The organism is Psychroflexus montanilacus, from assembly GCF_020164535.1.
Classification (GTDB): Bacteria; Bacteroidota; Bacteroidia; order Flavobacteriales; family Flavobacteriaceae; genus Psychroflexus; species Psychroflexus montanilacus.
In genome coordinates this window covers 57,672-173,014 of the sequence record NZ_JAIQZC010000003.1, presented here as the reverse complement: position 1 = coordinate 173,014, position 115,343 = coordinate 57,672, and the positions used below count along the sequence as shown (strand labels likewise).

114 protein-coding genes and 1 tRNA gene (2 of these 115 cut by a window edge) are annotated in these 115,343 nt (G+C 37.1%); 37 read left to right on the top strand and 78 right to left on the bottom strand.

What is annotated here, in order from left to right:
* The 3 genes from LB454_RS09735 to LB454_RS09725 all read right to left on the bottom strand — a co-directional run.
* On the bottom strand, positions 1–120 hold the 5' end (the start) of the coding sequence (locus tag LB454_RS09735; RefSeq protein ID WP_224464478.1) for an N-acetylmuramoyl-L-alanine amidase family protein. The gene continues 480 nt to the left of window position 1, outside the view; the window shows 120 of its 600 coding nt (coding positions 1–120); the start codon lies at positions 118–120; the stop codon falls past the left edge of the window.
* Positions 121–276: 156 nt separating this feature from the next.
* A complete protein-coding gene (locus LB454_RS09730) occupies positions 277–1,011 on the bottom strand; it encodes a hypothetical protein (RefSeq protein ID WP_224464477.1) in 735 nt (244 codons plus the stop codon).
* Between the two features lie 443 nt (positions 1,012–1,454).
* Positions 1,455–1,536, bottom strand: a tRNA-Leu gene (locus LB454_RS09725).
* A gap of 145 nt (positions 1,537–1,681) precedes the next feature.
* On the opposite strand from LB454_RS09725, the gene LB454_RS09720 reads away from it, so the two are divergent.
* Positions 1,682–3,076 (top strand): dipeptidase, encoded by a 1,395-nt coding sequence (locus LB454_RS09720; protein ID WP_224464476.1) that lies wholly within the window; start codon positions 1,682–1,684, stop codon positions 3,074–3,076.
* Between the two features lie 461 nt (positions 3,077–3,537).
* Here the strand turns inward: LB454_RS09720 and LB454_RS09715 are convergent, their stop codons facing one another.
* The 9 genes from LB454_RS09715 to LB454_RS09675 all read right to left on the bottom strand — a co-directional run bounded on the left by LB454_RS09715 (position 3,538) and on the right by LB454_RS09675 (position 15,769).
* On the bottom strand, positions 3,538–6,888 hold the full coding sequence (locus LB454_RS09715; protein WP_224464475.1) for a GEVED domain-containing protein: 3,351 nt from the start codon (positions 6,886–6,888) through the stop codon (positions 3,538–3,540).
* Positions 6,889–7,464: 576 nt separating this feature from the next.
* The gene (gene hemE / locus LB454_RS09710) at positions 7,465–8,490 is read right to left on the bottom strand and encodes a uroporphyrinogen decarboxylase (RefSeq protein WP_224464474.1); all 1,026 of its coding nucleotides are present in this window, start codon (positions 8,488–8,490) and stop codon (positions 7,465–7,467) included.
* A 51-nt stretch (positions 8,491–8,541) separates the two neighbouring features.
* Complete coding sequence (hemB, locus tag LB454_RS09705; RefSeq protein WP_224464473.1) at positions 8,542–9,528, bottom strand: porphobilinogen synthase; 987 nt, start codon at positions 9,526–9,528, stop codon at positions 8,542–8,544.
* A gap of 1 nt (position 9,529) precedes the next feature.
* Positions 9,530–10,306 carry an enoyl-CoA hydratase/isomerase family protein gene (locus LB454_RS09700; RefSeq protein ID WP_224464472.1) on the bottom strand — a complete coding sequence of 259 codons (777 nt, stop codon included), beginning with the start codon at positions 10,304–10,306 and terminating at the stop codon, positions 9,530–9,532.
* On the bottom strand, positions 10,296–11,762 hold the full coding sequence (locus LB454_RS09695) for a sensor histidine kinase (protein ID WP_224464471.1): 1,467 nt from the start codon (positions 11,760–11,762) through the stop codon (positions 10,296–10,298). Before LB454_RS09695 ends, LB454_RS09700 begins: the two co-directional genes overlap by 11 nt.
* Positions 11,762–12,307 carry a CopD family protein gene (locus LB454_RS09690; RefSeq protein ID WP_224464470.1) on the bottom strand — a complete coding sequence of 182 codons (546 nt, stop codon included), beginning with the start codon at positions 12,305–12,307 and terminating at the stop codon, positions 11,762–11,764. The genes LB454_RS09695 and LB454_RS09690 overlap by 1 nt, the downstream gene beginning before the upstream one ends.
* A 439-nt stretch (positions 12,308–12,746) precedes the next feature.
* On the bottom strand, positions 12,747–14,117 hold the full coding sequence (locus LB454_RS09685) for an MATE family efflux transporter (protein ID WP_224464469.1): 1,371 nt from the start codon (positions 14,115–14,117) through the stop codon (positions 12,747–12,749).
* A complete protein-coding gene (gene hemH / locus LB454_RS09680; RefSeq protein ID WP_224464468.1) occupies positions 14,118–15,155 on the bottom strand; it encodes a ferrochelatase in 1,038 nt (345 codons plus the stop codon).
* Between the two features lie 134 nt (positions 15,156–15,289).
* The gene (locus LB454_RS09675; protein WP_224464467.1) at positions 15,290–15,769 is read right to left on the bottom strand and encodes a TlpA family protein disulfide reductase; all 480 of its coding nucleotides are present in this window, start codon (positions 15,767–15,769) and stop codon (positions 15,290–15,292) included.
* A 169-nt stretch (positions 15,770–15,938) separates the two neighbouring features.
* Here LB454_RS09675 and LB454_RS09670 point away from each other — a divergent pair, with 169 nt between their 5' ends.
* Positions 15,939–18,395: a ligase-associated DNA damage response DEXH box helicase gene (locus LB454_RS09670; protein ID WP_407692590.1), complete on the top strand. Its 2,457-nt coding sequence runs from the start codon at positions 15,939–15,941 to the stop codon at positions 18,393–18,395.
* A 320-nt stretch (positions 18,396–18,715) separates the two neighbouring features.
* Here the strand turns inward: LB454_RS09670 and pncA are convergent, their stop codons facing one another.
* The 22 genes from pncA to purN all read right to left on the bottom strand — a co-directional run bounded on the left by pncA (position 18,716) and on the right by purN (position 44,483).
* Positions 18,716–19,306 (bottom strand): bifunctional nicotinamidase/pyrazinamidase, encoded by a 591-nt coding sequence (gene pncA / locus LB454_RS09665; protein WP_224464465.1) that lies wholly within the window; start codon positions 19,304–19,306, stop codon positions 18,716–18,718.
* Positions 19,303–20,715: a nicotinate phosphoribosyltransferase gene (locus LB454_RS09660; RefSeq protein ID WP_224464464.1), complete on the bottom strand. Its 1,413-nt coding sequence runs from the start codon at positions 20,713–20,715 to the stop codon at positions 19,303–19,305. The genes pncA and LB454_RS09660 overlap by 4 nt, the downstream gene beginning before the upstream one ends.
* 229 nt (positions 20,716–20,944) lie before the next feature.
* Positions 20,945–23,329 (bottom strand): tetratricopeptide repeat protein, encoded by a 2,385-nt coding sequence (locus LB454_RS09655; protein ID WP_224464463.1) that lies wholly within the window; start codon positions 23,327–23,329, stop codon positions 20,945–20,947.
* 61 nt (positions 23,330–23,390) lie between these two features.
* Positions 23,391–24,143 (bottom strand): glycosyltransferase family 2 protein, encoded by a 753-nt coding sequence (locus LB454_RS09650; protein WP_224464462.1) that lies wholly within the window; start codon positions 24,141–24,143, stop codon positions 23,391–23,393.
* Positions 24,143–25,492, bottom strand: coding sequence for an undecaprenyl-phosphate glucose phosphotransferase (locus tag LB454_RS09645; protein WP_224464461.1), 1,350 nt, complete (start codon positions 25,490–25,492; stop codon positions 24,143–24,145). The genes LB454_RS09650 and LB454_RS09645 overlap by 1 nt, the downstream gene beginning before the upstream one ends.
* Positions 25,493–25,495: 3 nt before the next feature.
* The gene (locus LB454_RS09640; protein ID WP_224464460.1) at positions 25,496–26,482 is read right to left on the bottom strand and encodes a UDP-glucuronic acid decarboxylase family protein; all 987 of its coding nucleotides are present in this window, start codon (positions 26,480–26,482) and stop codon (positions 25,496–25,498) included.
* A 3-nt stretch (positions 26,483–26,485) separates the two neighbouring features.
* Positions 26,486–27,793 (bottom strand): UDP-glucose dehydrogenase family protein, encoded by a 1,308-nt coding sequence (locus LB454_RS09635; RefSeq protein WP_224464459.1) that lies wholly within the window; start codon positions 27,791–27,793, stop codon positions 26,486–26,488.
* 64 nt (positions 27,794–27,857) lie between these two features.
* Positions 27,858–29,063 carry an O-antigen ligase family protein gene (locus LB454_RS09630; RefSeq protein WP_224464458.1) on the bottom strand — a complete coding sequence of 402 codons (1,206 nt, stop codon included), beginning with the start codon at positions 29,061–29,063 and terminating at the stop codon, positions 27,858–27,860.
* Positions 29,053–30,150 carry a DUF1972 domain-containing protein gene (locus LB454_RS09625; RefSeq protein WP_224464457.1) on the bottom strand — a complete coding sequence of 366 codons (1,098 nt, stop codon included), beginning with the start codon at positions 30,148–30,150 and terminating at the stop codon, positions 29,053–29,055. The genes LB454_RS09630 and LB454_RS09625 overlap by 11 nt, the downstream gene beginning before the upstream one ends.
* Positions 30,125–31,402, bottom strand: a complete 1,278-nt coding sequence (locus tag LB454_RS09620) for an O-antigen ligase family protein (RefSeq protein ID WP_224464456.1) — start codon at positions 31,400–31,402, stop codon at positions 30,125–30,127. The genes LB454_RS09625 and LB454_RS09620 overlap by 26 nt, the downstream gene beginning before the upstream one ends.
* A complete protein-coding gene (locus tag LB454_RS09615) occupies positions 31,395–32,492 on the bottom strand; it encodes a glycosyltransferase family 4 protein (protein ID WP_224464455.1) in 1,098 nt (365 codons plus the stop codon). The genes LB454_RS09620 and LB454_RS09615 overlap by 8 nt, the downstream gene beginning before the upstream one ends.
* 23 nt (positions 32,493–32,515) lie before the next feature.
* Positions 32,516–33,361, bottom strand: a complete 846-nt coding sequence (locus tag LB454_RS09610) for a sulfotransferase family protein (protein WP_224464454.1) — start codon at positions 33,359–33,361, stop codon at positions 32,516–32,518.
* 9 nt (positions 33,362–33,370) lie between these two features.
* Complete coding sequence (locus tag LB454_RS09605; RefSeq protein ID WP_224464453.1) at positions 33,371–34,417, bottom strand: polysaccharide deacetylase family protein; 1,047 nt, start codon at positions 34,415–34,417, stop codon at positions 33,371–33,373.
* Positions 34,410–35,423 carry a glycosyltransferase family 2 protein gene (locus LB454_RS09600; protein WP_224464452.1) on the bottom strand — a complete coding sequence of 338 codons (1,014 nt, stop codon included), beginning with the start codon at positions 35,421–35,423 and terminating at the stop codon, positions 34,410–34,412. The genes LB454_RS09605 and LB454_RS09600 overlap by 8 nt, the downstream gene beginning before the upstream one ends.
* Positions 35,411–36,334 carry a sulfotransferase family protein gene (locus tag LB454_RS09595; protein WP_224464451.1) on the bottom strand — a complete coding sequence of 308 codons (924 nt, stop codon included), beginning with the start codon at positions 36,332–36,334 and terminating at the stop codon, positions 35,411–35,413. The genes LB454_RS09600 and LB454_RS09595 overlap by 13 nt, the downstream gene beginning before the upstream one ends.
* A gap of 169 nt (positions 36,335–36,503) precedes the next feature.
* Complete coding sequence (locus tag LB454_RS09590; protein WP_224464450.1) at positions 36,504–37,712, bottom strand: polysaccharide pyruvyl transferase family protein; 1,209 nt, start codon at positions 37,710–37,712, stop codon at positions 36,504–36,506.
* A complete protein-coding gene (locus tag LB454_RS09585; RefSeq protein WP_224464449.1) occupies positions 37,691–38,986 on the bottom strand; it encodes an oligosaccharide flippase family protein in 1,296 nt (431 codons plus the stop codon). Before LB454_RS09585 ends, LB454_RS09590 begins: the two co-directional genes overlap by 22 nt.
* An 84-nt stretch (positions 38,987–39,070) precedes the next feature.
* Positions 39,071–40,042: a GumC domain-containing protein gene (locus tag LB454_RS09580; RefSeq protein ID WP_224464448.1), complete on the bottom strand. Its 972-nt coding sequence runs from the start codon at positions 40,040–40,042 to the stop codon at positions 39,071–39,073.
* Positions 40,043–40,142: 100 nt separating this feature from the next.
* Complete coding sequence (locus LB454_RS09575) at positions 40,143–42,044, bottom strand: amidophosphoribosyltransferase (protein ID WP_224464447.1); 1,902 nt, start codon at positions 42,042–42,044, stop codon at positions 40,143–40,145.
* Positions 42,045–42,090: 46 nt separating this feature from the next.
* Positions 42,091–43,014: a PfkB family carbohydrate kinase gene (locus LB454_RS09570; RefSeq protein ID WP_224464446.1), complete on the bottom strand. Its 924-nt coding sequence runs from the start codon at positions 43,012–43,014 to the stop codon at positions 42,091–42,093.
* Between the two features lie 257 nt (positions 43,015–43,271).
* Entirely contained in the window at positions 43,272–43,892 is a 621-nt protein-coding gene (locus LB454_RS09565) for a ribonuclease H1 domain-containing protein (protein WP_224464445.1), read from the bottom strand.
* Positions 43,893–43,895: 3 nt separating this feature from the next.
* Positions 43,896–44,483 carry a phosphoribosylglycinamide formyltransferase gene (gene purN, locus LB454_RS09560; protein WP_224464444.1) on the bottom strand — a complete coding sequence of 196 codons (588 nt, stop codon included), beginning with the start codon at positions 44,481–44,483 and terminating at the stop codon, positions 43,896–43,898.
* A 154-nt stretch (positions 44,484–44,637) separates the two neighbouring features.
* On the opposite strand from purN, the gene LB454_RS09555 reads away from it, so the two are divergent.
* The 5 genes from LB454_RS09555 to pyk all read left to right on the top strand — a co-directional run bounded on the left by LB454_RS09555 (position 44,638) and on the right by pyk (position 48,946).
* Complete coding sequence (locus LB454_RS09555) at positions 44,638–44,874, top strand: acyl carrier protein (protein ID WP_019037482.1); 237 nt, start codon at positions 44,638–44,640, stop codon at positions 44,872–44,874.
* Between the two features lie 13 nt (positions 44,875–44,887).
* A complete protein-coding gene (gene fabF, locus LB454_RS09550) occupies positions 44,888–46,144 on the top strand; it encodes a beta-ketoacyl-ACP synthase II (protein ID WP_224464443.1) in 1,257 nt (418 codons plus the stop codon).
* A gap of 14 nt (positions 46,145–46,158) precedes the next feature.
* Positions 46,159–46,896: a ribonuclease III gene (gene rnc, locus LB454_RS09545; RefSeq protein ID WP_224464442.1), complete on the top strand. Its 738-nt coding sequence runs from the start codon at positions 46,159–46,161 to the stop codon at positions 46,894–46,896.
* Positions 46,897–47,033: 137 nt separating this feature from the next.
* Entirely contained in the window at positions 47,034–47,516 is a 483-nt protein-coding gene (locus LB454_RS09540; RefSeq protein WP_224464441.1) for an IPExxxVDY family protein, read from the top strand.
* Positions 47,516–48,946, top strand: a complete 1,431-nt coding sequence (gene pyk / locus LB454_RS09535) for a pyruvate kinase (RefSeq protein WP_224464440.1) — start codon at positions 47,516–47,518, stop codon at positions 48,944–48,946. Before LB454_RS09540 ends, pyk begins: the two co-directional genes overlap by 1 nt.
* A 162-nt stretch (positions 48,947–49,108) precedes the next feature.
* Here the strand turns inward: pyk and rsmI are convergent, their stop codons facing one another.
* Together rsmI and LB454_RS09525 are read right to left on the bottom strand one after the other, a co-directional pair.
* Positions 49,109–49,789: a 16S rRNA (cytidine(1402)-2'-O)-methyltransferase gene (gene rsmI, locus LB454_RS09530; RefSeq protein ID WP_224464439.1), complete on the bottom strand. Its 681-nt coding sequence runs from the start codon at positions 49,787–49,789 to the stop codon at positions 49,109–49,111.
* A gap of 2 nt (positions 49,790–49,791) precedes the next feature.
* Positions 49,792–50,727, bottom strand: a complete 936-nt coding sequence (locus tag LB454_RS09525; RefSeq protein ID WP_224464438.1) for a hypothetical protein — start codon at positions 50,725–50,727, stop codon at positions 49,792–49,794.
* A 101-nt stretch (positions 50,728–50,828) separates the two neighbouring features.
* Between LB454_RS09525 and LB454_RS09520 the strand changes: the two genes are divergently transcribed.
* The 8 genes from LB454_RS09520 (at position 50,829) to LB454_RS09485 (ending at position 60,913) form a co-directional block, all read left to right on the top strand.
* Positions 50,829–51,470: a thymidine kinase gene (locus LB454_RS09520; RefSeq protein ID WP_224464437.1), complete on the top strand. Its 642-nt coding sequence runs from the start codon at positions 50,829–50,831 to the stop codon at positions 51,468–51,470.
* Positions 51,470–52,573, top strand: a complete 1,104-nt coding sequence (gene alr, locus LB454_RS09515) for an alanine racemase (protein WP_224464436.1) — start codon at positions 51,470–51,472, stop codon at positions 52,571–52,573. Before LB454_RS09520 ends, alr begins: the two co-directional genes overlap by 1 nt.
* A gap of 170 nt (positions 52,574–52,743) precedes the next feature.
* Positions 52,744–54,546, top strand: a complete 1,803-nt coding sequence (uvrC, locus tag LB454_RS09510; protein WP_224464435.1) for an excinuclease ABC subunit UvrC — start codon at positions 52,744–52,746, stop codon at positions 54,544–54,546.
* Entirely contained in the window at positions 54,536–56,779 is a 2,244-nt protein-coding gene (locus LB454_RS09505) for a patatin-like phospholipase family protein (protein WP_407692589.1), read from the top strand. Before uvrC ends, LB454_RS09505 begins: the two co-directional genes overlap by 11 nt.
* A gap of 102 nt (positions 56,780–56,881) precedes the next feature.
* Positions 56,882–58,048, top strand: coding sequence for a homogentisate 1,2-dioxygenase (locus LB454_RS09500; RefSeq protein ID WP_224464433.1), 1,167 nt, complete (start codon positions 56,882–56,884; stop codon positions 58,046–58,048).
* A gap of 229 nt (positions 58,049–58,277) precedes the next feature.
* Entirely contained in the window at positions 58,278–59,417 is a 1,140-nt protein-coding gene (gene hppD, locus LB454_RS09495) for a 4-hydroxyphenylpyruvate dioxygenase (RefSeq protein WP_224464432.1), read from the top strand.
* Between the two features lie 203 nt (positions 59,418–59,620).
* Positions 59,621–60,388: a DUF3108 domain-containing protein gene (locus LB454_RS09490; RefSeq protein ID WP_224464431.1), complete on the top strand. Its 768-nt coding sequence runs from the start codon at positions 59,621–59,623 to the stop codon at positions 60,386–60,388.
* Between the two features lie 36 nt (positions 60,389–60,424).
* Positions 60,425–60,913, top strand: a complete 489-nt coding sequence (locus LB454_RS09485) for a UpxY family transcription antiterminator (protein ID WP_224464430.1) — start codon at positions 60,425–60,427, stop codon at positions 60,911–60,913.
* On the opposite strand, the gene LB454_RS09480 is transcribed toward LB454_RS09485, so the two are convergent.
* The 4 genes from LB454_RS09480 to LB454_RS09465 form a co-directional block, all read right to left on the bottom strand.
* Entirely contained in the window at positions 60,910–62,271 is a 1,362-nt protein-coding gene (locus tag LB454_RS09480) for a DUF5723 family protein (RefSeq protein WP_224464429.1), read from the bottom strand. The two genes, LB454_RS09485 and LB454_RS09480, sit on opposite strands and share 4 nt — an antisense overlap.
* Positions 62,268–62,798: a hypothetical protein gene (locus tag LB454_RS09475; RefSeq protein ID WP_224464428.1), complete on the bottom strand. Its 531-nt coding sequence runs from the start codon at positions 62,796–62,798 to the stop codon at positions 62,268–62,270. The genes LB454_RS09480 and LB454_RS09475 overlap by 4 nt, the downstream gene beginning before the upstream one ends.
* A gap of 117 nt (positions 62,799–62,915) precedes the next feature.
* Positions 62,916–63,062: a hypothetical protein gene (locus LB454_RS09470; protein WP_224464427.1), complete on the bottom strand. Its 147-nt coding sequence runs from the start codon at positions 63,060–63,062 to the stop codon at positions 62,916–62,918.
* A gap of 87 nt (positions 63,063–63,149) precedes the next feature.
* Positions 63,150–63,314, bottom strand: a complete 165-nt coding sequence (locus tag LB454_RS09465) for a toxin-antitoxin system YwqK family antitoxin (RefSeq protein ID WP_224464426.1) — start codon at positions 63,312–63,314, stop codon at positions 63,150–63,152.
* 303 nt (positions 63,315–63,617) lie between these two features.
* Between LB454_RS09465 and LB454_RS09460 the strand changes: the two genes are divergently transcribed.
* Positions 63,618–64,097, top strand: coding sequence for a hypothetical protein (locus LB454_RS09460; RefSeq protein WP_224464425.1), 480 nt, complete (start codon positions 63,618–63,620; stop codon positions 64,095–64,097).
* A gap of 164 nt (positions 64,098–64,261) precedes the next feature.
* On the opposite strand, the gene LB454_RS09455 is transcribed toward LB454_RS09460, so the two are convergent.
* The 7 genes from LB454_RS09455 to katG form a co-directional block, all read right to left on the bottom strand.
* A complete protein-coding gene (locus LB454_RS09455) occupies positions 64,262–65,074 on the bottom strand; it encodes a M23 family metallopeptidase (protein WP_224464424.1) in 813 nt (270 codons plus the stop codon).
* 276 nt (positions 65,075–65,350) lie between these two features.
* Positions 65,351–65,983: a porin family protein gene (locus tag LB454_RS09450; RefSeq protein WP_224464423.1), complete on the bottom strand. Its 633-nt coding sequence runs from the start codon at positions 65,981–65,983 to the stop codon at positions 65,351–65,353.
* Positions 65,984–66,369: 386 nt separating this feature from the next.
* Positions 66,370–66,777, bottom strand: a complete 408-nt coding sequence (locus LB454_RS09445; protein WP_224464422.1) for a hypothetical protein — start codon at positions 66,775–66,777, stop codon at positions 66,370–66,372.
* A gap of 191 nt (positions 66,778–66,968) precedes the next feature.
* A complete protein-coding gene (locus LB454_RS09440; RefSeq protein ID WP_224464421.1) occupies positions 66,969–67,448 on the bottom strand; it encodes a hypothetical protein in 480 nt (159 codons plus the stop codon).
* Between the two features lie 164 nt (positions 67,449–67,612).
* Positions 67,613–67,909 carry a type II toxin-antitoxin system RelE/ParE family toxin gene (locus LB454_RS09435; RefSeq protein WP_224464420.1) on the bottom strand — a complete coding sequence of 99 codons (297 nt, stop codon included), beginning with the start codon at positions 67,907–67,909 and terminating at the stop codon, positions 67,613–67,615.
* A complete protein-coding gene (locus tag LB454_RS09430) occupies positions 67,897–68,079 on the bottom strand; it encodes a hypothetical protein (RefSeq protein ID WP_224464419.1) in 183 nt (60 codons plus the stop codon). The genes LB454_RS09435 and LB454_RS09430 overlap by 13 nt, the downstream gene beginning before the upstream one ends.
* 422 nt (positions 68,080–68,501) lie before the next feature.
* The gene (gene katG, locus LB454_RS09425) at positions 68,502–70,754 is read right to left on the bottom strand and encodes a catalase/peroxidase HPI (protein ID WP_224464418.1); all 2,253 of its coding nucleotides are present in this window, start codon (positions 70,752–70,754) and stop codon (positions 68,502–68,504) included.
* A gap of 353 nt (positions 70,755–71,107) precedes the next feature.
* On the opposite strand from katG, the gene LB454_RS09420 reads away from it, so the two are divergent.
* The 6 genes from LB454_RS09420 (at position 71,108) to LB454_RS09395 (ending at position 75,753) form a co-directional block, all read left to right on the top strand.
* Complete coding sequence (locus LB454_RS09420) at positions 71,108–72,265, top strand: serine hydrolase domain-containing protein (RefSeq protein WP_224464417.1); 1,158 nt, start codon at positions 71,108–71,110, stop codon at positions 72,263–72,265.
* Between the two features lie 441 nt (positions 72,266–72,706).
* A complete protein-coding gene (locus LB454_RS09415; RefSeq protein ID WP_224464416.1) occupies positions 72,707–72,856 on the top strand; it encodes a hypothetical protein in 150 nt (49 codons plus the stop codon).
* On the top strand, positions 72,856–74,139 hold the full coding sequence (locus LB454_RS09410) for a hypothetical protein (protein ID WP_224464415.1): 1,284 nt from the start codon (positions 72,856–72,858) through the stop codon (positions 74,137–74,139). The genes LB454_RS09415 and LB454_RS09410 overlap by 1 nt, the downstream gene beginning before the upstream one ends.
* A 45-nt stretch (positions 74,140–74,184) precedes the next feature.
* Positions 74,185–74,772: a hypothetical protein gene (locus LB454_RS09405; protein ID WP_224464414.1), complete on the top strand. Its 588-nt coding sequence runs from the start codon at positions 74,185–74,187 to the stop codon at positions 74,770–74,772.
* Complete coding sequence (locus tag LB454_RS09400; protein ID WP_224464413.1) at positions 74,769–75,347, top strand: hypothetical protein; 579 nt, start codon at positions 74,769–74,771, stop codon at positions 75,345–75,347. Before LB454_RS09405 ends, LB454_RS09400 begins: the two co-directional genes overlap by 4 nt.
* A 19-nt stretch (positions 75,348–75,366) precedes the next feature.
* Positions 75,367–75,753: a hypothetical protein gene (locus LB454_RS09395; protein WP_224464412.1), complete on the top strand. Its 387-nt coding sequence runs from the start codon at positions 75,367–75,369 to the stop codon at positions 75,751–75,753.
* A 103-nt stretch (positions 75,754–75,856) separates the two neighbouring features.
* On the opposite strand, the gene LB454_RS09390 is transcribed toward LB454_RS09395, so the two are convergent.
* From LB454_RS09390 to LB454_RS09365, 6 genes are all read right to left on the bottom strand, one after another.
* Entirely contained in the window at positions 75,857–77,449 is a 1,593-nt protein-coding gene (locus LB454_RS09390) for a 4Fe-4S binding protein (protein ID WP_224464411.1), read from the bottom strand.
* A 60-nt stretch (positions 77,450–77,509) separates the two neighbouring features.
* Positions 77,510–78,799 (bottom strand): NAD(P)/FAD-dependent oxidoreductase, encoded by a 1,290-nt coding sequence (locus LB454_RS09385; RefSeq protein WP_224464410.1) that lies wholly within the window; start codon positions 78,797–78,799, stop codon positions 77,510–77,512.
* Between the two features lie 84 nt (positions 78,800–78,883).
* Entirely contained in the window at positions 78,884–79,585 is a 702-nt protein-coding gene (locus LB454_RS09380; RefSeq protein WP_224464409.1) for a TIGR04283 family arsenosugar biosynthesis glycosyltransferase, read from the bottom strand.
* Positions 79,586–79,590: 5 nt separating this feature from the next.
* Complete coding sequence (locus LB454_RS09375) at positions 79,591–80,319, bottom strand: DUF547 domain-containing protein (RefSeq protein ID WP_224464408.1); 729 nt, start codon at positions 80,317–80,319, stop codon at positions 79,591–79,593.
* Between the two features lie 125 nt (positions 80,320–80,444).
* Positions 80,445–80,750, bottom strand: a complete 306-nt coding sequence (locus LB454_RS09370; protein WP_224464407.1) for a helix-turn-helix domain-containing protein — start codon at positions 80,748–80,750, stop codon at positions 80,445–80,447.
* On the bottom strand, positions 80,734–81,081 hold the full coding sequence (locus LB454_RS09365) for a type II toxin-antitoxin system RelE/ParE family toxin (RefSeq protein WP_224464406.1): 348 nt from the start codon (positions 81,079–81,081) through the stop codon (positions 80,734–80,736). The genes LB454_RS09370 and LB454_RS09365 overlap by 17 nt, the downstream gene beginning before the upstream one ends.
* A gap of 285 nt (positions 81,082–81,366) precedes the next feature.
* Between LB454_RS09365 and cysQ the strand changes: the two genes are divergently transcribed.
* From cysQ to rodA, 10 genes are all read left to right on the top strand, one after another.
* On the top strand, positions 81,367–82,167 hold the full coding sequence (cysQ, locus tag LB454_RS09360; protein ID WP_224464405.1) for a 3'(2'),5'-bisphosphate nucleotidase CysQ: 801 nt from the start codon (positions 81,367–81,369) through the stop codon (positions 82,165–82,167).
* On the top strand, positions 82,164–82,757 hold the full coding sequence (gene cysC / locus LB454_RS09355; protein ID WP_224464404.1) for an adenylyl-sulfate kinase: 594 nt from the start codon (positions 82,164–82,166) through the stop codon (positions 82,755–82,757). Before cysQ ends, cysC begins: the two co-directional genes overlap by 4 nt.
* Before the next feature lie 4 nt (positions 82,758–82,761).
* Positions 82,762–83,667 (top strand): sulfate adenylyltransferase subunit CysD, encoded by a 906-nt coding sequence (gene cysD, locus LB454_RS09350; RefSeq protein WP_224464403.1) that lies wholly within the window; start codon positions 82,762–82,764, stop codon positions 83,665–83,667.
* A 54-nt stretch (positions 83,668–83,721) separates the two neighbouring features.
* On the top strand, positions 83,722–84,978 hold the full coding sequence (locus tag LB454_RS09345) for a sulfate adenylyltransferase subunit 1 (RefSeq protein ID WP_224464402.1): 1,257 nt from the start codon (positions 83,722–83,724) through the stop codon (positions 84,976–84,978).
* A gap of 575 nt (positions 84,979–85,553) precedes the next feature.
* Complete coding sequence (gene purH, locus LB454_RS09340; RefSeq protein ID WP_224464401.1) at positions 85,554–87,086, top strand: bifunctional phosphoribosylaminoimidazolecarboxamide formyltransferase/IMP cyclohydrolase; 1,533 nt, start codon at positions 85,554–85,556, stop codon at positions 87,084–87,086.
* Positions 87,087–87,120: 34 nt separating this feature from the next.
* A complete protein-coding gene (locus LB454_RS09335) occupies positions 87,121–88,149 on the top strand; it encodes a rod shape-determining protein (RefSeq protein ID WP_224464400.1) in 1,029 nt (342 codons plus the stop codon).
* A gap of 9 nt (positions 88,150–88,158) precedes the next feature.
* Complete coding sequence (mreC, locus tag LB454_RS09330; RefSeq protein ID WP_224464399.1) at positions 88,159–88,983, top strand: rod shape-determining protein MreC; 825 nt, start codon at positions 88,159–88,161, stop codon at positions 88,981–88,983.
* Positions 88,984–89,487 carry a rod shape-determining protein MreD gene (locus LB454_RS09325; protein WP_224464398.1) on the top strand — a complete coding sequence of 168 codons (504 nt, stop codon included), beginning with the start codon at positions 88,984–88,986 and terminating at the stop codon, positions 89,485–89,487.
* Positions 89,484–91,352 (top strand): penicillin-binding protein 2, encoded by a 1,869-nt coding sequence (mrdA, locus tag LB454_RS09320; RefSeq protein ID WP_224464397.1) that lies wholly within the window; start codon positions 89,484–89,486, stop codon positions 91,350–91,352. The genes LB454_RS09325 and mrdA overlap by 4 nt, the downstream gene beginning before the upstream one ends.
* A 2-nt stretch (positions 91,353–91,354) precedes the next feature.
* The gene (gene rodA, locus LB454_RS09315; RefSeq protein ID WP_224464396.1) at positions 91,355–92,605 is read left to right on the top strand and encodes a rod shape-determining protein RodA; all 1,251 of its coding nucleotides are present in this window, start codon (positions 91,355–91,357) and stop codon (positions 92,603–92,605) included.
* Between the two features lie 3 nt (positions 92,606–92,608).
* On the opposite strand, the gene rimM is transcribed toward rodA, so the two are convergent.
* The 22 genes from rimM to LB454_RS09205 form a co-directional block, all read right to left on the bottom strand.
* Entirely contained in the window at positions 92,609–93,139 is a 531-nt protein-coding gene (gene rimM / locus LB454_RS09310; protein WP_224464395.1) for a ribosome maturation factor RimM, read from the bottom strand.
* Between the two features lie 12 nt (positions 93,140–93,151).
* Positions 93,152–93,721 carry a 30S ribosomal protein S16 gene (locus LB454_RS09305; protein ID WP_224464394.1) on the bottom strand — a complete coding sequence of 190 codons (570 nt, stop codon included), beginning with the start codon at positions 93,719–93,721 and terminating at the stop codon, positions 93,152–93,154.
* A gap of 129 nt (positions 93,722–93,850) precedes the next feature.
* Complete coding sequence (locus LB454_RS09300; RefSeq protein ID WP_224464393.1) at positions 93,851–94,393, bottom strand: hypothetical protein; 543 nt, start codon at positions 94,391–94,393, stop codon at positions 93,851–93,853.
* A 267-nt stretch (positions 94,394–94,660) separates the two neighbouring features.
* A complete protein-coding gene (locus LB454_RS09295; protein ID WP_224464392.1) occupies positions 94,661–95,215 on the bottom strand; it encodes a hypothetical protein in 555 nt (184 codons plus the stop codon).
* Positions 95,172–95,576, bottom strand: coding sequence for a hypothetical protein (locus LB454_RS09290; RefSeq protein ID WP_224464391.1), 405 nt, complete (start codon positions 95,574–95,576; stop codon positions 95,172–95,174). The genes LB454_RS09295 and LB454_RS09290 overlap by 44 nt, the downstream gene beginning before the upstream one ends.
* Positions 95,573–95,791, bottom strand: a complete 219-nt coding sequence (locus LB454_RS09285; protein ID WP_224464390.1) for a hypothetical protein — start codon at positions 95,789–95,791, stop codon at positions 95,573–95,575. The genes LB454_RS09290 and LB454_RS09285 overlap by 4 nt, the downstream gene beginning before the upstream one ends.
* 66 nt (positions 95,792–95,857) lie before the next feature.
* Positions 95,858–96,451, bottom strand: coding sequence for a hypothetical protein (locus tag LB454_RS09280; protein ID WP_224464389.1), 594 nt, complete (start codon positions 96,449–96,451; stop codon positions 95,858–95,860).
* A 67-nt stretch (positions 96,452–96,518) separates the two neighbouring features.
* Positions 96,519–97,205, bottom strand: coding sequence for a hypothetical protein (locus LB454_RS09275; RefSeq protein ID WP_224464388.1), 687 nt, complete (start codon positions 97,203–97,205; stop codon positions 96,519–96,521).
* Entirely contained in the window at positions 97,168–97,752 is a 585-nt protein-coding gene (locus tag LB454_RS09270; RefSeq protein ID WP_224464387.1) for a DUF6705 family protein, read from the bottom strand. The genes LB454_RS09275 and LB454_RS09270 overlap by 38 nt, the downstream gene beginning before the upstream one ends.
* Positions 97,753–97,766: 14 nt before the next feature.
* Positions 97,767–98,519, bottom strand: a complete 753-nt coding sequence (locus LB454_RS09265; protein ID WP_224464386.1) for a hypothetical protein — start codon at positions 98,517–98,519, stop codon at positions 97,767–97,769.
* Positions 98,520–98,693: 174 nt separating this feature from the next.
* Positions 98,694–99,119, bottom strand: coding sequence for a hypothetical protein (locus tag LB454_RS09260; RefSeq protein ID WP_224464385.1), 426 nt, complete (start codon positions 99,117–99,119; stop codon positions 98,694–98,696).
* Between the two features lie 17 nt (positions 99,120–99,136).
* Positions 99,137–100,114: a hypothetical protein gene (locus tag LB454_RS09255; RefSeq protein ID WP_224464384.1), complete on the bottom strand. Its 978-nt coding sequence runs from the start codon at positions 100,112–100,114 to the stop codon at positions 99,137–99,139.
* A gap of 116 nt (positions 100,115–100,230) precedes the next feature.
* The gene (locus LB454_RS09250; protein ID WP_224464383.1) at positions 100,231–100,431 is read right to left on the bottom strand and encodes a hypothetical protein; all 201 of its coding nucleotides are present in this window, start codon (positions 100,429–100,431) and stop codon (positions 100,231–100,233) included.
* Positions 100,432–100,595: 164 nt separating this feature from the next.
* Positions 100,596–100,814 (bottom strand): DUF6705 family protein, encoded by a 219-nt coding sequence (locus tag LB454_RS09245; protein ID WP_322962864.1) that lies wholly within the window; start codon positions 100,812–100,814, stop codon positions 100,596–100,598.
* A 67-nt stretch (positions 100,815–100,881) separates the two neighbouring features.
* On the bottom strand, positions 100,882–101,451 hold the full coding sequence (locus LB454_RS09240; RefSeq protein ID WP_224464381.1) for a hypothetical protein: 570 nt from the start codon (positions 101,449–101,451) through the stop codon (positions 100,882–100,884).
* Between the two features lie 35 nt (positions 101,452–101,486).
* Positions 101,487–102,821, bottom strand: coding sequence for a M23 family metallopeptidase (locus tag LB454_RS09235; protein WP_224464380.1), 1,335 nt, complete (start codon positions 102,819–102,821; stop codon positions 101,487–101,489).
* 399 nt (positions 102,822–103,220) lie between these two features.
* Positions 103,221–103,742, bottom strand: coding sequence for a DUF6705 family protein (locus LB454_RS09230; RefSeq protein WP_224464379.1), 522 nt, complete (start codon positions 103,740–103,742; stop codon positions 103,221–103,223).
* Between the two features lie 95 nt (positions 103,743–103,837).
* Positions 103,838–104,374 (bottom strand): hypothetical protein, encoded by a 537-nt coding sequence (locus LB454_RS09225; RefSeq protein ID WP_224464378.1) that lies wholly within the window; start codon positions 104,372–104,374, stop codon positions 103,838–103,840.
* A gap of 12 nt (positions 104,375–104,386) precedes the next feature.
* Entirely contained in the window at positions 104,387–104,920 is a 534-nt protein-coding gene (locus tag LB454_RS09220; protein WP_224464377.1) for a hypothetical protein, read from the bottom strand.
* Positions 104,921–105,015: 95 nt separating this feature from the next.
* Entirely contained in the window at positions 105,016–105,561 is a 546-nt protein-coding gene (locus tag LB454_RS09215; protein WP_224464376.1) for a hypothetical protein, read from the bottom strand.
* Positions 105,562–105,571: 10 nt separating this feature from the next.
* Positions 105,572–106,729, bottom strand: a complete 1,158-nt coding sequence (locus LB454_RS14070; RefSeq protein WP_224464375.1) for a M23 family metallopeptidase — start codon at positions 106,727–106,729, stop codon at positions 105,572–105,574.
* Between the two features lie 22 nt (positions 106,730–106,751).
* Positions 106,752–106,967, bottom strand: coding sequence for a hypothetical protein (locus LB454_RS09205; protein ID WP_224464374.1), 216 nt, complete (start codon positions 106,965–106,967; stop codon positions 106,752–106,754).
* Between the two features lie 165 nt (positions 106,968–107,132).
* Between LB454_RS09205 and LB454_RS09200 the strand changes: the two genes are divergently transcribed.
* From LB454_RS09200 to dinB, 5 genes are all read left to right on the top strand, one after another.
* Positions 107,133–107,846, top strand: coding sequence for a 3'-5' exonuclease (locus tag LB454_RS09200; RefSeq protein ID WP_224464373.1), 714 nt, complete (start codon positions 107,133–107,135; stop codon positions 107,844–107,846).
* Positions 107,846–109,504, top strand: a complete 1,659-nt coding sequence (locus LB454_RS09195) for an ABC transporter ATP-binding protein (RefSeq protein ID WP_224464372.1) — start codon at positions 107,846–107,848, stop codon at positions 109,502–109,504. The genes LB454_RS09200 and LB454_RS09195 overlap by 1 nt, the downstream gene beginning before the upstream one ends.
* 85 nt (positions 109,505–109,589) lie before the next feature.
* Positions 109,590–110,000 (top strand): hypothetical protein, encoded by a 411-nt coding sequence (locus LB454_RS09190; protein WP_224464371.1) that lies wholly within the window; start codon positions 109,590–109,592, stop codon positions 109,998–110,000.
* A 141-nt stretch (positions 110,001–110,141) separates the two neighbouring features.
* Positions 110,142–110,741, top strand: a complete 600-nt coding sequence (locus LB454_RS09185; protein ID WP_224464370.1) for a Uma2 family endonuclease — start codon at positions 110,142–110,144, stop codon at positions 110,739–110,741.
* A 190-nt stretch (positions 110,742–110,931) separates the two neighbouring features.
* The gene (dinB, locus tag LB454_RS09180; protein ID WP_224464369.1) at positions 110,932–112,035 is read left to right on the top strand and encodes a DNA polymerase IV; all 1,104 of its coding nucleotides are present in this window, start codon (positions 110,932–110,934) and stop codon (positions 112,033–112,035) included.
* Between the two features lie 111 nt (positions 112,036–112,146).
* On the opposite strand, the gene LB454_RS09175 is transcribed toward dinB, so the two are convergent.
* The 3 genes in view from LB454_RS09175 to LB454_RS09165 are tightly spaced (at most 17 nt apart) and all read right to left on the bottom strand, a layout consistent with a single transcriptional unit that may run on beyond the window.
* Positions 112,147–112,860, bottom strand: a complete 714-nt coding sequence (locus tag LB454_RS09175) for a heavy-metal-associated domain-containing protein (protein WP_224464368.1) — start codon at positions 112,858–112,860, stop codon at positions 112,147–112,149.
* A gap of 17 nt (positions 112,861–112,877) precedes the next feature.
* Positions 112,878–114,578, bottom strand: a complete 1,701-nt coding sequence (locus tag LB454_RS09170; RefSeq protein WP_224464367.1) for an efflux RND transporter periplasmic adaptor subunit — start codon at positions 114,576–114,578, stop codon at positions 112,878–112,880.
* On the bottom strand, positions 114,578–115,343 hold the 3' portion of the coding sequence (locus LB454_RS09165; protein WP_224464366.1) for a TolC family protein. 497 nt of this gene lie beyond the right edge of the window; the window shows 766 of its 1,263 coding nt (coding positions 498–1,263); its start codon lies off the right edge, out of view; it ends in the stop codon at positions 114,578–114,580. Before LB454_RS09165 ends, LB454_RS09170 begins: the two co-directional genes overlap by 1 nt.

Genomic DNA, 115,343 nt, shown 5'->3' with positions numbered 1-115,343 from the left:
TGTGTCTATACCTCCATGACCCGCATCGATAACGACTTTAATTTTGTTGGGGTGCGTTGGATCTGCTGAAGCAAAATTAACCCCAACACATAAAACGAATAGAAAGCAAAATAATCTCATAACACAAACTAATTTGGATGTTCAATGTAAAATAATTTTCTTGAAAAATTAAGGTTTCCTTATGAAAAAAATATTATTTAACATGGCGGCTAAGTTTTAAGGTCTTAAACAAAATGACACAAGCCTTTGATTTTCAAATTAGTTGAGTTTCAAAAATTAATCAACTCCTGGCTCAATTGAACTTAGACGTTTTTTATACTCCTTACTATAATGGTAAAGTTTATCAATCAAATCAAGTTTATTTGAGTTCTTTAAATAGGAATACTCCAGTTCCTGTGAGGCCAGAAATTCATAAAACAACTCATGATTTTCTGAAGGAATACCTAATTCCTGACTTAGAAATTCTTCATCAAAGAAGTCGTCTCTAAGAAATAGGACTTCAAAATCTTCAAAACCTATAACTTCAGGATCAGTTGGCTCTGTTGCTTTATCCTTTTTGAACAGGTCTATAACCGACTGAATAATATTGCCGATGTTTCCTTTGGAAGTTCTGTAATAATTTGGGTGTTTCTTTATGTCTTTTTGGATCTGACCCGCCAATTCGCTATCTAAATCATTTATGTCTGTGTTTCTCGCCCGATAACCCGTGATTCTTACTTCATCCAGGGTTGAAAACTTCAGTTCTACCACCATTTTCTTCTCGAGATCTTGTTTTTTGACAATAAACTCATATAGATCGTAAGCAACTGAAGAAAAGTGAACCGTATCGCCCACAGCGGCTTCCACTCTAAAGTACCCGTTAGGATTTGACACCTCAATAAAATCCTGACTTATGTTATGGATTCTCACTCCAGAAACTCTACCTTCAGCATCATATACATAGCCTTCAATCTCTTGAGCATAAGAACATATAGAGCTAAGAACAAGAAGTAGGAGCAGTTTTTTAATCAAAATTTTAATACCGAATTAGGTGGAGCAAGATAAAATATCCTTTTGAATTTGAATGCCTGCATTTTAGATCTTAAAACTTATATTAAGATTAAACATTAAATTTATTTAAGCATTATAACCCATTAAGCGTCTGGACAAAATGGCGATATAGATATTTGATGTTTTGAAGCAGCTTTAAAAGTACGGGCGGATCCTGAAGCTTTTAGCTGAATTCCCAATATTTTTCCATAAAAAAGCTTCTCAAAAGAGAAGCTTTTAAAGTACGGATACTTCGACAAAAGCTCAGTATAAACTACGAGACTCTTCTTAAATAAAAAACCCTGCAATCTAATGATTGCAGGGTTTTTGAAGTACGGGCGGAGTTCCGATAGCAATCGGAATGAACCCTCAATACCTTAATATTTTTTCATAAAAAAAGCTTCTCAAAAGAGAAGCTTTTAAAGTACGGGCGGAGAGACTCGAACTCTCACACCTTGCGGCACTAGATCCTAAGTCTAGCGTGTCTACCAATTCCACCACGCCCGCATTATGTAATCTAACGTGCTACTCCCGAAGCTTCGGGACCACCACGCCCGCATTAATTTTGCGATTGCAAATATAGAGAATAAATGGAACTTTCAAATTAAGTTTCAAGAAAATATTTTATATTGTAAAAACTCAAAAAAACACTATGAATACCAGACCTTATATCGATAAACATAAACAACGCTTTATTGACGAACTTATAGAATTACTCAAAATTCCATCGGTTAGCGCAGATCCGCATTTCAAAAAGGAAGTTTTGATGACCGCTGGTGCGGTAAAAATTAACTTGGAAGCGGCTGGTTGCGATAAGGTAGAGATTTGCGAAACCTCGGGATTTCCCATTGTATATGCCGAGAAAATTATAGACAAAGCCTTACCTACTGTTTTGGTCTACGGCCACTACGATGTACAACCGCCGGATCCTATTGACCTTTGGAATAGTCCGCCATTTGAGCCTGTAATTCAAGATACCGAGATTCACCCCGATGGTGCCATTTTCGCCCGTGGTGCCTGCGATGATAAAGGGCAGATGTACATGCACGTAAAGGCGATGGAAGTCATGATGCAAACCGATGGACTGCCTTGCAATATTAAATTCATGATTGAAGGAGAGGAAGAAGTAGGCAGTGTAAGCCTGGAAGCTTTTCTCGACCAAAATCAGGAGAAACTTTCTAACGACGTGATCCTGATTTCGGATACGGGTATGATCAGCAAAGACGTGCCTTCCATCACCACTGGACTTCGAGGACTAAGCTACGTAGAGGTAGAAGTGGAAAGCCCTAACCGTGATCTGCACTCTGGTCTATACGGTGGCGCTGTCGCCAATCCCATCAACATTTTATCCAAAATGATCGCTTCTCTTCACGATGAGAATAACCACATCACCATTCCCGGGTTTTACGATAAGGTCGAAGACTTGAGTGATGAAGAACGAGCAAAAATGGCCGAAGCACCGTTTGACCTGGAAGACTACAAAAAACACATTGGCATCAACGATGTGCACGGTGAGAAAGGCTATACCACCAATGAGCGTAATTCCATACGACCAACTTTGGATGTGAACGGCATCTGGGGTGGCTACATTGGCGAAGGCGCCAAAACCGTCATTCCCAGCAAAGCTTTTGCCAAAATTTCCATGCGCTTAGTCCCTAACCAGGACTGGAGAGAAATCACAGAATTGTTCAAAACGCACTTTGAAAACATCGCTCCCGGTAGCGTGAAGGTAAAAGTCAAACCTCATCACGGCGGCCAGGGCTATGTGACTCCAATCGATGGCATCGAGTACCAAGCGGCAGACCTTGCCTTTAAGGAAGCCTTTGGTAAGTCAGCTGTCCCACAGCGCAGTGGTGGCAGCATTCCTATTGTCTCCATGTTTGAGAAATATCTGGGCAGCAAAACAGTGCTCATGGGCTTTGGGCTCAACTCGGATGCCATCCACTCCCCCAACGAGCATTTTGGGATCTGGAATTACCTCAAAGGCATAGAGACCATTCCTTATTTTTACAAGCATTTTACAGAATTGTACAAGAAAAACAAATAATAAACTATGGGCGTTACCTCTCCCCAGTGCCTTGGGGAGAGGTCGGGCTATACGTTTCAAGTCATTTCAGTACAACCCAAAAAAACTATCAGCCTGGCAAGAGCTTCCGTTGGTTGCTTCGCCAGGCTTTAGTTTTAAAATGGGTTTTTACTTCATGAGCTTTCCACTGCTATCCCTAACGCAAGCCATCCCGAAACAAATCAACCTTTAAGGTTTTGAAAATCTGACAGGCTTGGCATCACCAAAGTAATATAATTGCACATTTTAATCTCAAGCCGACTTCAGTAAGAACTTTAAAACCCACACGCCACATGATTTCAAAATAAAGTGCAAAGCTTAATGTCTCAAAACATCAAAATTTGCAGTGGTAAAATCAAAATAAACCTTCATCAGCCTAATTCAAAAAACATAAAAAAACCACTCCAATGGAGTGGTTTCACAATAAAATGAGAATCTAGGAATTAGTCTTTAACCAATTTTCTGGTAAAGGTCTTTTGGCCATCATCCAGTTTGATGAGGTAAACCCCACTGGATAAATTATCTAAAGGTATACTTTGGTTAAGCACTTTCCCCTGGCTCAATTGTCTGCCGGAAATATCGTAAAGCGTATAGCTCAATGATGTTTTGGAAGACACTTTTAAGTTAACAACTTCGCCTTTCACAGGGTTAGGATACAATTCCATATTGAAAAGGTCTTCTTCAGCTTGACCAAGCGTTTCTGCATCGTTCAAAGTGGTGTAATTGCTGGTGGCCTGACCTACATTTACGGTATAATCTTCTACCTCGCCGTAAGCAAAGGTTTCACAGGCTGTCTGTGCCGCATTGTACTTCATAGACACACGCATACGGGTTGGGCCGGGTGTTGCTGTAGTGGGAACGTTGAAGCTGGCACTCAATATCGCAGCACTTGCAGAAGAACCGCTCACGACCAGTTCGTTACTTTCAAACACACCATTCTGGTTGTAATCGATCCAAATCCTCCAAAACTCAGTGTACGACTGTCCAGAAAATCCAGCACTGATCTGTAGTGTATTGCTTCCATAAGGCAAGTTGGCCACCAGATTGGTGTTGTCTTTATAGCCAGAATCATCACCACTTGTATTGGACAAGTTATTTAAACCTACAAAATCAATCCATTCAAATGAGGAGTTATTGCCTTTGGAATCACAATATGCGATATTGGAGGTTGTCGTCACACTCAAAGAAACACTGTCTGAAGTGTTCCCTGCCTCATCTTTGGCTCTCACGGCAAAGTTATAGGTCGTTCCAGCAGATAAGCCGTTGATTTGAACACTCGTATTGGCTGTTGTGCCAATAAGAGATCCTCCTTGTAAAACTTCATAAACATCAACTCCAACATTATCGGTTGAGGCATTCCAGGACAAACTTACTGATGTCTCCGTGACATCTGACGCTGTAAAGGCGGTTGGCTGGCTTGGGGGTTGTGTATCTGCTGCAGTAGCACCAAGGTTAATCGTATAGTCCTCTACTTCGCCGTAGGCAAAGGTTTCGCAGGAGCCAGGTATGGCGTTGTACTTCATAGACACTCGCAAACGCGTGGTTCCTTCAACACCTGCAGGGACAGTAAAGCTTCCTGTTGTAGAACTGGTATTGGTGGCTGCTCTGCTAAAGACCAGCTCTCCCGCATCACTGAAATCTCCATCCTTGTTGTAATCAATCCAGATGGCATAACCTTCGTTATATACCGTTCCTGTCCAGGTAGGTGTTATTGTGAAATTATAGGTCTCACCGCTAGACAAATCGGTAGAAACATTTGTAAAATCTGAATAGCCATTCCCTCCACCGGAAGTATTATCGATGGTGTTTAATTGAAATCTTCCGATAAATTCATCTGCGACACTGTTTCCTTTGGAATCACAATAAGCTAACTGTTGTTCTGTCGTTGTAAAATTCACAGACGATGAATAAGTTGAATTATCTGTTCCGCATTTGCTTCTTACCTGTGCTTCATACGTAGTTTCTGTTGCTAAATTCTCAAGTGATGCTGTGGTAGTTTCAGAAGAAACTGCTGTCCAGTTTGTAGTTCCAGAAACTCTGTATCTTACATCATAAGAGGCAGATTCTACTGCATCCCAGTTTAAAATCGCAGAGGTTGCCCCCACACCAGAAGCTGCAAGTCCCGTTGGTGTTTCCGCATTACAGGCTACTGGCTCTGAGGTGAGTCCTGTGACAACCAAACTGTAATTCTGGCTTCCACCGCTTAAAGATCCTTTGTGACTTACCGTCACTGTATAAGTTCCAGAAGCGTTTTGAACATCTACGCGTTCAAAAGGATCTCGTGTATTATCGCCTTTACCATTAGTGTTAACTCCTGTAAGTCTCCATGGGGTAAATGTGGTTGCATTTTTAGAGACACGAATGTCCAGATCATTGATTAATCTGGCTTGATTAGAATTGGTCTGGGTTGTAGTAGTCCCGGCAGGATCTGTCCAGGAAATTGAAGCCAAAAGATCATTGACACCGTCACTTTCTACTTCTACAGAATAGGTATCCCCGGGCATTAAGGTTAATTCGCTGATAAGAGCGCCCTGTCCGTTGTTAGAAATCGCTTCTGCTGCACGTTTCGTGTTCATCAACCCCCATCCAAAAATCGCATCTGGTCCTGTTTGACCGGCATCATCTGCGGTATGAAGGGCAATTCCTTTTAAAGTTGAAGCTCTTAAATAACTACCATTCATGTCGTTGGCGTGTTGCTGAAGTAAAAGTAAAGATCCTGCAACATTTGGCGAGGCCATGGAAGTTCCGGATATGCTGTTGTATGCCGTATTGCTATTGTCGTAGGTAGAGTAAACCCCCTGACCATTACCCGTAATATCAGGCTTAATTCTAAAATCATCGGTTGGTCCCTGACTACTAAAAGAACTGATATTAACAGAAACTAAATTCCCATTGTTATCCACATTAGCATCCTGAGCACTAGCCACCACCATAGTGTTTTTAGCTACAGAATGTCCAGTAAGTTTATCATATTGTGGATTGGCTGGGCTTAGCGGTGAAGCATTTACGTTGGCTGTACCATCATTTCCTGCGGCAACCACCATCAAGTAGTAAGGGGCGTTGTATTGTAGATTGTCCCAGTCTCTGGAATCATTGATATAAGCTCCAAAATAATAATCTGGAACAAACTGAGAATTGAAACCGTAAGAATGGTTCGAAACCAGCATCCCATTAGCTGCAGCTGAAGTTGCTTCGGTAAGGTCATCGTTCCACTTGTAAGTTCTTGCTCTGGCTTGTGGCGCCATCCCTTTGGCGTTGGGTACCACACCAGAAGCTACGATTGTACCTGTGACGTGAGCCGCATGAAAGTTGAGCTGAACACCGCCTTCTGCGGCAGCATCCTGTATAGTAACCCGGTTGTTTGTATATTCCTGATGGGTCACTCTTGGGTGACCGCCATCCCACACGTAGGAAATCATATTTTGTCCGTCTAAGCTTAGTCCTAAGGACCCTCCAGAGTTCACGTGATTGGTTCTGGTAGATCTCGCCGCAGCAACGTTGTAAGTGGTGTAATAAATAAGACTTCCATCTTCTTCTATGCGCTGTAGTTCGGCATAACTTCCATCCTTCATTTTCAATTCTTTCTCAAGAGAATTGGATTTTGCATACTGATTGATTCTTAATTTCTGTTCTTCTGATTTAGCTTTGAATTCGCTTTCCAGGTTAGATAAGACATTCATATCATATCTGGATGTGATTTCTTCTTGCTGTTGCTCAGTTTGAGCTAATCCTAAAAAAGAAAAACCAACTAAAGTAGCGAGAGTCGAAACTCGAGTAAATAATTTTTGATTCATTTGTTTGTGATTAAATTAATGGTAATGTCCTCATTTGAGAGGTTCAGATTGGTCGGAAAGAATGTTACCGTCAGCGGAAACCATGTGAAAATATGTTCCTGGAATGAAGATCATGATATTGGAAGAGTAAGTGTATTAAACTATTCAAAATTGCGCTTATTTTACATTAATTGTAAAAGACGCATTTTTTCTTAAACTTTTGTTACGGTTCGACCGTACAATTGCTACGGGAAAACCGTAAATTTTAAGTTTTTATTAATAAATTGATGACTAAAAATGAAAAATATTACGCTTAACACCAGAATTTAAAGGACATTAAAGCAAAATCAAAGAGAATCAGATAAAAGAAATGAAGATGATATTTCTTAATTTTTTAAGAGTATAGAAGAAACTCTAACGCCGACTTCAGTAAGTTCGTGAAGCCCAGGACGTCACTTTAATATAGCTTGAGGATCAAGCTGAATGTCGAAACAGCCAAAAGCCAGCAGTTGCAAAATCAGAAAAAAGGGAAAGTATTAAGAAAATAGGCCTGTGAGGTTTTGTAAACCTCACAGGCCTTAAAGTGTATAGAAGTTGTTACGCCTTATATTCTTTCACCGCCTCTACAAAAGCTTTGGCATTTTCTACTGGAATATTAGGCAAGATGCCGTGGCCCAGATTTACTATATAGCGATCTTTGCCAAATTCATCGATCATCTGATGCACCATCCTTTTGATGTCTTTAGGCGGTGAGAATAAGCGTGACGGATCAAAGTTGCCTTGTAAGGTAATGTTTCCGCCCGTAAGGTATCTTGCGTTTCTGGGAGAGCAAGTCCAGTCTACCCCAAGTGCTGTAGCACCAGACTTAGCCATCACGTCGAGTGCAAACCAGCAGCCTTTGCCAAAGGCAATGACTGGGATATCTTCCTTCAACGCATCGATGATCTGCTGAATGTAAGGCCAGGAAAATTCCTGATAATCCACTGGAGACAACATACCTCCCCATGAGTCAAACACCTGAACTGCATCCACACCCGCTTCTACTTTTCCTTTGAGATAAGCGATGGTTGTGTCGGTGATTTTCTGCAGTAATTCATGCGCCATTTCAGGCTCGGTAAAGCAAAATTCTTTAGCCTTGTCGAAGTTTTTGGAACCTTGACCTTGTACGCAGTAACAGAAAATTGTCCATGGAGAACCCGCAAAACCAATCAGTGGCACTTCATCGTTGAGTTCCTGCTTGGTCATTTTGATCGCCTCATACACATAGCCAAGTTCTTCGTAAACGTCTGGAACAATTACCTGGTCCAGGGTTTTTCGGTCTCGGATAGGCTTGGGCAACCAAGGGCCAACGCCTGGCCGCATCTCCACTTCTATGTTCATAGCTTGCGGAACCACCAGAATATCACTAAACAGAATCGCTGCATCCGTGCCTACCTGATGAATGGGCATCACAGTGATTTCAGTGGCCAATTCTGGCGTACGGCAACGGGTAAAGAAATCGTATTTTTCTTTAAGCTTCATAAAGTCGGGAAGGTAACGTCCTGCTTGTCGCATCATCCACACTGGAGGACGTTCAACGGTTTCTCCTTTTAAAGCTTTTAAAAATAAATCGTTTTTTATCATTGAATTTGAATTGAAATCCTATTTGAATTTAAAGCGGCAAAAATAAAGCACTTAGAGCAATTTCACCGCATCCTTAGCAAAGTAACTAGCGATCATACTAGCTCCTGCTCTTTTGATGGCTGTTAACTGTTCCAGCATCACGGCATCGTGGTCTAGCCATCCTTTTTCTGAGGCGGCTTTGATCATCGCATACTCTCCACTCACCTGATAAACTGCCACAGGTACTTCCACTTCGTTGGCAATATCTCTTACGATATCAAGGTAACACAAACCTGGCTTCACCATCACGATGTCCGCACCTTCGTCGATATCACTAAAAGTTTCTTTCAGCGCCTCACTTCTATTGGCTGGATCCATCTGATAGGTTTTTTTGTCTTTTGGAATGTCTTTGACGTCGACTGGCGCCGAGTCCAGTGCATCTCTAAAGGGTCCGTAAAACGCTGAGGCAAATTTGGCTGAATAACTCATGATTCCCACATCGGTAAAATGGGCATCTTCTAAAACGCTACGTATTTCCAAAATTCTGCCATCCATCATATCGCTGGGCGCTACAAAATCTGCTCCAGCCTGAGCGTGGCTCAAGGCCATCTGAGCAAGGAAAGAGTTGGTCCTGTCATTAACGATTTTACCTTGATCTACAATCCCGTCATGACCATAGATAGAGTAAGGATCCAGGGCCACATCGGTCATCACCAGCATTTCTGGCGCAGCGTCTTTTACGGTTTTGATGGCTCTTTGCATCAACCCGTTGGGATTAACGGCTTCTTCACCCCGATTGTCTTTTAGTTTTCCATCGACTTTCACAAAGAGCAAAACTGACTTTAAACCCATCTGCCAAAGCTCCTTGACTTCTTTGGAAAGCAGATCTAAACTGAACCTAAAATAATTAGGCATGGAAGCGATCTCGTCTTTTACCCCTTTACCTTCCACCACAAAAAGCGGCACTATAAAATCAGTTGGACTTAAGTGAGTTTCTCTGATTAAAGAGCGAATCGACTCGTTTTGCCTTAAACGGCGGTGTCTTTGCAGTGGAAACATATTATTTAAAATTTGCTTTTTGTTTGTTTAGAAAGGCTTGTGTGCCTTCTTTAAAATCATCGGTTCCAAAAGATTTTCCGAAATTTTCAATTTCGGTTTCAAATCCGTTGACGCCGTCTTTATAATTATCATTGACCGCTTCAATCGCCACCGAGATGGCCTGCATGGAATTGTTTAAAATTTTCCCTGCAAGTTTTTCAGCAAGAGGAATTAACTCCTCAATGTTAGTCACATGATTCACAAGACCATAATTTTTGGCCGTTTCTGCATCAATCATCCCCGCCGTCATGATCATCTCCATAGCTCTGCCTTTCCCAACCAGTTGTGGCAAACGTTGCGTACCTCCATACCCTGGAATCACTCCCAAAGAGGTCTCTGGCAGACCTAATTTAGCGTTATCACTCGCAATTCTGAAATGCGCCGACATGGCAAGTTCTAAACCTCCACCAAGAGCGAAGCCATTGACAGCAGCAATGACAGGTTTTGGAAAGTTGGCGATATAATCAAAGACAAGTTCCTGACCTTTCGCTGCCAAATCTTTACCTTGTTCAACGGAATAATCAGCAAATTCTGAAATATCTGCTCCCGCCACAAAGGCTTTTTCTCCAGTCCCTGTTAGAATGATAACTGCTGCTTCATTATCATCGCGAAGCGCTTTGAAAGCCTCATGAAGTTCTTCAATAGTGGCTCTATTGAGCGCATTCAACTTTTTGGGTCTATCGATATAAACAGTCGCTATGCGATCTTGGATATTTACTTGTAAATTTTCAAATGTCATGAGTATCAGTTTTTGGAAATTTTAGGGTAAAGATAGTGCCTTGATCAGGTTTTGAGGTCAGTTTTATATCTCCTTTATAAGTTTCAACAATATTTTTTACCATTCCTAAGCCAAGTCCCATACCACTGGATTTGGTGGTAAACCTTGGTTCAAAAATACGCTCCTGCATGTCTTCAGCAATACCAACACCGTTATCTTCTACTGTGATAATGGCATTGTGATCATCAGTGTGGATATTGACTGCAATAATTGGGTTTTCTAAGTGTTCAGTGGCCTGAATGGCATTTTTAACCAAATTGGTAATGATCCGAATCAATTGACTTCTATCAAATTTAATCTTGATCTTTTCTTTTTCTGAAGAAAATTGAATTTTATTATCGTTAAAAATATCAAGTGCTAGTCTTATGATTTCGACAGCATTTAAACTTTCGTTTTGTTGCGCAGGCATTTTTGCAAAATCTGAAAAAGCTCCTGCGATTGCACTTAAATTATCGATTTGTTGGATGATGGTTTTCGAAAACTCTTTTACCCTTTTTTCGATGTCAGGATGATTTGGGTCAAAATTACGTTCAAAACTCTGCATACTCAAACGCATTGGAGTAAGTGGGTTTTTGATTTCGTGCGCGACTTGTCGTGCCATTTGCCGCCAGGCTTCTTCCCGTTCAGTTTTAGCGAGTTTTAAAGCGCTTTCTTCCAGTTCATCAATCATTCCATTGTAGGCCTTTACTAAAGGTTTGATTTCGTAGCTGATCTCTTCGTACGAAATTTTAGGATTGCTCTGATCTAATCGGGTTGTAATGATTTTCTTGCTGATAGACTGGAGTGAACTTGTAATGTATTTGGATAAGAAATAAGCCAGTACTATTGCAGAAATAAGCATAAATAAATACACTTGAGATAACAGAATCAGGAAATCTTTCAGTTCTCTTTGCAAGAATCCGTCGTCTTCAATATAAGGCAGATTCAAAATCCCGATAGGCTTAAAGTAATTGTCTAAAATATAGGTGTAAGACGATTGATAGTTTTGGTCATTGATTTTAAAATTCTCCACATATTTCTTAGTAGCCGAGTTTTGAAGCGCTTCCACTTTTTGAGGGTTCATTTGGGTTTCGACAGAATCCATGTAAAAAGTCGCCTTCGAGGATTTGAGCAGGCGTCCTTTAAGATCGTAAATATTAATTTCTGTATTGTGAATATCCTGTATTTCGTATATTTTTTCTTTAAAAATAAGAGATAAGCTTTCTGTGTCTACCGGATAAGTTGTGGTCCTCAACACGTAATTGATATTGGCCCGAATGGCGTTTTCTTTTCGATTGAGTTTTTCTCTGTGCAGCTCTTTTGCTTCTTCTTTGAATTGGTAAATGGTCACTCCTGCAATCAATATAGAGGCCCCCACCACCAAAGCTATCATGGAGATAAAAATACGGGTCCGTAAAGAGCGCCTGTAATCAAACATTATGAAGAAGTTTTGCGGTTTCTAAGGCGTTTGTACAACTTGATGCCTAGCATTAATACTACACCAAGCCCAATAAGGCCTACTAGCCCCCAAATCCAGTTGATAGCACTTTTTAAAATTACCAAAAAAACAATAGCAAATAAAATGAGCGTGGCACCTTCGTTCCAAAGACGCATCCCGTTGGAAGTCCAACGGATGTCATCGGTTTGGAATTGCTTAAAGATAAAATGGTTTTTAATGTGGTAGGCGAAAAGCAAAGCGACAAAAGCTAGTTTGACATGCATCCAGCTTTGCTCTAACCAACCCGGAACCAAAATCAGAAGCCAAATCGCAAAAATCGTAGCCAGAATGGCTGACGGCCAAGTGATGATGTACCACAAGCGTTTGGCCATGATTTTTAGCTGTTCGCTTAAAATGTCCGCTTCAGGTTGAGATTTTTGACGAGCTTCGATATGGTAAATAAAAAGCCTTGGAATATAAAATAGTCCTGCAAACCAGGTAATCACAAAAATAAGATGAAGCGATTTGATGTAATTATAGTCCACAGTTGAAAACGATTCTAATTGTTAACTCAAAGATAAGCATTACAGAGAGATTTATGGATAGTTCACTGGCTCACTCGCTCTGGAAAATCAATTGAGACTTTCAGGAAAAAGAACAAAGAGAAAAGAAAATGGAACATAGATTCTTCATTTCCTCAAAAACTCACCAACTCAAGGACTCCAATACTAAATATTCAACACCGAAGACAGAATTTCAAAATTCAAATTTTTATTTAGGGAAGCTCATTTCTACTAACACCTAAAACCTACTCCCTAAATTCTTTTTTTACTCAAAAACTCACCAACTCAAGGACTCCAATACTGAATATTCAACACCGAAGACAAAATTTCAAAATTCAAATCTTTTATTTCAAATCTATTATTTAGGGAAACTCATTTTCCTATTACCTACCTCTTACAGCATAACCCCGAGAAAACCTCATCAGGTTGCTTCTACTTGCGCTTCATCTTTTACAATAAGGGTCGATTTTACCTCTCGCCTAAGAAAATAGCCTGTGATAATGGTAGATAATAAATCAGCTAACGGAAAGGAGATCCAGACCCCGAGTTCGCCGTAATAATTGGGCAAAATCAAAATCAGAGGAATAAAAACAAATCCCTGTCTGGAAAGGGTTAGTAATAAAGCAGGAACCGCTTTGCCTATGGCCTGAAAATAAGCTGAGCCGATGAGTTGCAAAGCAATAATAGGAACCGCAGCAAATACCCATCGCATAGCACCAGGCGTATCTTCCATCACTTGTTTATCGTCTGTAAACACTGAGACAATAGTTTCAGGGAAAATCATAATGAGCGAAAATACGATTAAGGCTACTCCTGAGGCATAGCCTATGGCTTTGTTGATACTCTCTCTGACTCTACCGTATTGCTCGGCACCGTAATTATAGCCAGCAATGGGCAAGAATCCTTGAGTTACCCCCAACACAGGAAATAAAGCAAACATCAACATCCGGGAAATAATGGCATAGGTCGCCACCGATGATTCTCCACCAAGGTCAAATAAAATATTATTGAGAAGTAAATAGGTTACACTTACCACAGCTTGTCTGGACAGGGTTACAAAACCAAGCGCACTGATTTCTTTTAAAATCTTGAAATCAATTCCGAAATCCGACCAGCGTATTTTTAATTCTGAATGTTTTGAGAGGAAAAACCATAGGATGTAGCCCATACACAAGATGTAGGAACCCGTTGTAGCCCAGGCTGCTCCGAGCATACCATAATCCATCACATTGATGAAAACGTAGTCCATAATCAAATTCCCAACCGAAGGAATAATCATAGCCACCATAGCAAATTTAGGCTTGCCTTCTGCTCGAATCACTGTATTTCCCATCATGGCCAATGCCAAAACAGGAACACCGTAAAGGACAACACGGTAGTAAATTTTGGCTGGATCAAATATTTCACCTTTTCCCCCAAAAGCTGGAATAAGCTCGTTGATAAAGGTGAGACCAATCACGACCATACTGATAGTAACAATTAACGTGATGGTGATTTGATTTCCAAAGGTCTTAAGGGCTTTATGATCATTATTTGCCCCTAAAGCCCTTGAAATAATTGAAGACCCGCCTATGCCAATAGCCATTCCTAAAGCTGCAATAAAGAAAGAAACTGGCAACACCACATTAATCGCAGCAATCCCAATAGATCCTATCCAGTTACCTACAAAAATAGTGTCCACCAAAATATTGATGGACATGACTAAAATTCCTATAGAAGCAGGCACAGCCTGCTTAATCAGTAGCTTACCAATGGGTTTATTTCCTAGTTCCTCTGAATTGACTTTGGACATTTACGATACCTTAGCTTTTCCATTTTGATGCGCCCACTCATCTATCCAGCGACTCATGGTTTTAATCCAGTCTTCTCTATCGTTTAAACACGGAATAAACATAAAATCATCTCCACCAGATTCCTCAAAAATTTCCCTGGCTTCCATATTAATTTCCTCTAAAGTCTCAAGGCAATCTGAAACAAAAGCAGGCGAAACCACTGCCAATTTCTTGGTGCCTTCCAGACCTAATTTCTCAACTGTCCTGTCTGTGTAGGGCTTCAACCAGGGGTCAAATCCTAAACGCGATTGAAACGATGTACTATAAGTTCCTTCCTTAAGACCTAAAGTTTTGGCAACACCTCGCGTTGTTTCAAAACACTGGTGCCTGTAACAAAACTGATGCGCCTTGGAAGGGGTTTGACAACACGAGCCATCAATTTTACAATGTGAGTTTGTAATATCACTTTTTCTAATGTGACGTTCGGGAACGCCATGGTAGCTAAACAACAAGTGATCGTAATCGAATTCATCTAATTTTTCTCCGATGCTTCTCGATAGAACCGTCACATAATCAGGGTGATTGTAAAACGGTGGTAAGGTGGTAAAGGACATTTCTGGAAAATGTTCACGTCTCAATTCCTCTGCCAAGACTAAAATAGTTTCAGTTGTTGCCATAGCAAATTGAGGGTAAAGTGGTACCAGCAAAACTTCATCTACTCCCTGGTCATGCAGTTCCTGCAAACCAGACTTTATAGTGGGTTGACCGTAACGCATCGCCAAAGAAATAGGCACGCTGGTTTGTTCATCAATTCCGGCCTGAAGGCGCTCCGACAATACTATAAGTGGCGAACCCTCCTTCCACCATATTTTGGAATAGGCTTCGGCAGATTTTTTGGGCCTGGTGTTCAACACAATGCCTTTCACTAGAATGGTCCTGAAAAATTTTGGTAAATCTATGACACGTTCATCCATCAAAAATTCCCCCAGATACGTTTTCACGTCCTTGGGGTCTGTAGATTTTGGCGAACCTAAGTTAACTAATAATACTCCTTTCATAACAATTTGTAATAAGCTTCAAAATTAAAGCACTCTATTTTAACAAAAGCCAATTTTGATAGAATGTTATGATAGGTCTAGTGAAAAGGATTATTAAAAACCCATTCTCCTGGAAGATGTTCGGTTGATTTACTCTACTCCAACTCCTTTAAGAATAAAAGAACTTCTGAAGCTCCTTCAAAAACTTTTACCAAATTATTGTCCTGGTCATATAAATATGAGGTAGGGAAGGACGCTACATCAAAGGTTTCAGCAAATTTGAAATCGATATCTCTCAGAATATGAATATTATCAAAATTCTGAATTTTTGACGCATAAGTATTAAAAAACTTGGTGGTTTCGCCTTCAGTATTGGAAGACACCGGATAGATTTGTACATCTGCAGTTTTAATCTGATCTGCTTTAAGGTTCAAGAATTTAAAAGCGTCCTGACAATGACCACAAGTTGGACTGAAATAAATAAAGTAGGTGTAGGACTCCTTCTGAACTTGCTCTTTGCTGAATTTATCCCCATCTAAAGTCAAAACATCAAAATCTGGTAAGCTTTTGGGATAATCCTGTCCAAAACTGGTCTGTATCGTAATAAAGGCTAAAAAAAGAAAACAATATTTCATATGAGTTAAGCTAGAAATTGGGTGTAAAGTTAATTTAATTTCTAAAACCATTTTCAACTGAAATTTACTTTTAAAAGATATCCAGTTAAACCCTATTTATGGTTAAAAATTTCTTTTGATAAAGACACAGACATAGAGTTGATGGCGAAATATACTTATGTTTGTAAGTATGCCGAAGTCCCCAGATATTTCTTTTTTCACCAATTGGTTTGCTTCCAAAAACTGGACACCTTTTGAGTTTCAAACGGAAACCTGGCAGGCCTACGCTGAAGGCAAAAATGGCTTACTGAATGCGCCGACAGGTAGCGGGAAAACATACGCCCTTTGGGTGCCTATCTTTCTTGACATCTTAAAATTAAAGGCTGAACAAAAGCGAAAAACCTCTAGCCTGAAGGCGGTTTGGATCACACCACTTCGCGCGCTTTCTATTGAAATACAACAAGCCGCACAACAGCTTATCGATGATCTGGACTTAGACATGACTATTGGTATCCGAACCGGCGATACTCCCCAAAAGGAACGCGCCAGGCAAAAACGAAAAATGCCAGATCTTTTGGTCACCACTCCTGAAAGTCTTCAGCTTTTGCTAGCCTCCAAAGACTATCCTAAAACCTTTAAAGACTGTCAGGCTATTGTGGTAGATGAATGGCATGAATTGCTTGGCACCAAGCGTGGTGTACAAATGGAATTGGCTTTATCCCGATTTAAAACCATCAATCCCAACTTAAGAATTTGGGGGATTTCTGCCACGATCGGTAATTTGGAACAGGCCCGAGAGGTGCTTCTTGGAGTTGATCCTAACATATTAGCTAATTCTACTTTGATCAAAGCAGATCTTGAGAAAAACATACACGTCCAGAGCATTATCCCGGAAACTATGGAAAAGTTCCCCTGGCGAGGACATCTGGGACTGCACTTGCTGGAAGAAGTCATTCCCATCATCAAAGCTTCAAAAACGACTTTATTGTTTACCAATACAAGGTCTCAGTGTGAAATTTGGTTTCAAAAGATTTTAGAAAAGCATCCCGAATTTGCCGGAGAACTGGCCATGCATCACGGGAGCATCAACAAAGAAACCCGGCTGTGGGTAGAAAGCGCCATCCGAAATGAAAGCTTAAAAGCCGTAGTATGCACCTCAAGCTTAGATTTGGGCGTTGACTTTGCGCCGGTAGAAACCATCATACAAATTGGCGGACCAAAGGGCGTTGCTCGCTTTTTACAGCGGGCGGGAAGAAGTGGTCACCAGCCCGGAAAAACTAGTGTGATTTACTTTTTGCCCACCCATGCTATCGAATTGATTGAAGCTTCCGCTTTGCAAAAAGCTGTGGAAAGCAAAACCGTAGAAGACCGCCTGCCTTACCTCAACAGTTTTGATGTGCTGGTGCAATACTTAACCACTTTGGCTGTGTCTGACGGATTTTATCCTGAAGACATTTTTCCTGAAATTCAATCCACCTTTTGTTTCCAAACACTTACGGAAGAGCAGTGGAGCTGGGCTTTGAACTTTATCACCAAAGGTGGCGAAGCGCTAAAGACTTATGATGAATACCGTAAAGTCGAAATTGAAGAAGATGGTTTGTTTAAAGTCAACCGTAAAGGCATTGCCATGCGGCATCGTTTGCAAATTGGCACCATAGTAAGTGATGCTGTCCTCACTGTGAAATATATGACGGGTGGATTCATCGGATCGATTGAGGAATGGTTTATTTCCAAATTGAAACCAGGCGATGTGTTTACGTTTGCAGGTCGGAATTTAGAATTGGTCCGCATCAAGCAAATGCAGGTCTTGGTGAGAAAATCGAAGTCCAAAACTTCTAAAGTTCCCAGCTGGATGGGCGGCCGACTGACCTTAACCTCTCAAATGAGTGAATTGCTGCGGGAGGAACTCTACAACCAGGACGCAGAAGATAAAAGTCCGGAATTAAAAGCGCTTGAACCCATTTTCGAACGCCAAAAGCTGGAATCTATCGTACCCAGACCTCATCAGTTTTTGATTGAAACCTTTAAAACCCGGGATGGCTATCACCATATTTTTTACCCATTTGAAGGTCGGTTTGTGCACGAGGCTATGGGAAGTTTACTAGCCTACCGCATCAGTTTGTTATCACCGATTTCCTTTTCGCTCGCCTTTAATGATTATGGTTTTGAATTGTTATCCGACCAACCCGTCGATATGCAGGCTGTCCTGGATAATGATTTGTTTACAGCAGATTATCTTCTAGATGACTTATCCAAAAGTTTAAATGCTACGGAAATGGCCAGGCGGAAATTTAGGGATATCGCCGTGATCGCTGGCTTAGTCTTTACCGGTTACCCTAATAAATTAATCAAAAACAAGCATCTGCAATCCAGTTCACAGTTGATTTTTGACGTCTTTAAGGATTTTGACCCAGATAATCCTTTGTACCAACAGGCCTTTACCGAAACTTTTGAACATTCTTTGGAACAAGGCCGATTGCAAAAAGCCCTGGAACGCATTGCCACTCAGGAGATCGTCTGGAAAGCTTGCGAGAAACCAACCCCATTTTCTTTTCCCATCATCACCGACCGGTTGCGAGAAAAACTGTCGTCTGAAAAGCTAAGCGATCGCATCAAAAAAATGATCAAGAAGCTGCAGAAGTCGTGAGTCGTGAGTCGTGAGTCGAAAATAAAAATTTGAACTGAGAAGAAGAAAGAGAAAAGAAAATAGAACAAAGACTGGTCAACTATAAAAATTCTAAACACCAATTCCTAACCCTAAAACCTCAACTTCACGCCGGCTTCAGTTGAAACTTTTCACTCAGGACGCTGGTGGAGATGAACGCGAAGTTGTAAGCTGGATGTCGCTAAACGTTTAAGTTAGCAGTGGTAAATTCAATAAAAAACAGTCTTTTAATCTATTTTTAAACTGAATGTTGCTTTTTCATGCAAAGACCACAAAAATAAACGCGAAGATCGCTTAGAAATTTAAACAAACTCTACGCCTTCAGCTTTGAGTTCTACTTTCTGTTGGTTAAACTTGTCTTGGTCTAAAGCCTTGGTTGCATTTTCAATCAATCTGACCTGAAAGCCTTCTTTTAGGGCGTCTTTCACGGTAAAGTAAACGCAAATGTCGCCTGCCAGTCCACAAATATCGATGGTTTCGCAGCCTTTCTCTTTGAGGTAGCCTGCCAAGCCTGTGGATTTTTTATGGTGATTGTCGTAAAAGGCACTGTAACTATCGATCTTCGGGTCGGTACCTTTTCTGAAAATAGCTTCGATGCAATTGGTGTTCATTTTGGGGTGAAAGTCAGTTCCCTTGCTACCCTGAACGCAGTGATCTGGCCATAAGGTTTGATTGTAACCGTCGATATCTTTGTCTTGGAAAGGCTTGTAATTTTCATGATTGGAAGCAAAACTCATGTGGTGTTGTGGATGCCAGTCTTGAGTAGCTAAAACCATATCGTATTGGGGCTGAATCAAATTGATGTGAGAAACAATTTGATCGCCATGAGCAACTTCCAGGTTACCGCCTGGCATAAAATCTAGTTGAGCGTCTACTATCAATAGGGTCTTCATGCGTTTTTATTTTTATAATGGGTTCTCAATTGTTCTCTGGCTTCCAGAAGCTGGTCTGAAATCCCGATTTTATAGAGGTGAGGATTCTCAAAACGTTGAAATTCTTCAGAAAACTCTGCCAGGCGTTTCCTGGAGTAAGTTTTGATATCAGCAAGTGATTTTGGAGGCTGCAAACGTTTGCCGTTTTCCATGACGGGTTGAAGCAAAGCTTCTGCGGTGCAATTTTGAAAGGATAGTGATTTTGAGACATCAAACGGATGATTCATGTGTGTGACTTCGGTTTCCTCCCGAAGGGTGACCGCATCTGCTCCGGCCAACTCTCCTTTATGATTTCGAATTCTGTAGACTTGTTTCCTGTGCGGTAAGGTGAGTTTAGCTAGATTTTCTGACAACTTGATTCTAGGTTTACCGCCAGCAAAAGCGAGTTTATAAACCCCGTCTAAAGCGGCGTCTGGGCTTCCTATGACCAGATTGGTCCCCACGCCAAAAACATCAATTGGTCCTTGTTGTTCCTTCAAACTACGGATAACGTACTCGTCTAGCTGGTTGGAAGCGGCAATCTTTACATCGGTTAAGCCTGCTTCATCCAAGGCTTTTCGACATTTTTTGGCCAGGTAAGACAAATCCCCGCTATCTAAACGAATGCCCTTAAGCTGTTCTCCTCTGGATTTCATTTCCTTCCCCACCGTGATCGCATTGGGCAAGCCGCTTTTGAGCGTGTCGTAGGTATCGATGAGTAAGATGGTATTATCAGGATGACTTTTGGCAAAATCGCGGAAGGCAGTAAGCTCGTCGTCGTAACTTTGAATGAAAGAATGAGCCATAGTTCCTGAAATAGGAATATTAAAATCTTTGCCAGCCACCACGTTGCTCGTGGCTTCAAAACCACCAATAAAAGCTGCTCTGGAAGCATGATAAGCCCCAGTGCTTTGGGCACGACGCATGCCAAAATCGATCAAGAGTTGATCTCCAGCCGATTTCCTGATTCGGCTGGCCTTCGTGGCAATAAGCGTTTGAAAATTTAGGATGTTGAGTAAAATGGTTTCCACCAGCTGGGCTTCTACCATGTTAGCTTCCACCTGCAATACTGGACGTGATGGAAACACCATATCGCCCTCAGCTGAGCTAAAGATGCTTCCTTTAAACCTAAAGTTTTCAAGGTAGCCTATGAATTTGGCGTCTAGACCTTGCTCTTTTAGAAAGGCTAAGTCTTCTTTTGAAAACTTGAAATCTTCCAAGATTTCAAGTAAAGTGTCTAAACCAGCGAAAATGGCATAACCTCCTTTGTAAGGTAGTTTTCTAAAGAAATAATCAAACACGGCAGTATCATTGTGTTTTCCTTGCTGAAAATACACCTGAGCCATGTTGATTTGATATAAATCGGTATAAGTTGCCGTGAAGTTATGCATGAAGTTCATTGTTTATCCAAAAATAAGGAATGTGCCTCGCTGAAATCTCAACTGGGCTATAAAATATTCCTAAAAGCTTTATGGGTTAGTTTATGAGTGATTAGTGGGTAGAGGGTAGTATAATATGAAATCTTTCAACTGGTCAACTGGTCAAGAATTAAATTATCTAAAATGAAAGGACAAATTCGATATCACAAATTGGAGGTTTAAAATCAAAAATCAGATGAAATTATCGCTTAACTGGAACTTCAAAGCATATGCGTGTTCCCTTATGTTCTTCTGAAAAATCTACCCAAATGTGACCGTCGTTCTCTTCTACAAAAGTTCTACAAAGAACCGTCCCAATACCTTTGCCTTCCTCTTTGTGAGTTCCCACTGAAGAGACGATTGATGAATTGTGAAACAGGCGCCTTGCTATATGAGGGGACATCCCTACTCCTGTATCCTGAACACATACAAGATAAAAGTCGGTTTGTCTTGTTGCTGAAATAGATATTTCATCGCCTGTGTTACAAAATTTAATAGCATTGGAAACCAAATTGCGAATAACTAATTTTAAAGCGTTGGCATCCATAAAGATTTTGAAATCTTCTGAAACTTTATTTTTGAAATTAATACCCTTTTCTCTAAGTGGCGTGTAAAAAAATTCGTGAATATTCTCAACTTCATGATGAAGGGAAAGGTCTGTTTTTTCAACTTGAGATTCATTCAAAGATTCACTCGCCCACGTTAGCAGATTGTCTATGAGCAGTCGTGTGGAACTCAAATTGTTATTAATTTCTGGAATCCATTCCTTAAACTCCTCTTCAGTAATTTGCTTGGACATATACATATCAAAAATCTGACTCAGGCTATTTACCGGGCTTCTTAAATCATGTGATATAATTGAAAACAATTTATTTTTCTGGAGATTGGACTCATTGAGCTTAATATTTTTCAATTCAATCTCTTTATTCTTTTGGTTGAGAAGGCGATTGGCTTTTGTTTTGTTTTTTTTAATCCTCAATAACAGAACAACCACTATAATAAGCGCAGCAGATGCCGAAGCCAGAGCTGTGATGTAATTCTCTTTTTGATTTACTTTTACCTTGTTCTCTAAAATCTGGTTTTGTTTCTCTAGTTCAAGTTGATCCTTAAGGTTTTTGAATTCCAGCTCAGCTTCTAGTTTACCGAGGGCTTTGCTTTTCTCTTGATCGAACAAGCTATCTTTAAGAGTGGTGTAAATTTCAAGAAACTCCAGTGATTTTGGTATATTCCCTATTGTTTTATGAATATTATACAATAGTTCTGCTGCAGAGGATTCTTCAGGTAAGACTTCTATTTCTTTTGATATTGAGTAAGCTTTTTCTGCAAAATAGAAGGCAGAATCCAATTTCTTTTCTTTCAAGTAAATCTCACCTAAACCTTTATAAATGGATAAGCTTGTGTACTGATCTCCCATTTCTTCAGCAGAGAGTTTTGCTTGTTTGTAATAGCTTTTTGCCTCGGTTAAATGATTAAGCTTGAAATGGTTGTAGGCAATATTAGATAGTGTATTTGCTATATAGCTTTTATTACCTTGATCTTTATATATAGTTAGAGAAGAATCCAGTGACTGTAAAGCAGTTTCATATTTTTCTTGATTGGTTTGAATAATTGCCAAATTGGATAACAAGCTTGCGTAGGTAGTTTTATCAATATTTTTAATGAGTTTTATGGCTTTTTTATACAACTTTGCAGCCTCATCGTCGTCATTGATATCTAGATAAATATTGGCTAGGTTATTTAAAATAATTGCTTGTAATCTAGGATTATTCATCTGTTCTGCGGTGGCAAGAGCATTTTCGAAATAGGTAACGGCTTCTAGATAATTCCCAAGTTTTCTGGATATATTTGCGAGATTATTATACATCCCCACTATGCTTCTTGTATTTCCTAACTCTTCAAAAAGCTTTATACTTTTTTCAAGTTTGGATATTGCTAGGTGGAAATCTCCTTTTTTGTCTGCAATCAGGCCTTCGCCAGTTAAAATGCTCGCTTCAGAATTTTTATTTTTCAGCTCTTTATTCAATTGCCTGGCTTCTTCAAAAGACTCTAGTGCAAGGTTTAATTCTCCCATATTCTGGTAAACGTTGCCTTTATTAATGAGATTATCGACCACACCTTCCTGGTTATCGACTTTTTTGTGATAATTGATGGATAAAGAAAATTTTTCTAGGGCTGTATTACTATCACCTTGATTTTTAAGGAGAACACCAAAACTCTGATAAGCTTTTGCAAGCTGCAAATCATCTTCTATTTGTTTAAAAAGTTTGATTGCTTCTTCAATTTTTTTGACGCTTTTTGTCTGATTTCCAGCGTAGAAGTAATAAATGGATTGGTGTTTTAAAGCCACACCTTTCCCTTTGTCGTAATTTAGCTTTGAAGATAGGTTGATTGCTTTTTGTGAATAAGGCAAAATGCTATCATAACTTATGTCGATATACTGAAAGGCAATTTCATTATAGATGTTAACTTTCAAAGTGTCCATCTTTGCTTTAGACAATTCGGTTTTAAGACTATCAATCTTAGGGTTATTTCCATAAGAAATTAGGCCTGTGAGAACACATAACAATGTAAGGCTGATTATTTTCATTGATCAGTTTGGTGACCTGCAATATAGCCTATATCAAAAAATTAAGAAAGACTTAAGAAAATTATTTCTTGTATTTTTTGTACCCTAAATAAGTCCACATCACCAGAAAATAAAAGGATTTTAAAGTCGATAACTTTTCTACTTCTTTGTAGAACTGCCATTGATACTTTATAAGGCTAAATTTATTCCTTGAAAGCGAATTCTCTCTTATTCTATAAATGGCATGCGGCTTTTTTATTCCATAAGCATATTTGGTCTCTTTTAAATATTTTAACCAGAGGCCCATGTCCTGCCGTTTACGGATAAGAGGCATGGTTTTTTTACCGAGTATCGAAGTATCTACAATAGCAGTAAGACAACTTATAGAGTTTGATTTCAAGATGTCTGTGTAAGAAACTTTGTCTGGAACTTCAAAATCTGAATAAATAAATTCCAGATTTTCATTAGATCGTTTGTAAGAAGCGAATACAAAGTCATATCCGTTGACATTCATAAAGTTCAATGAATCCTCTAGATGAAAGTCAAACCATATGTCGTCTGCATCCAAAAAAGCCAAATAGCGCCCCTTGGCTAAAGTAATGGCCGTATTCCTGGCCACCGCCGGACCAGAATTTTCTGTTAGCTTCACATATTTAACCCTACTATCCTCTTTAGACAGGTTTTGGATTATTTCTGAAGATTTATCTGAAGAACAATCATCTACAAGAATGTGTTCCCAATTGATGTAGGTTTGATCTCTTACTGATGCTATTGTTTGCTCAATAAACTTTTCGGCGTTATAAACCGGAGTTATTATAGACACTAAATCGGACATCAATATGCTTTTTTATCTCCCCTTATTGCATTTACGACAGTAAGGAACACAATTTTTGCATCTAAGAGTAAAGACCAGTTTTCTAAATAAAAAATATCATACTTCACTCTATTAATAATATCCTGATCGGTTTCCACTTCTCCTCTGTATCCACTAACTTGTGCTAATCCTGTAATACCAGGCTTGATAAAATGGCGTACCATAAATTTATCTACATTTTCTGCATACATGTGAGTATGACTTACCATGTGAGGTCTTGGTCCCACAACACTCATATCCCCAAGCAGAACGTTATAAAACTGAGGGAGCTCATCTAAGCTTGTTTTCCTCAATAAGCGACCTATTTTGGTAATGCGTTTATCATTTTTACTCACCTGATGAAGGTCTGCTTCAGGGTTGGGTTTCATTGAACGAAACTTATAGCAGTAAAACTCGTTGTAATCCAATCCGTTTCGTTTTTGTTTAAAAAACACAGCACCTTTACTTTCGATTTTAATACAGATTGCCAGTAGTGGTGTAAGCCATGATAAAATAAAAACGAGTACAAATAAGCTTATTAAAATATCAAATGCTCGTTTGAAAAATTTATTTAATGGATCATCAAAAGGTATTTTTCTCAAGGAAAGTATAGGTAAAAAGCCATAATATTCATAGTTCAGCTTTCTGGAATACACATCTTTATTGTCGGGCAAAAACTTAAGTACTTTCAAATTATTGTCAGCAAAACTTATAATAGAATTAAGATGATCATTGTCAATCTCCGACATGGAACAATAGATTTCATCCACTTTATTCGAATTGATGTAGTCAAATACAGAGTCAAGGTCAGCGCTTCCATTATTTAGGTCGAATACTTTAAGACACTTGTATCCATATTCTGGAGTGCTTTCAAAAAATTGATAAAGTTGCCTTGTTTTTGTTGAATCTCCAATAATGATAGTTATTCTATAATTACCTCCAAGATCTTTTCTGTAACGTTTTAACAGATAGTAAACTGATAGTTTAATAAAAAAGATAAGTCCAAAAGATTTTCCCAGGTATAAAAATATTCTCGATGAAGCTCTCCCGTATTCGTAGTAATATCCAAAAAAAGCGAAAACTATTAATGTGAAAATAATAGCTTGTAAAATTGTTAAGGATATAATTTTAGTGATTTTAGTATACCTGTATATCTCATAAAACCCAGATTTTAGTGACAACAAAATCCAGGTTATAATGATGTAACTTATGAAGGTGAAAATGAGTAAAGGATCAAAACTAAATTGAAAAGCAAAAAAGATAAGAATTGCAAGGTCAACTACATACGATGCAGGTCTTATATAGCTTGAATATCTCCCCGTATTTGCCATTGATTATTTCCTGTTGTGATCCGAAAAGTCCTTATGCTCACTTCGCTGGAGCTCTTCTTTTGTGAGTGACTTAAAATAATCATAGGTTAACTTCATGCCTTGTTCTCTATCCACTTTAGGTTCCCAGCCTAAAATTGATTTGGCTTTAGAGATATCGGGTTGTCTCTGCATGGGGTCATCTTTTGGCAAGGGTTTATAAATAATTTTTTGATCGGTTCCTGTCAATTTAATAATTTCTTCAGCAAAGTCTAGAATTGAAATTTCATACGGATTCCCAATATTTACTGGTTCCGCGTAATCGCTCATCAGGAGTTTGAAAATACCTTCCACCTGATCATCAACAAAACAAAAGGAACGGGTTTGCGATCCGTCTCCGAAAACGGTTAAATCCTCCCCTCTTAAGGCTTGACCAATAAAAGCCGGAATCACCCGACCGTCATTTAAACGCATTCTGGGACCGTAAGTATTGAAAATCCTTACAATTCTAGTCTCCAATCCATGAAACCGATGGTAGGCCATGGTCATGGATTCCTGGAAGCGTTTGGCCTCGTCGTAAACTCCTCTAGGGCCAATGGTGTTGACGTTCCCATAGTATTCTTCTGTCTGAGGGTGAACTAATGGATCTCCATAAACTTCACTTGTGGAAGCAATCAAAAGCCTGGCACCTTTAGCTTTTGCTAAACCTAGTAAATTATGTGTCCCTAAAGATCCCACTTTGAGGGTTTGAATCGGTATTTTTAAATAATCAATAGGGCTTGCGGGTGAAGCAAAATGAAGGATATAATCTAAATCATCTGGGACGTGCACAAACTTACTAACGTCGTGGTGGTAAAACTCGAAGGCATTCAACTTAAAAAGATGCTCAATATTCTTAAGGTCCCCTGTAATGAGGTTATCCATGCCGATGACTTTGAAACCTTCATCTATAAATTTATCACAAAGATGAGAGCCTAAAAACCCAGCAGCACCAGTAATTAATACATTTTTCATAAGTTATGCTTTTTGTCTTCCTATGGAAATATAGTGTATTCCTTCTTTAGCTAGCTCAACCGTTGGATATAAATTTCGACCGTCAAAAATGACAGGCTGCTTTATGTTTGATTTTAAGCGCTTGTAGTCTGGTGTTCTAAAAATACTCCATTCTGTACAAATCAATAAGGCATCTGCGCCTTCTGTCACCTCATACATATCTTTTCCAAAACCTACTTTACTGCCATACTTCTGCTCTACATTATCCATAGCTTCAGGATCAAAGGCTTTCACTTTTGCTCCTGCTTCCAGCAATTTATCAATCATATACAAGGCTGGAGCTTCACGAATGTCATCGGTTTCCGGCTTAAATGCCAGTCCCCAAATGGCGATGGTTTTATCTTTTAGGTCACCATCAAAAAATGATAAGATTTCCGGATAAAGAATCGTTTTTTGCTTTTCATTGACATCAACGACTGCCTCTAAAATTTTGAAGTCATAGTTAATGTCTTTTCCTGACTTATGCAGTGCCTTGACATCTTTAGGGAAACAAGAGCCGCCATAGCCTATGCCGGGAAAAAGGAAACGCTTTCCGATTCTAGAATCCGTTCCCATCCCTATTCTGACTTTATCCACATCTGCACCTACTTTCTGACAGTAATTGGCGATTTCATTCATAAAGGTGATTTTCGTCGCAAGGAAGGAATTGGAGGCATACTTGGTCAGTTCAGCTGACTTTTCATCCATGATGATGATAGGATTACCAGATCTAACGAATGGCTGATACAAACGCTTCATGACCTCAGTCGCTCTTTGACTACTCGAGCCAATCACAATACGTTCCGGCTTTAAGAAATCGTCCACTGCAAAACCCTCTCTAAGGAATTCAGGGTTGGAAACCACATCAAAATCAGTTTTACAATCCTTGGCAATAGTATCATGGACAAGGTCTGCTGTTCCAACCGGTACCGTACTTTTATCAACTATCACCTTATAAGAAGTGATGTATGCTCCAATTTCTTTAGCTACGCCTAGGACGTATTTCAAGTCTGCGGAGCCATCTTCATCTTCTGGGGTGGGTAAAGCCAGAAAAATCACTTCTCCAAAGTCCAGACCTTCTTTTAAGTCGGTAGTGAAATTAAGCCTCCCAGCTTCAATATTTCTCTCAAATAAGACATCCAGGTGAGGCTCATAAATAGGCACAACACCTGCTTTCATCTGGTCCACTTTGTTTTTATCGATATCGACACAAAGAACTTCGTTTCCGTTTTCTGCTAAACAGGTTCCTGTAACCAGGCCGACATAGCCTGTTCCGATGACTGCTATTTTCATAAGGTGGGATTTACTTTTTTATAATTTACGAATTTATAGTTTTCGGTTTTTAATTTTGACTTTTTTAACCACTAATATTAGGTTCTTTTTCAGATTTTACAAGTACACAATAGATCAAAATAAAAATGAATAATCCTCTTTGAACCCATAAAACTGATTCAGTGAAAAACCAAATCGAAAACATAAAAGACACAAAAATGAGCCAAGTTTGACTTTTAGCGAAGCCCATCTTAATTAAACACATTAAATTAATGAGAAGAAGAATTAAACCAATAAATCCTAACTCGGATAGCATTTGGGCATACGTGTTATGGTAATTATATTCATGAAACCCATAGTAAGTATTTAATCGCTCATGATTTTTTTTCATGCTCTCTCTAGATGCAAATAGTCCAAAGCCACCTAAAAAAATGTCATTTTCTGAAAGCTGTTCTTTTAGAATTCTTAATTGTAATAAGCGAATGGAGGTGCCTGTCCATGGGTAAACTTTGGTAAATTTTTCTTTGTAAATGACTTCACTAAAATTTGTTTCAAATTCAGAAGAAAATCTTGTTTCCAATTTACTAAAACCAAAATAAAAAAGTACAGCAATCACAGTAAGCACTAAAAATAAAATTGACTGTTTTCTTTTGTACAGAAATAAAAAAACAAACAAGGTCAAAATACTAATGATTACCATGATCTTGGATGAAAGGAATAAAATAAAAACAAACAAAACAAAAAGACATATATAGTCAATCCATATCTTTTTATGTTTAAATAACAAAAAAACAATACTTATATAGAAAAAGGAAGATACATAAATAGCATTCAAGTCTAACAAACTCACAAAATCGTGATAGAAAAATGTACTATTATCATGATGTTTTTGATAGCTAATGAAAGAATCGATTAAAAAGAGTAAGCCAAATGAGCAATTCACAAGTGAGAAAATGGTGAAAACTTTATTTATTTGAGCTTTTTTTAAAATCACATTGAAACTTAAAGACAGAGGCAAAACAGCAAGAATTAAGGTCCGGCTCAACCCCTTTAAAGTCAATTCCACATCATGGGACCACACTATACTCATGATAAAAAATACATACAGGAGTAGTGGTGCATAAAAATTTTTATCAATATTAAATCCTCTCTTTTTTTTTATAGAGGTAAAAACTGAATAGCACACAAAAACTCCCATAAAAATGCTAGACAGCGAATGCTTTAGCATCAGTGAGCAAAATACAAGCGACAGAAGAACAACCTCAGTTTTGGTTAAAAAGTTATTTTTCATTTAGACATTCGTAAAAAAAATTCAGGTATTCATTATTGATTTTATCCCAATTAAAGTTCGATTGTATAGAATTTATATTATTAAGTAGAATATCACTGTGTTCACTTTTTTGCAACGTGTTGCAAAACTTTGCGATATCATTTTTATCGTCAAAATAAAAAGCATTTTCCATGAGAATGGACTTATTAAATACATTTGAATTTGCAATAATCAAACTATGAGTAGCCATGGCCTCTAATAAAGATGGATTGGTTCCACCAACGCTATGCCCATGAAAATAAAGATTTGAGTAGTACCTCAAATTGTTTAAATGTTCTTGATTATAAATACCTCCAAGAAATCTAATATGTTTGTGAGAATTAAATTTTTTATAAATATACTGACCAAAACTTGACGTATCATATTTTCCGATGACTAAGAAATCTGAGTTAGTCTTAGATAAAACCACACCATCCAAAATGGTCTCAATATTATTTTCCGGCTCCAATCGGGCGATTAACATGTTATAAGCATAAGGGACTAGCTTATAAAGTTCTAAAATTTCTTGATTATAGTTTGTAATTACTTCAGCTCCATAAGCTATAAATTTTGAATTTTTATTGTAAGCGGATAGGAGGTAATTTTGAATTCCTACAGAATCGGAAACAAGGAAATCGCTTGAACGGATTGCAAGTTTTTCAGAATATTTTAAAAATTTCTGAACTTTTTTAGAGTATTTAGAGCGCTTCCACTCTAAACCATCCATGTTGGTTACAACGACGCTATTCTTAGGTAAGAATCTATGCCAAATAGAACTACTAGTGTATCCTAATTGGAGAATAATGTCAAAATTTCTTTTTCTTGAATCTATGATGCAATTAAAATCATATATAAACTGTCCTGCTGTACCAATTTTATTTTCAGGATCGTAACAATGAATAATATTAACACCGTTAAATTGTTTTTTTTGATATGGATGTATACTTGAATTGTACACATACACCTCATGGCCATTATCATGAAGAAAAACAGAGAAAAATTCTGCAAACTGTTCAAATCCACCGTGAAAGTTTGGAATTCCTCTAGTTCCTAATATTCCTATCTTCATAAGTTTTATTTTGAAAATGTTTTAAATAAAATAAACCACCTAAAACTAACATATAAACGTCTGTTTTATTATATAAACCTGAGACGATAAGCGATGTGAACAAGTAGAATACAGCAATAGATGAAATAAAATTATTAATATACAATTCTTTTGTATTTGAGTTTTTCCTGTATGAAAAAAAGTACAAGTAAATCAAAAGTGATAAGTATAATAACAACCCCAAAACACCCGTTTTAAAAATTATTAAAGCATACCCATTATGAATAATAGGTAAATATTGTATTTCTTCACCCGCCAGCTTAACTTCAAACTCTAAATTGACCAGTGCTCCAAAGCCTTTTCCCACAAATACCCCATTTTTTAGAGGTGTATTGTTAACTTGCTCCAGGGCTTTTATTGCTTCATAAGATCTCCATTTGTCCCATAGGTCTTTAAAATCACTATTTTTATCAATATCTGCAGAGAAAACTTCTGCTGGAGCTATCTTTAATTTATATAAAAAACCCTCTAATCCAGATGCTTCCCTATCTAAATCAAGAGAATTAATCACAAAATAAGATGTTATAGAAACTACTATCGTTAAAATTAAATATCTGATTTTTTTGATACTTAAAATAAAATATCCTTTGATTGAAAAAAAAATTAAAAAAAAGCCGATCAGAAAAGTTCTTGAAAAATAAAAGAAAGATGATATTAACAATAAAGCTAAAATCGAATAAGCTATTTTCTTATTCTTTAGAAGAGGGAAACCACTATTTCTATTAGTAAGAATTATAGCAATAGCTAAAAGTTCTAAGTAATTACCTCTCCCTGCAAAATTCCTTATCAAATTAATCTGAAATGAGTTATTACTTATAAAATAAATCAGGATGTTATAAAAATGTATAAACGAAAAAATGATTGCAATAAAAATAATTACCTTAAATAAGTAATATTGATCTTTACACTTCTTCAACAAGTAATATCCAATGGTGAAAAACATAAGAGGCTTGATAAATACTAAAATGTCTTTTATGTATTCATAAGATGAATTTTGATTTAAAACACCAACAAAGACCCCTACAAAAAAAATTGAAAGCAAGCTTAAAATAACATTCTGTACTCTTTTAGAATACTTAAACTCTAGATCTAAAAGTATTATTGGAGTGAATAGTAAACATAAAACCAAATTTAATTCAGAAGATGAAATGGCTAATGGTAAAAACAGCATTAACGCTAAAGAGAACTTATATATATTAACTTTCTTAACCATGCTTTAAAGCTCTTTTATAAGCAGATAATGTTAGTTTAGCGGTTTGGTTCCAATTGTATTTTTCTTCTATTTCTAATTTAAAATTTTCATTAAATTTTGATTTATATGCTTTTTCAACAGCGTCTCTTATGGAACGAACATTTGAAGGGTTGCAATAAAACGCATTATTTTGGAAATACTCTGGTTGATCACCTCTGTTTGAAATCACAATATTACAGCCTGAATAAGCAGCTTCCAATGAAACAAGTCCTGTTGTTTCAAACCAACTAGCCAACACATGAGTTTTTGCTCTTTTATAAACTTCAGCAAGTTCGTCCTGTTTTAGATGAGATATAAATTTAATGTTACTTGATGCTTCTTCTTTGCACTTTTCAAAATAATCGATTGCATTGAAGGAGGGAGATCCTATAATAAATACATTAAATTTGGTTCCTTTTAATGCTTTAATTATGTTCAGCTGATTTTTAACAGGTGTAATTTGACCAACAGTAATTACAGCATTGTCAAATTTATCAAACTTGTGACTGGTTGATTTTTGAGATGAAAATATATTTAAATCAATAGCATTTGGAATAACTTTGAAATCCTGCTCAACACCGTATGCTTCAAAAAGTCTATCATATTCACTTTTAGAATTTGGAAGGAGTATTTCAGCGTTTTTAATTATTTTTTGAATAGAAGTCTTGTGCCCTTTGAAAACATAACTAATGTGAGTAAGTTTATCTTGACCTTTTACGATTCTAGCTAAAGATTTTAAATATTCAAGTTGGTTAAAGCTTAAAATTTTACTTAAAAATCTTCTTGAAGCGATAAAATGATTTTTTTCAGCTTCTGAATAATCTACAAATATTGTTGATACAACGTATTTCTTTTTGGCTTTTTTAATTACACCTAATAAATCAGCAGGACGGCAAATATTGAAAAGATGAATCAAATCAAAAGAGGTAAAGTTTACATCATCCTCAACAGTGGCTACATCAACTTCAACTTCTTTAGTGTCGTTAAGATATTCAGCTGTTTTAGAAAGTTGTACAGTATCCCCACCTGGATGAGAGAACAACGTTGCCCTACCTATCATTAAAACTTTCACATATTAAACTTTAAGTATTATTCTCATTTCCAATTAGATAAATCTTGGTTTATAATTACCTCAGTGTTAGCAATTGAATTATTATACAACTCCTTTAGTAATATAGCTTCTTGCTTTAGATTTGGTTTTTCAGCATTCTTCTTATAAAATATGTGTTTAAGCTTCGACTTTAAATGAGAAGGTATTAGACTTTTAAGATTATTTGACCTGGCAATAATATTAAAAACTTTATATCTTGGCTCACTGTACTGATTATGAACCTCTTTTTTGCTTTCTGAATTATTTTTTGAAACCTCAAGAAAATCAAATATTTTATTCAGTGATTTTGATGTATTCTTAAATAAATTATCACTTAAAATTATAAGGATTTGATCGTCGTTAAAATAATTTTTATAGCTTATAATCTGTTGATCATAAAATCCGGGCTCTATATATTCATTATAATGTTGTTTATATTTTTCTTTATTATTTATGACCTCCTGAAGCGGTACTTTAATATAACCTAAATTAATATCCATAAGGTAATGGGACAAAGCCCTTTCTACAGGATTTCTTAAGACCATTATAATTTTCGAATTTGGGTTAAAATGATATATTCGTTCAGCTGATTTACTGTTAAACAAATAGGAAGTACTAAGATCTCCCACAGCCTTATAATCTTTTTTAGATTCAAAAAGGTCAAAATATTCATTCTTAGACTTTACTATTTTAACTTTATAATATGTGTTTTCAACTTCAGGGTAAGAGAAGAAGTGAGGCTCTTTTATCTTTGGCAAAAAAACTTCCGGATGCTCTTGTAGGTAGTAAAAAAGAGAGGTTGTCCCGGACTTTGGTGTACCAACAATAAAAAAGTTTGGCGTTAATCTCATTCGAAAAAATTACAAAGTGACTGTTTTTCTAAATTTATTTTTCAACGCAGGAATTAAACCACAAATATACAATTCTAAAACCGATAGGTCTGCTTGAGTTCCCAAAACTTGAATTCTTGGCAAAGCATACATATGATTTGCGTGTTCTTCAAAAATATTACCTGTTCTCGTTGTTGTTCCTGATGTAAAACTAAGTGTTGACTTTAAGTTTTCAACTTCATTTTTGTTAATCTCGTTTGAGGTTCCAAATGGATAAGCAAAATGGTTTGTGTCTTTATTTGTTCTCTTATCGATCTCTATTTTTGAATCCAAAATTTCTTTAATCTGTTCTTTTTTTGATAGTGTATTTAAGGATAAATGATTCTTTGTGTGACAACCGATTGTTACTAGAGGATCTTTAGAAATTTTTTCTATTTCTTCCCATGATAGGGCTTCCTTATTGATGTAGCTAGTCAAATCTTTATTGTAATTATCCTGCAACTGGTCTAAAATTAATTTCTGTTCCTGAGCATTGGCGTTTATGATAATACCACGTATTTTTTCAAAGCTTTTGTTTTTTTGATTTTGATTTTCACATATAAATTGGTGGTGCTTATTCTTATAAGTAAGTCTTATTTTACTTTTTTCTAATAAGATATCTTCTAGCATGTACCACCAAAGATTTGCTGTTTTATTAGGAAAGCAATTCGTTATGTATATAGTTAAAGGTATTTGTAATTTTTTGAATATAGGGTATGCTAAAGTGATATTATCTTTATAGCCGTCATCAAAAGTGATAACAATGAATTTCTTCTTTAACTTTTTCTTCAATTTGAGAACCTGAGTCATTTCATCAATCGAAATGATATCATATTTTTTCTTTAAGTACAATAGCATTTTCTCAAGAAAATCAACATCAATCTCATTTGCCTTCATCATTTCAATCCTTTGCCTGTCTTCATGATGACTAATTACTTTATGCATAAACAAGATACTACCACAGCCACTATAAAAAGGACGAAATAAAGGTTTTAACGGAAGGTACTTTAATATTTGGAGGACTATAGATTTATTCATGTGTATGTTTCTTTTTATGCCTTTCTATACGCTTCAAAACATTAATTTTTTGTCCAAAAAAAACTTTACCAAAGTCAATATGAGCATAAAATATCGCTTTTTGCTTTGTTGCATCTTCAAAAAGCAGAGCTTTAAGGTATTTGGCTACTGTAGAAAGCAAAATAGCTGGCATATACATTGGATAATACTTTTTATAAAACCTAAGTCCATTCAGTAAGTACAAATATTCTCGCAAAAAATTACTTTTTGAGCTTGCTCCTACATGGTCATAAATTATTGAATTAGAATTTACTTTAAATATATATCCTTTCTGCTTCGCAATTGTGCAAAAATCTGTTTCCTCCCAATACATAAAATAATTTTCTGGTAGAAATCCTAGTTTTTTAAATGAAGTCATACTTGTGAAAATTGAAGCACCGGCTATGGAGTCGATTTTATGTATGTCATCTTTTAGTTTCACATCTTCTACGCCATGCATAAACTTCTTCACTTTAAAACCACCATAATACATAACCTCATTTCTCTTTTTATAAAAATGAATTACGTTACCAACTATTACATTCTGGTTGCTTTTAGCAATTTTCAATAAGTCTTCCATCACTTTCGGCTCTACAACCGTGTCTGGGTTTAGCAACCAAACAAAATCATTTCTGCTTATTTTAGATAAAGCTCTCAAAACCATGTTATTACCTGCACCAAATCCACAATTCTCATCATTTTCGATTAATGTTATTTGGGTTGGATTAAAATTTAAATAGGCTTCCAGCTTATTAGGATTACCAGGAATAGAAGTTAAGCTAATATCATTTAGCTTACTCCATTCCTTAATTTTGAAGCAACTATGATCTGTAGAATTATTATCTAAAACATAGATGTGAAAATTATCATACGTGGATTTTAGCAGACTATAAATGCAATCTATTGTATATCTCCAACAATTGTAATTTACAATTATGACATTCACAAAATCTTTCGCTTGATGAGCTTCTGTGCTTAGTCTTTCCATGCGCTAAGATCTATATTTAGTAGTTTTTCTAGCTTTATAATATCTTCCTTAAACACCTCATTTAAATACAAATAGGATTCTTGTGGAATTTTGGGTTTTTCACCATGTTCATAAAGGATTTTATCTGTCAAAAGTTTTTTGATGTAATCAGGAGCTATTCGTTTTAATGGTGCCAAATTATTTTTGAACTTAAGAATTTGATTTAGAAGTTTATTTCTGGGCTTCAAATAAGGGTTATGTTTAGTTGAAAAATCTATACTATCCAACTCCTTTATATCTAAATTCAAAAAAGTTAAGATGTCTGATAATGTGTTTTTTGTGTTTTTGAAGACATCCTCATAAAGGACAATTTTTATTTGATCTTTTGAAAATACAGTCATATAGTTTTTGACTTGTTTATAGTATAAACCTAGATCTTCATAAAGATGTGCTCTACCCCAAGTGTTAGATTTACTTTTTTTATCATTATAAAGAGCCTTTTGAAAATCAGGCTCTTTCTGGTTACCACTTTTTAAATCCATCAAGAAGTGGGAATAGGCTCTATCTGTTGGGTTTCTCAGTAAAATTATAATTTTTGCGTTTGGAAAATCTTTATAAATTCTTTGTGCAGATAAAGGATCCCATAAATAAGACGGGCTTGCGTCTCCTACAATTTTGAACTTTTTTGAGTTTTTGAAGAGGGAGTAATATACTTTTTCACTCCTTATGATTTTATTATGGTAAAACTTCCCTTCACTTGGATTTTCATATGCCTGAGAGTTGTGCGCTTCTGCTCTTGAATAATAATTAGGTTCTTTTACAAGTGGAAAAAAAACTTGACTATGTTGTGAAAGATAATGGTATAACGATGTAGTTCCTGCTTTGGCAGCACCTACGATAAACAGATTTATATTTGGTTTGTTCACAATCATTTAGATCATATTTAAAATAAACAATGAGCCTTATTAGTTTTTTTAATATCTTAAAAACATAGGGTATAAATCGAAATGGGATTCGATTTAAATTTTCCCTGTAAGTAATTGCTTCGAAAACTAAAATCATCAAATAGGTCTGAAAAAATAGACAGAGATAATTTCATTTTTAGTGCTGTTGAAATAATCTTGAATAATTTTCATAAACCATATTTTTCATTTTATCAAGATTTTTATAACCTCTAAATGTTTTTGAAATTAAATTCGAGAAAACTGTGTTCAAATCTTGAAATTCTACAATATTTATTTCATCCTTTTCCAACCAAGTTTCAACATAAAAGTTCAATTTAGGAATTTTAGAAGTTAAAACTATACTTTGTACATTGTACGATGTTGCTGTGATATTTCCATGCAGACTTGTGCCTGCAAAAATTCTTGATTTTGCAATACCATACATAATATCATATACATTGCTTGATCTTAAAATTTTTGTGCTACCTGTTGTCGTTAATTCTAAAATCTTGTTGAGAGCTACATCATTATTATGACCCGGAGCATTACCTATTGGAAGTAAAAGCGTAGGCACATTATGTTTTGAGTATATCTTATCCAGAATTTCTGCTATCAAAACATAGTTTTCTTGAGCATATTTTAAACCAATTTGAAAACAAAAATAATTTTTGCCTAATTCATCTATTAAATATATTGTCTCCTTCTCTACTTTTTTTTGTAGAGTTTCAACAGGGAAAAAATCAGACATTATTAAAGCAGAATCTGGAGACAAGAAAAACTCTTTCTCAACCCCGATTTCTTTTAAATTGTCAAAAGATTTTTGATCTCTTACTGATAAGTAATCTGACTCATTTAAGTGTTTAGATATATATTTTTTATCTGATGCTGTTAACGTTGATAATAAGGAGGACCCGACAGCATTATAGGTTATTCTTGGATGAACTTTAACAAACTTCTGTTTTGGAATAATAAAAGGCTTTTTCAATTTAAAATCGAAAGCCTTTTCTAAGATAGCTTCCATGGTATTTTTTGGTAAAAATTTGCTAGCTACATTTATGAATTTGAAAAAAAGATCAGATTTCAAATATGAAATTATATTGATCCAGGTCGCAAATAAAACAGCACCACCAGCTACTATAATAACGGTATCATTTGTAATTTTAGTTTCAAAAAGTTCTCTTGTAGACCTTGTTTCAACAGCACCGTAAGCAGATAAATCTGACTTTACGCTGCCATAATATTCAATTGAGAATGCCTCATCATTCTCTATTTTTTTCTGTATTAAATACTCTGTGATTAAGATAGGAAAGAGCAAATCCCCATAATTATGCCTATCTATCGCCCCTACGATGATAACTTTGTCCATACTATAAATAGTGTTATTGTGAATACTACAAAAGCCCCTTTTGTGTATAAAAATTTAAAATGAATACGTTTCAGTATCAACATATAAAAAGTTATTAGTAAAATTGTGGTTATTATTAATGAAAGTAATGTTCCTTTAAGACCTAAGTAATAGGTTAGAATAATTCCAGAAACTACCATACCTACAAATGAAATAATATTTGCGCGTGCCCTTTCTTTTTGTTTACCAATAGCGGTTAAGATAATTCCATAGTAAGAAGCCATTAATCTTGTGTTGACAAATAGTCCAAAAAAAGGCAACAAGAAAATCAATTCGGGAAATTTATCATTAAAAAAAAAACTAGAGATGAATGTATTCAGAAATGTGAATACACTAACAATCAGAAGTCCAAAAATTGATAAAAGCATCCATAATTCTTTAAAAACTTTGCGTTCTTCGATTATAGAAACATTATTTTCATAGTTAATCACACTTATCTTTGGGATATATATATTTGATAAAATCGTCGAGACTCCTAGTGATCCTGATGCAAGCTTTAAGCCACTATTGTAAGTAGCAACACCTACTGAGCCAATGAAATATTTTATAATTAATGTATCTACATTAGAATATAAAACAGAAACTATTCGATCAGTTAAATAGGGTAAAGTATCAAGTATTAATTTTTTAAATAAGATTGGTCTATACTTAAAACTTAATCTCACTTTTTTGTTAATCACAAAAAGCGATACTAAAAAAGAGGAAAGCCTTACCATGAGCAATACAGTGCAAATAACAAATATATCTGTTGTCAATTTCGTTATAACCAAACAAGAGGTTATGAAAATAAAAGATCCGATAAACGTGACTATTGCATCTAGTTTATAATCGTTTATAACTCTATAGACAACCGTTGATAATTGGAAAAAAGAAAATGAAGCAACAGTCAAAAAAATCAATATACTATAAAAATCATAGTTTAATATTCCAACTAAAATTATTGAATATAAAATGAAAACAAACGAAAAAACGTAGCTTTTGAAGAAGAGATTATTTAAAAAAAGAATATTCAAGTTAGGTAAATCTATTCTCCCTTCACGCAAAAGCTTTTGATTGATACCAAAATCTATCAAAACACAAGAAATAGCAGCAAGTGAATTATAAAAAACATAGTCGCCAAATATAGATTTATCCAATGCCCTAGCTAAAACTATGAAAATCACCAAACTTGAAATCAAATTTGAAAATGTTGAAATAAATGAATAAAAAAAAGTGAGAAATTTATATTTCATCATGTAAATAAATCAAACAAACTATTTTCCTTAGGAAAATTGTAATAACATTATCCTAAACTAAAATGCATTTATAATGGATAAATACTAGTTAACGAAATTGAGAATCTTTTTTTTGAGATAAACTAATAAGAATACTAAACAATAAAGTCCTATTAATATTTGAGGTATAACTAAGTATGAAATATTTTTCTCATCATCATAAACCCCAAACGTAGTATCCACTATTTTTAAAACCTCATCTTCGGTTGCTATTTTTTCTATCAATTCTAAATCAGTTTCCAATGAGAGCCTCTTAAGATTTAAAAGCCCTTGTAAATTTTGACTCCCGGAAAAATTGATAGAGTTGTTATCTGCTGTAGAAAAATCCAAGGTCCCTTTTTGTTCTTTGATAATGCTATCTATTTGTGAACGTATTGTCTTATTTTCAAGGAGTTGTTCCTGCAGATTTTCTAAAGTTAAATTCTTCTTTTTTTCGTAGAATGGATTTTCTGCGAAGGAAGCATATAGCTTTTTCGCAATACTTTCATTGTCTTGTTTCCCTTTTATATGAATCTTGAGTTTGTGAGTAGGATATTCATTGATGTTGATTTTATCTTCCACAAAACTAAAGTCTCCGAATTCATCTAGTAAAAGCTCAAAGGTTTCTTTAGTTTCTGTAGATTCATTTACAAGACTATAAACATCTATTACTGGCTCTACTTCAACCTCTTTTACCCTCGCGTAAGCATTGCCAAAAATCACTTTTAAATCGGCTGTGTCTTTTGATTCTATTTTAGCGTTAATTGAATTTACTTTATCATAAAGATATTCTGTACTTTTATAATTAGTTTGAATTAAAAACTGATTGGTGTAGGTAGGTTCAGAAATAGATTTAATGTAATACTGTAAAACAAAACCGATGACCAAAAGCCCCAAAAGGACAAACTTATGCTTCCAGAAAAATTGAAAGACTTGAACAATTCCAATTAAAATGGATTTAAAAAATAATTTAATTTTTTCGAAAACAACACCTAAGTCGATTTCGTCTGATGAGGATTGAGTTGGATGATCTTGCATACTATTGGATAGTGAGGATTATACTTTTTAAATTTAAGAATTATTTCACAGTAATGAGATGTGAGATACAAGTAAAAGGTTGCGTCAAAAGTGTTCTAAATTAATACGCTCTGTCATTCTTTCCTTCATAAAAGTTCATAAACGCTTTGTTCACAACCTTATTGCCGCCTCGCGTTGGATAATCTCCAGTAAAATACCAGTCGCCTAAATTTTTCGGACAGGCTTCATGGAGTTTATCTACATTTTGATAAATGACTTTGACTTCTGAAGAGATGCTCTCATCGCTTAGAAGCTGAGCAATGCGATCGGAGACTTCTTCATAAGTAAAAGGCTCATATATGGCTTTGACATGATTTTCTTCTGCTTGAGAAGCAAATTCTGACTGGTCTTTGCATTTTTCATAAATAGCATCCACAGTTTCCTGATAAATGCCACGCTCTTTCAACAATGAAACCGCTGCCTGAAACGCCACAAAATCTTCCAGTTTCGCCATATCAATGCCGTAACAGTCTGGATAGCGAATTTGTGGAGCCGAAGACACGATAATGATCTTTTTAGGATTTAACCGATCCAGCATTTTTAGAATACTTTTCTTCAAAGTGGTTCCACGGACGATACTATCATCGATGACGACTAAATTATCGGTGGGTTTCACAACGCCATAGGTGACGTCGTACACGTGAGCTACCAAATCGTCTCGACTGCTGTCTTCAGTAATAAATGTACGAAGCTTCACATCTTTGACGGCAATCTTTTCAGTTCTCAACCTCAAGTTCAAGATGTCCTTAAGTCGCTCATCTGTCAAACTTTCCTTTTCTTTCAGGATCGCCTCATTTTTCTGTCGATTTAATTCGTCCTGAGCAGCTTCCACCATTCCGTAGAAGGAAGTTTCAGCTGTATTAGGAATGTAGGAGAACACTGAATTCATCGTATCAAAATCAATCGCCTTCAACACATCTGGCATCAATAATCGACCTAAGTTTTTGCGTTCCTTATAAATTTCAGCATCACTTCCTCTGGAAAAATAAATACGCTCAAAGGAACAGGCTTTGCGTTCTCTGGGTTTCAAGATGGTTTTGAAATGTACAGAACCATCTTTCTTGGTGATAATCGCTTCTCCTGGCATCAATTCATGCACATCTTCATAATCTACGTTGAAAGCGGTTTGAATAACTGGTCGCTCCGAAGCCACTACTACCACCTCATCATCTTTGTAATAATAAGCTGGCCTTATCCCATTAGGATCTCTAAGGACAAAGGAATCTCCGTGACCCAGCATTCCGGCAATCACATAACCACCATCCCAGTCTTTAGAGGATTTTCTTAGTATTTTGTGTACTTTCAGTTGCTCAACTATATGAGGAGAAGCTTCTTTTTTATTGTAACCTTCGCTTTTTAGCTTTTTATAAAGCTTTCCAACTTCAGAATCCAGGAAGTGGCCTATTTTCTCCATCACTGTCACCGTATCAGCTTTCTCCTTGGGATGCTGACCTAGCTCTACCAGATTTTGGAATAACTCATTGACGTTGGTCATATTGAAGTTACCAGCCACAATTAAGTTTCGGTGCATCCAGTTGTTTTGTCTTAGAAAGGGATGTACACTTTCTATGCTGTTTTTACCAAAGGTTCCGTAACGCACGTGACCCAAAAACACCTCACCCAAATAGGGAAGATTGGTCTTTTGAGCATCAATATCATCCAGAATCTCAGGGTTGGACTCCAACTGAGTATTTATTCTTTCGTTGACCTGAGCAAAAATATCCTGAATAGGTTGCGCCGCATTAGAACGCACTCTGCTAATGTAGCGGTTTCCCGGTTCTACATCTAGCTTGACACTAGCCAGACCAGCGCCATCCTGCCCCCTGTTGTGCTGCTTCTCCATCATTAAATACATCTTATTGATGCCGTAGAATGCACTACCGTATTTCTTTTGGTAGTAAGAAAGCGGTTTTAGAAGTCTTAAGGTGGCAATACCACACTCGTGTTTAATAAGTTCACTCATTCCTGTAGTCTATAAAAATGCCCTGAAAAATTCAGGGCAGTAACTGTTAAGCTAAATTGATCTCAAATTGAGTAAGCGCCTGAAAGCTTTTTAAACGCTTGTCCACTTCGTCCTTATCAAGTTCCAGCATTTTTTCTGTTCCAAACTTTTCTACACAAAAAGAAGCTAGATTCGATCCATAAATCACGGCATTTTTCATGTTTTCAAAAGAAATATCTCTGGAGCTGGCAAGATACCCTACAAAACCGCCTGCAAAAGTGTCTCCGGCACCAGTAGGGTCAAAAACCTCTTCTAGTGGTAATGCTGGTGCGAAGAACATTTCTTCTTTATGAAATAACAAAGCCCCATGCTCTCCCTTTTTGATGACCACATAATCCGGTCCCATATCTCTTATTTTTCTGGCCGCTTTGACTAACGAATATTCACCAGAAAGCTGCCTTGCTTCCTCATCGTTGATGGTAATCACATCTACTTTAGAGATCACTTGTTTTAATAGATCCAGCTCAGAATCCATCCAGAAGTTCATCGTATCCAAAACAATGAGTTTAGGATTTTTGACCTGATTGATTACACTCAGCTGAACGGCAGGATGTAAATTACCTAGCATGACAATGTCAGAATTCTTGAAATGATCTGGAACATTTGGTGAAAAGTCTGCCAGAACATTAAGCTGAGTGTCCAGTGTGTCTCTGGAATTCATATCATTATGGTAACGACCGCTCCAGAAAAAGGTTTTACCCCCTTTTACGATTTCCAAGCCGTCCAAATTTACTTGTCTATCGGAAAGCAAATCCAAATAATCTTGTGGGAAATCATCTCCAACAACAGAGACTACACCAGATTCAACGTCAAATTGAGAAGCACTTAAAGCAATGTAAGTTCCGGCCCCACCAAGGATTTTATCTGTTTTTCCAAATGGTGTTTCAATCGCATCAAAAGCCACTGTCCCCACAATTAATAACTTGCTCATATCTATAGAAATTTTTTGCAAATATAGGGTTTCTATAAGAATTTAATCGGTTGAAGCTTTTAATTCAAAGTATATAAAAATTCCTAATCTATAACCCTTTAAATGGCCTAGCTGAATACGATCTTGGATGTTTTACAGTTTTCAATTTAGGACCATAAATGATAAGCTTACAAAGTTTTATAGAGCTCTGATACCTCATAGGTTTTTGAAGCCTGTGAGATCTAATTCCAATATGATAATTTATCCATTGCTAATCCTTACTTCCTCCCAAAATCTGCAGGAATCTCTCCCCAGCTTTTGGTTTCCCATTTCAGAATGGGGTTTTTGAAGGTGTTTTTAGAAAGCCAAATCTCAGCTCTTTTGATCAATTCAAACAGCTTTTCATTTTTGGAATTTTTACTGAGTTTGGTCTTGCATTTTTTCTGACGGATCCAGGACATGGCAATTTTGGAATCTGTATACACCGGCAAATCACTTTTCTTATCTTTTAGAAAAGCCAGGCCGTGTACCAAAGCCAGAAACTCACCTATATTATTGGTCCCGTTGGGAAAAGGCCCCATATGAAACAAGACTTGTTTGGTTTTGGTCACCACTCCTCTGTACTCCATCTTACCAGGATTACCACTGGAGGCAGCATCTACAGCGATAGATTTCCATTCGATGCCTTCAGTAGTGAATTGACTCGGAGCAGTTTTCTTGTGCTTTTGATAACCAAAAAAACCCATCGCATAAGCATCCTTTGCCTCTTCTAATGTTTTGAAAGATTTATATTTGGCGTTGGAGTAATTCTGAATTTGAAGCTTGCAGTCTTGCCAGGTAGAATAGATTCCAGGCTCATAACCTTCCCAAACAACATAATACTTAGAGGATTTAGCCATAAATTAATACAAAAGCTTTTCAATTTCTTTGGGATAATGCTCGTATTCTAACCCATGGATTTTTTCTTCCAGAGAATTTAAATCTTCGTTACCTTCCAACTCAACTTTATGTTGTGCGATAATTTCACCTTCGTCATAATTTTCACTTACATAATGTATGGTAATACCACTTTCGGTTCGTTTATCTTTCAGTATCCGTTTAAATACACGCTCCCCATACATACCATCTCCTCCATAGTCTGGCAAAAGAGAAGGGTGTATATTCACGATCTGATTAGGAAATGCTCTTAAAAAAGGCTCTGGTATTTTTAAGAGGAAGCCCGCTAAAGCAATGACATCTGGATTGATTTCCTGAATGACTTCCAGTAGATTGGTGGAATCGTATAAATCTTCTTTATCAAAATGAATGCATTTGATGCCCAAATCATGAGCACGACGCAATACTCTGGATTTCTTATTATTGGATACAATATGAGAGACTTCAACATCGTCATGTTCTCTAAAATAATGATATATATTTACCGCATTGGTGCCATTGCCAGAAGCAAATACAACAATCTTTTTTTTTGAATTTGGTTTAGAATTTTCCATTGAAGTTGATATTGAATTTGAAATTAAGACGATTTCAAATCTAATTTATAAAATATTATTATGTAAATTTAAACACATTTTCAGCTTAAAAACTTGTTTTAAACTAAAGTTTTATATTTTTGCGCACTGAATTTAAACATAAAAAATTACAATCATGTCAGACATTGCATCAAGAGTAAAAGCCATTATCGTAGATAAGTTGGGCGTTGACGAAAACGAAGTTGTTACAGAAGCTAGCTTTACAAACGATTTGGGAGCAGATTCTTTGGATACAGTTGAGCTAATCATGGAATTCGAAAAAGAATTCGACATTCAAATACCTGATGACCAAGCAGAAAATATCTCAACAGTTGGTCAAGCTATTTCTTATATTGAGGAAGCTAAAAAATAAATAGTCTTATTTCATGGAATTAAAGCGAGTTGTAGTTACTGGACTGGGCGCTCTCACGCCCATAGGAAACAATATAACAGAATACTGGGAAGGTCTGAAACACGGTAAAAGTGGTGCGGCTCCTATCACTTATTTTGATACAAGTCTATTCAAGACCAAATTCGCTTGTGAAATAAAAAACTTTAGCGCCAATGATTACTTCGACAGAAAAGAAGTAAGACGACTAGATAGGTTTGCACAGTATGCTTTGGTAGCTTCAGACGAAGCTATTTTAGACTCTGGTGTTGACCTTAATGTAGTTGATAAATATCGAATTGGTGTCATATGGGGCGCTGGAATAGGAGGCTTAGAAACTTTTCAAAACGAGGTTATTGACTTTGCAAAAGGCGATGGTACTCCGCGTTTCAACCCGTTCTTTATCCCCAAAATGATTGCAGACATTGCTCCTGGAAATATCTCCATCAAACATGGATTTATGGGACCTAATTACGCGACGGTTTCTGCTTGTGCTTCCTCAGCAAACGCTATGATAGACGCTCTTAACTACATTCGTTTAGGATATAGTGATATCATGGTGACAGGAGGTAGTGAAGCAGCAGTAACCCAAGCTGGTATGGGTGGTTTCAATTCCATGCATGCCCTCTCTACCAGAAATGATGATCCTCAAAAAGCATCAAGACCATTTGATGCCAATAGAGACGGGTTTGTCTTAGGTGAAGGTGGCGGTGCTCTAATTCTTGAAGAATATGAGCATGCCAAAGCAAGAGGAGCAAAAATTTATGCTGAAGTGATTGGAGGAGGAATGTCATCTGATGCTTACCATATGACGGCTCCACATCCTGAGGGAATTGGGGTGATAGCTGTGATGAAAAATTGCCTGGAAAATTCTGGATTAAAACCTGAAGATGTAGACACCATAAACACACATGGTACTTCTACACCACTTGGAGATGTCGCAGAATTGAAAGCTATAAAACAAGTTTTTGGCGAACACGCTAAAAATATTAATATCAATTCTACAAAATCGATGACGGGTCACTTACTTGGTGCTGCTGGTGCTGTAGAAGCCATTGCTTCTATTTTGGCGATGCAAAACAGTCTTGTACCACCAACGATCAATCATGAAACTGCAGATGAGAATATTGATTCTGAACTCAATCTTACATTGAACAAGCCACAGGAACGGAAAATAAAAGTGGCGATGAGCAATACGTTTGGCTTTGGAGGACACAATGCCTGCGTTGCTTTTAAAAGCATGGAGGATGAGTAGCATATCCATTTTGAATGAAGTTTTTTAAAAATATACTTAATGAATCCCGTTCTCATAGAGACGGGATTTTTTTTCAAAAAATCCAAAAGATTGTAAAGGTAAAACCCAACAATTTATCTATCTACAAACAGGCTTTCACACACTGTTCTTTAAAAGCTAAGAACGAAGAAGGCCAGATGATAAGCTATGAACGCCTTGAGTTTTTAGGAGATTCTATCCTTGGAGCTGTTATTTCAACTTATTTATTTGAAAATGCACCTCACGGAGATGAAGGCTACCTGACCAAAATGCGCTCTAAAATTGTAAGCCGTAAAAACCTCAATCTACTCGGTCAAAACTTCAACCTCACGGACCTTATACTTTCTGAAATCCCGGCAGAAAAGCTAGGTAAAAACATCAATGGTAATTTATTTGAGGCGCTTATTGGAGCCATTTATGTAGATAAAGGTTTCAAAGCTTGCGAATCTTTCATTTACAAAAAAGTCATCCAGGAAGATGTAGATTTGGCTAAGCTTGAAAAGCGGGTTGTGAGTTATAAGAGTTTAATGATTGAGTGGTGCCAGAAGAACAAATTTCCTTTTGAATATGTTATCGAAGATGATTTCGGCAGAGATGAAGAGAAGCATTTTGCGGTCAAATTAATCATCAATAACGAGATTTCTGGAAAAGCCAGAGAAACCTCCAAAAAGAGAGCTGAAGAGAAAGCCTCTCAACGGGCTTACTTTACTTTTCAAAATCACATCAATACCTAAAATTCTTTCCACGAAAACGTTTTCTTAACCTTTGGCTAACTATTAAGATAGCTTAGGTTTGATGCATCTTGTTTTGTTTCATATATTTACAAGCGGTTGAGTTGAAGTATTGTTAAAAAATTTCTATTAAGTCCATCATGAAAAAAAAGAGATTCAGTTTATCTGATTTTGAAATTTCTGATTTTAAATTGATAGGCATTCATTCTCAACAGGAACCACACAAGCTTGCTTACCTCATAAATTCTGTTCTTGGCACGAGTTTTAAGAGGATGGTAAGCAACCTTGAACTTAGCGTAAATGGAAAACAGGTAGGTTTCCCCATATTTGATTATTTTAATGAGGAATGGGACACAAAATCATATTTGATTTGCAATAAAGTAAGTCTGGAACAAGCATCGGTTGTAGCCAATAACCTGTTTGAAACTGAAGATCTGGTAACCTCAGAGTTTCTTCTGAAAGACTACAAACGTGTGGACTACTTGTTAAAAATTGATGATGAGCTGGACATTTTCAATCCTCAGCTTATCGTAGAAAAAATAGTAAAAACGCATCAAATATCGATGGCATATACCATTGATAGCAGTGCTATAAAACACCCAGAACATTTAATTTTAGACTAATGAAAACATTAAAGAAAACAAAAATAGTTTCCACTCTAGGGCCAGCCACTAGCAAGAAAGAAGTCCTGAAAGACATGCTAGATGCTGGTGTCAACATTTTTAGAATTAATTTTTCCCATGCCGATCATGATGGTGTGCGTGAACGTGTAAAAATGATTCGCGACCTTAACGAAGAGTATGGTTTCAATGCAGGAATTTTAGGAGACCTCCAGGGACCAAAACTTCGAGTTGGTGTTATGAAAGATGAAGTCGTAGTTGAGCCTGGTGATGAAATCATTTTTGCCACTGGAGAAGAATTTGAAGGCACTAAGACACGTGTCTACATGAATTATGACACCTTTCCACAGGACGTAAAACCAGGAGAACGTATTTTACTAGATGATGGAAAATTAATTTTTGAAGTCCTTACTACAGATAAGAAAAGTGAAGTCAAAACAAAAGTTGTGCAAGGTGGACCATTGAAGTCTAGAAAAGGTGTCAACCTTCCAAATACAAACATTTCACTTCCTGCATTGACAGAAAAAGATGTGGAAGATGCCATTTTTGCTTGTGAGCTTCAGGTGGACTGGATTGCTTTGTCATTTGTAAGATTTGCAAGTGATCTAAAACAGCTTCAGAAGATTATTAAAAAGCATAGCGAACATAAGATTCCTATTATTTCTAAAATTGAAAAACCAGAAGGGGTCAAAAACATCGATAAAATCATTGCTTACTGTGATGGATTGATGGTTGCTCGTGGAGATTTAGGTGTGGAAGTTCCAGCTCACGAAGTACCTCTCATTCAAAAGCAACTGGTTTTGAAGGCTAAACAAGCCAGAATTCCCGTCATTATTGCTACGCAAATGATGGAAACCATGATAGATAGCCTGACTCCAACCAGAGCCGAAGTGAATGATGTGGCCAACTCTGTCATGGATGGCGCTGATGCTGTGATGCTATCTGGAGAAACCTCAGTAGGGAAATATCCCGTTCAGGTGATCCAAAAGATGGCTCAAATTTTAAAAAGTGTTGAAAATTCACCACTTATCAATGTGCCACATGAAGCACCACAAATTAAAACTAAAAGATACATCACAAAAGCAGTATGTTATCACGCCGCATTGATGGCCAACGAAATAGATGCCAGCGCCATTTGTACGTTGACCAATAGTGGATACACCGCATTTCAGATTTCAGCCTGGAGACCAGACTCACATATACTAGCCTTTACTTCCAACAAAAGAATTCTCACGCAGTTGAGTCTTTTATGGGGAGTAAGAGCATTTTACTATGATAAATTTAGCAGTACAGATGAAACTATAGAAGATATCAATTCTATTGCTAAAGAAATGAAATACGTTGAAAAAGGCGACTTCACTATCAACCTTGCAGCTATGCCTATTGAAGCTAAAGGCATGGTAAATACCTTAAGAGTGTCTGAAATCAGTTAATGTATCTGACATAAATATTTAGAAGCTGTCTCAAAACATAGAATTGCCACCTTGTCTCAGTGATTTTGGAGTTTCAAGGTCTACATCTAAATTGATTACCAATTATTTAAGATTCTGAAATAAATTCAGAATGACAAAGAATAAGTTTTGAGACAGTTTTTTTTATGCTTTCAATGCAGAGCCTGCCAGGACAATCACAAACTCTCCTTTGGGTTTTTTCTCTTCAAAATGAGCTATGACTTCAGATAAGGTTCCGCGAATAGTTTCTTCGTAAAGCTTTGAGATTTCTCTGGAAATCGAGACTTGCCGTTCTTCACCAAAATGTTCTGTAAACTGCTGAAGGGTTTTGAGAAGTTTATAGGGTGATTCGTAAAATACCATGGAACGATCTTCATCTGCCAAAGCTTTAAATCGCTTTTGCCTTCCCTTTTTGGCAGGAAGAAAACCTTCAAAAACAAACTTATCATTTGGCAACCCACTGTTCACAAGCGCTGGAACAAAGGCTGTAGCGCCAGGCAGACATTCTATCTTTACTCCTGCAGCGACACATGCTCTGGCTAATAAAAACCCGGGGTCTGATATGCCGGGCGTTCCTGCATCTGTGATAATAGCAGTTTCTCTGCCTCGTTTAATTTGATTGACAACAGATTCAGTTTGGGAATGCTCGTTGTGTTGATGGTAACTTTGCATCGGAGTTTCAATGCCGTAATGCTTGAGTAAAATCCCGCTTACTCGAGTATCTTCAGCTAGGATAACATCTACAGATTTTAGGACCTCGACCGCTCTGTAAGTCATGTCTCCCAAGTTGCCAATAGGGGTTGGCACCAAAATTAATTTTGACATGCTTACTCGAATTTACGTTCAACGATTTCCATAAATCTAGTTTCTGTTGCTTCTTTGCCTTCCCAGTTGTTATAATCTGGCTTAACTTGATTGTGAATAAAAGATTCAACTTCAGAAAAAGAAGACATGGTATTGAGTTGAGAAAGTACACGGTTGTAGTCGTCTGTACTGCCCCCAAACAAATGATTGGTAAATGCAATTCTATCGTTAAGCCCTATTTTAATACCTTTTTTCAATCTATCATTCAATGAGCGTTTTCCTGGGTGAGTAGAATTTAAATTTGACTGAACTTCTTCTGGATCTGGTGGTGTAGATTTTGGTTCTTCCTCTTTTGGGCCTTCCTTTTTTTCTGGATACTCCTGATGCGAAGTCGATTGCTTCGGTTGTTCATCTCCGGGTTTTGGTTCAAAATCTGGCAAGTCATCAAAGTGCACACCATAACTATTAAAATCATCCTCAGTAGGGTAAGGCTTGCTGGAAGTTGGTTTCTGTCCCTCAGTACTGGATTCTGAAGCTGGTTTATTCTCATCTGAATCGGATTCAGAATCAGATTTAGATTGGTTTGTCAACTTCTCAAATTCTGCCAAAAGGAAATCCACCTGCTCTGATTCTGGTGGCATTTGAGAGACAATATCTTTGATTTTTTCAGTATTGGGTTCAGAGATAGGATCTGGATTGTAATCCATTCCATCAGGAGATTTGTAATGACCGCTTTCTTCGTCAATATCACTAAACTGCTGCGAAAAAGCTTCTTTAAATTCTGTTTTAGAAATATCAGACTTTAAGCCACCAAAATGTAATTCAGCAAACGCCAAAATACTCAGCTTCTCGTAAAGCACAGCTGTTTCCTTTTTTAGCTGATGAATATCGGCTCTGTTCTTCATTTTCAAAATGCGTTCGGCCAGACTTATCAATTCGTCCTCTAAGACTCTCTTCATAACATTTGTGATTTTCTTTTTTAAAGACCCTATTATTTTTGCTAATTTTAGCCTTATTATTCTGTAGTGATAACCTATTTATTAACGCCCTAAATTACAAAATGTTTCTCGAAAACACTGTTAATCACAAAGAGCAATTTGGATGGATCGAAGTGATCTGTGGTAGTATGTTTTCCGGTAAAACGGAAGAATTGATCCGAAGGCTCAAGCGTGCAAAGTTTGCAAAGCAAAAAGTAGAGATTTTTAAACCTCAGATCGATAGGCGATATGATGAAGAAGAAGTGGTTTCTCATGATGAAAATTCCATAAGATCCACGCCTGTTCCTGCTGCGGCTAATATTAGGCTTTTGGCAGACAGTTGTGATGTGGTGGGCATTGATGAAGCACAGTTTTTTGACGACGAAATCATTTCGGTTTGCAATGATTTAGCTAATCGAGGCGTTAGGGTGATTGTCGCAGGATTGGACATGGATTTTAAAGGCAACCCCTTTGGTCCTATGCCTAACTTGATGGCAACTGCAGAATACGTGACCAAAGTCCACGCCGTTTGTACCAGAACTGGGAATCTCGCCCAATACAGCTTTAGAAAATCCACCAAGGAAGATTTGGTACTTCTCGGAGAAACCGATGAATACGAGCCTTTGAGCAGAGCAGCTTACTTTAAAGCCATGCTAAAGGAAAAAGTAAGACACATCGATGTGAAAGATGCACAAGAATTGACCCAACAAAAAAAGGCTAAGTAATGTCCAAAGTTTTAGAAACTCGTCTTGAAATAGACCTCAAAGCTTTGGAATCTAACTTCAACTTATTAAAAAGTTATCTGAGTCCGAAGACCAAAATGATGGGCGTTGTCAAGGCCTTTGCCTACGGAACAGATTCGGTTATCATTGGAAAACATTTGGTTGAAGTTGGTGCCGAACATTTGGCGGTGGCCTATATCGAAGAAGGCGTAAGATTGAGAAAAGCTGGCGTTGATGTTCCTATTTTGGTATTTTATCCACAGCTTGAGGAAATTGAAAACCTGATCGACTACCGTCTCACTCCTAGCGTATATACGCATCATTTTCTGGAAGGTTTGTGCCAGGAGTTAGCACATCATCACGTAGATGCTTTGAGTGTTCATCTTAAAATCAATACGGGACTCAACCGTCTTGGTTTTGAAGTTTCAGAATTGGATTCCGTTTTAAAACACCTTAATTCTGAACCCAAGCTAAAAGTTGCTGGTGTTTTTTCTCACCTGGCGGCTTCTGGAAATAAAAATGAAATTGAATTTACCAAAACTCAAATTTCAAAATTTGAAGAAGCCAGAGGTTATTTTAAAGCAAACCTGACTTATGCTTTTGAAAGTCACATTTGCAACTCTAGCGGCATCCTGAATTATCCTGAAGCAGAATACGACATGGTAAGGGCTGGCATTGCCTTGTATGGTTATGGCAACAATCCCACCGAGCACAAAATGCTAAAAGCTGTGGCAAGCTTAAAAACAGTGATTGCACAACTTAGAACTATTCAGAAAGGTGATAGCGTGGGTTATGAGCGAAAATTCAAAGCTGAAAACACCACCAAAATTGCGACGCTCCCCCTTGGCTACGCCGATGGAATCTCACGAATTTTTGGGAATGGTAAAGCACGTGTTCTCATTAATGGAACCAAAGCACCCATCGTAGGCAATGTTTGCATGGATACGCTGATGGTAGATGTCACCGGCATTGATTGTGAAGAAGGCGATGAAGTGGAAGTCTTTGGTAAAAACAACACGGTCATAGATTTTGACATCGAGCACCAAACCATTCCTTACGAGGTCATTACCAGGATTTCACAGCGAGTCACGCGGGTGTTGGTTTAATATTTCAAATTTTGCATTCTAAATTTACTATTTTCAGAATTATGTTGGTATGTATTAGCTTTAAAGTCTAATCAAATAGAAGTTTTCACTTTTATTAAAAACTCTTCTCATAAGTTTAAAATTCAACAAATCTTCACGCATATCCCTTAACTTTGTAGGGAGATTATTTTATGGAAACCACAGATTTAGACATACAAGTAAAGACCCTTCCAGAAAGCCCTGGAGTATATCAATATTACGATAAAGACGACAGGATTTTATATGTAGGTAAGGCTAAAAATCTTAAAAAAAGGGTGTCTTCCTATTTCAACAGAGAACACGACAGCCACCGTATCGGCGTGATGGTAAAGAAGATAAGGAATATCAAACACATCGTGGTCGACTCTGAAATGGATGCGCTGTTGCTGGAAAATAACCTCATCAAGAAACACCAGCCGCGTTTCAACATCATGTTACGGGACGACAAAACCTATCCCTGGTTGTGCATCAAAAACGAAAGGTTTCCCAGGGTGTTTCTCACCCGGCAGGTCATTAAAGATGGTAGTGAATATTATGGTCCCTATCCAAGTTTGCGCACCGTAAAAACACTTTTGGGATTAATCAAAGGCCTTTATCAATTAAGGACTTGCAACTACGATTTGTCCAGAGCAAAAATTGAAAACGGCAAATACAAAGTTTGCTTAGAATACCATTTGGGAAATTGCAAAGGTCCTTGTGAAGACCTTCAGGATGAAGAAGAATATCTGAAACAAATTGAAGCCATTCGCAACATCGTAAAAGGAAACCTAAAAGATTCTCTGAAAGATTTTAGAGATCAAATGCATCAATTGGCAGAAGAAATGCGCTTTGAAGAAGCCGAAAAAGTAAAACGAAAAATCAATACCCTAGAAAAATACCAGTCCAAATCTACCGTTGTTAATCCTAAAATAAGCAATGTGGATGTGTTTTCGGTAGTGAGTGATGAAGGTTACGGCTATGTGAACTTTATGCAGTTATCCCATGGCGCGATTATCCGTTCGCATACCATAGAAATGAAGAAAAAACTGGATGAATCTGACGCTGAACTTCTGGAACTCGGCATTACTGAAATCAGACAGCGATTTGACTCCAAATCACCAGAAATCTATGTGCCTTTTGAAGTAGAAGCTGGAGAAAATGTGAGAGTAAGCGTTCCTAAACTGGGGGATAAAAAAGCGATTGTGGACCTTTCTACACGAAATGCAAAGTATTTCCGCATGGAACGCTTTAAGCAAATGAAAATCGTAGATCCAGATCGGCATACCAACCGCTTAATGGCGCAGATGAAAGAAGATTTGCGACTCAACGAAGAGCCTCGACATATCGAATGTTTTGACAACTCAAATATTCAAGGCTCTAACCCTGTTGCCGCCTGTGTTGTCTTCAAAAACGGTAAACCTAGTAAAAAAGATTACAGGAAGTTCAATATCAAAACCGTAGAAGGTCCAGATGATTTTGCCTCTATGGAAGAAGTCGTTTACAGGCGCTACAGACGACTGCTGGAGGAAGATGAGCCTCTACCCCAACTTGTGATTGTAGATGGAGGAAAAGGTCAGCTATCTTCTGGAGTGACGGCGCTGGAGCGTTTGGGGTTGAGAGGTAAAATTCCCATTATCGGCATTGCCAAACGCCTGGAAGAATTGTTTTACCCTGGAGATCAATATCCATTGTACCTTGATAAAAAAACAGAAACCTTAAAGATTATACAGCAGCTTCGTAACGAAGCGCATCGCTTTGGCATCACCTTTCATAGAAATAAGAGAAGCAAAAGTGCAATTGGCACAGAATTGGAAGAAATTGCAGGTATAGGAGAAAAAACATCTATAGAATTGTTACAGCATTTTAGATCAATTTCAAAAGTGAAAAAAGCGAGTTTAAAAGAACTAGAAGATGTCATTGGAACTTCCAAAGCCAACCTTATTTATGCCCATTACCACACTTCAGATGAAACTTAAAATTCTTTTTTTTCTTATTCCTATTTTAACTTGGGGACAGAACCTTGAACTCAGGAAACTAGATAGCTTACAGCAAACCGGAAAGGAACTTAAAGTAGGGCTTGTTTTGAGTGGTGGCGGTGCCAAAGGTCTTGCGCACATAGGCGTTTTAAAAGTAATTGAAGAAGCTGGAATCAAAGTTGATTATATCGGTGGCACGAGTATGGGAGCCATCGTTGGTGGGCTTTATGCTTCCGGGTATACAACCCAACAACTCGACTCTATTTTTAGAACTACAGATTTTGAAACCCTCATTCAGGACGATTTGCCGAGAAGTTCCAAAAGTTTTAATGAACGAAAAGATGCAGACAGATATGTTCTAAAGTTACCTTTTGATGATTTTCAAATCAGATTCCCCACAGGCATTTCCAAAGGGCAAAATATTTACAACCTTTACGCTCAGCTTTTGTCCCATGTAAAAGAAACAGACTTCTCCAAACTCCCTACTCCTTTTTTATGCATTGCGACCAATGTAGAAACAGGTGAAGAGGTCCTCATTGAAAGCGGAGATCTAGCTACTTCCCTATCTGCCAGCGGTGCTATCCCTACACTTTTTAGTCCTGTATACATCGATGGAAGAATGCTTACTGATGGCGGTGTCCTCAACAATTTCCCAATAGATGAAGTGAGGGATAAAGGAATGGATATCATTATAGGAGTGAATGTACAGGACGACCTTAGAGATAAAGACCACCTGACGAGTGGCTTTGAAATTCTCACACAGGTCAACAATTTCAGAACTATAAAAGCAGCAGAAGAAAAAAGCAAACGTACAGATGTTTACATCAAACCCGACATTAAAGATTTCTCAGTCCTCTCCTTTGATGAAGGCGAAAAGATCATCACTAATGGTGAAATTGCTGCTAAAGAAAAAATGGAAATGTTTCGAAGGATTGCAAAAGTTCAAAATAGCAAGCCCGAGCAAACACCTGTCAAGCTCAAAGACAGCATCAACATTGGCAATATCAATATTGTAGGGAATACAAATTTTCCAAGGAATTTTATCACTGGAAAACTAAAGGTCCAAACTTTTGAAAAAACAAGTTTTGAAAATTTAAACTCGGGGCTCAACAACCTATCGGCCACAGGGAGTTTTGAAAAAATCAACTATTCTCTTACAGAAAATGGAGAATACCAGGATCTGACCATGAGAATTTATGAAAGTGAACAAAATACTCAACTCAAATTTGGGGTTCATTACGATCAATTGTACAAAACAAGTTTTCTTGCCAATCTTACTCAAAAAAGTTTATTCTTTACCAACGATGTGGCCTCACTAGATCTGATAATTGGAGATAACCTGAGGTACAATCTCAATTACTACATAGACAAAGGCCGGTATTGGAGTATCGGAATGCAATCCAGATTCAATCAGTTTGAAGATGATGTTAACTTCGAATTCATCCAGCAAAATGTGGGTGCTCAAAACCCACTGAATTTGAATCAAGTAAGGTTAAAGAATAAAGACTTTACCAATCAGATTTTTGCGGAAACCTTTTTAACCAAAGATTTCAAATTTGGCCTTGGAGCTGAATACAAATTTTTGGAGGCGACTACTGAAACCTTTATCGAAGATCCTGAAATCAATGAAGCCGAAACAATTATTGAAAAAAACAACTTGTTCAGCACATACGGATACTTGAAAGTTGATACTTTGGATGATAGATTTTATCCGAGTTCAGGGTATTTCTTTTCAGGTCAATTGAACATTTACTTTCCTTTTTTTGATGATTATTCTGAATTTGCCATTGCCAAAGGTGAAGTAGGTTTTGCCCACCCTATAAGTGATAAATTCTCCGCCTACATAGGGTCGGAACTTGGTTTTAGAACTGGAAATGAAGACCTGGCAGGACTTAATTTTTTCTTAGGTGGTTTTGGGAACCAGACCATCAACAACTTTAGACATTTCTTGGGTTATGACTTCTTTACATTATCTGCCAATTCTTACATTAAAGGGATTTTACAGGTAGATTATAATTTCTACAAGAAAAATCATTTTATTCTTACAGCCAATTATGCCAATATTGAAGACGATTTGCTGTCCAGCGGCAAATGGCTGAGTCTACCTGATTTTTCTGGCTATGGGATAGGATTTGGCTCTCAAACTATCCTTGGCCCTATCGATTTCAAATACACCTATTCTCCAGAAACCAAAGACAGCATCTGGTTCATAAGCATTGGTTACTGGTTCTGATTTGAGTAACCCAACCTGTTTCACTTTCATCACTAGAGATAATTTTTACAATTGTTGAAGAATACATCTATTTTCACGATATTTGATTAAATCTTAAAAAACATGCCCTTTTATCACAAACTTGGTAAAATACCACATAAAAGACATACGATCTTTAAGAAACCTGATGGGTCATTGTACCGTGAACAGTTGTTTGGAACTATAGGTTTTGACGGGATGTCGACCAACAGCTATCACGAACATCACCCAACGCAGGTGAAAAAGATTTTGGGTCAAAAAGATGTAACCCCAAAGATTGCAGTAAACACTAATTTGAAGTCCTATAAGTTTCATGGCTTCAAAACCATCCCTCAACCCGATTACCTGGACAGCAGAACAACGGTTTTACATAACTCTGATGTTAGCATCATCCTGGCAGCTCCTATGGAATCGTCTAAAGATTATTTCTATAAAAATGCTGATGCTGATGAGCTGCTTTTTGTACATAAAGGCAAAGGAAAACTAAGAACCCATTTGGGAAATCTGGATTTTGAATACGGCGATTACTTATTGATTCCCAGAGGAATTATTTATAAAATTGATTTTGAAACCGAAGATAACCGATTGTTTATCGTAGAGTCCAGAAGACCTATTTACACTCCCAAACGCTACAGAAATCATTTTGGGCAATTGCTGGAACACGCCCCGTTTTGTGAAAGGGATCTAAGACAACCCTACGAGCTGGAAACCAACGATGAGAAAGGCGATTTCCTGATCAAAGTAAAAAAAGAAAACCAATTGTTTGATATGGTCTACGCTACACACCCTTTTGATGTGGTAGGTTATGACGGCTATAACTATCCTTACGCGTTTTCTATTCACGACTTCGAACCCATCACAGGACGTATCCACCAGCCGCCACCTGTGCATCAAACCTTTGAGACCGATGCATTTGTCGTGTGTTCGTTTTGCCCTAGGTTATTTGATTACCATCCAGAAAGTATTCCTGCACCTTATAACCATAGCAATATAGATAGTGACGAAGTTTTATATTATGTGGATGGGGATTTCATGAGTAGAAACGATATAGAAGCTGGACATATCTCTCTGCATCCTGCAGGTATTCCTCACGGACCGCACCCAGGAGCAGTGGAGCGAAGTATAGGACAGACCAAAACAGAAGAACTAGCAGTCATGGTGGATACCTTCAAACCTTTAAAAATTACAGAAGAAGGTATAGCCATTGCCGATGATAGTTATCACCAGTCGTGGCTAGAGGACAAGCACTAGAAGTGAGCCCTGCGTAAGGGATTGACGTGGAAAGCCTGCTGAGCAAAGCGCTAGAAGTCGTACTGTACTTGGGCGACTGAAAGAAGCCGAAGGACTGTACAGGACTTGCTAAGCTTGGCGAATGCAGCCTTGAAACAAAAAGCCCGACCCTCTCCCGGTAGCAATCGGGAGAGGGGAACGCCCAAAATACTACTGAAAATTAAGAATTGAATAAAAAAAACTAAAACCGATGAGTACAGATACCACCAGCCAAAAGCTAAAAAAAGTAAATCCGAAAGCGGAGGACTTTCTTCCTATTCTGGGAACTGACTTTGTAGAACTTTATGTCGGCAATGCGAAGCAGGCCGCCTATTACTATCAGACTGCCTGGGGCTTCCAGCCAGTTGCCTATGCCGGACTGGAAACTGGTAAAAAAGACACCACTTCTTATGTGCTGCAACAAGGTAAAATACGACTGGTACTGACTAGCCCTATGAATGAGGGAGGCGATATCAACAGGCACATTAGCGAACATGGAGACGGAGTGAAGTTTGTATCGCTTTGGGTAGATGATGCCACCAAAAGTTTTGAAGAAACGGTGAAACGCGGTGCAAAAGCTTATGCTGAACCTTATACTATTGAAGATGATAATGGGAAAGCTGTAATTTCTGGAATCCATACTTATGGAGAAACTATTCATTTATTTATAGAACGAAAAGACTACGCCGGGCCGTTTTTACCTGGCTACAAAGCCTGGACGAAAGATTATAAAACCGAAGGTGTAGGCTTAAAATACATCGACCATATGGTTGGGAACGTAGGCTGGAATGAAATGAACAAGTGGGTTGACTTCTATGCCGATGTCATGGGATTTGCCCAGTTGCTCTCTTTTGATGATAAGGATATTTCGACGGAATATACTGCGCTAATGAGCAAGGTGATGAGCAATGGAAATGGACGTATCAAATTCCCTATCAACGAGCCAGCGGAAGGGAAGAAGAAATCGCAGATTGAAGAATACATTGACTTTTACAATGGAGCTGGCGTACAACACATCGCTGTGGCTACCGATAATATTATAGAAACGGTAAGCGAACTTCAGCGTCGTGGTGTCGAATTTTTGAACATCCCTGAAACCTATTACGATACAGTTCTGGACAGGGTAGGTGAAATTGATGAAGACCTGGCCCCTCTAAAGGAACTTGGTATTTTGATAGATAGCGACGATGAAGGCTATTTGCTACAAATCTTCACCAAACCAGTACTAGACCGGCCAACTATGTTTTTTGAAATCATACAGCGTAAAGGAGCGCAGTCTTTTGGAAAAGGTAACTTCAAAGCTCTGTTTGAGGCTATTGAACGTGAACAGAACCTAAGAGGGACATTGTAATAACCCAGATGCCCTCAGGCCTACTTTCAACTTCTCATCTGTCTACAGTTGAAAGAATTAACAGTGAATTAAAGTTTTTTTATACCAAAGCTTCAACTCCTGAGTTGAAGCTTTTTTAATTTTAATATTTTCTAATAAAGTCCTCTTAAAAATAAAGGTATGCTTATTGATAATATTGAAATTTGGACAAACGTTATGTATTTATGAAACTTATCCTCAGTGCTTTATTTCTTCTTTTTACCCTAATTGGATACAGCCAAAATGCATTTGGTGATGGCGAAAGACTCAACTTCAAGATAAAATACGGATGGTTCAATGCCAGCAAAGCAAGCCTAGAGGTAAAAAAATCAAAACTAAAGGATAAAGATGTATATCATATTGTTGGGACAGGTAAAAGCGTAGGACTTCTAGACGTTTTTTTTAAAGTAAGAGACCGTTACGAGACGTTCATCACAAGAGATCATGGCCTACCCATGAAATTTATCCGTGACATCAATGAGGGAGGATATAAAAAACATAAAGAGCTTTTCTTTGATCATAATACAGGTCGTGTGAAAGTGGTAGACTTTAAACACAATACGACAGACTCCTTTGATTTTAAACCAGACACTCAGGACATGCTTTCTGCATTTTATAAACTTAGAAATAGCATAGATATCAACAATCTTAAACCAGGTCAGGAATTCAATTTAAACATGTTTTTTGATAATGAAAACTACGATTTCAAAACCAAATTCCTGGGGTACGATACAATTGAAACCAAATTTGGTAAAGTAGAATGTCTGAAATTCAGGCCTTATGTCATGGCCGACCGTGTCTTTGAAGAAAGTGAAAGCCTTACCTTTTGGGTAAGTGCAGATAAAAATAAAATTCCCGTAAAAATTCAAGCTGATTTAGCTGTAGGCTCCTTAACTGCAGAATTAAATGAATATGCAGGTTTGAAGCATCCTTTTCGAATTCTAATGAATTAATTTTATCTTGAGATTCAAGCTGCGTAAATTGATTTTATGAATTCTACTTCCAAATTACCTTCTCATTGGTTTGTGCTTTTCACCAAACCCCGGGCAGAAAGGAAACTTACCGAACAACTCCTGGAAGATGGTATAGAAGCCTATTGTCCAGTCAAAATCGAAATAAAGCAGTGGAGTGACCGCAAAAAGAAAATAGAAAGCCCTTTGCTTCCTTCTATGATTCTGGTGAAAATTTCAAGTGAAGACAGGGACCAGGTATTCCATCGAAAACATGCCTTAAGATACCTGTATTGGCTAGGGGAACCCGCAAAAGTAACTGCAGAAGAAGTAGAAAATTTAAGGTCAATGGTAGAGGATAGCCAGTTTGAAAGCCATGGTTTGAAAAAACTAAAACCAGGAGAAAAACTGGACATGACCTCCTTAGGTTTTGAACAGGTTGAAGGTACCGTCAAGTTTGTTAATGCCAACGAATGCTGGATAGTTTTGGAACATCTGGGTTACGTCGTCAAATTTAAAAGAACTTAAAATTTTAAATTCAACCCAAACTGATAAGCCAATGCCTCCGCATTGTAGATATTTCCAAAGTGATTCATCCTGTCCACATTGGCAAAAAGATTGAATTTCCAAACGTCCAGAGCTATACCGGCGCCGTAATTGGGCCTGTTGAATTGATCAATCCCCAAACTTACTTTCGCATACACCGTTTTCCAGAAACTCCTTTCATACATACCGTTGATGCTGTAAAACAAATTACCGGCACTCACCATGCTAAACGCATGTAAGCTCAGGGTTTGGTTTCCAGCTCGCTTCCCGCTAGATTTTAATCTACAGTTACACCGACTGGCATCGCCACCAAAATTATAGCTCAAACCTAGGTTTAATTTAGTTGGTTGTACATATGTGTATGAACCATTGGTGGTTTCTGTTGGCATGTTTTCGTCTATTTCATCACCAAGGTTCTGGTAGTAGGTAATCAAATCATCCCCTTCAGAGAAATTTGGAAATTGAATGCCGAGTCCGTCGTATTCGTAAAAACCTCGCGACACATCCCGTCGGGTGTTTTTAGAAAAATGAATAAACCCCAGATCCAAAATACTCGCTGTAAATTCTGCCCTTTCATTAAAATAATAAGACAGGCCAAAATCCAGTCCCAACCCGTAATTGGAGCCAATTAAAACATTTCCGGTTGACAATTCATCTGCATCTTCCAGGCCAGTGCTATCAAATCTAAGGTTCAAATTACTAATACTCTGATTCAGAATAAGTCCATTTACTGGTTGTCTTGAGTTAAACTGCCCCGTATTTCTTACCGATCTTATGTTGGCACTAGAGGTATAAAGTTTACCTCTTACACCCAGGTGCAGGTTTTTATTGATCTGCTCGTTCACACCAATGTGAAACACAGTCTGCAGATTGGCTCTAAAATTGATTTCACCAAGGTCATAACTTCTGCTTTCACCAGCATTTCCAAAATAAGCCAATTCCAGTAAATCTTTGGGAAAGTTCAATACACCATCACTTTCCTGATACACCCCTGCTGTGTAGTAACGGTCTTTGTGTTGAAAACCAAAATTGATCAAATCCAGCTTTTGATTGAACGCCACAAAGTCTCTGGATGAAATCCTATTGATAGAAGCAGCTACATTGGCATTAAAATCATTGGCATTGAACAGGTTATCAACACTCAAAACAGAATTTCCAGCAGAAGCATAGATATTGGATAAAACAGGTACTCCAATATGAAAATTGGTTTTTTCATAAGCTGCTCCGGGATTCAGCATCAAAGATTGCGGGTTATGAGTTTGGTTATAAAGCAAATGCTTATCCTGACTCCAAAGGGAAGTAGCAATAAGCATAACAACAAGTAGTAGTCTATACCTCATTCTCCTGAAAATAAATATCCGCCTTCCACAATACATTCCAGACGCATAGCACCGCTATTGGTGGCCGCTGAAGGCTGATTGACAAAAAACTCGGCTCTTGTGCTTGAGGTAATAATATCTATCTCCTGCGGTGTTAACACAACCGAGAAGTTTTTGACAGTAGGACTATCTTCTGTCCCTGCAGCGATGGGCTCTGTTACTCTAAAGGTTTCAGAATTGTTCCTGTCAAAAAAAACAAAATCGATCGTCTGTCTTCTGTTGATGCTGTTCTCAGCCAGAAATTTAAATTCCAGGCTCTCTAAGTAATCATCATTAAACTGTTCGTTCAAAAAATCAATGTCGATGTAGTCCCGAATAGTATTTGGAACAGGAATAGAATCATTTCCAGAGTTGATCAAATCTGCAGAATACTGTGTTTGAAAGACATTGGTTTCAAACGAAGGCCTGGCCTCAAAGTCGTTCGTATCCAGATCTCTGTCATCTGTACAACTCCAAAAAATCAAACAAATAATTACAATGTACTTCATACTTCAATAACATGTCAGGTTGAGGTTGCCCTAGGTTGCCCCTCATAAAACGAGCACCACTAAATAAAAATTGCCGCAATTTCAAATAAAAAATGAGAAAAACAATAAAGAATCTTATTAAGTAGGATCCTTTCTAAAATTCTCAGGACACATCCAGTCCTGGGTAGGCCTGCCATACTTATAATAGACAGCTTTCACCGGTGTCCCATTGACTTTATAAAGAGCTAACCCCTCTTTTCTTCCGTTTTGTAACTCTACAGACATCACCCTTTCCTCACTATAGTACCTCCACCAGGAAGACGCCCTATTTTTCCGATAATAGCCTTCGCATTTTGGAGTACCACTTGCATTCTAAAAATACCAGTAACCTTCTTTTTTATTATGGCTATACCTGCCTTTAGCTTCCACCTTTTGGTTTGGATAATAATGGTACCAAAAGTTCTCTTTTTGGTCATCATCCAACCAGCCTTCAGCTTTTAAGCTTCCGTCCTCATAAAACAATAGTTCGTATTCCATAGAAACCACAAAAACAGATGTAAATGTTAGTTTTGAATACTTACGCAGTTTTACAGGGTCTGGTTTTCAAAAATGCCACAGATGTGACTTAAAATAAGCAGGGCGTGACCCCTACCCAAGGCCTTGGGTAGGGGTCGGGCTATTCGCTGCAAGTCCTCTCCCCCTATCCCAATTCCATAGGGATAGGGGGTTGCGGGCTTTCCACTGCTATCCCTCACGCAGGGGGAAGATGAAATCTTATGGCTTTTGTTTCCAATTTAAAGAAAAAGTGTAGCTTTAAAATTTCACCTAAATCTTATGAAAATGCCAAAGTTTAAACATCACCTTCTGCTCCTACTTGTGTTGATCTCCTCTTTAGGATTCTCTCAGGATATCAGCGTAAGTCAAAACTTTTGGGGCTATGAATTTAAGCAAGGCGACCAGGAACTAAGCTGGAGCGAGCTTCTAGAGGAAACCGAAGTTTACCCAGAAAGTTACGACCTCATCAAAAGGGCTCAGTCCCAAAATACTTTATCCAGCATTTTTGGCTTTGCCGGTGGGGCGCTGGTGGGAATTCCGATTGGTCAGACCATTTCAAGCGCAGATCCAAACTGGGTGCTTGCCATTGTTGGTGGTGCCTTAATCACGGTTGCCGTTCCGCTAACATCAAGTTCCAAAAGAAATCTAGAAGATGGCGTCTCCAGGTATAACTCCAGTACCAAAACCTCTTTACGTAAGGAGATCCAGCCAGAAGTAAGTTTGATTGGTAATGCGAATGGCTTGGGAATAACTTTGAGGTTTTAATATAGTTTATATATTTAGGTTTTATAGGAGTTTATAGATGCTATCTACTGTCTTTTTACTAGGGCTTATACTCATGAGACTATTTGAAGTCTGTGTACTGATAGATTTTATAAGTATTATTTACATAGCCTTTTCTTTCAGATAGGATAAAAAAGAAATGGCTTTCAATAATCTCTTAAATAGGTTTCCTTTTCAGTTAGGTATTCAGCTTGAGTTCCATCTCCAGTCCTGAACTTTGTTTCTAAAGTTTCTCTTGCGAATAATTTTTGTTTAAACACGACTAAATGCAAGTGCGGCCCAGAACTCCAGCCCACGTTACCGCTAAAACCAATCTGTTGGCCTTTGGAGACCTCATCGCCTACCTCAACTAAAGAGCCATTTTGTTTAATATGGGTGTACTCTGCAAAGGTGCCATCGGGATGATTTATAATTATTTTGTTATTGTATTTTTTGCATTCTTCTCGTGAGCAGTTTTTGCTATTTTTTTCTACCACTTCTGTCACGATACCTTCTCTTATGGCCATAATTTCGGTTCCAATAGGCATCGTTAGGTCTAGAGCGTTTTGATTTTGATGAGAAAAGGAACCATTGTAGCCCTGATACACTCTATATTCACTTGAAGTACTGAAAGGTAAATCATAGCTATAATCCTCTTCATAATCGTCTTTATGATGATTGCCATAATTCGTCCAGTAGTTGTAAGTAAACTTAGAAGCCAGTCTTTTATTCGATATTTTAATTTTAGTGAGTTGTTGCCTTTTACTATTTGGATCTACCACATAAACCTTATGGTTGCCTCCATCAACTTTCATATTGTCCAATTCAAAATCAATTTTTATACTAACGTGGCAGAACTCATCATTATCTGCATACACTCTGTATTCATCGTTTATTTTTTCATAGTAAATTTTAATTTGAGGTTTGGAATGCCCTGCTAATGCTGTGAACGCCAAGGCTAGGATGATAATTAATTTCATAAATTTTAGATATTAGGTCGTTGTTGAATCAAAAATGCATAAAAAATAATTGTTTCTTTCAATTCTTATCAGAAATTTGATTTATAAGACCTCACAGGTCTTGGAGACCTGTGAGGTCTGGATTTACAACAGCTTATAAATCGGTATTTAGCAAACTTTGGTTGTTAGTTTGTATTGCACTTAGCAATTTTATTTGAGTTTTTAAGGATCTTGATTTGAAACTTATTTAATAAGTTTTCTAACAGATTATGTGATTCAGCAATCAGTAGACAATAATCATAAATTATATTCAATACCCAGATTAAATACCAAGGACTTAAACCCTCCGTTTCTTTTTACAAGTCCATTATAAGCTCTAAAGTTTAAAGATATGTTTTGCGAAATATCGTATCCCGCACCAATCCCAACACCAAAATCAAAATTTTCATTCCCTTCATTCACAAAACTATTGTCATTTCCGTCCAAAAGAACTTGTGAAGAAGTGACATTCCTATCGATAATAAAACCAAATTGAGGCCCGCTTTCCACATAAAACTTTTTAGACAAATACAGCTTAACTATCAAGGGAATTGAGATTGTTAACTCGTATAGTTCGTATTGAAAGTTAAAGGTGCTTGTGCCCGGCAATGGATTGCCGTTTATATCGGTGAGCGCATTGTCTCTTGAAGTGATTTTACTCCCCTGAAGGGCAAATAAAAGTTCAGGTTGGAATCTCCATTGTTCTTCTATTTTGAAATTATAAAATCCCCCAGCATAAAATCCTAGAAGATATTGAAACTCCGTTGAGTTTTCCTCAGGAATAAATTTACCGTAGGTCGCACCAGCCTTAATCCCAAAATTCGACTGATCATCTTGAGCGTAACTTAGTATTGAAACTAAGATTAAACTTATAAATAGTATTTTTTTCATTTAGTAATATAAATTAAAAGTGCTTACGGTTTTGTGAATTTGTACTTGTAACATTGACTAGAGGACATTTCTAACTTTGGAGTATTAATTATTTCGGGTGAATCCATCCTTCTATAAATTCACCTTAAGCAAAGTCTAAAAAGACTAGGGTTAAAATAGCTATAGAAATGATGGCGAAAGTGTTTAAAATCGATTCGCTTTTAGTTCTCATGATGTGAGTTGATGATTGGACTTTATGATTTATAATAATACGAAAATACTAAAACTTAAAACCAACTCTTGACCACCACTTGCTTTCTCAATAACTTTTCTGTATGCTTTGTTTTAAATATTTAACATCCATTATGTTGAGTTTAGGGCGCACAAGTCGAGGTGAATTAAGTTAATTATTCAGTTAGTCTTAAATAGCGCTTTCTTCCAAAGGTGATAAAATACCCCAGGTATACTAAAACAATCCCTGGTATAAAAACGAAGTAATTCCACCGCATACCTAATACATATGTAGCCAGAATGGATAAGGCTATAAAACTTAACATGACAGGCATAAGCCATTTGCCATATTTAAAGCCACTCAGTTTTAAAATCCTTGTATTGTGTTCTTCTATCTTCAGATTGAGTTTTGGGCTGCGACACCAATCTATTTTGGCATAGATGTCATGAGTCCCCGCTTCTAACTCAAAGTGTTTGGTCATTCCATCCTTTATTGTTCCCAACTTTTTGCTATTACTATAAATCCCGATTTCACGTGCCTTATTGTTCCATTCTGAATTCCTTTGGATGATGAGTTTTGGCATTGGTTTTGGTTTTTTTTAGGCGAAAGTTAAAGCCACATTATTTCACCTTGTTTGTATCAATGTGCTATTATGGTTTGCGTGTATGCGCAGTAGCCTACCAATACTAGCTTAATTTTTACTTTTTTAAATATACCAAATCTTTGGAGTTAGCAATTAACAGCTATTGGCTATACTAGATGTTGTAGATGTTTTTATTCTATTTGTTCTTTGATTTGGTTGATTATGAAATCTATTTCTTTCAAGAAATCTTCTCTGTTTTCCTCAATCAGGTGTTTTGAATCTTGCGTTAAATTCACTGGATTCAAAATGTTTTTTCTCCATAATTCGTAATGGCTTAGCTGAAGTTCAAGATGTCGTCCTAAGTCCTTGTCGCTCTGTATATATTCATTGTCTTTTAGAACATAAATTTTATCATATGAGAATGCTTGATTCAATTCTGTATTGAGGAATCCAGCGTAGGCGGACTCTATCCGATTAGTTCTCTCAATAATTTCATAATCTCCATCTCTGTCTAAATCTGACAAATAATATCTGTTCAGCGGTATGTCATGATAAGAAGCTGATTCTGCCTTCAATTTGTCGATGAATTCTTCTGGAGTTTGACCATTAACCTGGTTAAAGAAAGAAATCAGGAAGAGTATTGAAGATAATAATAGTAGATGGGGTTTCATTTTCAAATGTGCAATAACGTTCTCGCCTATCGACTCGTTGCGGGAGAATTAGTAATTATTTTTCATTTTCAGATTTTGACTTCCAGAAAATTCCAAAACTCTGATTTCAGCCGTAACTCAGCAATGAGCTGTATGCAGTGTTACCTTGCTTATTTTTCGATCTGTTATATTTTTCGTTTTCGTAAATCTCTTGCAGAATGATGAATAGTCAAAATATCAATTCGATTTTCAGTTACAACTTTGTAAATTATCCGGTAGTTTCCTTCAAAAATTTCTCTAATACTTTTATCCTGAATTTCAGGAACTTTTCGTCCAGAGTAATTATGGGATTTTAGAATATCAGTTCGATTTCGGATTTTAAAAACTTGTCGTTTTGCATAAAGTTTTGAGTCTTTAGAAATATATTCGGCGATATTTTTTAAGTCACTTTTTGCCTGAAAAGTCCAATTTATTCGAACCATTTATTCATCTCTTTGTCAAATTCACTTTCGCTTAAAATCTCATCGTTCTCGGATTGGATTTTTCCTTTCTCAATTTTTTCCACTAAAATTAGTCGTTCAACTAAATCGTCAATCGAAAATTGTTCTGGAAAACTATCAATTTGCTCTTTCAATTTTGTTTTAGTAATCATAGCAGTATTTTTTCTTAAATATACGAAAGATTTTATTTTGACGATGATTTCACTTTCATATGCAAAGCAACCAGTATATACCCTCAACCACCACTACTTTTCTAAAAACATAAGTAGCATTACATTAATAAATTGTTACCATAAACATACACTTTTAAATGGAATTTGAGAACGGTTGGGCGTAAATTGTAGGTTTTGGAAGTGCTTTACTAGCTTATCCCAACTTTAGTTGACCTTTCCCTCTTCAATAGGATTTCCTCACCAGACTGGATCTTTAAGCCAACTCAAGACATAAAGCAATGTATCGCCAAACCTCAGGTTAACGGAGGCAAAATCAATATCACACCCACTCTCATGCGGATATAAAAAAAGGGTGATTTGTTGCCAAATCACCCTTTTCTACTATAATCTAAAATGTATGCTTAATCTAAATCGAATCTATCCAGGTTCATGACTTTATTCCAGGCTGCTGCAAAATCTTTAACGAATTTTTCTTTGGCATCATGCGTGGCATAGACTTCTGCCAGAGCTCGCAATTCGGAGTTGGATCCAAAAATAAGATCGGCTCGCGTACCTGTCCATTTTCTCTCGCCAGTCTTGCGATCGCTTCCTTCAAACAAGGTGTCCTGATCGTTGATGGCTTTCCAGGTGGTGCCAAGATCCAGTAAATTGGTAAAGAAATCGTTGGTCAAGACTTCTGGGCGGTCGGTAAAAACGCCGTGGCTGGAGCCGTCATAGTTGGTATTGAGCGCTCGCATTCCGCCAATAAGCACGGTCATTTCCGGAGCTGTAAGCGTCAATAAATTGGCTCTGTCTATCAACAGTTCTTCTTCTGAAACTTTGGCGTAGCCTTTTGTATAGTTTCTAAATCCATCGGCTCTTGGCTCCAAAGCATCGAAAGAATCTGCTTCCGTTTGTTCTTCTTTAGCATCAGTCCTGCCTGGATAGAATGGAATATGAATTTCATGACCGGCAGCTTCTGCAGCTTTTTCTACGGCAGCATTACCTCCAAGGACAATAAGATCTGCCAGTGACACTTTCTTGTTGCTTTTTTGCGCAGCATTGAAATCGGTTTGTATCCTATCCAAAATGCCAAGCACTTTCAACAGCTGGTCTGGATTGTTAACCTCCCAGTTACGCTGCGGTTTTAGTCTGATGTGAGCTCCGTTGGCTCCTCCTCGTTTGTCGGAATCTCTATACGTTGAGGCCGATGCCCAGGCAACGGACACCAATTCTGAAATGCTGACGCCTGCTTCAAGGATTTTAGCTTTTAAGTGCTCCACATCCTTGTCGTTGATCAATTCGTGATCTACCGCTGGCACAGGATCTTGCCAGTTGAATTGCTTTTTAGGCACGTCTGGTCCCAGATAACGCTCTATAGGTCCCATGTCCCGGTGCATCAATTTATACCAGGCTTTGGAATAGGCTTCTGCAAATTCCTCTGGATTTTCATAAAAGTGTCGTGAAACTTTTTCGTAAGCTGGGTCTTCTTTCAGAGCGATATCTGTCGTTAGCATGAAAGGCGCGTGCTTCTTATCTGGGTTGTGAGCATCTGGAATAGTTCCTGCTCCGCCATTGTTTTTAGGTTTCCACTGGTGAGCTCCAGCCGGACTTTTGGTCAATTCCCAGTCGTATTCAAAAAGATTTTTGAAATAGCTATGACTCCATTTTGTAGGTGTATCGGTCCAGGCACCTTCCAGTCCACTGGTAATGGTGTGTTCTCCTTTACCAGATTTATAATTATTTTTCCAGCCCATACTTTGCATTTCGATGGGAGCTCCTGCAGGTTCTGCTTCTACGTATTCCAAATCATTGGCAGCACCATGGGTTTTACCAAAGGTGTGTCCTCCAGCAATAAGCGCTACAGTTTCATAATCGTTCATGGCCATACGACCAAAAGTGACACGAATATCGTGGGCAGCACCCATTGGGTCTGGCTTACCATTGGGTCCTTCTGGGTTGACATAAATCAATCCCATGTGTGAAGCGGCCAATGGGTTCTCCAATTCTCCTTCAGAATAACGAGCTTCATTATCCAACCATTCCTTCTCAGCACCCCAATATACATCTTCTTCTGGTTGCCAGATGTCTTCACGACCTCCGCCAAAACCTTGCATTTTGAGTCCCATAGATTCGTGAGCGACATTACCCGTAAGCACTATTAAATCTGCCCAGGAAAGTTTTCTGCCGTATTTCTGCTTGATTGGCCAAAGTAATAATCTGGCTTTATCCAGGTTGGCGTTATCTGGCCAGCTATTGAGTGGCGCAAAACGTTGTGAACCAGATCCTGCTCCACCTCTACCATCCTGTATTCTGTAAGTACCCGCTGCGTGCCAGGCCATACGTATAAAGAATGGTCCATAATGACCATAATCTGCTGGCCACCACTCCTGGCTGGTTGTCATTAACTCTTCTATATCTTTTTTGACAGCATCAAGGTCAAGCGTTTTAAACTCTTCGGCGTAATCAAAATCTTCATCCATAGGATTAGCCATAGATGAATTTTGTCTTAGGATATTGATGTTAAGAGAATTTGGCCACCAATCTCTCACATCTTTACCGCTACCTGCAGCTCCTTTCATATCTCCGTTAAGGAATGGGCAGCTGGCCGTTGAGGAGTTCACGTCCCAAACCTTAGCATAATTAGTGTCTTTGGAATCTTTCATGTCTTTCATTGTAAGCGTGTTTTAATTTAGTATAAAGAAAAAGCATTATAGGGTGAAAATAGTATAAGTTTTATCTATAAATTTAATTCATCCATAAGCAAAACTGATTTTCATTTCATTTCACTTAAAATTAATCAATAATGAAATGCATTTAAAATAAATTAAAGATTGTTTAAGAATAAACTTCTGTTTTTCATAAAAAACTGAAAAAGACTTACACTGAATTATAAACTGTACAGCACCTATGGTCATCATCTCAAAAAACGAAAACTGATTGGTTAAATTTCAGCAAATAGGATTTTCTTATCCGAATTGAGTTTAGGTTTTGATCGATTCCATTATTTTTACTAAAATTTCCTTCAATGAAAACCATCGCTAAACTTTTTGCCTGGACCCTGGGGATCGTCTTGTGTATTGTACTTGGCCTGTACATGACAGGTTATGGTTATGTATTTAAAGGTGTACGTGTGGTGTATATGACAGGGCACGATACGGCCTTTATAGACGATTATCCTTATTTTGATAACCGGACTATCGAGAATGAAACTCCAGACCCACTTCCAAAGCACCCAGACTACAACACCGCTGAGATCCCTCAAAAATTGAAAGAAACTCACGAAACTTACGGGACGGTGAGTTATTTAATTTTTAAGGACGGGAAATTATGGCATGAAGATTATGCAGACGGCTACGGTCCAGAATCCCACACCAATTCCTTTTCTATGGCCAAAAGCATCACCACCTTACTTTTAGGCAAAGCTATAGAAGAAGGCTTTATAGAAAGTTTGGATCAAAAAGTGGTAGACTTTTTTCCAGAATTGAAAGGTGAATTTGCCGAGCAATTGACCGTTGGCGATTTGTCATCGATGGCCTCTGGCCTCAATTGGGATGAGAATTATTATTCGCCTTTTTCGATTACCGCTCAGGCTTATTACGACAAAAATTTACGAGAGTTGATGCTAAGTCTTGCTGTAGATGAGCAACCTGGGCAAGAGTTTAATTACCTCAGCGGAAATACCCAATTGCTGGGGATGGTGATTGAAAAAGCAACAGAGCAACACTTGTCACACTACTTGAGTGAGAAGTTTTGGAAACCTATGGGCATGGAAAACCACGCCTACTGGCAGCTGGATAGCGAAGAAAGCGGTATGGAAAAGACCTATTGCTGCTTGTCTTCCAATGCCCGAGATTTTGCCAGAACAGGACTCCTGGTTTTAAACAAAGGTCTATATAATGGACAGCAACTTTTGAATGAAGACTTCATTGAAAAATGTATCCAACCTAGATTTGAAAAGGATCCAGAATACGGTTATGGCTTTTGGCTGGAGGAAATTGGTGGAAGACCCTTTTTTGTGATGCAAGGCATATTAGGGCAGTACGTAATAGGCGATCCCGAAAAAAATATCTTGATCGTTCGTCTCGGCCACGAAAGGGAATCCAAATCCAATACTGCCGTTTTCCCCGCAGATTTTTACGAGTACCTCAATGGAGCTTATGAGATGATGAGAAAAGGATCTTAATTTTAAAATTTGTAGAAATCTGACTCAGGATAAATTGTTAAATAGTTTAACATTTGGCTTATCTTTTGATGAACTAAAAAATTAACCAGAAATAATTTCACGGTTTTTAGATATATAAAACTCTGTATATCAGTGTTTTATAAGTGAATAATTAAAAAGTACGGTTTTCCCGCACCAATTGTACGGTCGAACCGTAACTCTAAAAGAAATATTAATTTTAGTTTTATAAAAACTAAAATATGTCTCAATGAAATAGAAAAAAGATAAAAAAAAGAGAAAGCTCCTACTAGGTAGAAGCTTCTCCCGTAAAGGCATGAAAACATACACTTCACTGTGCGATGCAAATGTATTGGTTTTTATGAGATTGCTAACTTCTAATTGAGAAGTGTTTTAAATCAGGTAGATTTTATTCTGCCAAAATCAACATTTAAATTTTAAAAAATGAAAAAAATAATCGTAACCCTTGTACTAATATTATTATATTCATGTGAAACTGAAGAATATGATAATAATTTAAAAGTTCCTTCTGAAAATAATGAGTTAAAAGAGTTATCACTATTATTTGGAAATGTACTAAAGACCCAAAAGTGATGAATGAAGTTATTAGTAAAGTTAATGAGTTTGACCCCTATGCCAAATCAATTTCAATCTCACTTCTTCTAAATAATGAATCGAAATTAAGTAATCATGAAAAGAGGATGATTCACGATAAAGAAATAAGAGAAACGAAAAGTGATTTCTTTAAAAACGGTATAATCGAATATTATAAAAACAATTTCGAAGATTTCCCCTTAATCTCCTCAACTTTAAGTAGTGAATCTCTGATGAAAAATGAATTTAACTTAGATGATTATTTGATAGAAAATGAGTTGGAGTTATTTTTCCCATACATGGAAAATTTCGACAATTACGAAGAAAATTATACAATTACTTTTGAAGATGGAAATGAAGAATCAATTCACGAAGGCTATATGTTTAATCCAAACAATCAAGAATATATTTCCGGGATTGATGAAGATTATCTGTTTGACAATCCAACAATAGCCATAATTCCCATCGACGAAGATTATATTGGTGAGATGTTAATGATTACTGATTGTGGAGGTAATCATCAATATTTAGATCCTAATCAGCCTATTGATCAGTTGATGGAATTCTATGGTGACTTATATTCGCAAAATAGCTGTCAGCAACCGATTGTAATAGGACCAATATATGGCGGAGGCGGTGGGCCTACCAATCCACAACCGCCACAAAGAATCAGAATTGCCCAAAATATAAATCCTTACACATTTTTTGGAGATAATGACGTTTTAACAAACTTTTTACCAAAAGCTAGAATAACTACTACTAGTTGGAAAAGAACCTTATCCAAGGCCCATAGAACAAGAATTGCTAGAGCTGGTACAACTATAGGCATCAATCCAAATGGAGAACTTTCAGCAGTAACTGGGGTGTTTTATTTTGATTTTGACATTAGTGCTTCAGATTTAAGGAATAAGAGATGGAAAACTTTAAACATTATGTTTGATCCCAATTGGCATAAAGCAAAAGGTAGTCAACAAATTGTAGTTTGGACAAAAAGAAGAAACAGTAGTACGTCAACTGTTAACGTAAAAAATGAAATTAAAATTGATGGAGAAGGGAATTATACTCCAACCACTTCTTTATCTGTAAATGTAACTGCCGGTAGTGGCAGTAAGGCGATTTTTAGAGGTAATTCAGAATTGGATCGTGATCAAGTTTTAACGACAATTGTAGGAGGATCTGAATATGACAATTCTACAATTAATCACAATAATTTAAATCTATCAGTAAGAAGAGTTGCACAAAAATTTGAATATTTTTTTGATTTCTATTACACAAGTCTTTAACCAAATAAATCTAGCTCTCTAATTAGGGGGCTAGTTCTTTTTTAGATGAAAAACATAACTACTTTAATTTTACTTTTTAGCTTGAACTGTTTCTCACAGTCAGAAAAAATAAATTTTCACGCTGGATTTTCACATTTTGATGATACTGATGGCTACGAAATTGCAACGTCATTTACAAAAGAATTAAATAGATATCTAGATATAGAATTTGGTTTATCTTATGCAAATTCTAGCGATTTTCCAAAAGATTATAGTTTTGGTGACTACCTCAATCAATCTTATTTTTTTTCAAAAAGTTCCATATTTACGCTTCATACGTTATTACATGTGACTTTTGTCAAAACAACCCGTCATAATTTTTCATTTTTTGGTGGTTTAGGCTATATGTTTATTGATTCTGTGGATAATTTAAATACACTTATAGACCAAAATAATTTTATTTTTGAGAGTGATGTAGAATCTGATAGGACCTTTTCAAACCTTATAGGTGTGCGTTATACCTATTTTCTCAATAATTATGGTTTTGGTCTTGACGCGAGGGTTAACAAACCCTTTAGCAGTAATGATGATTTTTTTGGTCAAGACAATTACTGGTCTGTTAATTTATTAATTTCCAAACGCTTTTTAAAATGAAACAATTAATGATCATCTTATTTATTTCTGTTTCTATGTATTCTCAAAATAATGAGAATGTGAAGTTTAGAATGTCCACAGAATATGGATATTACAATAGCACATTCTTTTTAGCAGATAACAATGGGAGCTATCTATCTGGCAGTTTTGGTTACAAGATCAATGAAGAATTTTGGCTCAATTTAGAACTTATTAAAGTTACAAGTACAGGTAATTTTGAGGCATCGCCTCTGTTTTTGAATACTCCTTCAACTTATAATAGTACCATCATAAACCCAAATTTCAGTAAATATTGGCAAATAAGCGATGACTTTACAATTTCAGGATCTATAGGAGGAGCTCTCATTTTTGAGAGGGCTAATGATCCAAAAATAATTTTTGCGGATCAGCAATTTCAAGGGATTGAATTTGAAAATCAAGGTGAATCTTTCAATTTTGGATTATTCTTTTCAGCTGCTTTAATGTATTCAGTTTCAGATTTTATTTATTTGGGAATCAATTTAAAATCTTATTTACCATTATATCTAGACCTTGAATCTTTTATGATAGGTCCCTCAGTTGAAATGCGTTTTTAATTAAATTAAAAAAGAGAAAATGAAACTAAAACTAACAATTCTACTCGTAGGCATATTTTTTATAAGCTGTAGTCAAGACGATGACAAATCCACAGAGGTAAGTGTAAAATCCCTTACTGGCACTTGGCAATTGATTGAACGCTATGATGGTGGTTCACCTCAGCCGAATCAACCCGTGGAAGATGGGTATACAATTGAATTTACAGAGGCTGGCGAATATATCAGGGAAGGCTTTATCAATTGTAACTATCAAGATATTGAATCTGAGTCTGAAATTATAATCATATGTGATAATATAGAACTTATATATAATTACGACTTTTTTGACAATGGTGATTTAGAAGTGTTTCCAAAACCTTCCCCCTGTGATGAAGGTTGTTATGAAAGATTTAGAAAAATAGAATGATTCTGTAAGTTAGATCGATACTTAGAATTTTTAACTAGCTAGATTTTATTAATTTTAAACCTCTTTACCTGAGTAAAAGTAAAGAGGTTTTTTTTATAGAATCCTATTTTTTCTGGTTCTGATTCACCAAATCCATCAGATCCACATCGTTTCCAAGTAAAACCTCTTTAGAATTGATTCGGCCAGCTGGAGTATCGTTTTCCAATTTTAAAACCCCTCTCGGACAGACCGAAGCGCAAATCCCACAACCCACACAAGAGGACCTCACAATGTTTTCTCCTTTTTGGGCGTAAGCTCTTACGTCGATGCCCATTTCGCAATAAGTAGAGCAGTTTCCGCAGGAAATGCACTGTCCACCGTTGGTGGTGATTCTGAATTTAGAAAACAAGCGCTGTTGAAAGCCCAAGATCGCTGCCATCGGGCAACCAAACCTACACCACACGCGGTTACCAAAAATGGGGTAAAAGCCTACTCCAACCACTCCAGAAAATATAGCACCAACCGCAAAACCATAGGTAGAACGCAAGGTTTCGGCTTCAAAGAGAAAAATGTTCCCGCTGATCCCTGTGAAATGCAAACCAATCAAAGCTAGAATCAACACAAAAAAACCAATAGCCGCATACTTGGCGTCCTTTTGCAGTTGTTCTCGTTTATAGATCATCACCCAGGCAAAAACTAACGTAAGTAAACTGGCTACACTTACTAAAAACGCACCTCCCGAAAGCCAGTAGCCGCCGTTATTTAAATAAGAATAGACCACCGCTGTTGTCATGATCACTACAAATACCACGACAGAATGCACCAGCCAGCGCTCCAACTTCCAGGCATTTTGCGATTTATCGCTCAAGTGACGAAAGGGGTCACCAGCGGTTTCAGCCAAACCTCCACAGCCACATACCCAGGAGCAGTACCAGCGTTTGCCGTACTTGTAAGTTAAGATAGGCGTAATCACCAAAATGGAAAGCACCCCAAAAATCAATAAACCTATGCCTACTGAACCCGCGCTAATAAAATCATCGACCCTATATTGCTCAAAATTATAGTAATTCAATGGCCAGATGTTAACCAGATTGTAATAAGGAAGCGAAAAATCATCGTTGTTCAATCTCGCCATTACTTCAGGAATGATGAAAGCAAAACCCAACTGAAAAAACATCACCGAAAAGGTTCTTAATCGTTGGTAACTGTTATGTCGGTATTTCCAAAGGAATTTGATCCCAAATCCTAAAATAGCCAGCGTATACAAAGTTCCGTAAACAAACCACTGGCTGGCTGGGTTGCCGCTCAAGGCTTTGCTCAAGGGATCAAACAAGGCCACAATGCCTGTGTTATCCCCTTCACTGTTTAAGCCCATCCAACTTGGATAAAAGTAAAGTACGATATAGAATCCAGTTAACACTAAACCCAAAATGTAAGCCCAAAATCCGCGGTTGGTCAGCGATTTGAAGTACACCCCATCATTTTTGATGCCTTCTGGCAAGCCTGCATAGCTAGCTTTGGTATACCAGATAATTCCTGCCGCTACCAAAACCAAAGACAGAGTCAGCCATAGAGTTTTGGGTTGAAACCCAACATCAAAGGCTGACAACGTCATGATAAAGATTCCTGCCAAACCCAGGGCGCTGGACAGCTTTTGCTGGACAGACAACGCCTCTGGCGCATTTCCGGTTACCGACATGTTTACGTCTACACTCATGTTTTATCTTTTTATATTATTCTTATCGATTTCAAAACCTGTGAGGTCTGAGTTAACGTCTTATTTATTAAAAGCTTCAAGCATCTCATTTTCATAGCGTTCAAAAAATTCAGGATCAAAATTGGCTTTTTTCAGGTTTCTAATCACCTCATCCACTGTTGCTTTTTGGGTTAACCAATGGTCAAACACCTCATGCCGCATCCGAATGCCAAAGGTATTGATCCCTTTAAAGATTCGGCTATCACTTTCAAAATGAATGTGAATGCACTTTTTACCATCTTCATGCTCCCAGTAAAAATCGGAATGGCCTTCTTCGGGTTGTGGAAATACCCAGCCGTAAGTCTGATACTCAATATCGAAAAACTTAGCCGAATTGAACCAGTGTCCAGGCTTGTACTCCATTGGGTTTCCGCAAAGCGTTTGAGCCAAAGTTTCCCCCATCATTCTTCCCGTATACCATACCGCCTCTACCGGCGGCCGTTTCCCAATAGGTTCACGCTGCTCGGCACAATCACCTATCGCATACACATCACTTGCACTAGTTTCCAGCATCCTGTTCACTAAAACACCACGATTCAGCTCGATAGTGCTGGATTTTAAAAACTCAATATTAGGAGAAACCCCTGGAGTAAGTCCTACCAGGTTGCAGTCCAGAATTTCACCTGTGTCTTGGATTTTGACTGCTTTCACTTTTCCGATTTCATCGGTAATAATTTCATCCAGATTGGTGCTCAATCGGAGATCAATATGATGTTCCCGAATGTGGCGATCGATCAGTTTTGCTTCTTCAACTGGTAAAACATTGTTCCAGAAATGGGCTTCACGCACCAGAAAGGTTACGGGAATATTTCGGGTGGCCAGCATTTCGGCAAGTTCTATCCCAATCAATCCACCGCCTACAATCACAGCGCGTTTACAAACTTGATTATTTGGCGCCCATGCTTCAAGCTGTTCCAGGTCCTGCTTGCTGTACAAGCCAAGAACTCCTTCGGCGTCCTGCCCTGGCCAGCCAAATTTGTTGGGTTTGGACCCGCAGGCAATCACCAGTTTGTCGTAGGAAAAAAGTTCTCCCGAGTCCAGTGTGAGTTGTTTATGTTCAGCATCAATATGCTCGACGTGAGCTTGTTTTAGTTCCAATCTATTTTTACCCCAAAAGTGGTCTTCGTAAGGTTTTAAGTGATTCCATTTCATATGTCCCATATAGACATACATCAAAGCTGTTCTTGAGAAGAAATGTTCACTTTCAGAAGAAATCAAAGTGATGCGTTTATCGGATAATTTGCGCACATGCCTGGCCAGCGTCACGCCAGAAATTCCATTTCCAATGATAACAATATGTTCTTGTTTCAAGCTTCGTAGGTTTTAATTTTACTTTAGTCGGAAGAATAATGCTGAAATTACTAAAGTTTATTCAAAAGTAACCTATCCTGGAGCTTAAGTCGCCGTATTATTGATATGCTTTTCATAAAATCTATAAAGTTCTTCTGAAGAAGCGCCCGACCATTTTTTGAAATAAATACCCCAAAACAGCAGCTGCAATTTCAAGATGCCTTTTTCTTTGAAGCGTCTGGCCGAAGTTGAGATCCAGCTTGGAATAACGTCAAAATCGGTATGTTCGTAGATGGGTTTCAAAATTTCGTGGTCTTCATAAATCAAAAATTCCTCGTTGTAGCCGCCAATCTTTTCAAAAAGAGATTTGGTCACAAACAGACTTTGGTCGCCACCTCTGCAGGACCGAGCTTTGAATTTAGTGAGCCAGCTTATAAACTTCAGCCACGGATGCTGGCTTCTAAATTTCATTTTAAAACAACCTGCTTCGTGTCCGTTTTGCACAGAAGTTACAATCAATTCATCAAAATCCTGGGGAGGAAACGAATCGATGTGGAGGAAGTACAAAATCTTTCCTTTTGCTTTTTGAGCGCCAAAATTCATTTGTTTAGGTCTTCCTTTTGGGCTCATAAAAACCTGCACGCCTTCAACGGATTTGGCTTTGGTCACCGTTGCATCTTGACTACCGCCATCAATAACCAATAATTCATCTACAAGTGAGGATGAGCTTATTTTCTTCTGAATGTGCCTTAAGTTAACCTCTATGACTTCGGCTTCGTTATAAACGGGGATGATGATACTGATCATTCAGTTTATTTTTCGTTCAGTTTCCAGGAATACGACAAGTAATTAATGGAGGCATTTTCACTGATGTTTTGTTTAGAATACCTGTTGATGAAATCAATGATGGACTTGCCATCGGTTTCAAAATCTGAAGCATACCACTTGAAAATTTTAGAAAGTTCCAGTTTGTTGTTAGATAGTTTATTTTTGTCGGAGTTTACAAAGGATCTGGCTGCAGCTTCCAGTTGCTTGTCGAGTTGGGAGGCTAGATAAGCTTCATTGACGAGTTTTGGACAGGATTCTGAAGCGCAATTCACCGCAAAATGTACTCTGGGGTCACCCATTTTCAGCAACATACCTTTCTCAATATCGTCGAGCGAATAGGCTTTCCCGCCTAGTTTTGCAAATTCTGTACTGAAAGGGTTATTAAAAAGTCCCCCTATTTTTCTGATGCTTTCTACTGGATAATTGTCGATGATCAATTTCACCGTAAATGCGTTATAGGCATTGATGAGGTAGGCTTTCTTTTCATTGGTGGTCCAGGAATCCTGAGGCGGATTCTCGTTCAACAAATCTAAATAGGCATCGAGCTGGGCTTGATTTTTTTGAAAAGCTTTGTAATCCACATCCCCATTCTTGTCGACGTGAGCTTGCAAAAGCTGGTTCCACTGCTTGTGTTGATGAATTTCCTGGGCGTGTAAGCAAGTTATACTCATCATCAAAAAGCAAACTAAAATGATAGGCAAGTAGATTCTCATTAGGTTTTAGTTTATGTACGTTTTAATGTCCTTATTGGATTTTATCTAGTCGTCATAAAAATCAAAGGATTACGGTGTAATTCTAAAAGGAGACTTGTAACTGCTTCAATTTATACTAAAGTGTATTAAATTTTGATATTGAGCTCGAGTTGCCCACCAAAACCAAGCTCAACGATCTTTTGAAGTGTCGAAATTCGAGCTTCTTTAAGGTTATTCTCTATTTTTGAAATGTAAGATTTTGTTGTTCCTACTTTTTCGGCAAGTTGCTCTTGAGTCATTCCCATTTCCAATCGTTTGTCATGAATTAAAGCCCCTATTTTAAAGGCTTCATAACCTGCCTCAAGTTCCTTACGTTTTATACTGCCGTGTTTACCATAATTCTGTTCTTTAAATTCTTCTAGGCTAGTTAAGTTTTTATTTTTCGTTTTCATATTCATTTTTTATTTGGATTGCTTTCTTAATTTCTTTAGTGGGTGTCTTTTGAGTTTTCTTTTGAAACCCATTTGCTAAAACGATCAACAGTCCTTTATCAAAAAAGCAGAAAATTCTAAAAATATTACCACCCATTTGAACACGGATTTCATATAAGCCATCTGTCGTTTCAATATGTTTGAGATAAGTTTCAGGAACTCTTTTCAATTCTTCAATCAAGTCAAAAGTCCAAATAATTTTAGCTTTTACTTTCTCGTTTTGTTTTGAAAAGAAATCCTGAAAGTACGTTTTATAAAATACAATTTTCCTGTGCTTCTCTCTAGTATGCATCTGAGTAACAAATAAAATCAAATATAAGAAAGTTTCCCTTTAGTGAAACAAATAAACTTTTAATTTCATCCCAACCTTAATCAGTGGAATTCTAAAAACTAATCCAACTTGTAACACATTCAGAATAAATTTAACAGCAAAATAATTTGATTCCAATTTGATTAGTCTACTAAATTGGTAGAAATTATATACTTTTGAAAATTATTTCAACTTTGAGAAGTAGCTAAACAGAATTTTACAGTCTAACTATTTGACTATCAACGTTTATAAGACGAACCTTGCTTTATGAATGAAAACCAATTAAAAGCCATAGAAGCTTCCATAAAAGCTGGCGACGCCATCATAGAAATTTACAAAGAAGATTTCGATGTGGAATATAAAGAGGATACTTCTCCTCTCACGCAAGCCGATAAAAATGCGAATGCCGTCATTATGTCTTTTTTGGAAACGACTTCGATTCCTATTATAAGTGAAGAGAATAAGGAAATTGACTACTCAGAAAGAAAGTCCTGGACTCAATGCTGGATTGTAGACCCGCTGGATGGCACCAAGGAGTTTGTAAAGAAAAACGGTGAATTCACCGTAAACATTGCGTTGATAGATCATCAACAACCTGTGTTTGGAGTCATTTACGTGCCTGCACAACGTCTGCTTTATGTGGGCGATGTGGAGTCTCAGAAAGCCTTTAAAGTTGAAGTTCCTTCTGGTGAACCACAGGTAGAGAAACTTTTGAAAGCAGCAACACTTCTAGAGCCAAGTAAAGATTCAAATCCCCTTAGAGTAGTTGGAAGTCGTTCCCACATGAATCAGGATACGCTGGATTATGTTGATGGATTAAAAGATAAGTATCAAAAATCTGTAGACATTGTCTCTAAGGGAAGTTCGCTGAAATTTTGCCTTGTTGCAGAAGGAAATGCAGATGTCTATCCGCGTTACGCGCCTACTATGGAATGGGACACAGCTGCAGGGCAAGCCATTTGTAAAGCTGTTGGGCTGGAAGTGATTAGCCTGGATACTGGGAAAGAAATGCTTTACAACCGAGAAAATTTATTGAATGGGTATTTTCATGTAAAAACTGAATTATGAGCGAAAACATCGTCATCCACGATTACGACATTTCCAGATCCAAACGGAATAAAGTGAATGGACACGAGTCTTTTGTGCTTTGGTTTACAGGCTTATCTGGCTCCGGAAAATCTACCATCGCCAATAAAGTAGAAGAAGAATTGTTTTATAAAGGCATAAGCACTTATGCTTTGGATGGAGATAACATCCGTAGCGGCATCAATAAAGGACTTGGGTTTACCAAAGAAGACCGTCTAGAAAATCTAAGGCGTATCGCCGAAGTTGGAAAACTGTTTGTAGACGCAGGTATTGTGACCATTGCTGCTTTTGTTTCACCTTTGATTTCAGATCGCGATCAGGTTAAGCAAATTGTAGGAGAAAACGATCTGATTGAAATTTTCGTTGACACGTCCTTAGAAGAATGCGAAAAACGAGACGTTAAAGGTCTTTACAAAAAAGCCCGAGCTGGAGAAATAAAGAATTTTACAGGAATAGATGCACCTTACGAAGCCCCCGAAAAACCTGAAATTCACATCCAAACCGAAACTACTGAAGTGGACCAAGCTGTCCAACTCATCATTAATTATTTAGAAGAATCACATAGAATATAAGTTCATGAGCACGTATTATTTAAATTATTTAGAAGAACTCGAGTCTGAAGCCATTTTTATCTTGAGAGAAGTTTGGGCTCAATTTCAAAATCCAGTTATTTTATTTTCTGGAGGAAAAGATTCCATTTTGGTGACGCATTTAGCCAAAAAAGCCTTTCATCCAGCAAAAATTCCTTTTGCCCTGATGCATGTGGATACAGGACATAATTTTCCTGAAGCGATTCAGTTTAGAGATGATATCGTTGAAAAGCTTGGCGTGAACTTAATTGTAGGATCGGTTCAAAAATCGATTGATGACGGCCGTGTTGCTGAGGAGAAAGGAAAAAACGCGACCAGAAATGCCTTGCAAATTACTACCCTTCTAGACACCATCGAAGAACATAAAATCGATTGTGCGATTGGCGGAGGACGTAGAGATGAAGAGAAAGCCAGAGCTAAAGAGCGGTTTTTCTCTCACAGAGATGAGTTTGGGCAATGGGATCCAAAAAACCAGCGCCCGGAATTATGGAACCTGCTGAACGGAAAATACTTTGAAGGCGAACATTTCCGTGCGTTTCCCATCAGTAACTGGACCGAAATGGATGTTTGGAATTACTTAACCAAAGAAAACATTGAAATTCCTTCTTTATACCTGGCTCACGAACGTGAAGTTGTGAAAAGGAATGGCTCGTGGATTCCAAATTCAGAATATTTGGTTCTGGAACCTAACGAAGAGATTGTTAAAAAGAAAATTCGTTTTAGAACTTTGGGAGACATTACCATCACTGGTGGAATAGAATCTGACGCCGATACCATGGAAAAAATCGTGGAAGAAGTGTCGACCATGAGAGAAACCGAACGCGGTAACCGCAGTGACGATAAACGTTCTGAAACCGCTATGGAAGACCGTAAAAAAGATGGATACTTCTAGACTTTATCTTGAAAGCAATATTTAAAATCTGATTACAAAAAACTGACGCATACGATGAAAATAGATAAAAACCAACTGCTGAGATTCACTACTGCCGGTAGCGTAGATGATGGAAAAAGTACACTTATAGGACGCTTACTTTTTGACTCCAAATCCATTTTTGAAGATCAGCTTGCCGCTGTAGAAAATTCAAGCAAGCAAAAAGGGATTGATGGTGTAGATCTTGCCATGTTTACCGACGGCCTTAAGGATGAACGCGAACAGGGCATTACCATAGATGTAGCCTACAGATATTTCACCACACCTAAACGTAAATTCATCATTGCCGATACACCTGGTCATATTCAGTATACCAGAAATATGGTCACCGGAGCTTCCACAGCCAATGCAGCGGTTGTGCTTATCGATGCCAGACATGGCGTGATTGAGCAGACCAAAAGACATACCTTTATCGCTTCTTTATTGAATATTCCACACATCATCGTTTGCATCAATAAGATGGACTTGGTGGATTATTCTGAAGAAACCTTCAATAGTATAGTTGAACAGTTTGAGGAGTTTTCTTCAAAATTGCTGATCAAGGATGTACGCTATATCCCGATAAGTGCTTTGAATGGCGACAATGTGGTGAACCGCTCAGAACACATGTCCTGGTTCCAAGGCTCGCCAATGCTACACGAACTGGAAACGCTCCACATCAGTAGTGATATCAATAAAGTGGATGCGAGATTTCCAGTACAAACTGTGCTTAGACCTCAACGCAAAGGCTATGAAGATTACAGAGGTTATGCTGGTAGAATTGCCAGCGGTATCTACAGAGTGGGAGATGAAGTTTCTGTCTTGCCATCCGGTTTCAATTCAAAAATTAAAACGATAAACGCAGGAGAAAAGGAAGTAGAAGAAGCTTTTGCACCTATGTCTGTCGCTATGACTTTACAAGACGATATTGACATCAGTCGTGGAGATATGATTGTAAAGGTAAACAACCAGCCTGAACTTTCTCAGGAATTTGATGTGATGCTATGCTGGCTGAATAACTCTCCCGTCAAGCCAAGAACCAAGTACACCATCATGCATACGTCCAATGAACAAAAGGCTGTAATTAAGGACGTGGTTTATAAAATGGACGTCAACACCTTCAAAAGAAATGAAGAAGACAAAGATTTAAAAATGAATGATATCGCCAGAGTAAAACTAAAAACCTCACATCGCCTAATGCTGGATAGCTACAGGGATAATAGAAATACAGGAAGTATCATTTTGGTAGACGAATCCACCAAAGAAACGGTTGCTGCGGGAATGATTGTGTAATTGATTAAGGTTTTTTAAAAATAATCTCAAAACCCTTTAAACGGTTAATTTGAGTTCAACTTTAACATAGCCTGCGGTTTAAACCGTGGGCTATATTTTTATCTTTTTATCCAAAATAGTTTTAACTAGGAGTAGATTATCTTGGTCTATTGTGTGACGACTTCAAAACGCATTGTCATCGTAAACTTGTTTCAGGATCTTTACTTTTCCGGAAGCCTGTATAGCTTCAGGTGAACGAAAGTATAAAAAAATCATCATAGGTTTAAGTTGTCTTTCCCAAGCGATCCCAACATTTAATTTAACTTGAAAGGTGAGGCTTATGGTCTACAAGGTTTTAGGCTAACGACGGCAAAATCAGAAAAAATCTAGAGAAACAGTAGTGGATTTTGGCGTGAGGAATTTGATGTTAAAAAGTTATTTCAAGAGTTAATATTGAAATCAGATGCTGAAACGAGTTCAGCATGACACCACCTATTGGTTTTAGGGATTATTTTTTTATAAATAATTGAGACACAACAATTAGTTATTTCTTAACAAAGCCCTACTTTTGCAGCATCTAAAAAAGAATCCCAAAAATGGCTCAAGAAAAAGGAATCAAATCTGCATTAATCTCTGTATTTCACAAAGAAGGTTTAGAACCCATCGTCAAGACCTTAAATGATTTAGGTGTCAAAATTTATTCAACTGGAGGCACTGAAAAATTCATAAAGGACCTTGGAATCAATGTTATTCCTGTGGAAGATATTACCTCTTATCCATCCATTCTTGGAGGACGGGTCAAAACCCTTCACCCTAAAGTTTTTGGAGGGATTTTGAACAGAGCCGACAATGCTCAGGATCAAGAAGAACTAAAGTCTTACGACATTCCACAAATCGATTTGGTTATCGTTGATTTATATCCCTTTGAAGATACCGTAGCTTCTGGAGCAAACGAACAAGACATCATCGAAAAAATAGACATTGGTGGGATTTCTCTCATTAGAGCGGCTGCCAAAAACTTTAAAGATGTACTTTGCGTATCTTCCAGAGCAGATTATGCTCCACTTTTGGATATTCTAAAAGCTTCCAAAGGAAGCGTAAACCTTTCTGAGCGAAAGCATTTTGCGGCTAAAGCTTTTCAGGTCTCTTCTCATTATGACACTGCCATTTTCAATTATTTCAATACAACCGAAAAACTGCCATCTCACAAACAAAGCTTCGAGAAGGGTATTGAACTTCGTTACGGTGAAAACCCACATCAGCAAGGCTTTTTCTTTGGTGATTTTGATAAGGTCTTCAATAAATTACATGGTAAAGAATTATCCTACAACAACTTACTGGATGTAGATGCAGCAGTGAATTTAATGTCGGAGTTCACAGGTGAAGCCCCAACATTTGCAATTTTAAAACATAACAATGCCTGCGGTTTGGCTCAGCGAGATAGCATACATCAAGCTTATGTAGATGCCTTGGCTGGAGATCCAGTGTCGGCATTTGGCGGTATATTAATTTCCAATTCTGAACTAGACAAGGCAACGGCTGAAGAAATTCATAACCTGTTTTGTGAGGTGGTGATCGCTCCAGGTTTTAGCGATGAAGCCTTGGAAATTCTGACTAAAAAGAAAAACAGAATACTTTTGGTTCAAAAGGTATTTCAATTTTCAGAAAAAACCGTGAGAACTTGCCTCAATGGCGTTTTGGTTCAGGACAAAGATGCAAAAACAGATGCCGTCGAAGATTTAAAGACAGCTACAAAACTATCACCTAGTGATACTCAAGTAGACGATTTACTTTTTGCTTCCAAAATCTGCAAACACACCAAGTCCAACACTATTGTGCTTGCAAAAGATAAGCAATTGCTGGCAAGTGGAACAGGACAAACCTCAAGAGTTGATGCTTTAAATCACGCTATTGAAAAAGCCTTAAATTTCAAGTTTGATTTGAAAAACTCTGTGATGGCCAGCGATGCCTTCTTCCCATTTCCTGATTGTGTAGAAATTGCAGGTAATGCTGGAATCACTTCGGTAATCCAGCCTGGTGGTTCTATTAAGGACCAATTAAGTATTGATTATTGCAACGAAAATAATATTTCTATGGTGATGACAGGAACGCGTCATTTTAAGCATTAATTAATTAACTTTATCCTCTTCAAATACATAACGCATGGGATTTTTTGATTTTCTTACCGAAGATATAGCCATAGATTTGGGAACTGCCAACACGCTGATCATTCATAATGACAAAGTAGTTGTAGACAGTCCTTCTATAGTCGCTAGAAACCGATTGACAGGTAAAATTATAGCTGTAGGGAAAGAAGCTGCGATGATGCAGGGAAAGACTCATGAGAATATAAAAACCATTCGCCCGTTGAAAGACGGCGTTATTGCAGATTTTGATGCCAGTGAGCAAATGATCAGCATGTTCATCAAGGAAATTCCAGCGCTTAAAAAACGCTTATTCACGCCTTCCCTTCGCATGGTCATCTGTATTCCAAGTGGAATTACTGAAGTGGAGATGCGAGCCGTAAAAGATTCTGCGGAACGCGTCAACGGCAAAGAAGTGTATTTGATTCACGAACCTATGGCAGCAGCTATTGGTATTGGCGTAGACATCATGCAGCCAAAAGGAAATATGATTGTAGATATAGGTGGTGGTACAACAGAAATCGCTGTTATCGCTCTTGGCGGTATCGTTTGTGATAAATCTGTGAAAATTGCTGGTGATGTCTTTACCAACGATATCATTTACTTCATGAGAACTCAGCACAACCTTTTTATAGGAGAACGTACTGCTGAAAAAATTAAAATTCAAATTGGTTCTGCGACTGAAGATCTGGAAACAGCTCCGGAAGACATGAGTGTACAGGGTCGTGACCTGTTGACAGGAAAACCAAAACAAGTTGAGATTTCCTTTAGAGAAATTGCAAAAGCACTCGATAAGTCTATCCTCAGAATAGAAGATGCGGTGATGGAAACTCTATCACAAACTCCTCCAGAATTGGCAGCAGATATTTACAATACAGGGATTTACCTTGCAGGTGGTGGCTCGATGCTAAGAGGACTGGACAAGCGTTTGTCTCAAAAAACCGATCTCCCCGTGTATATTGCTGAAGATCCGCTAAGAGCTATCGTAAGAGGAACTGGAATTACCCTTAAAGATTTAGAGAGATATAAAGCCGTCCTTCTAAAATAGAGCTAAGTTATGCAGCAAATCATTTTATTTCTTATTAAAAATAAGACAGGTTTGGTGTTTATCATTCTTATGACAATTGCTCTTGGACTCACGTTCCAGGCTCATACTTATCACAATAGCAAACTGGTTTCCTCTGCAAATTTTCTAACTGGAAGTGTTCTTGGAACTTCAGAAAATATTTATCAGTATTTCGATTTAAAAACTCAAAATGAAATTCTTTTTGAAGAAAATGAAACCTTGAGAAGACAGCTTCTGAACTTGACACTTGCTGAAGATACTTTAAAGACAGATTTAGAATTCATTACAGATACTTTATACAGTATTAAAAAAGCAAAAGTAGTGTCCAACTACTATGATAAAGTTGATAACTTTTTATTGATTAAAGGTGGAGAAAAAGACAGTATCAGAGAAGACCTGGGTGTGATTTCCAGCAAGGGGATAGTAGGTATTGTTCAAGATGTGAGTCAGGAATTTTCCAGAGTTATTTCTATTTTAAATACCAACACTTCCATCAACGCAAAGCTGAAAAAAACGTATCACTTCGGGACGTTGACATGGGATGGCAAAGACCCGAACATACTGAGTTTAATAGATGTTCCAAGATCAGCACCTGTCCAAAAAGGGGATACAATTACTACTGGAGGCCGCTCTTTAGTATTTCCTGAAAATGTACCTATTGGCGTGATTAGTGATTTTGAATTAAATGAAAATATTGGCTATTACAGTATTTCAGTAAAGCTATTCAATGATATGACCAATCTGAAACATGTTTATGTGATTGAAAACACTAGAAAAGAAGAAGCCTATGAACTATTAAATCCTGAACAACCTTAGATGAAAACCTATTTTATAAATAGCATAAGGTTTGTTCTTTTGATACTTGTTCAAGTCTTAATTTTGAATCATTTTGATGTCTTTGGATACGTCAATCCTTACATATATCCCCTACTTATAATCCTGTTGCCCTTTAATATCAACTCCATTCAAAAACTGGTTTTGGCGTTTATTTTAGGAATATGTCTTGACTTTTTTGAAGATAGTGGAGGAATACACGCAGCAGCCACTTTGGTCATTGCCTATTTAAGACCATTATTTTTAAGAAATGCATTTGGGTTGAGTTATGATTATCAGACTTTAAAGTTTTACGATGCCCCGTTTAGATCAAGATTAGTTTATGTGAGTTTAATGGTGCTGGTGCATCACACTGTGTTATTCACATTAGAAATCTTTAGTTTGAATCATCTACTTTACCTTGCAGAAAAAATAATTTATTCTTCTATTTTCAGTATCTTATTAATTATAATCACCTTAAATTTGATACGAAAGAACAGTAAGTGAGAAAGTTACTCCCCATCATTTTAGTTAGTTTTACAGCCTTCCTTTTCTTGATTCGTTTGTTTTATTTACAAATACTGGATGATAGTTTTGATGAAGTGTCTACAAACATCTCTGTCCGGAAAGTTTATGACTATCCACAGCGTGGTTATATCTACGATAGAAACGGAGAGCTATTGGTCGGTAACCAGCCAGCTTATGATGTCATGGCTGTTCCACTGGAGGTAAAAGAATTTGACACCTTAGAACTAGCTAGCTTGTTGAAATTGTCCCCCGAGCGGCTGAAAACTCAACTGGAGAAAGCCTGGCGTTATTCACCAAGATTAGCTTCTGTAATTACTCCACAGCTCACTAAAAAGGAATATGCTGTATTACAGGAGCGCATGCACAAATACCAGGGATTTTACATACAGAAGAGAGCTCTAAGAGATTATAATGTACAACATAGCGCTAATATATTGGGGTATATTGCTGAAGTAGGCGACCGAGAAATTGCTCAAAATCCGTACTACAAGTCCGGAGACCTGAGAGGAAAGCAAGGTGTAGAAGAACAATATGAAGAGGTCCTAAGAGGGAAAAGAGGCGTAAAACACTTCTTGAGAGATATTCATAATAAAAACATCAAACCCTTCAAAGAAGGAAAATTTGACACCGTTTCTAAGAAAGGAAGCGATCTGCACCTTACCATTGATGCACAACTTCAGGCTTATGGAGAAAAGCTGATGAAAGGGAAGCGTGGAGGAATTGTAGCCATAGAACCGAGTACAGGTGAAATTTTGACTTTGGTCACAGCACCTTCTTACGACTCAGATTTATTGGTGGGGAGGAAACGGTCTAGGAACTTCACAAAGCTATATTACGACACAATCCAAAAACCGCTTTACAATCGAGCACTACAAGCTATTTATGCACCGGGATCGCCTTTTAAAGCCTTGACCGGCTTAGTAGCGTTGCAGGAAGAGGTAGTCGGCTTGGAAGAGAATTTCAAATGTAACGGAGGCTATACTTATGGGAGAGGTCAAAGAATGGGCTGTCACCATCATCCCAGTCCAGTTCAAATGGTTACTGGTATTGCTCATTCCTGTAATTCCTATTTTGCTCAAGTGTATAGAAGAACTATTGAAAAATATGATACTCCACAAGAGGGCATTGACGTTTGGCGTGGGCATATGGCTAGTTTTGGTTTAGGTGACTATTTGGGTTATGATTTACCTGTAGGCAGAGCTGGCCTCTTACCAGACTCCGATTATTATAACAGAGCATACAGATATCCTACTTACAACTGGTACGCAAGTGCTACACTTTCTAATGCTATAGGACAAGGTGAAGTACTTACTACTCCTATTCAGTTGGCCAATGCCACAGCGGCTATTGCCAATAAAGGTTGGTATTACAAGCCACATATCATCAAGGAAATAGACGGTTCAGCAATAAAAGACGAAAAATACACGACTAAGCAAGTCACCACGATAGACAAGGAACATTTTGATCCAATCATTGAAGGAATGCATGATGTTTTCAATTACGGGACAGCTAGCTTTTTGAGAGTACCAGGGATAGAAGTTGCTGGAAAAACTGGAACTTCAGAAAATTACGCAAAAGTAGATGGTGAACGTGTGCAACTTACAGATCACTCCATTTTTGTAGCCTTTGCTCCCAAAGAGAATCCAAAAATAGCGCTAGCAGTCTTTGTAGAAAACGGCTACTGGGGTTCCAGATATGCTGGAAGAATCTCAAGCCTTATGATTGAAAAATACTTGAAAGACGAGATTGAGAGAAAAGATCTTGAACGTTGGATTCTTGATCACAGCTTAGAAGACGAGTATGCCAAGCCTTATTCTGGAGAACCTTTTAAAATTAACCAGTAAGAATGCCTAAAACTTTATTGCAATTAGACTGGCTTACAATTCTTATCGTTGCGATTCTAATTGGTTTTGGATGGGGTAATATCTACTCAACCACCTTTGTGAGTCCGGAAGAATCTATTTTGGACCTATCCAAAATCTACGGAAGACAGCTCCTGTTTATTGGGTTAGGGGTCATCATCGCTATCGTTGTTCTTGCGTTAGAAAGTAAGTTTTTTGAAAGGTTTGCAAGTATTATTTATATTCTTTCCATACTATCACTGCTAGGCTTGTTCATATTTGGAAAAACTATTGCTGGGCAAACCGCCTGGTATTCTTTTGGAGCATTTGGACTTCAACCTGCAGAATTCGCTAAGACTGCTGTGGCTTTAGCTTTGGCAAAATATATAAGTGAATTAGATAATGACTTGTCTAAATTTACCTCACAATTAAAGGCCTTTGCCATTATAGGAGTTCCTCTGGCTTTGATCATGCTCCAACCCGATGCTGGAAGTGCACTTATCTATCTTTCTTTTTTAATTCCACTTTACAGAGAAGGACTTCCTCATTTTTACATCACCAATGGATTACTTGCTGCTGCAATTTTCATACTTACACTTAAGTTTGGCTTTACCCTTTTTGCTCCTGTTTTTGTTTTTTTAATGATCATAATTTACCTTTTTAACAGAACAAAAAAACCAAGGTTATGGCTATACTTTTTAGCCTTGGTGTTTGGACTTGGGTTTTCTTATTCTGTGAATTTTATTCTGAATTCAGTTCTGCTTCCTCACCAAAAAGATAGGTTTGATGTATTAATTGGCGAAACCAATGATATTAAAGGCTCTGCTTTCAATCTTTATCAAAGTGAAGTCGCTATAGGAAGCGGAGGATGGACTGGAAAAGGCTGGCTAAAAGGCTCACAAACTCAGGGACGGTTTGTGCCAGAGCAGCATACCGATTATATTTTTAGCACCGTTGGAGAAGAATGGGGGTTTCTAGGCACGAGCATTGTTGTTATTTTATTTACGATATTGATACTAAGGTTATTTCATTTAGCAGAACGCCAAAAAAGTCAATTTAACAGAGTTTATGGCTACTGTGTTTTATCCGTGATTTTTGTCCACTTTTTTGTTAACATAGCCATGGTAATTGGCCTATTTCCAACAGTTGGAATTCCACTTCCATTCTTTAGTTATGGCGGATCGGGATTGTGGGGATTTTTGATTTTGGTACTGATCTTCCTTAAGCTGGATGCTAAAAGAAAAAGCTTAGACTAATGATTAATCTTCCAGATACATATCGATTAAGCCTTCAGGTGTTTTGAAATAGATCGTCTGGTTTTCCTTGTCTACCTTTTGGATAAACCGATCATTCACAGGAATAATGATTTCTTTTCCATTGAAGTCTATAAAGAAAAGCGCCTGTAGGGTTTGATCGTTCACAAACTTGATGTTGCCAATTTCTCCATGAGTCTCATCAACGGCTTTGTAGTCGATAACATCGTGGTAATAGAATTGATTTTCTCCCAGTTTTGGCAATTGGGATAAGGGTAAGTAAACGTCCCTTTTGAGTAGGTCGTCTGCATCCGCTTCTTCGTCTACTTCTTCAAGCTTTACGCGCAGCAAATTACTTTTTTGAAGGTTGGATTTTTCCACAAAAAAAGGAATCAATTTATTGCGGTAATCCACAAAAATTGATTCCAGATGTTCATAGAGTTCAGGTTCGTCGGTATCAAGTTTGATTTGCAACTCCCCTTTAAAACTAAATTTGCTCACGATGTGACCCAAAAAAAAGCACTGGTCTTTAGTCATCGCAAAAAATGATTAGTCCTCTTTTTTAGTTTCTTCTTCAGAAGCTTCTTCTTCTGCAGGAGATTCTGCTTCCGCTTCAGCAGCAGCCTTAGCTTCTGCTTCTTCTTTAGCTTTTGCTTCTTCCTCTTCTTGAGCAGCTTTAGCTTCAGCTTCACGCTTAGCATTCACTTCTCTTTCCGCTTCCAATGCTTTTTCTCTTTCTGCTTCTTTAGCTTTAGCAGCTTTTTCAGCAGAAGTTGATATTTTATCTTCTTTTTCAGACAACCAAGCTTGGAATTTCTTCTCTGCTTCTTCCTCTGTTAAGGCTCCTTTGTCAACACCAGCAAGCAAGTGTTTTTTCATCATAGCACCTTTGTAAGACAAAATACGTCTTGCAGTGTCTGTAGGTTGTGCACCATTTCTTAACCATTTTACAGACGAGTCTACGTCTAGCTCAATAGTTGCAGGCTGGGTCACAGGATTATAAATGCCTAATTTCTCTAGGTACTTACCATCTCTTTTTGAACGAACATCTGCAGCGACAATCCAGAAAAAAGGTTTTCCTTTCTTTCCGTGTCTTTGTAATCTTATTTTAACTGGCATAAAAAATTAAATTTTGGAGTTCCCGACTCCCGTTATTAATAATGAGGTGCAAAAGTAATGTTATTTTTTGAAATACAGAGGTTTGGGTTTAGGATAATTACAATCTTTTGAAGTTGTTAAGAGCTTATTTTAATTTGCAGTATGAATTTCTAGCCTAGCAAAGTCATCCCAACTTCCATTAATTTTTCTGTATATATATAGCAATCCTTTTGTATTTCTATAAATAAAACCGTATTTAATTTTGTTACTTGATTCAACAATAAAAGGAAATGTTATGGCAGCAATTGTATTATTTTTGTTATTGCTTAAAATATTTGAATTTTCAAGATGCTTAGGTTTAATCTCTCTAGAATTTAAGGAATTAAACTGTTTATTTATTTCATTCCTCTTTTCTACTGAAAAAATAGTATCAAAATTGACATATCTTTCCTTTTCGACTATCGAATTATATTTTACGTTATATTTATTGAGTGAAGAATAATTAAATAATCCTTTAAAATTGAGATCCTCATATGAAATTGTTTTAGGATTCAGTGAATTGTCTGAATAATCAACTTTTTCAATGATTCTATAATGATCATAATTCACATTATTTTCAAAAATTTGGGATTTACACCCCAATATCATTAGAGACATCGATATAAATATAATTTTATTCACATTCATTTCCATTACCACTCGAATTTGAATTATTTGTTGCTTCATTTTCAATAACATCTAAAATTCTAGATTGATCATTTTCACCTGGATTATGATTTTCAAATTCTTGATAGAAATCTGAATCTGACACTAAGCCTCCCTAGGCCATATCTTTATAATACTGCCAACCTAAATCACCTCCAGAATTATTATTTGAATCCCACAAATACAATTGATAAGCTACACTATTAATGAATTGAGACATAAAATGGATACGAAATCTGATGGTTTAGAAATTTTCTAAGAAATACCTAAAACCATTTTAGCAAACTCTTTCCACCCTTTATTAGTTTTTATAAAAATGAACAAAATAGACTCTGGAGAAGATAGTCGATAAACAAAACCAAATAATTCACCCTTATCATTTTTTTGAAAAAATGGAAATGTTATGACTGTATTACCATTATTAGACAATGCATCCTTATTTTCAATTTTTTTCTTTTCAAGCTTGATTCTTTTTAAACTTCTAAATTTTTTATTTATTAATTCCTTTTGTTTAGAGTTAAATATAGTGTCAAAATTTACATATGGTTTAATTTCTGAGACCCAATTATTTTTATAGTTTCGATTATTTATTTCATCTAGAGTAAAAAGGTTTTTTTGAGATAAATCAGAATATGATAAAGTTGTCTTATTTAAAACATCATTTTTATATCCCATAAAATTAATGAGATCATATTCAAGTTCATTTTTATTTATAGTGTTTTCAGCTGGTTTACAACAAACTAAAAAACATACTACAAATATAATCTTAACAATCTCCACCAATCGCATCTGAGTTATTTGTGCTTTCATTTTGAACAATATTTTCAATTCTTTCTCTATCTGTCTGATTTGGGTTGTGATCAATATATTCTTCATAAAACATTACTTCCCCTGTATTTGGATCCTCATAGTTAATAAGGCCTCCCCATGCCATATCATGATAATATTGCCAGCCAAGATTTCCTCCTGTACCGTGATTATGATCCCATAATCTTAAATTATATGCCATAGCATTTACAAATTGAGCCATGAACTCATGATGTAATCTATTAGCATCATTGATACTATAGCCATTATTTTCTGCGTATGTAATTAAAGAATTATATAAATTTCTATTTGTACTTCCTCTTTGTTGAAACAATAAATAAGCATGAACGGACACGTGAATCATCGTTTCTCTAATGTTAATACTTGATTATCACTTTTAAGCTTCAATGTTTCTTTAGAATTTTCAATGATTTCATAGTCGAGCTTAATACCTTTAATAGCCTTAGGATGACTTAATCCTATTATTTCTGACTTGTTCATAAAAACATCAATATTATAATTAGTATCAGAATTTAAAAGTATAATACACTCTGCCCAAAAAGCTCCATCTATGTACAATTTGATTTTTTCTTTTAAAAGTAAATACACCACCCCAAAACCAAAAGCTTTGAGGTGGTTAAAGTTTTAGTTTTGTTTGGTCATTACCACTGCCTCTTCTTCACTGGTGGGTAAGATATGCAAATCTCCTTCCGGACATCCGTAAGGTAAAATTTCTACTGAAGGCTCTACCCAAAGTTTAAACGAATTTTCATTGATCTTTTTCATCATCATCCAGCCCGTTTGGTTACAATCTGCCTGATCTCCTTCATACCAAGATTTATATATTGTATACTCATAGTCTACAAAATGAGATCCTCTGATGTGGAAACTAAACATTGGTCCATACATTAATGAATTATAAAGTTCTTCACCTGCATTTGTCGTTACTTTATACTTGGTGATTATGACATCAACATGATTATTTGCAATCATATCTTTATATTGAACATTTTCTATTTTTAGAGCTTTATCGGCATAACTACCCTCCCATTCGCCAATATAATAGCCTAGTCTATTGTTTAGATCCTTGTAATATTTATTTTTTTCTAAGGTGGTTTCATTTTGTGAATCATATGCAGCCGTTCTAGTGTCTAGAGATCTTACAGTAACATCCTGTATTTGAGCTTGAGTGTTAAGCGTAATAAGTAGAGTTATAAGTAATATAATGTATGTTTTCATTTTATAAAAATTATCACAGAGTATAAGAAATTGCCTCAAAGCATAAAACTTTAAAAGAGGTAATTATCTAGGGGATTTCAAAATAATGTATCTTAACTATATTATTGTTAGAGTCTAAATCAAGTGACAAGGAAACAGCATATTCACCCTCTTTAACAATATTGATAAATTGGTTATTAATTGTGCCTGTTTTTATTATATAATTTATGCTTGTAAGATCAGTAATAGGGTCTCCTATTTGTAATGTCACACCATTAATAGTAATATTGTCTGACTTTAGGTCTATGACTTCAAGATCGTCTCCTTGATTTTCGCCAAAAAATGTAACTTCCAAACCATTGTGATATTTAAAATCCCTGTACACATCACCAGTAATAGCTCCTGGCTCTTCTATAGTGACTGTGTTTGGCTGAGCTAACTGCAGACCAGTCGTTGGTCTGGTATTGCCATTATCCTCTACCGGGAATAAGTTCGCCATCTGATCGATATCACCATTTGTAGCTTTTATGTCTGTAAACAAAATCCCTTCGAATTTTATAGTGTTGTATATATTTTCGGTTACTACGGTATACCCCAAATCTGTAGCTTCTTGTACAAGTTGAGCTTGAGTAGTTAATCCTATACTTAGTATAACCACCAGAGTGAATATTATATCTTTCATTTTAAAAGTAAAAAAACCACCCCCAAAACCAAAAGCTTTGGGATGGTATAAAGTTTTAGTTTTGCTTGGTAAGTAAAACAGCTTCTTCTTCACTGGTAGGCATAATATGAATATTACCCAATGGGCATTCTTCTCCAATCATATCATTATCTGGAGAAATCCAAAACTTAATTGTAGCTTCATCTTGCATCCAAAGAATTGCATAACCTTTTTGATTACACTCCCACTGAAGCCCCGTGTATTTTGCAAGGTACACAGACGTAGTTTCGGCAAAAAAACTTCCATTGATGTGGTACCTATAAAACTGATGCTCATCTAATGTATTGATCAAAACTTCACCATTATCTTTCACAATGCTGTATTTGATTAGTAGTTCATCAAATGCAATCCCTAAACCCTCAACTTTTTCAAGTATACTTACTTTAAGCGTAAGTGTATTATCATCATAAGTCCCTGTCCAAGTGCCAGTATATTTATCCAGACGATTATTAATATCTTTAAAATAATCAACATTTTGTAAATTAAAATCATCATCTGTTTTATACTTTGCATATTCTTCTAAAGGCACAACGCCTGCTTGTTGGATTTGAGCATTAAGGCCAAGTGTACTCAGGAGTAGTAGTAAATATATTGTTTTCATTTTTTTAAATTTTTTCAGTTACAATTATTAATAGATTCGACATCAGTTTCATCATCATTAAAATCTTGTCTTGATGACTCATATTTACCAGTCGTTTCGTTTTTTTTGTACTCATAAAGCTCAAAACCATTTCCATTTTTATTGACAATCTTGTCAAGATACTTTTTAAAAGCTAAAACTGGATCATCATTTTTTTCAAAGTACGATTTATAAAGATCTATACTCATGTTCCAGTTTCTAATGTCTTCTCCAGTTCCTGAATATTTTATATCGAATATCCCATGACAGCTAATAACAGTCATATAGATATCCTTCATATTTCTGCCATTATCATCAGCATAAGTCAATAAACGCCTAAAAACATAAATATCTTTTGGTGAAGGCATCGGGATACTTTTTTGGATAATTGAAGTGTTACCAATTCCAATTTCTGTCTCACCACAGGGATGTGTATGGATAAAACCAATTATATTATTAAGGTCTATCCCTGTAAATGATACGGAGTGACCATTGTTTGAGGATTGTAATTCGACTGGATTATCGTTTAGAGTAAGACCAAAACCCTTTTCTTTTGTATAATATGTATTTCCAGAGGTATTTAAATCGTTAAGAATCGCAGTATAGTTAGCATTTTCAAGTAATTCTTCAATATCTTCACATGGATCTTGCACACACCTTCCCTCTTCATTCTTATTGTATCCCGGAGGACATTCCACCTCCTCATCTTCTGGAGGCTCAACACAATTCCCAATATTATCTTTTATCATTCCTGGCGGACAACTGTCATTATTGGCTCCATCTCTTCGACTGATAAATTGGGTGTATTCTGGAGAGTCCTGATTTTCTTATAGATTATCGTCTCAGTGTCATCGAGGGAGTCGATGAAGTCACGAATTTATTATGATATAAACCAAATTTTTTTGTAATCAATTTGATAAAAATTAAAGATAAAATAACCAAGACTGACTTAAATCATTATTAATTACAACAAAAGGCTTTGTTGATCCCATTTTTGGTCTATAAAATTCAGGCTTATAATTCCAAAACACATAAAAGAAATTTGATGTTTTGTAAAAGTAAATAGTTTCTTCATCAGTGATTTTTTCGTTCAATTCTCTATAAATTTTATTCTGAGCTATATAAAATCTCAATGCTTTGCATTCTTTTAAATTTGAAACCAGTTTAATTTGACTTTTTTTCTCATTTAAAGTGCCAGATTTTTGTCTGTATTTACTATCGTGAACGGTTAAAAATAACTCGATTTTTAATTTCCCATATGGAAATTCAGGAGGACACTTTTTTTCTGATTCTTGTCCATTAGTTGTTAAATAAAATAATGCTATTAAACTATATAATATTGGTTTCATTTGTCTTGTTTTAAAAATTAATATCCGCATCGTTGGTAAGTTTGTAAATTGATTGTTCTTGTAAAATCAAAAGATGTTATTAGATCTCCATCTACTATATAACCTAATAAATTATAATCATTTACTTCATTCATAACTTGTGTCAAGAAGAAATAATCTTCATCACTCGGTCCTCCAATATACTCTTCTTCAGCCCTGTCGCATATACTTCTTCTATCTTCACCCAGGTAAAAAGGATGTGTATGTACTACCCCAATAAGATTACTAGGAATTGTTGAAGTCCAGTTTTCTGGTGGGTCTATACCACAAGGTGTCCTCGTCCAAGAAGAATCAAAAGAAACAAATTCATAACTTCCACCGTTTTGAATAATCCACCCCCCATCTTCCAATCTTGATTCCATAGGTATATCTGGGCTTAATGCTCCGCTAGATTCCCATAGATCTTCAAAAGCTGATTGAATACTTTGAGAGTTTATAATTTCATCATTTGTAGCGCAGGATTCTGTTAAAATACAATCTCCTTCAAAATTTTTATAAAATCCATCAGGACATTTTAACTCCAAACAAACTCCAGCCATAGATAGTCCATCATCACCATCATCTGGGCATTCTCCTATTATATATACTCCGCCGTCTTCCGGAGGCTCAATGCAATTTCCTAATTCATCTTTTATTTCTCCTGGAGGACAACTACCATCGTTAGCGCCACCACCTCCACCTCCTGGCAGATTAGGTAAGGGATCGCCACTTGGGGGACTACCACCACCGCCATTCCCCGGATAAATTATTGGAACATCTGGTGGATTCGTTATAATGACCTCATCAAGTTCACCACACAAATTACAGCTGCTAAAAGGACACTCATCTTCATCACATTTGCCTTCACTCTCCAGAAAATCAATTACATAATAATTATGATTTAGCGATTCAAAATCGTACATACTTATAAATTCATTGGCTTCTACCTTAAATCCTCTAAAGACTTTACCCTCCAAATCTGAAACAACTACTGTTCCATGAAAATTTTAAGTAGTCGCTGCTTAGGAAGGTAATTATGTTTATATAAAAATAAAACCACCCAAAAACCGATAGCTTTAAGGTGGTTAAGGTTTTAGTTTTGATTGGTAAGTAAAATAGCATTTTCTTTCTCGGTAGGCATAATATGAATATTACCCAATAGGCATTTCTCTCCAATCATGTCATTATCTGGAGAAATCCAAAACATAATTTTAGCGTCATCTTGCATCCAAAGAATTGCATAACTTTGCTGATTACACTCCCACTGAAGGTCAGTGTATTTTGCAAGGTACACAGACGGAGTTTCCTCAAAAAACTTCCATTGATGTGGTATTTATACAACTGATGCTCATCTAATGTATTGATCAAAACCTCACCATCATCGTTCACAATGCTGTATTTGATTAATAGTTTATCATATTCTATCCTGCAATTCATGACTTTTTCGAGAATACTTACTTAAAGAGTAAGTGTGTTATTATCATAAGTCCCTGTCCAAGTGCCTACATATTTATCCAGGTGATTATTAATATCTTTAAAATAAGTTACATCCTGTATATTAAGATTGTCATATGTTTTATACTTTACATAGTCTTCTAATGGCACAATGCCAGCTTGTTGAATTTGAGCATTGAGGCTAAAGATGCTCATAATAAGTATTAAAAATATTGTTTTCATTTTTTAAAAATTATCACAGAGTATAAGAAATTGCCTCAAAGCATAAAACTGTAAAAGAGGTAATTATTTAAGGATTTTCGTAATAATGAATTTCTGACAATTTATTATTTGAATCTAATCTGATAGATAAAGAAACAGCATATTCACCTTCTTTTACGACCTTGACAAGCTTATTATTGTTTGCGCCATCTTTTATTATATAATTTATGCTTGTAAGATCAGTAATAGGGTCTCCTATTTGTAATGTCACACCATTAATAGTAATATTGTCTGACTTAAGGTCTATGACTTCAAGATCGTCTCCTTGATTTTCGCCAAAAAATGTAACTTCCAAACCATTGTGATATTTAAAATCCCTGTACACATCACCAGTAATAGCTCCTGGTTCTTCTATAGTGACTGTGTTTGGCTGAGCTAACTGCAGACCAGTCGTTGGTCCGGTATTGCCATTATCCTCTACCGGGAATAAGTTCGCCATCTGATCGATATCACCATTTGTAGCTTTTATGTCTGTAAACAAAATCCCTTCGAATTTTATAGTGTTGTATATATTTTCGGTTACTACGGTATACCCCAAATCTGTAGCTTCTTGTATGAGTTGAGCTTGAGTAGTTAATCCTATACTTAGTATAATCACTAGAGTGAATATTATATTTTTCATTTTATTTATTTTTAGTTACAATCTGGATTAGAAATCGTTATTGATCCATCCTCTGTGGTTAAATTTCCTATGTAATCTTCAGGGTTTTGCAAACCTTGGTCGTTTTCAGTTTTAATATGTGTATGAGATTCTACATCACCGTCTGCGATAGCTCCACGAAGATTTCCTGAATCACCTTGATAGCCTATAATGTCTCCTGCTTTTATTGTACCATTAGCTCTGTTATCTTGTTGAAGGTGAAAATACTGAATTTTTGTACTTACACCATCAACATTAGCAATTAGTACAGTCACCCAACCAGCTCTACTTAATTCATTTGGTGAAGGGCTTGCAACTCCATCATACATTGCGAAAATAGGAGCTCCAAAAGGATTTAGTACATCTAGGCCACCGTGCATTTTTTTATTGGGCTGTCCTCCACATCCACTGCCAATTCTTGTACAACCAAACGAACCTCCTTCAATACCAGATAAATTCTGTTTTGCTATTTTTGGATTTTTGACAGGATCTTTATCGCATGGAACTTCAACACAGCTACCATCTTTATTTTCAACATAACCAACAGGACATTCCACCTCCTCATCTTCAGGAGGCTCAATGCAATTTCCACTATTATCTTTTATCATTCCTGGCGGGCAACTGTCATTATTGGCGCCATCACCGCCTGGTAAATCAGGCAAAGGGTCTTCGGGATCTTCTATGGGTAAAGGACTGCTAGGAGGAGAGTAATTTCCGCCTCCTCCCCCCGGCGGCATGACTTCAGGAACATCAGGGTTGGCAATTACAATCACCTCTGGCAATTCTTCCATACCCTCACAAAGATCACAAGAGGCATAATTACAGTCGGGACAAGAACTTTTTTCTTGATTAAACTCTTGTATGAAAAATTCTTGAGAATGCTGATCTATGTGTATCAAGGTTTTAAACTCGTTAGCTTCGACTTCAAATGACTTTAAAATTTTACCTTCTAAATTAGAAATTAATATGTTCCCATAAAAATGTTCTGAAGTCGATGCTTCAGAGGGTAACATATGATAAATAGCTAATCTGGTTTCTCCATCTACTTCCAGTGAAAAAAGCCTGGAGTAAGCATTGGTTAATACACTAGTCACAGGATATGCTGTGATTTCTGCATCAGTATGATTTAAGGCAATAGATTCAGAATAGGATAAATGCGGTATGAACCAAGTGCTTGATTTCTGGGTGTCTTCCAACAGAGCGCTTACTTTTTGGACCTCTGCTGTTTTGTAATTGGTGTTTGTATTTTTGGTTTCCATCAAGGCATCATCCTCCGTACAGGAGGTGACTAGCATGAAAACAAAAAATAGCTTTAATAGGTTTTTCATCATAGATAGTTATAAATTTTCTGCAAGATGAGAGTTTATAAACACTTTTAGTTACGGTTCGACCGTACTTTTGTTACGGGAAAACCGTAAAAGGGTGTTAAAGTTGATGCTTATATTTAAACTCTTAAGCAAAAAAAGTCAGCAAAAAAATTAGAAGTTTGTAGCCATCAATTTAATGTAAATGAATTCAAAGTGCTTTTAATAGATTAAATGCAACTGTCCTTCATTGCAAGCAGATGATTCAGTTACTATTTCACTTTTGGATTTCGTTATAATTTCTAATGATCTACATTCCAAAATACCCCCGTGAGGTTTTGAAAACCTCACGGGGGTTTCCTGATGACATTACCTTTACTTATTCAAATAAAGTTTGAAGGATCCAAATTGTTCTTCAGATTTTTATTTTATTCTAGTTAAAATCATCTCTGCGGGGACTGAAAATCCTTTTCTAAAACTCTCATCTCTAAAACCTCCACGCTCAATTAATTTCCAACTTGCTTTATCCTCTTTCAGTAATTTAAATTCTAAGGTTCCTAATTTTTCATAATTATTATCAAAGAACATAAATCTTAAGATTCCTTTCTCTAAAGTTTCAATATTATCCTTTTCAGCACTACTTAAAATGGAAGTATCAATATTCTCTACATCACAACTATTCCCAAAACAATATTTCGCTTTTAACCTATCAATATAGATACCTTGAACAGGTGTCTTTTGTTTGAAAATTTTGAATTTGAAATCTTTTCCATTAACTGAATTTGACCATATTCCTAGATATTTGTCTAGAAAAGTAGCATCAGTTCTATAATAGGTTCCTTTTACCATTTCAACGTTTTTCATTCCCTTTTTTAAAGTCTTCTCCTGTGCTGTTAAATAACTTGTACTTAAAGTTAGTGCTAGTATAAAAATTAGTGTTTTCATGTTTATGTTCATTTAACCACCTTTATAAAAAAAGATAACAGAGAAAGACTATCTATAGCTTTCTCTGTTATAAAATGCCATATTGTTTTTAAAAATTACAATGGCGAATACAGTTGAATTTCTTGGATAGTTCCATTTGAAGATAAAATAAAAGTCAGTGATTGATAAGTGAACCTGAGAAATAAATTATCCAGCCCTTCGTGGCTTCCTTCGCAAAAATCTACGTGATTAAAATTCTCTTTCAAATCATCTACAGTATCTCCAACTTGAATTCCATTCACTTTAAGCGACCCTCTTTTTTTAATTTTAAAAGAGAACATACGCTTTTGTCCATTAAAATAACCTGAATTATTTTGTTTTCCCGCAAAATTAAAATAGCTTTCTCCTAAACCATAATAGTACCAAGGATAACCAAACTCTTCTGTGTCTTTCCTTCCACTATAGGTGAGTTGACTGTTATTATCTAAGCCTGTGACTTCAATAAATTTTTCATGCGTATAGTCTGTTCTACAGATATCCCACCCATTTAACTCGATAGTGATTTCAGATTCTGTAAATGAGCAGGCACTTTGTCCTAACAAATTATTTATCGAAAAAAATAAAAGGATAAGAAATGTAATTGTTTTAAGCATAGTTTTTCATTATTACGCAAAAATCAGATAGTATATAACTGTAATATTCATGTTTGCATCTAAATCAATCACAATAGGACAACAGGTTCCATTGTTCTTGATAAATAATATAGACTTAGAGCTATCTCTATTGATGTTAAATTCGATATCATTCCCTAAAACATCAATAGAATCACCAATTTCTAGATGATGCCCCAAAACAGTAATATCTGGCGATTCTAGACGAACAATTTCGATTGATTCACTTGGTCCACCTAAATCGAAAGACACTTTCATTCCAGAATTGAAATAAAAATAACGTTGGGGTTCACCTATTTCACTTCCAAATTCATCTATTGTAAAAGAGTCTGGATGTGAGTTATTGGTCGATAATGGGAACAAATCTCTCATAGCCTGAACATTTCCATCAGTAGCTTTGATAGCTTCAAAAGATACGCCTTGAAATTTTACGTTAGCATATTCAGCAGCAGTTAAGCTTTGATAGCCTTCTTGAGCAAAACAGTTTAAACTAAAAGCTAGTGCTAGTATTGGAATTATTGTTTTCATGTTTCTGTTCATTTAACCACTTCCAAAAAATTAAGATAACAGAGAAAGACTATCTAAAGCTTTCTCTGTTATAAAATGCCTTATTGTTTTTAAAATTATATGGGCGAATACAATTCTATTACTTTTATTTTTCCATTAGGAGATATTTCAAATATCAAAGATTGATAACTGTATCTTAAAATAAGTGACTTTTTACCTTCATTTGTTTTAGTGCAAAAATCAAAGTGATTAAAATGCGCTTTCAGATCATCTACAGTGTCTCCAACTTGAATTCCATTCACATTAAGCTTCCCTCTTTTTTTAATTTTAAAAGAGAATATACGCTTAAGGCCATTATAGTCACCTTGATTATCCATAACTCCCGCAAAATTAAAATAGCTTTCTCCTAAACCATAATAGTACCAGGGATAACCAAACTCTTCTGTGTCTTTCTCTCCACTATAGGTGAGTTGACTGTTATTATCTAAGCCTGTGACTTCAATAAATTTTTCATGCGTATAGTCTGTTCTACTGATATCCCACCCATTTAACTCGATAGTGATCTCAGATTCTGTATATGAGCAGGCGCTTTGCCCTAACAAATTACTTATTGAAAAAAATAAAAGAGTAAGAAATGTAATTATTTTAAATATAGTTTTCATAATATGTGAGTTAGTTACAGTTATTATTATTTATTCCTTGACTATCAAATTGAGCAGCAAAATAATTTTCAGGATCTACCCTTTGTCCATTAAATCTTGCCCTTATATGAAGATGAGGTCCTGCGCTTTGGGGATCACCAACATTTCCTGTATTTCCAGTATAACCGATTATTTGACCTCTTTCAACAACATCCCCTGGATTTACCAATACTTTGTTATTTCCTAAGTGCCAATAACCAAATTGCAAGGTACCTGAACCTCCATTATAATTACTCGTATTTATATAAACTCTATTACCTGCATCATTACTACCTTCACCGGGTTGCCAATTATCTTGGTAAGGGGCACTAGCTACTACACCTCCATGAGCTGCAAAAACAGGTGTTCCATATGGTGCTGCAAGATCTGTACCATCATGAAAACTTCCTCTTCCAGTTCCAAATTGCCCTCCTGGTATTCCATTATTTAAAGTGCCCAAGATTTCCATATTTTGAAGAGGATCACCGAGCCCTTCTGTAATATTTATACAAGGCATTTCCACACACTCCCCACTACTATCTCTTGTATATCCATCAGGACATTTTAACTCCAAACAAACTCCAGCCATAGATAGTCCATCATCATTATCTTCTGGACATTCTCCTATTATAAATACTCCGTCGTCTTCTGGAGGCTCAACGCAGTTTCCTAATTCATCTTTTATTTCTCCTGGAGGACAACTGCCATCGTTAGCGCCACCACCTCCACCTCCTGGCAGATTAGGTAAGGGATCACCACTTGGGGGACTACCACCGCCACCGCCCGGGTAAATTATTGGAACATCTGGTGGTTTTATTATAATGACCTCATCTAGATCGCATAAATCACACCTGAAAGTACATCCGTTTTCACAATCTTCATCATCTGAATTCTTCTCGTTTTCAAGAAAATCAATTACATAATAAGCATGCTTAAGCGATTCAAAATCGTACATGCTTATAAATTCATTGGCTTCCACCTTAAATCCTCTAAAGACTTTACCGTCCAAATCTGAAACAACTACTGCTCCATAAAAATGTTCTGAAGTCGATGCTTCAGAGGGTAACATATGATAAATAGCTAATCTGGTTTCTCCATCTACTTCCAGTGAAAAAAGCCTGGAGTAAGCATTGGTTAATACACTAGTCACAGGATATGCTGTGATTTCTGCATCAGTATGATTGATTTAAGGCAATAGATTCAGAATAGGATAAATGGGGTACAAACCAGTTGCTGGATTTTTGTTTCTCTTCCAGCAGAGCGCTTACTTTTTGTGTTTCTGCTGTTTTGTAATTGGTGTTTGTATTTTTGGTTTCCATCAAGGCATCATCCTCCGTACAGGAGGTGACTAGCATGAAAACAAAAAATAGCTTTAATAGGTTTTTCATCATAGATAGTTATAAATTTTCTGCTAGATGAGAGTTTATAAACACTTTTAGTTACGGTTCGACCGTACTTTTACTGCGGGAAAACCGTAAGTCTTAAAAATCGATAGTGCTTTTTCGGTTTTCAAAAATTCCCTAACTTAGTTATATAGAAAACACACCCTAAGCATGCTACACAAACTCAACCTAGAAAATATTCTTTTTCTGGACATTGAAACCGTTCCAGAACAAGAGGCCTTTGAGGATTTATCTCCTGTGAAGCAAAAACTGTATGCCGATAAAACACAATACCAGCGCAAAGAGGAGTTTACGGCTAAAGAGTTTTATGAACGTGCCGGGATTTGGGCGGAGTTTGGAAAAATTGTGTGTATTTCAGTTGGCTACTTTAATTTTAAAGGGGACGAAAGAAAATTTAGAACCACCAGCTTTTTCGGGGAAGAAGCCGATTTATTGAAGCGTTTCAAAATTCTAATTGAAGATTATTTCGGCTTGCCGCACCACCTCATGTGTGGTCATAATGCCAAAGAATTTGATTTTCCCTATATCGCCAGACGCATGCTTATCCACGGGATTTCTCTCCCAGAAAAGCTTCAGTTGTTTGGAAAAAAACCCTGGGAAATCCCGCATCTGGATACCTTGGAATTATGGAAGTTTGGGGACTATAAACACTACACCTCTTTAAAACTGCTCACCGAATTGTTCAACATTCCTTCACCAAAAGACGACATTGATGGCAGTCAGGTGAGGGATGTGTATTATAAAGAAAAAGACATTGACAGGATTGTGACCTACTGCGAAAAAGACGTTATTGCAGTAGCACAAGTAATTTTAAAACTTCGCCAGGAAGACCTCTTGGAAGACCACGAACTTATCTCTGTATAATGCTTAAAGTCAACAGCCTCAACATACACTTTGGTGATGAACACGTCATCAAAAACGTCAGTTTTGAGCTGCAACCCAATCAAATTCTGGGCATTGTAGGTGAGTCTGGTTCTGGCAAGTCGGTGTCGACTTTATCGATTTTAGGCTTACTGGGGCCAAAAGCAAAAATTGAAGGTTCGATTTTGTTCCAGGATCAAGAGCTTTTGCGTTACACAGAATCTCAATTTCAAAAGATACGGGGCAACGACATTTCTATGATTTTTCAGGAACCCATGAGTTCGCTGAATCCATCGATGCGCTGCGGTAAACAAGTGGAAGAAGTGCTGATTCGACATAAAAAATTATCTAAAGCTGAAGTAAAACAAGAAGTCTTAAGTCTTTTTGAAAAGGTCAAATTACCCAGACCTGAAGCTATTTTCAAAAGTTACCCCCACCAAATCAGTGGCGGTCAAAAGCAACGCGTCATGATTGCCATGGCCATTGCCTGCAAACCCAAAATCTTGATTGCTGATGAGCCTACCACAGCCCTGGATGTTACCGTTCAAAAAGAGATTTTGAAACTCCTCAAGTCACTTCAACAAGAAACGGAAATGAGCATTATTTTCATTTCCCATGACCTGGCGTTGGTGTCAGAATTGGCAGACCGAGTCGCAGTGATGTATCAAGGTGAAATTGTGGAACAGGACGATGTGGTCAACATATTTAAAAACGCCAAACATCAATATACCAAGGCACTTTTAGCGTCTAAACCTTCCACCAAACACCGTCTTAAAGCTTTACCTACGGTTAAAGATTATATGCACGAGCTTCCAAATGCAGAAGTAGAAACTTCAGAAGAGAGGAACAAACGACACGAAAACATATACGCCAAGCCGCCTTTGCTCGAGGTAAAGAACGTCAAGAAAACCTTTATTTCCAAGGCGGGTTGGTTCCAAAAGGCTGAAAAAGTAAATGCTGTGGATGATGTGAGTTTTAAAATTTACGAAGGCGAAACCCTTGGACTTGTAGGCGAATCGGGCTGTGGAAAATCAACTCTTGGCAATGCGATTCTTAGGCTGGATGACCCCACTGAAGGTGACATTTTATACCAGGGCAAATCCATTACTCAACTCAAAGGCGAAGCTTTACGGCACTTGCGGAAAAACATTCAGTTGATCTTTCAGGATCCGTTTTCAAGTTTAAATCCACGGCTTTCGGTGGGCAAAGCCATCATGGAACCGATGAAAGTTCATGGGTTGTATGGAAGTTCTGAGGCAAGACGACAAAAAACTATCGAGCTTTTGGAACGTGTTGGCTTGTCTAACGCCCATTTCGACCGGTATCCGCATGAGTTCAGTGGTGGTCAGCGCCAGCGTATTGGCATTGCCCGAACCATTGCGGTAGAACCTAAACTGATTGTTTGTGATGAATCGGTGTCGGCTTTGGATATTTCGGTACAGGCGCAGGTGTTGAATTTACTCAATGAACTTAAAACTGATTTTGGGTTCACCTATATCTTTATCTCTCATGATTTAGCGGTAGTAAAATACATGGCCGATCAGCTTTTAGTGATGCATCAGGGCAAAATTGTAGAACAGGGCGAAGCGGATGCCGTGTATGCCCATCCTGAAAAAGCTTATACCAAACAACTAATAGAAGCCATCCCTAAAGGGATTTAACTTTAATAAAATTCCTCCGTGACCTCTGTGACTCCGTGGTGAAATGAAAACACAAAGTCACAGAGAACACAAAGAAAAAATGTCAATGCAACACAGTAAAGATTATCTGGAACGTGAAGTCGAAAAATTAAGCTTGATGCTTATCAGTTTAATTGAAAAAGTGATGGGTCTTAATGCTAATACTACTTCAGACGAACTAGATGAAATCGATGCCACTCTGCAAGGCGAGCTTGATTTAAATCTGGGTAAGGTAAGTGAAATGGAATCTAAAGAATTTCTAGACTACATTTCAGATTTTCATGAAACTCACCTCAAACACCTGTCAGAATTACTTTATCAATTGGTTCTAAAAACGGATTCACAAAAACTTAATCAAAAGCTAGATACTCCCAAAATCGCTGATAAAGCAATCCTATTAATCGATGTTTTAGACCAAAAGTCAAAGACCTTTTCCATAGAACGTCTTCAAATGAAAGAGCATTTAAAAACATTTTAAGTTAGAGTAGCTTCAAACAATAAGAACCTCTTTAAGGTTTGGACTAAAAACTCTGCGCACTGTGCGACTCCGGGGTGAAATAAGGGCCTGGTCACCCATTAAAATTTTAATTATCTTTATAATCTTCAAAATCTTTGCAGGATGAAACCAAAAGTCACTAAATTTTCACAACTGGATTTAAGTAAAACCTATACTTATGCCGATTATTTAACTTGGCAGTTTGATGAACGTTTAGAATTGATTAAAGGCTGGATTTACAAAATGAGTCCAGCACCAAGAAGATTGCACCAAAAAGTGGAAGGCAACTTACATGTTGAAATTGGACATTTTTTCAAAAAAAAAGAGTGTGAAGTTTACGAATCCCCATTTGATGTTCGACTACTCAAAAATAAAGGACAATCTGATAAAGAAATCACTACCGTTATACAACCCGATATTTGTGTGATTTGTGATTTGGAAAAACTTGACGACCGTGGTTGTCTTGGTGCCCCCGACTTGATCGTGGAAGTCCTTTCGCCTTCTACCATGAAAAAAGATTACTACGAAAAATTCAATCTCTATCAAGAAAATGGTGTTAAAGAATACTGGTTAGTCAACCCTGAAGGCAAGTCTTTGCAGATTTTTCATTTAGAAAACGATGAATACCTGGAATTTGATACGCTTGAAGAGAAAGACGAGATCATCACGTCCAAACTTTTTCCTGACTTAAAGTTTCCAATGACCAGTGTTTTTGAATATTAGAAAATATCGCGTCCTGCAAGTGTAGTTTTTGGAGTTAAAACTATCATTAGCTAACTATAGCCATCCCTAAAGGGATTTAACTTTAATAAAATTCCTCCGTGACCTCTGTGACTCCGTGGTGAAATGAAAACACAAAGTCACAGAGAACACAGAGGCTCATTTTCACACTCACTTTTCCCTATTTTTGCCTATGGATTTTCGAGATCATCTTCGCAAAATTATTCACGTCGATATGGATGCCTTTTATGCATCTGTAGAGCAATTGGACGACCCTAGTCTGGAGGGTAAAGCCCTTGCTGTTGGTGGAAGCTCCAAACGCGGAGTGGTGGCTGCAGCCAGCTACGAAGCCAGAAAATACGGAGTCAAAAGTGCGATGAGCGGCAGACAGGCTGCCCGACTTTGCCCTCACCTTATATTTGTGAGACCCAGGTTTGATCGCTACAAAGAGATCTCTCAGCAAATCCGCAAAATCTTTTTTGAATACACCGATTTGGTCGAGCCACTTTCTCTGGATGAGGCTTATCTGGATGTTACGGTAAACAAATTCAATTTTCCCAGCGCCACAGTTCTGGCCAAAGAAATCAGAGAAAAAATAAAAGCCAAAACCGGACTCAATGCTTCGGCGGGAATCTCCATCAACAAATTTATTGCTAAAGTCGCCAGCGACATCAATAAGCCTAATGGTCAAAAAACCATTCCACCAGAAGACGTCATCGACTTTTTAGAAAAGCTCGACATCAGAAAGTTTTATGGCGTGGGCAAAGTGACTCAGGATAAAATGTACCGCCTTGGGATTTTCACAGGCGCCGATCTCAAGCTCAAAACACTGGATTACCTCCAGGAGCATTTTGGAAAAAGCGGGCTGCATTACTACAATGTGGTACGTGGCATCCATCTGAGTGAAGTTAAACCCACCCGCATTCGGAAGTCACTCGGCGCGGAACGCACCTTTTCTGAAAATATTTCTTCAGAAATTTATATGCTCGAAAGACTAGACGACATTGCCGAAGAAGTAGAACGCCGACTTAAAAACAGCCAAGTGGCTGGCAAAACCATTACCTTAAAATTAAAGTACAGCGACTTTAGCATCCAGACCCGTAGCAAAACTCTCAAGTTGTTTATCGCTTCCAAGGCCCTGATTATGGAAGAAACCAAAGCTTTACTTTACCAGGAACCGATCAAAGATTCCATTCGGTTACTTGGAATTTCGTTATCCAATCTCAACACGGAAACTTCAAAACCCGTCAAAACCCCTTCGATTCCAAAAGAAGAACAGTTGAAGTTGCCGTTTTAGAAAACTTAATTTATATGAGGTTTCTCCGTGCCCTTTGTGTCTCCGTGGTGAATTAACAAACCACAAATGCACAGAGATCACAGAGATCACAGAGAATAAATATTTTAACTTCTAAAACAACAACATCCAAACCGCCATGACCAACATAATGGTGTTTTCGATAAAAGTCGCTTCAGTCATTGGTAAATTAAGTGCTGTCCCCAAACACGCACATTTGATTGTTTTTTTAGAAAACAAAGAGCGTGTCACGCCAATAGTTGTAATTCCAAGAACGATAATCGTCGCAACCAAAGCAATATCGAGTTCAAATCGCATCAGGAACATAAGTCCGAGGGCCGTTTCTAGAAAGGGATACACCCACCCATAAGCCGGTAAGACTTTTGCCAAAGGATCGTACATTCTGAACGACTCTGGAAAGCCCGTGTAATCCAGAAATTTGAAAAAACTAAACACAATATAAAAGAGTCCCATAAAGTCAAACATAAAACTGCTCAGCTCCCAGTCACGGAAATTCAATAAAATTGAAGCTGCCGTAATGTAACCAAAGATCAAAAATAAGGGAAACAACTGCTCGGCTTTAGATTTATCCTGGATGTTCTCTCCAGATTTATCTTCAAAATCTGACTGTTTGGATATCTTATATTTATCTGAAAGAGCTTCTTGCAGTGTTTCAATATCAATATGCTGTTCCATATCGATTTTAGCTTTTTCAGATTCTAAATCAACGCTCACTGATTTCACATTTTCCAATTTATTAATGTTGTCTTCTACACTGGCTTTACAGTGCTGGCAGGTCATGCCCGAAACTTTATAAGTATGTGTCATGGTTTTTAACTTTAAAATTAATTAATAGAATCAATTACGCTTCCACACTTTAGCATGGATGCTCCATAATACGGATTTTTCACTTCTTTGGAAAAACTCAGCCATCTGGCGCCTTCGCCTCTATCGGCCATGGGACATTGCTGAATGTAAATCGCATCACCATTTGGGTTGGATGCTTTGGCCATTGCAATTATATCTTCTGAAAGTTGTATAAAGGTATCTCTTAAATCGTCAATACCATTCAATTGATCAACTTCTTTAAATGTTTGGCGGTCCAATTTAGACAATCCAAAATTTACTTTTTTGTAAATAGCTTTTGAGGTTTCAAAGTCATCTGAAACCAAGGCATTTTTTAATTCAGAGTAGTCATTGATGAGTTTTTTTACCTCATCGGTTTGATCTGAAATAGCTTCAGAAGAAATTTCAGCATTAGCCTTATCTGAGTCGGATGAATCCTCATTCATCTTCATGTCCCCGTGATTGTGGCCAGATGAAGAAGAACCGCCGTCGGGATTCATCATACTCGGTTTATCAGAAAGTTGTGCTTCCGAATCTATGCTGAAAGCGCCGCGGGTTACCACTTCATCTCCTGCCTCCAGACCAGATAGGATTTCGATGAAATCTGAAGAAGAAGATCCTGTTTCTACTTCTTTCATTTTGAAATATACGCCGTTTTCATTCTCCAGTTGTTGATAGACCACTGATCGTTTACCCGTCCACAGCACAGCAGATTTTGGCACCATCAGAGCTTGGTTTTCAGCAGATTCTGATTTTGTATTCATCAACTCAGCCGTTATAAAGACGCCAGGCTTCAGGTTTCGATTCGGATTATAGATGACCACTCGCGCTTTAGCCGACCTTGAATTGGCATTCAAAACAGGAGAAACAAAAGTTACTTTGCCCGTTACATTATCTTCATTGGGAATACGAATCTTGAGCTCATCGCCATTATTGATTCGATTCAAATCGCTTTCGTACACATCTATAATCGCCCAAAGTGAGGATAAATCGGCTATGCGCATTAAATTTTGATCGGACTTTACATTATCGCCTTGCTTTACATTTAGACTTGAAATCACTCCATTTTTAGGAGATCTCAATTTCAATCTTGCATTTTCTAAGGATTGAATGTCGCTAACTGAAAGCTCATAGTTTTCAATTTTCTTGGTGATGCTTTTCAGGAGAACTTCATTGTTCTGTTGAGTGGCTAACTCTAATTCGTCTTTCAAGACTTGAATTTCTGGCGCATACAATTCAGCGATGACTTGCCCTTTTTGCACTTCTTCACCCTCTTCATTGATGTACAATCGTACAATTCGCGCCTTAAAATTGGCCGAAATGGACGACGTATTATCCTGATTAACTTCTAAGCGACCGGAAAAATTCATGTTCGATTTTGAAGCTTCTTCTCCTACCGTCATGGTTTCCACCTGAGCCAATTTACGGGCTGTTTTGCTCATTCTGATGGCTTCGGGATCGACGCCATCTTCCATCTTGCTGGCAGGAATCAAATCCATGCCACAAATGGGGCAGTCGCCAGGCTCGTCTTTACGAATTTGTGGATGCATGGAGCAGGTCCACACCGAATCGTCATTTTGTTCATGAGCATGGTCGTGTTTTTCGGTATTGCTTTCAGAAGAAAATAAAGTAGCACCAAGAAAAATACCAAGGCCTAAAATAAGCCCAGCGATTGCATATGTTTTGAATTTATTTTTCATCATTTTGAATTTGAAGTGAGGTAACCTAAGGTTTCATTTATTTTTTGAAGATCTGCCAGCGTTTTAGCTTTTTGCTTTTCATAAAGCAGACGCTCTTGTTGCAGGCGAAGAACTTCTTCAATTTCCATGGAAGCGTTGGCTAATGCGGTTTCTGAAAGTTGTAAAATGTCTTTTAAACTCGAAAGTTGTTTCTCGTACAAGTCCAAAAGACTGAAAAGTTCATCGCGTTGGTATTGAGCGACTTGAATTTCTGCTGCTATTTGTGTTTCTTCATTTTCCAATTGAAACTGGAGCGACTCGCCTTGAAGTGAAGCTGCCTTTTTTCTGGATTTATTTTTCTTTCCAAAAATGGGCAAACTCACCGAAAGCATGGGCATAATCGCATCCTGACCTGCATCGGCGGCCATCACATTGCGATCTTGAATAATGGCGTAATCCAGTCCGACTCCAAATTGTGGCAAAGCTTGTTTTTTAGCTAAAACACGTTCCGCTTTGTTAGATTCCTGCAAGTTCCGAATGGCTTCCAGTCTTGGATGGTTCTTAGAAATTGAATCTGTTTCCATAACGTCTTTTTGCTCCAAAATTTGTTCTGGATTTGGAATCAAAACCGGTGTTTTCAATTGCCGGTTCATCAATTGATTGAGCTGGGTGACCAATGCTTGATCCTGCTCTCTCAGCACTTCAATGCTACTTTTTTGTTTATCAATCTCCAAGTCGACTCTCAGGATATCCACCAAAATGGCTTTGTTGTTTTCGTAATTGGAC

Coding starts and splice junctions, on each gene's coding strand:
- LB454_RS09630 (WP_224464458.1), bottom strand. CDS start 29,063: ATGAAAAATAACTTTTTAACCAAAACTGAGGTTGTTCTTCTGTCGCTT.
- LB454_RS09345 (WP_224464402.1), top strand. CDS start 83,722: ATGAAAATAGATAAAAACCAACTGCTGAGATTCACTACTGCCGGTAGC.
- LB454_RS09305 (WP_224464394.1), bottom strand. CDS start 93,721: ATGCCAGTTAAAATAAGATTACAAAGACACGGAAAGAAAGGAAAACCT.
- LB454_RS09400 (WP_224464413.1), top strand. CDS start 74,769: ATGAAACAATTAATGATCATCTTATTTATTTCTGTTTCTATGTATTCT.
- LB454_RS09215 (WP_224464376.1), bottom strand. CDS start 105,561: ATGAAAACTATATTTAAAATAATTACATTTCTTACTCTTTTATTTTTT.
- LB454_RS09300 (WP_224464393.1), bottom strand. CDS start 94,393: ATGGAAATGAATGTGAATAAAATTATATTTATATCGATGTCTCTAATG.
- LB454_RS09685 (WP_224464469.1), bottom strand. CDS start 14,117: ATGTCCAAAGTCAATTCAGAGGAACTAGGAAATAAACCCATTGGTAAG.
- pncA (WP_224464465.1), bottom strand. CDS start 19,306: ATGAAGACCCTATTGATAGTAGACGCTCAACTAGATTTTATGCCAGGC.
- cysC (WP_224464404.1), top strand. CDS start 82,164: ATGAGCGAAAACATCGTCATCCACGATTACGACATTTCCAGATCCAAA.
- LB454_RS09540 (WP_224464441.1), top strand. CDS start 47,034: ATGAAAAAAAAGAGATTCAGTTTATCTGATTTTGAAATTTCTGATTTT.
- LB454_RS09505 (WP_407692589.1), top strand. CDS start 54,536: ATGAAACTTAAAATTCTTTTTTTTCTTATTCCTATTTTAACTTGGGGA.
- LB454_RS09490 (WP_224464431.1), top strand. CDS start 59,621: ATGAAACTTATCCTCAGTGCTTTATTTCTTCTTTTTACCCTAATTGGA.
- LB454_RS09415 (WP_224464416.1), top strand. CDS start 72,707: ATGAAAAAAATAATCGTAACCCTTGTACTAATATTATTATATTCATGT.
- LB454_RS09245 (WP_322962864.1), bottom strand. CDS start 100,814: ATGAAAACAATATTTTTAATACTTATTATGAGCATCTTTAGCCTCAAT.
- alr (WP_224464436.1), top strand. CDS start 51,470: ATGTCCAAAGTTTTAGAAACTCGTCTTGAAATAGACCTCAAAGCTTTG.
- LB454_RS09640 (WP_224464460.1), bottom strand. CDS start 26,482: ATGAAAAATGTATTAATTACTGGTGCTGCTGGGTTTTTAGGCTCTCAT.
- LB454_RS09585 (WP_224464449.1), bottom strand. CDS start 38,986: ATGATGAAATATAAATTTCTCACTTTTTTTTATTCATTTATTTCAACA.
- LB454_RS09445 (WP_224464422.1), bottom strand. CDS start 66,777: ATGCCAAAACTCATCATCCAAAGGAATTCAGAATGGAACAATAAGGCA.
- LB454_RS09520 (WP_224464437.1), top strand. CDS start 50,829: ATGTTTCTCGAAAACACTGTTAATCACAAAGAGCAATTTGGATGGATC.
- LB454_RS09390 (WP_224464411.1), bottom strand. CDS start 77,449: ATGAGTGTAGACGTAAACATGTCGGTAACCGGAAATGCGCCAGAGGCG.
- LB454_RS09595 (WP_224464451.1), bottom strand. CDS start 36,334: ATGATTGTGAACAAACCAAATATAAATCTGTTTATCGTAGGTGCTGCC.
- LB454_RS09200 (WP_224464373.1), top strand. CDS start 107,133: ATGCTACACAAACTCAACCTAGAAAATATTCTTTTTCTGGACATTGAA.
- LB454_RS09470 (WP_224464427.1), bottom strand. CDS start 63,062: ATGTCTGTAGAGTTACAAAACGGAAGAAAAGAGGGGTTAGCTCTTTAT.
- LB454_RS09370 (WP_224464407.1), bottom strand. CDS start 80,750: ATGAAAACGAAAAATAAAAACTTAACTAGCCTAGAAGAATTTAAAGAA.
- LB454_RS09295 (WP_224464392.1), bottom strand. CDS start 95,215: ATGAAAGCACAAATAACTCAGATGCGATTGGTGGAGATTGTTAAGATT.
- LB454_RS09220 (WP_224464377.1), bottom strand. CDS start 104,920: ATGAAAACAATAATTCCAATACTAGCACTAGCTTTTAGTTTAAACTGT.
- LB454_RS09635 (WP_224464459.1), bottom strand. CDS start 27,793: ATGAAAATAGCAGTCATCGGAACAGGCTATGTCGGCCTGGTTACAGGA.
- purN (WP_224464444.1), bottom strand. CDS start 44,483: ATGGAAAATTCTAAACCAAATTCAAAAAAAAAGATTGTTGTATTTGCT.
- LB454_RS09645 (WP_224464461.1), bottom strand. CDS start 25,492: ATGGCAAATACGGGGAGATATTCAAGCTATATAAGACCTGCATCGTAT.
- LB454_RS09175 (WP_224464368.1), bottom strand. CDS start 112,860: ATGACACATACTTATAAAGTTTCGGGCATGACCTGCCAGCACTGTAAA.
- LB454_RS09575 (WP_224464447.1), bottom strand. CDS start 42,044: ATGAGTGAACTTATTAAACACGAGTGTGGTATTGCCACCTTAAGACTT.
- LB454_RS09580 (WP_224464448.1), bottom strand. CDS start 40,042: ATGCAAGATCATCCAACTCAATCCTCATCAGACGAAATCGACTTAGGT.
- LB454_RS09230 (WP_224464379.1), bottom strand. CDS start 103,742: ATGAAAACACTAATTTTTATACTAGCACTAACTTTAAGTACAAGTTAT.
- LB454_RS09365 (WP_224464406.1), bottom strand. CDS start 81,081: ATGCATACTAGAGAGAAGCACAGGAAAATTGTATTTTATAAAACGTAC.
- LB454_RS09195 (WP_224464372.1), top strand. CDS start 107,846: ATGCTTAAAGTCAACAGCCTCAACATACACTTTGGTGATGAACACGTC.
- LB454_RS09440 (WP_224464421.1), bottom strand. CDS start 67,448: ATGAAACCCCATCTACTATTATTATCTTCAATACTCTTCCTGATTTCT.
- LB454_RS09465 (WP_224464426.1), bottom strand. CDS start 63,314: ATGGAATACGAACTATTGTTTTATGAGGACGGAAGCTTAAAAGCTGAA.
- LB454_RS09460 (WP_224464425.1), top strand. CDS start 63,618: ATGCCAAAGTTTAAACATCACCTTCTGCTCCTACTTGTGTTGATCTCC.
- rodA (WP_224464396.1), top strand. CDS start 91,355: ATGCCTAAAACTTTATTGCAATTAGACTGGCTTACAATTCTTATCGTT.
- LB454_RS09625 (WP_224464457.1), bottom strand. CDS start 30,150: ATGAAGATAGGAATATTAGGAACTAGAGGAATTCCAAACTTTCACGGT.
- LB454_RS09430 (WP_224464419.1), bottom strand. CDS start 68,079: ATGATTACTAAAACAAAATTGAAAGAGCAAATTGATAGTTTTCCAGAA.
- LB454_RS09225 (WP_224464378.1), bottom strand. CDS start 104,374: ATGCTTAAAACAATTACATTTCTTATCCTTTTATTTTTTTCGATAAAT.
- LB454_RS09655 (WP_224464463.1), bottom strand. CDS start 23,329: ATGAAAATAATCAGCCTTACATTGTTATGTGTTCTCACAGGCCTAATT.
- LB454_RS09410 (WP_224464415.1), top strand. CDS start 72,856: ATGAATGAAGTTATTAGTAAAGTTAATGAGTTTGACCCCTATGCCAAA.
- LB454_RS09660 (WP_224464464.1), bottom strand. CDS start 20,715: ATGCATAACTTCACGGCAACTTATACCGATTTATATCAAATCAACATG.
- LB454_RS09715 (WP_224464475.1), bottom strand. CDS start 6,888: ATGAATCAAAAATTATTTACTCGAGTTTCGACTCTCGCTACTTTAGTT.
- LB454_RS09500 (WP_224464433.1), top strand. CDS start 56,882: ATGCCCTTTTATCACAAACTTGGTAAAATACCACATAAAAGACATACG.
- LB454_RS09555 (WP_019037482.1), top strand. CDS start 44,638: ATGTCAGACATTGCATCAAGAGTAAAAGCCATTATCGTAGATAAGTTG.
- mreC (WP_224464399.1), top strand. CDS start 88,159: ATGCAGCAAATCATTTTATTTCTTATTAAAAATAAGACAGGTTTGGTG.
- pyk (WP_224464440.1), top strand. CDS start 47,516: ATGAAAACATTAAAGAAAACAAAAATAGTTTCCACTCTAGGGCCAGCC.
- LB454_RS09675 (WP_224464467.1), bottom strand. CDS start 15,769: ATGAAATATTGTTTTCTTTTTTTAGCCTTTATTACGATACAGACCAGT.
- LB454_RS09650 (WP_224464462.1), bottom strand. CDS start 24,143: ATGTCCGATTTAGTGTCTATAATAACTCCGGTTTATAACGCCGAAAAG.
- LB454_RS09610 (WP_224464454.1), bottom strand. CDS start 33,361: ATGAGATTAACGCCAAACTTTTTTATTGTTGGTACACCAAAGTCCGGG.
- cysD (WP_224464403.1), top strand. CDS start 82,762: ATGAGCACGTATTATTTAAATTATTTAGAAGAACTCGAGTCTGAAGCC.
- LB454_RS09695 (WP_224464471.1), bottom strand. CDS start 11,762: ATGTTTGATTACAGGCGCTCTTTACGGACCCGTATTTTTATCTCCATG.
- hemE (WP_224464474.1), bottom strand. CDS start 8,490: ATGATAAAAAACGATTTATTTTTAAAAGCTTTAAAAGGAGAAACCGTT.
- LB454_RS09325 (WP_224464398.1), top strand. CDS start 88,984: ATGAAAACCTATTTTATAAATAGCATAAGGTTTGTTCTTTTGATACTT.
- LB454_RS09190 (WP_224464371.1), top strand. CDS start 109,590: ATGCAACACAGTAAAGATTATCTGGAACGTGAAGTCGAAAAATTAAGC.
- LB454_RS09475 (WP_224464428.1), bottom strand. CDS start 62,798: ATGAAGTACATTGTAATTATTTGTTTGATTTTTTGGAGTTGTACAGAT.
- LB454_RS09590 (WP_224464450.1), bottom strand. CDS start 37,712: ATGGACAAAGTTATCATCGTAGGGGCGATAGATAGGCATAATTATGGG.
- dinB (WP_224464369.1), top strand. CDS start 110,932: ATGGATTTTCGAGATCATCTTCGCAAAATTATTCACGTCGATATGGAT.
- LB454_RS09720 (WP_224464476.1), top strand. CDS start 1,682: ATGAATACCAGACCTTATATCGATAAACATAAACAACGCTTTATTGAC.
- LB454_RS09185 (WP_224464370.1), top strand. CDS start 110,142: ATGAAACCAAAAGTCACTAAATTTTCACAACTGGATTTAAGTAAAACC.
- rnc (WP_224464442.1), top strand. CDS start 46,159: ATGAAGTTTTTTAAAAATATACTTAATGAATCCCGTTCTCATAGAGAC.
- LB454_RS09565 (WP_224464445.1), bottom strand. CDS start 43,892: ATGGCTAAATCCTCTAAGTATTATGTTGTTTGGGAAGGTTATGAGCCT.
- LB454_RS09395 (WP_224464412.1), top strand. CDS start 75,367: ATGAAACTAAAACTAACAATTCTACTCGTAGGCATATTTTTTATAAGC.
- LB454_RS09260 (WP_224464385.1), bottom strand. CDS start 99,119: ATGAAACCAATATTATATAGTTTAATAGCATTATTTTATTTAACAACT.
- LB454_RS09280 (WP_224464389.1), bottom strand. CDS start 96,451: ATGAAAACATACATTATATTACTTATAACTCTACTTATTACGCTTAAC.
- LB454_RS09480 (WP_224464429.1), bottom strand. CDS start 62,271: ATGAGGTATAGACTACTACTTGTTGTTATGCTTATTGCTACTTCCCTT.
- hppD (WP_224464432.1), top strand. CDS start 58,278: ATGAGTACAGATACCACCAGCCAAAAGCTAAAAAAAGTAAATCCGAAA.
- LB454_RS09405 (WP_224464414.1), top strand. CDS start 74,185: ATGAAAAACATAACTACTTTAATTTTACTTTTTAGCTTGAACTGTTTC.
- uvrC (WP_224464435.1), top strand. CDS start 52,744: ATGGAAACCACAGATTTAGACATACAAGTAAAGACCCTTCCAGAAAGC.
- LB454_RS09265 (WP_224464386.1), bottom strand. CDS start 98,519: ATGATAAAAGATAATATTGGGAATTGTGTTGAGCCTCCAGAAGATGAG.
- LB454_RS09700 (WP_224464472.1), bottom strand. CDS start 10,306: ATGACATTTGAAAATTTACAAGTAAATATCCAAGATCGCATAGCGACT.
- cysQ (WP_224464405.1), top strand. CDS start 81,367: ATGAATGAAAACCAATTAAAAGCCATAGAAGCTTCCATAAAAGCTGGC.
- LB454_RS09525 (WP_224464438.1), bottom strand. CDS start 50,727: ATGAAGAGAGTCTTAGAGGACGAATTGATAAGTCTGGCCGAACGCATT.
- LB454_RS09270 (WP_224464387.1), bottom strand. CDS start 97,752: ATGAAAACAATATATTTACTACTACTCCTGAGTACACTTGGCCTTAAT.
- LB454_RS09420 (WP_224464417.1), top strand. CDS start 71,108: ATGAAAACCATCGCTAAACTTTTTGCCTGGACCCTGGGGATCGTCTTG.
- LB454_RS09570 (WP_224464446.1), bottom strand. CDS start 43,014: ATGAGCAAGTTATTAATTGTGGGGACAGTGGCTTTTGATGCGATTGAA.
- LB454_RS09170 (WP_224464367.1), bottom strand. CDS start 114,578: ATGAAAAATAAATTCAAAACATATGCAATCGCTGGGCTTATTTTAGGC.
- hemB (WP_224464473.1), bottom strand. CDS start 9,528: ATGTTTCCACTGCAAAGACACCGCCGTTTAAGGCAAAACGAGTCGATT.
- katG (WP_224464418.1), bottom strand. CDS start 70,754: ATGAAAGACATGAAAGATTCCAAAGACACTAATTATGCTAAGGTTTGG.
- LB454_RS09620 (WP_224464456.1), bottom strand. CDS start 31,402: ATGGTTAAGAAAGTTAATATATATAAGTTCTCTTTAGCGTTAATGCTG.
- LB454_RS09435 (WP_224464420.1), bottom strand. CDS start 67,909: ATGGTTCGAATAAATTGGACTTTTCAGGCAAAAAGTGACTTAAAAAAT.
- hemH (WP_224464468.1), bottom strand. CDS start 15,155: ATGAAAGGAGTATTATTAGTTAACTTAGGTTCGCCAAAATCTACAGAC.
- LB454_RS09375 (WP_224464408.1), bottom strand. CDS start 80,319: ATGAGAATCTACTTGCCTATCATTTTAGTTTGCTTTTTGATGATGAGT.
- fabF (WP_224464443.1), top strand. CDS start 44,888: ATGGAATTAAAGCGAGTTGTAGTTACTGGACTGGGCGCTCTCACGCCC.
- LB454_RS09605 (WP_224464453.1), bottom strand. CDS start 34,417: ATGAATAAATCTATAGTCCTCCAAATATTAAAGTACCTTCCGTTAAAA.
- rsmI (WP_224464439.1), bottom strand. CDS start 49,789: ATGTCAAAATTAATTTTGGTGCCAACCCCTATTGGCAACTTGGGAGAC.
- LB454_RS09380 (WP_224464409.1), bottom strand. CDS start 79,585: ATGATCAGTATCATCATCCCCGTTTATAACGAAGCCGAAGTCATAGAG.
- rimM (WP_224464395.1), bottom strand. CDS start 93,139: ATGACTAAAGACCAGTGCTTTTTTTTGGGTCACATCGTGAGCAAATTT.
- LB454_RS09485 (WP_224464430.1), top strand. CDS start 60,425: ATGAATTCTACTTCCAAATTACCTTCTCATTGGTTTGTGCTTTTCACC.
- LB454_RS09455 (WP_224464424.1), bottom strand. CDS start 65,074: ATGAAATTAATTATCATCCTAGCCTTGGCGTTCACAGCATTAGCAGGG.
- purH (WP_224464401.1), top strand. CDS start 85,554: ATGGCTCAAGAAAAAGGAATCAAATCTGCATTAATCTCTGTATTTCAC.
- LB454_RS09235 (WP_224464380.1), bottom strand. CDS start 102,821: ATGAAAAACCTATTAAAGCTATTTTTTGTTTTCATGCTAGTCACCTCC.
- LB454_RS09450 (WP_224464423.1), bottom strand. CDS start 65,983: ATGAAAAAAATACTATTTATAAGTTTAATCTTAGTTTCAATACTAAGT.
- LB454_RS09335 (WP_224464400.1), top strand. CDS start 87,121: ATGGGATTTTTTGATTTTCTTACCGAAGATATAGCCATAGATTTGGGA.
- LB454_RS09290 (WP_224464391.1), bottom strand. CDS start 95,576: ATGATTCACGTGTCCGTTCATGCTTATTTATTGTTTCAACAAAGAGGA.
- LB454_RS09205 (WP_224464374.1), bottom strand. CDS start 106,967: ATGAAAAACCTATTAAAGCTATTTTTTGTTTTCATGCTAGTCACCTCC.
- LB454_RS09670 (WP_407692590.1), top strand. CDS start 15,939: ATGCCGAAGTCCCCAGATATTTCTTTTTTCACCAATTGGTTTGCTTCC.
- LB454_RS09600 (WP_224464452.1), bottom strand. CDS start 35,423: ATGGAAAGACTAAGCACAGAAGCTCATCAAGCGAAAGATTTTGTGAAT.